Origin of the sequence: Enterococcus sp. DIV1375a, from assembly GCF_051712205.1 — a bacterium.
GTDB classification, from domain to species: domain Bacteria; phylum Bacillota; class Bacilli; order Lactobacillales; family Enterococcaceae; genus Enterococcus; species Enterococcus faecalis.
In genome coordinates this window covers 1,374,216-1,489,558 of the sequence record NZ_JBIOOM010000001.1, presented here as the reverse complement: position 1 = coordinate 1,489,558, position 115,343 = coordinate 1,374,216, and the positions used below count along the sequence as shown (strand labels likewise).

120 protein-coding genes and 3 pseudogenes (2 of these 123 cut by a window edge) are annotated in these 115,343 nt (G+C 38.1%); 100 read left to right on the top strand and 23 right to left on the bottom strand.

All coding sequences use genetic code 11. From position 1 onward, the window contains the following. Positions 1 to 607 (top strand): annotated as a pseudogene (locus IGJ63_RS07290) (peptide ABC transporter substrate-binding protein) (it extends 946 nt beyond the left edge of the window). Between the two features lie 97 nt (positions 608 to 704). Here IGJ63_RS07290 and IGJ63_RS07285 read toward each other — a convergent pair. Further along, positions 705 to 1,580, bottom strand: a complete 876-nt coding sequence (locus IGJ63_RS07285) for an NAD(P)H-hydrate dehydratase (protein WP_002380377.1) — start codon at positions 1,578 to 1,580, stop codon at positions 705 to 707. A 149-nt stretch (positions 1,581 to 1,729) separates the two neighbouring features. Here IGJ63_RS07285 and IGJ63_RS07280 point away from each other — a divergent pair, with 149 nt between their 5' ends. The 14 genes from IGJ63_RS07280 to IGJ63_RS07215 all read left to right on the top strand — a co-directional run bounded on the left by IGJ63_RS07280 (position 1,730) and on the right by IGJ63_RS07215 (position 15,428). Then, positions 1,730 to 2,596, top strand: a complete 867-nt coding sequence (locus IGJ63_RS07280) for an SPFH domain-containing protein (RefSeq protein WP_002357267.1) — start codon at positions 1,730 to 1,732, stop codon at positions 2,594 to 2,596. Positions 2,597 to 2,767: 171 nt separating this feature from the next. Then, the gene (gene purE, locus IGJ63_RS07275) at positions 2,768 to 3,256 is read left to right on the top strand and encodes a 5-(carboxyamino)imidazole ribonucleotide mutase (RefSeq protein ID WP_010822914.1); all 489 of its coding nucleotides are present in this window, start codon (positions 2,768 to 2,770) and stop codon (positions 3,254 to 3,256) included. Further along, positions 3,249 to 4,373 carry a 5-(carboxyamino)imidazole ribonucleotide synthase gene (gene purK / locus IGJ63_RS07270; RefSeq protein WP_010822913.1) on the top strand — a complete coding sequence of 375 codons (1,125 nt, stop codon included), beginning with the start codon at positions 3,249 to 3,251 and terminating at the stop codon, positions 4,371 to 4,373. Before purE ends, purK begins: the two co-directional genes overlap by 8 nt. Positions 4,374 to 4,524: 151 nt before the next feature. Next, entirely contained in the window at positions 4,525 to 5,238 is a 714-nt protein-coding gene (gene purC, locus IGJ63_RS07265) for a phosphoribosylaminoimidazolesuccinocarboxamide synthase (RefSeq protein ID WP_010822912.1), read from the top strand. A 13-nt stretch (positions 5,239 to 5,251) separates the two neighbouring features. After that, a complete protein-coding gene (gene purS, locus IGJ63_RS07260) occupies positions 5,252 to 5,503 on the top strand; it encodes a phosphoribosylformylglycinamidine synthase subunit PurS (RefSeq protein ID WP_002357271.1) in 252 nt (83 codons plus the stop codon). Beyond that, positions 5,504 to 6,178 (top strand): phosphoribosylformylglycinamidine synthase subunit PurQ, encoded by a 675-nt coding sequence (gene purQ, locus IGJ63_RS07255; RefSeq protein ID WP_002357272.1) that lies wholly within the window; start codon positions 5,504 to 5,506, stop codon positions 6,176 to 6,178. Next, positions 6,175 to 8,394, top strand: a complete 2,220-nt coding sequence (gene purL, locus IGJ63_RS07250) for a phosphoribosylformylglycinamidine synthase subunit PurL (protein ID WP_002357273.1) — start codon at positions 6,175 to 6,177, stop codon at positions 8,392 to 8,394. The genes purQ and purL overlap by 4 nt, the downstream gene beginning before the upstream one ends. Further along, positions 8,370 to 9,809 carry an amidophosphoribosyltransferase gene (purF, locus tag IGJ63_RS07245; protein ID WP_002382407.1) on the top strand — a complete coding sequence of 480 codons (1,440 nt, stop codon included), beginning with the start codon at positions 8,370 to 8,372 and terminating at the stop codon, positions 9,807 to 9,809. The genes purL and purF overlap by 25 nt, the downstream gene beginning before the upstream one ends. Position 9,810: 1 nt before the next feature. Then, positions 9,811 to 10,842, top strand: a complete 1,032-nt coding sequence (gene purM / locus IGJ63_RS07240) for a phosphoribosylformylglycinamidine cyclo-ligase (protein WP_002369275.1) — start codon at positions 9,811 to 9,813, stop codon at positions 10,840 to 10,842. Next, positions 10,839 to 11,411, top strand: a complete 573-nt coding sequence (gene purN, locus IGJ63_RS07235; protein WP_002364081.1) for a phosphoribosylglycinamide formyltransferase — start codon at positions 10,839 to 10,841, stop codon at positions 11,409 to 11,411. Before purM ends, purN begins: the two co-directional genes overlap by 4 nt. After that, positions 11,363 to 12,949 (top strand): bifunctional phosphoribosylaminoimidazolecarboxamide formyltransferase/IMP cyclohydrolase, encoded by a 1,587-nt coding sequence (purH, locus tag IGJ63_RS07230; RefSeq protein ID WP_431831237.1) that lies wholly within the window; start codon positions 11,363 to 11,365, stop codon positions 12,947 to 12,949. Before purN ends, purH begins: the two co-directional genes overlap by 49 nt. 18 nt (positions 12,950 to 12,967) lie before the next feature. Further along, positions 12,968 to 14,215, top strand: a complete 1,248-nt coding sequence (gene purD, locus IGJ63_RS07225) for a phosphoribosylamine--glycine ligase (RefSeq protein WP_010823738.1) — start codon at positions 12,968 to 12,970, stop codon at positions 14,213 to 14,215. 128 nt (positions 14,216 to 14,343) lie between these two features. Continuing rightward, positions 14,344 to 14,673 (top strand): DUF1648 domain-containing protein, encoded by a 330-nt coding sequence (locus IGJ63_RS07220; protein WP_010713335.1) that lies wholly within the window; start codon positions 14,344 to 14,346, stop codon positions 14,671 to 14,673. Between the two features lie 20 nt (positions 14,674 to 14,693). Then, the gene (locus IGJ63_RS07215) at positions 14,694 to 15,428 is read left to right on the top strand and encodes a TIM44-like domain-containing protein (protein WP_010775890.1); all 735 of its coding nucleotides are present in this window, start codon (positions 14,694 to 14,696) and stop codon (positions 15,426 to 15,428) included. A gap of 40 nt (positions 15,429 to 15,468) precedes the next feature. On the opposite strand, the gene IGJ63_RS07210 is transcribed toward IGJ63_RS07215, so the two are convergent. The 4 genes from IGJ63_RS07210 to IGJ63_RS07195 all read right to left on the bottom strand — a co-directional run bounded on the left by IGJ63_RS07210 (position 15,469) and on the right by IGJ63_RS07195 (position 17,869). Beyond that, positions 15,469 to 15,990 carry a QueT transporter family protein gene (locus IGJ63_RS07210; protein WP_010707505.1) on the bottom strand — a complete coding sequence of 174 codons (522 nt, stop codon included), beginning with the start codon at positions 15,988 to 15,990 and terminating at the stop codon, positions 15,469 to 15,471. 145 nt (positions 15,991 to 16,135) lie between these two features. Further along, complete coding sequence (locus IGJ63_RS07205; protein ID WP_438746160.1) at positions 16,136 to 16,921, bottom strand: 3-oxoacyl-ACP reductase; 786 nt, start codon at positions 16,919 to 16,921, stop codon at positions 16,136 to 16,138. Between the two features lie 62 nt (positions 16,922 to 16,983). Then, positions 16,984 to 17,217 carry a DUF2829 domain-containing protein gene (locus tag IGJ63_RS07200; protein WP_002357284.1) on the bottom strand — a complete coding sequence of 78 codons (234 nt, stop codon included), beginning with the start codon at positions 17,215 to 17,217 and terminating at the stop codon, positions 16,984 to 16,986. Further along, positions 17,207 to 17,869 (bottom strand): YigZ family protein, encoded by a 663-nt coding sequence (locus IGJ63_RS07195; protein ID WP_010708717.1) that lies wholly within the window; start codon positions 17,867 to 17,869, stop codon positions 17,207 to 17,209. Before IGJ63_RS07195 ends, IGJ63_RS07200 begins: the two co-directional genes overlap by 11 nt. Before the next feature lie 141 nt (positions 17,870 to 18,010). Between IGJ63_RS07195 and IGJ63_RS07190 the strand changes: the two genes are divergently transcribed. From IGJ63_RS07190 to IGJ63_RS07105, 18 genes are all read left to right on the top strand, one after another. After that, on the top strand, positions 18,011 to 18,298 hold the full coding sequence (locus IGJ63_RS07190; RefSeq protein ID WP_002357286.1) for a DUF7662 domain-containing protein: 288 nt from the start codon (positions 18,011 to 18,013) through the stop codon (positions 18,296 to 18,298). Positions 18,299 to 18,418: 120 nt separating this feature from the next. Further along, positions 18,419 to 18,754, top strand: a complete 336-nt coding sequence (locus tag IGJ63_RS07185; protein WP_002360150.1) for a PTS sugar transporter subunit IIB — start codon at positions 18,419 to 18,421, stop codon at positions 18,752 to 18,754. A 98-nt stretch (positions 18,755 to 18,852) separates the two neighbouring features. Beyond that, positions 18,853 to 20,169: a DEAD/DEAH box helicase gene (locus IGJ63_RS07180; protein ID WP_284954979.1), complete on the top strand. Its 1,317-nt coding sequence runs from the start codon at positions 18,853 to 18,855 to the stop codon at positions 20,167 to 20,169. Continuing rightward, the gene (locus IGJ63_RS07175) at positions 20,159 to 20,845 is read left to right on the top strand and encodes a ComF family protein (protein ID WP_010818860.1); all 687 of its coding nucleotides are present in this window, start codon (positions 20,159 to 20,161) and stop codon (positions 20,843 to 20,845) included. Before IGJ63_RS07180 ends, IGJ63_RS07175 begins: the two co-directional genes overlap by 11 nt. A 138-nt stretch (positions 20,846 to 20,983) precedes the next feature. Further along, positions 20,984 to 21,535, top strand: coding sequence for a ribosome hibernation-promoting factor, HPF/YfiA family (gene hpf / locus IGJ63_RS07170; protein WP_002357293.1), 552 nt, complete (start codon positions 20,984 to 20,986; stop codon positions 21,533 to 21,535). A gap of 255 nt (positions 21,536 to 21,790) precedes the next feature. After that, a complete protein-coding gene (secA, locus tag IGJ63_RS07165) occupies positions 21,791 to 24,328 on the top strand; it encodes a preprotein translocase subunit SecA (RefSeq protein WP_002381826.1) in 2,538 nt (845 codons plus the stop codon). Between the two features lie 76 nt (positions 24,329 to 24,404). Then, positions 24,405 to 25,506, top strand: a protein-coding gene (gene prfB / locus IGJ63_RS07160; RefSeq protein ID WP_111997025.1) for a peptide chain release factor 2 whose coding sequence is annotated in 2 segments (ribosomal slippage) — positions 24,405 to 24,476 and positions 24,478 to 25,506 — 1,101 coding nt in all. Because the reading frame shifts where the segments join, the coding sequence is not laid out codon by codon here. Positions 25,507 to 25,611: 105 nt separating this feature from the next. Beyond that, a complete protein-coding gene (gene ftsE, locus IGJ63_RS07155) occupies positions 25,612 to 26,298 on the top strand; it encodes a cell division ATP-binding protein FtsE (protein ID WP_002361935.1) in 687 nt (228 codons plus the stop codon). Further along, positions 26,291 to 27,175: a permease-like cell division protein FtsX gene (ftsX, locus tag IGJ63_RS07150; RefSeq protein ID WP_002364071.1), complete on the top strand. Its 885-nt coding sequence runs from the start codon at positions 26,291 to 26,293 to the stop codon at positions 27,173 to 27,175. The genes ftsE and ftsX overlap by 8 nt, the downstream gene beginning before the upstream one ends. 175 nt (positions 27,176 to 27,350) lie before the next feature. Beyond that, positions 27,351 to 28,205: a phosphate ABC transporter substrate-binding protein PstS gene (locus IGJ63_RS07145; protein ID WP_002357298.1), complete on the top strand. Its 855-nt coding sequence runs from the start codon at positions 27,351 to 27,353 to the stop codon at positions 28,203 to 28,205. A 122-nt stretch (positions 28,206 to 28,327) separates the two neighbouring features. Beyond that, the gene (pstC, locus tag IGJ63_RS07140) at positions 28,328 to 29,248 is read left to right on the top strand and encodes a phosphate ABC transporter permease subunit PstC (RefSeq protein ID WP_002357299.1); all 921 of its coding nucleotides are present in this window, start codon (positions 28,328 to 28,330) and stop codon (positions 29,246 to 29,248) included. Then, a complete protein-coding gene (gene pstA, locus IGJ63_RS07135; RefSeq protein WP_002357300.1) occupies positions 29,248 to 30,132 on the top strand; it encodes a phosphate ABC transporter permease PstA in 885 nt (294 codons plus the stop codon). Before pstC ends, pstA begins: the two co-directional genes overlap by 1 nt. 16 nt (positions 30,133 to 30,148) lie before the next feature. Next, on the top strand, positions 30,149 to 30,958 hold the full coding sequence (gene pstB / locus IGJ63_RS07130) for a phosphate ABC transporter ATP-binding protein PstB (RefSeq protein ID WP_002357302.1): 810 nt from the start codon (positions 30,149 to 30,151) through the stop codon (positions 30,956 to 30,958). Between the two features lie 10 nt (positions 30,959 to 30,968). Continuing rightward, complete coding sequence (gene pstB / locus IGJ63_RS07125; RefSeq protein ID WP_002357303.1) at positions 30,969 to 31,727, top strand: phosphate ABC transporter ATP-binding protein PstB; 759 nt, start codon at positions 30,969 to 30,971, stop codon at positions 31,725 to 31,727. A 14-nt stretch (positions 31,728 to 31,741) separates the two neighbouring features. Beyond that, positions 31,742 to 32,419, top strand: coding sequence for a phosphate signaling complex protein PhoU (gene phoU / locus IGJ63_RS07120; protein WP_002357304.1), 678 nt, complete (start codon positions 31,742 to 31,744; stop codon positions 32,417 to 32,419). 209 nt (positions 32,420 to 32,628) lie between these two features. Next, a complete protein-coding gene (gene liaX, locus IGJ63_RS07115) occupies positions 32,629 to 34,230 on the top strand; it encodes a daptomycin-sensing surface protein LiaX (protein WP_002364070.1) in 1,602 nt (533 codons plus the stop codon). A 74-nt stretch (positions 34,231 to 34,304) separates the two neighbouring features. Beyond that, positions 34,305 to 34,628 (top strand): PspC domain-containing protein, encoded by a 324-nt coding sequence (locus IGJ63_RS07110; protein WP_002357306.1) that lies wholly within the window; start codon positions 34,305 to 34,307, stop codon positions 34,626 to 34,628. After that, a complete protein-coding gene (locus tag IGJ63_RS07105) occupies positions 34,628 to 34,984 on the top strand; it encodes a phage holin family protein (RefSeq protein WP_002357307.1) in 357 nt (118 codons plus the stop codon). Before IGJ63_RS07110 ends, IGJ63_RS07105 begins: the two co-directional genes overlap by 1 nt. Before the next feature lie 34 nt (positions 34,985 to 35,018). On the opposite strand, the gene IGJ63_RS07100 is transcribed toward IGJ63_RS07105, so the two are convergent. Beyond that, positions 35,019 to 35,981 (bottom strand): GIY-YIG nuclease family protein, encoded by a 963-nt coding sequence (locus IGJ63_RS07100; RefSeq protein ID WP_016633920.1) that lies wholly within the window; start codon positions 35,979 to 35,981, stop codon positions 35,019 to 35,021. Between the two features lie 209 nt (positions 35,982 to 36,190). Here IGJ63_RS07100 and hprK point away from each other — a divergent pair, with 209 nt between their 5' ends. The 6 genes from hprK (at position 36,191) to IGJ63_RS07070 (ending at position 41,188) form a co-directional block, all read left to right on the top strand. Next, on the top strand, positions 36,191 to 37,126 hold the full coding sequence (gene hprK, locus IGJ63_RS07095) for an HPr(Ser) kinase/phosphatase (protein ID WP_002357309.1): 936 nt from the start codon (positions 36,191 to 36,193) through the stop codon (positions 37,124 to 37,126). A gap of 17 nt (positions 37,127 to 37,143) precedes the next feature. Continuing rightward, on the top strand, positions 37,144 to 37,977 hold the full coding sequence (gene lgt, locus IGJ63_RS07090; protein WP_002381830.1) for a prolipoprotein diacylglyceryl transferase: 834 nt from the start codon (positions 37,144 to 37,146) through the stop codon (positions 37,975 to 37,977). Between the two features lie 68 nt (positions 37,978 to 38,045). Then, positions 38,046 to 39,068, top strand: coding sequence for an NAD(P)H-dependent glycerol-3-phosphate dehydrogenase (locus IGJ63_RS07085; protein ID WP_002357312.1), 1,023 nt, complete (start codon positions 38,046 to 38,048; stop codon positions 39,066 to 39,068). Positions 39,069 to 39,079: 11 nt separating this feature from the next. Then, on the top strand, positions 39,080 to 39,976 hold the full coding sequence (galU, locus tag IGJ63_RS07080) for a UTP--glucose-1-phosphate uridylyltransferase GalU (RefSeq protein ID WP_002357314.1): 897 nt from the start codon (positions 39,080 to 39,082) through the stop codon (positions 39,974 to 39,976). A 177-nt stretch (positions 39,977 to 40,153) separates the two neighbouring features. Then, positions 40,154 to 40,585, top strand: coding sequence for a DUF948 domain-containing protein (locus IGJ63_RS07075; RefSeq protein ID WP_002357316.1), 432 nt, complete (start codon positions 40,154 to 40,156; stop codon positions 40,583 to 40,585). A 15-nt stretch (positions 40,586 to 40,600) separates the two neighbouring features. After that, positions 40,601 to 41,188: a YtxH domain-containing protein gene (locus IGJ63_RS07070; protein WP_002381831.1), complete on the top strand. Its 588-nt coding sequence runs from the start codon at positions 40,601 to 40,603 to the stop codon at positions 41,186 to 41,188. Positions 41,189 to 41,308: 120 nt separating this feature from the next. On the opposite strand, the gene IGJ63_RS07065 is transcribed toward IGJ63_RS07070, so the two are convergent. Further along, positions 41,309 to 42,412, bottom strand: a complete 1,104-nt coding sequence (locus IGJ63_RS07065; RefSeq protein WP_438746157.1) for an aminopeptidase P family protein — start codon at positions 42,410 to 42,412, stop codon at positions 41,309 to 41,311. A 214-nt stretch (positions 42,413 to 42,626) separates the two neighbouring features. On the opposite strand from IGJ63_RS07065, the gene ccpA reads away from it, so the two are divergent. Next, positions 42,627 to 43,628 carry a catabolite control protein A gene (ccpA, locus tag IGJ63_RS07060; protein ID WP_002357319.1) on the top strand — a complete coding sequence of 334 codons (1,002 nt, stop codon included), beginning with the start codon at positions 42,627 to 42,629 and terminating at the stop codon, positions 43,626 to 43,628. 104 nt (positions 43,629 to 43,732) lie between these two features. Here ccpA and IGJ63_RS07055 read toward each other — a convergent pair whose 3' ends face one another. Then, positions 43,733 to 46,144, bottom strand: a complete 2,412-nt coding sequence (locus IGJ63_RS07055; RefSeq protein ID WP_002382391.1) for a transglycosylase domain-containing protein — start codon at positions 46,142 to 46,144, stop codon at positions 43,733 to 43,735. 184 nt (positions 46,145 to 46,328) lie between these two features. Between IGJ63_RS07055 and tyrS the strand changes: the two genes are divergently transcribed. From tyrS to ybaK, 10 genes are all read left to right on the top strand, one after another. Further along, positions 46,329 to 47,591 carry a tyrosine--tRNA ligase gene (tyrS, locus tag IGJ63_RS07050; RefSeq protein WP_002357324.1) on the top strand — a complete coding sequence of 421 codons (1,263 nt, stop codon included), beginning with the start codon at positions 46,329 to 46,331 and terminating at the stop codon, positions 47,589 to 47,591. 4 nt (positions 47,592 to 47,595) lie between these two features. Then, a complete protein-coding gene (locus tag IGJ63_RS07045) occupies positions 47,596 to 47,775 on the top strand; it encodes a hypothetical protein (RefSeq protein ID WP_002365741.1) in 180 nt (59 codons plus the stop codon). Next, a complete protein-coding gene (locus IGJ63_RS07040) occupies positions 47,772 to 48,434 on the top strand; it encodes a YdeI/OmpD-associated family protein (protein WP_002369298.1) in 663 nt (220 codons plus the stop codon). The genes IGJ63_RS07045 and IGJ63_RS07040 overlap by 4 nt, the downstream gene beginning before the upstream one ends. Further along, positions 48,434 to 48,901 carry a DUF1801 domain-containing protein gene (locus IGJ63_RS07035; RefSeq protein ID WP_002369299.1) on the top strand — a complete coding sequence of 156 codons (468 nt, stop codon included), beginning with the start codon at positions 48,434 to 48,436 and terminating at the stop codon, positions 48,899 to 48,901. The genes IGJ63_RS07040 and IGJ63_RS07035 overlap by 1 nt, the downstream gene beginning before the upstream one ends. A gap of 10 nt (positions 48,902 to 48,911) precedes the next feature. After that, on the top strand, positions 48,912 to 49,805 hold the full coding sequence (locus IGJ63_RS07030; protein WP_002357396.1) for a deoxyribonuclease IV: 894 nt from the start codon (positions 48,912 to 48,914) through the stop codon (positions 49,803 to 49,805). Positions 49,806 to 49,998: 193 nt separating this feature from the next. After that, complete coding sequence (locus IGJ63_RS07025) at positions 49,999 to 50,217, top strand: YneF family protein (RefSeq protein ID WP_002357397.1); 219 nt, start codon at positions 49,999 to 50,001, stop codon at positions 50,215 to 50,217. 197 nt (positions 50,218 to 50,414) lie between these two features. Next, positions 50,415 to 52,166 carry an ABC transporter ATP-binding protein gene (locus IGJ63_RS07020; protein WP_010823725.1) on the top strand — a complete coding sequence of 584 codons (1,752 nt, stop codon included), beginning with the start codon at positions 50,415 to 50,417 and terminating at the stop codon, positions 52,164 to 52,166. Continuing rightward, positions 52,166 to 53,950: an ABC transporter ATP-binding protein gene (locus IGJ63_RS07015; protein ID WP_284954983.1), complete on the top strand. Its 1,785-nt coding sequence runs from the start codon at positions 52,166 to 52,168 to the stop codon at positions 53,948 to 53,950. The genes IGJ63_RS07020 and IGJ63_RS07015 overlap by 1 nt, the downstream gene beginning before the upstream one ends. Positions 53,951 to 54,105: 155 nt before the next feature. Next, positions 54,106 to 54,867, top strand: a complete 762-nt coding sequence (gene aroD / locus IGJ63_RS07010) for a type I 3-dehydroquinate dehydratase (RefSeq protein WP_202453020.1) — start codon at positions 54,106 to 54,108, stop codon at positions 54,865 to 54,867. After that, on the top strand, positions 54,864 to 55,379 hold the full coding sequence (gene ybaK, locus IGJ63_RS07005; RefSeq protein ID WP_002397353.1) for a Cys-tRNA(Pro) deacylase: 516 nt from the start codon (positions 54,864 to 54,866) through the stop codon (positions 55,377 to 55,379). The genes aroD and ybaK overlap by 4 nt, the downstream gene beginning before the upstream one ends. A 129-nt stretch (positions 55,380 to 55,508) precedes the next feature. On the opposite strand, the gene IGJ63_RS07000 is transcribed toward ybaK, so the two are convergent. Then, positions 55,509 to 55,916, bottom strand: coding sequence for a ribonuclease HI family protein (locus IGJ63_RS07000; protein WP_002364051.1), 408 nt, complete (start codon positions 55,914 to 55,916; stop codon positions 55,509 to 55,511). 100 nt (positions 55,917 to 56,016) lie between these two features. Here IGJ63_RS07000 and IGJ63_RS06995 point away from each other — a divergent pair, with 100 nt between their 5' ends. Next, complete coding sequence (locus IGJ63_RS06995; RefSeq protein WP_010712512.1) at positions 56,017 to 56,478, top strand: EbsA family protein; 462 nt, start codon at positions 56,017 to 56,019, stop codon at positions 56,476 to 56,478. Between the two features lie 104 nt (positions 56,479 to 56,582). Here the strand turns inward: IGJ63_RS06995 and IGJ63_RS06990 are convergent, their stop codons facing one another. Then, the gene (locus IGJ63_RS06990) at positions 56,583 to 56,789 is read right to left on the bottom strand and encodes a cold-shock protein (protein ID WP_002357404.1); all 207 of its coding nucleotides are present in this window, start codon (positions 56,787 to 56,789) and stop codon (positions 56,583 to 56,585) included. Between the two features lie 178 nt (positions 56,790 to 56,967). Here IGJ63_RS06990 and IGJ63_RS06985 point away from each other — a divergent pair, with 178 nt between their 5' ends. The 16 genes from IGJ63_RS06985 to IGJ63_RS06910 all read left to right on the top strand — a co-directional run bounded on the left by IGJ63_RS06985 (position 56,968) and on the right by IGJ63_RS06910 (position 74,507). Beyond that, positions 56,968 to 58,638 carry a formate--tetrahydrofolate ligase gene (locus tag IGJ63_RS06985; RefSeq protein ID WP_104845221.1) on the top strand — a complete coding sequence of 557 codons (1,671 nt, stop codon included), beginning with the start codon at positions 56,968 to 56,970 and terminating at the stop codon, positions 58,636 to 58,638. Positions 58,639 to 58,742: 104 nt separating this feature from the next. Then, complete coding sequence (locus IGJ63_RS06980; RefSeq protein WP_002360173.1) at positions 58,743 to 59,447, top strand: CBS domain-containing protein; 705 nt, start codon at positions 58,743 to 58,745, stop codon at positions 59,445 to 59,447. Positions 59,448 to 59,452: 5 nt separating this feature from the next. Then, on the top strand, positions 59,453 to 59,929 hold the full coding sequence (lspA, locus tag IGJ63_RS06975) for a signal peptidase II (protein ID WP_002360174.1): 477 nt from the start codon (positions 59,453 to 59,455) through the stop codon (positions 59,927 to 59,929). Next, positions 59,916 to 60,821, top strand: a complete 906-nt coding sequence (locus IGJ63_RS06970; protein ID WP_002357408.1) for an RluA family pseudouridine synthase — start codon at positions 59,916 to 59,918, stop codon at positions 60,819 to 60,821. Before lspA ends, IGJ63_RS06970 begins: the two co-directional genes overlap by 14 nt. Positions 60,822 to 61,159: 338 nt before the next feature. Continuing rightward, a complete protein-coding gene (gene pyrR, locus IGJ63_RS06965) occupies positions 61,160 to 61,699 on the top strand; it encodes a bifunctional pyr operon transcriptional regulator/uracil phosphoribosyltransferase PyrR (protein ID WP_301280621.1) in 540 nt (179 codons plus the stop codon). A 16-nt stretch (positions 61,700 to 61,715) separates the two neighbouring features. Further along, positions 61,716 to 62,996 (top strand): solute carrier family 23 protein, encoded by a 1,281-nt coding sequence (locus IGJ63_RS06960; RefSeq protein WP_438746153.1) that lies wholly within the window; start codon positions 61,716 to 61,718, stop codon positions 62,994 to 62,996. 13 nt (positions 62,997 to 63,009) lie between these two features. Beyond that, positions 63,010 to 63,936: an aspartate carbamoyltransferase catalytic subunit gene (locus IGJ63_RS06955; RefSeq protein ID WP_010824695.1), complete on the top strand. Its 927-nt coding sequence runs from the start codon at positions 63,010 to 63,012 to the stop codon at positions 63,934 to 63,936. An 8-nt stretch (positions 63,937 to 63,944) separates the two neighbouring features. Continuing rightward, a complete protein-coding gene (locus tag IGJ63_RS06950; RefSeq protein WP_002357412.1) occupies positions 63,945 to 65,228 on the top strand; it encodes a dihydroorotase in 1,284 nt (427 codons plus the stop codon). A gap of 2 nt (positions 65,229 to 65,230) precedes the next feature. Then, entirely contained in the window at positions 65,231 to 66,310 is a 1,080-nt protein-coding gene (locus IGJ63_RS06945; RefSeq protein WP_002360175.1) for a carbamoyl phosphate synthase small subunit, read from the top strand. Then, the gene (gene carB / locus IGJ63_RS06940; RefSeq protein WP_116593115.1) at positions 66,310 to 69,492 is read left to right on the top strand and encodes a carbamoyl-phosphate synthase large subunit; all 3,183 of its coding nucleotides are present in this window, start codon (positions 66,310 to 66,312) and stop codon (positions 69,490 to 69,492) included. Before IGJ63_RS06945 ends, carB begins: the two co-directional genes overlap by 1 nt. A gap of 107 nt (positions 69,493 to 69,599) precedes the next feature. Then, positions 69,600 to 70,391 (top strand): dihydroorotate dehydrogenase electron transfer subunit, encoded by a 792-nt coding sequence (locus tag IGJ63_RS06935; RefSeq protein WP_002365731.1) that lies wholly within the window; start codon positions 69,600 to 69,602, stop codon positions 70,389 to 70,391. After that, positions 70,388 to 71,326 carry a dihydroorotate dehydrogenase gene (locus IGJ63_RS06930; RefSeq protein ID WP_002379493.1) on the top strand — a complete coding sequence of 313 codons (939 nt, stop codon included), beginning with the start codon at positions 70,388 to 70,390 and terminating at the stop codon, positions 71,324 to 71,326. Before IGJ63_RS06935 ends, IGJ63_RS06930 begins: the two co-directional genes overlap by 4 nt. After that, positions 71,316 to 72,029 (top strand): orotidine-5'-phosphate decarboxylase, encoded by a 714-nt coding sequence (pyrF, locus tag IGJ63_RS06925; RefSeq protein ID WP_002369313.1) that lies wholly within the window; start codon positions 71,316 to 71,318, stop codon positions 72,027 to 72,029. The genes IGJ63_RS06930 and pyrF overlap by 11 nt, the downstream gene beginning before the upstream one ends. 1 nt (position 72,030) lies before the next feature. Then, positions 72,031 to 72,663, top strand: a complete 633-nt coding sequence (gene pyrE / locus IGJ63_RS06920) for an orotate phosphoribosyltransferase (protein ID WP_002357418.1) — start codon at positions 72,031 to 72,033, stop codon at positions 72,661 to 72,663. Between the two features lie 182 nt (positions 72,664 to 72,845). Next, the gene (locus IGJ63_RS06915; protein ID WP_002382382.1) at positions 72,846 to 73,559 is read left to right on the top strand and encodes a carbonic anhydrase; all 714 of its coding nucleotides are present in this window, start codon (positions 72,846 to 72,848) and stop codon (positions 73,557 to 73,559) included. A gap of 18 nt (positions 73,560 to 73,577) precedes the next feature. After that, the gene (locus IGJ63_RS06910) at positions 73,578 to 74,507 is read left to right on the top strand and encodes a LysR family transcriptional regulator (RefSeq protein WP_002361904.1); all 930 of its coding nucleotides are present in this window, start codon (positions 73,578 to 73,580) and stop codon (positions 74,505 to 74,507) included. A 188-nt stretch (positions 74,508 to 74,695) separates the two neighbouring features. On the opposite strand, the gene IGJ63_RS06905 is transcribed toward IGJ63_RS06910, so the two are convergent. Beyond that, positions 74,696 to 75,742 carry a GntR family transcriptional regulator gene (locus tag IGJ63_RS06905; RefSeq protein WP_002360181.1) on the bottom strand — a complete coding sequence of 349 codons (1,047 nt, stop codon included), beginning with the start codon at positions 75,740 to 75,742 and terminating at the stop codon, positions 74,696 to 74,698. Between the two features lie 156 nt (positions 75,743 to 75,898). On the opposite strand from IGJ63_RS06905, the gene IGJ63_RS06900 reads away from it, so the two are divergent. The 4 genes from IGJ63_RS06900 (at position 75,899) to IGJ63_RS06885 (ending at position 82,231) form a co-directional block, all read left to right on the top strand. Further along, positions 75,899 to 77,188, top strand: a complete 1,290-nt coding sequence (locus tag IGJ63_RS06900) for a glycoside hydrolase family 125 protein (RefSeq protein ID WP_016626639.1) — start codon at positions 75,899 to 75,901, stop codon at positions 77,186 to 77,188. A gap of 11 nt (positions 77,189 to 77,199) precedes the next feature. Beyond that, positions 77,200 to 79,890: an alpha-mannosidase gene (locus IGJ63_RS06895; protein WP_116495014.1), complete on the top strand. Its 2,691-nt coding sequence runs from the start codon at positions 77,200 to 77,202 to the stop codon at positions 79,888 to 79,890. Between the two features lie 161 nt (positions 79,891 to 80,051). Next, positions 80,052 to 81,230, top strand: a complete 1,179-nt coding sequence (locus tag IGJ63_RS06890) for a pyridoxal phosphate-dependent aminotransferase (RefSeq protein ID WP_016626641.1) — start codon at positions 80,052 to 80,054, stop codon at positions 81,228 to 81,230. Positions 81,231 to 81,340: 110 nt separating this feature from the next. Beyond that, a complete protein-coding gene (locus IGJ63_RS06885; RefSeq protein ID WP_002374731.1) occupies positions 81,341 to 82,231 on the top strand; it encodes a phosphate ABC transporter substrate-binding protein PstS family protein in 891 nt (296 codons plus the stop codon). Between the two features lie 41 nt (positions 82,232 to 82,272). Here IGJ63_RS06885 and pnpS read toward each other — a convergent pair whose 3' ends face one another. Together pnpS and IGJ63_RS06875 are read right to left on the bottom strand one after the other, a co-directional pair. After that, the gene (gene pnpS, locus IGJ63_RS06880; protein WP_002390658.1) at positions 82,273 to 84,048 is read right to left on the bottom strand and encodes a two-component system histidine kinase PnpS; all 1,776 of its coding nucleotides are present in this window, start codon (positions 84,046 to 84,048) and stop codon (positions 82,273 to 82,275) included. Beyond that, positions 84,045 to 84,755, bottom strand: coding sequence for a response regulator transcription factor (locus tag IGJ63_RS06875; RefSeq protein WP_438746150.1), 711 nt, complete (start codon positions 84,753 to 84,755; stop codon positions 84,045 to 84,047). Before IGJ63_RS06875 ends, pnpS begins: the two co-directional genes overlap by 4 nt. 162 nt (positions 84,756 to 84,917) lie before the next feature. Here IGJ63_RS06875 and IGJ63_RS06870 point away from each other — a divergent pair, with 162 nt between their 5' ends. The 3 genes from IGJ63_RS06870 to ffh all read left to right on the top strand — a co-directional run bounded on the left by IGJ63_RS06870 (position 84,918) and on the right by ffh (position 87,227). Next, the gene (locus IGJ63_RS06870) at positions 84,918 to 85,382 is read left to right on the top strand and encodes a DUF523 domain-containing protein (protein ID WP_438746148.1); all 465 of its coding nucleotides are present in this window, start codon (positions 84,918 to 84,920) and stop codon (positions 85,380 to 85,382) included. A gap of 83 nt (positions 85,383 to 85,465) precedes the next feature. Beyond that, positions 85,466 to 85,804, top strand: coding sequence for a putative DNA-binding protein (locus IGJ63_RS06865; protein ID WP_002357429.1), 339 nt, complete (start codon positions 85,466 to 85,468; stop codon positions 85,802 to 85,804). Between the two features lie 4 nt (positions 85,805 to 85,808). Beyond that, positions 85,809 to 87,227, top strand: a complete 1,419-nt coding sequence (ffh, locus tag IGJ63_RS06860) for a signal recognition particle protein (protein WP_002361897.1) — start codon at positions 85,809 to 85,811, stop codon at positions 87,225 to 87,227. A gap of 74 nt (positions 87,228 to 87,301) precedes the next feature. Here the strand turns inward: ffh and IGJ63_RS06855 are convergent, their stop codons facing one another. Next, complete coding sequence (locus IGJ63_RS06855) at positions 87,302 to 88,057, bottom strand: MerR family transcriptional regulator (protein WP_438746146.1); 756 nt, start codon at positions 88,055 to 88,057, stop codon at positions 87,302 to 87,304. Positions 88,058 to 88,172: 115 nt separating this feature from the next. Continuing rightward, positions 88,173 to 88,727 carry an NADPH-dependent FMN reductase gene (locus IGJ63_RS06850; protein WP_002357432.1) on the bottom strand — a complete coding sequence of 185 codons (555 nt, stop codon included), beginning with the start codon at positions 88,725 to 88,727 and terminating at the stop codon, positions 88,173 to 88,175. A gap of 141 nt (positions 88,728 to 88,868) precedes the next feature. On the opposite strand from IGJ63_RS06850, the gene IGJ63_RS06845 reads away from it, so the two are divergent. From IGJ63_RS06845 to IGJ63_RS06805, 9 genes are all read left to right on the top strand, one after another. After that, positions 88,869 to 89,672 carry a GNAT family N-acetyltransferase gene (locus tag IGJ63_RS06845; protein WP_438746144.1) on the top strand — a complete coding sequence of 268 codons (804 nt, stop codon included), beginning with the start codon at positions 88,869 to 88,871 and terminating at the stop codon, positions 89,670 to 89,672. A 146-nt stretch (positions 89,673 to 89,818) separates the two neighbouring features. Continuing rightward, complete coding sequence (rpsP, locus tag IGJ63_RS06840) at positions 89,819 to 90,094, top strand: 30S ribosomal protein S16 (protein WP_002357434.1); 276 nt, start codon at positions 89,819 to 89,821, stop codon at positions 90,092 to 90,094. Positions 90,095 to 90,105: 11 nt separating this feature from the next. Beyond that, positions 90,106 to 90,351, top strand: a complete 246-nt coding sequence (locus IGJ63_RS06835; RefSeq protein ID WP_002357435.1) for a KH domain-containing protein — start codon at positions 90,106 to 90,108, stop codon at positions 90,349 to 90,351. A 120-nt stretch (positions 90,352 to 90,471) separates the two neighbouring features. Continuing rightward, positions 90,472 to 91,038, top strand: a complete 567-nt coding sequence (locus tag IGJ63_RS06830) for a hypothetical protein (RefSeq protein WP_002357436.1) — start codon at positions 90,472 to 90,474, stop codon at positions 91,036 to 91,038. A 214-nt stretch (positions 91,039 to 91,252) separates the two neighbouring features. Continuing rightward, a complete protein-coding gene (gene rnz / locus IGJ63_RS06825) occupies positions 91,253 to 92,194 on the top strand; it encodes a ribonuclease Z (protein WP_002360200.1) in 942 nt (313 codons plus the stop codon). Then, positions 92,195 to 92,983 (top strand): SDR family NAD(P)-dependent oxidoreductase, encoded by a 789-nt coding sequence (locus IGJ63_RS06820; RefSeq protein WP_104866624.1) that lies wholly within the window; start codon positions 92,195 to 92,197, stop codon positions 92,981 to 92,983. Between the two features lie 16 nt (positions 92,984 to 92,999). Beyond that, complete coding sequence (locus IGJ63_RS06815) at positions 93,000 to 93,467, top strand: LapA family protein (RefSeq protein WP_002357439.1); 468 nt, start codon at positions 93,000 to 93,002, stop codon at positions 93,465 to 93,467. A 154-nt stretch (positions 93,468 to 93,621) separates the two neighbouring features. Then, positions 93,622 to 95,934 (top strand): single-stranded-DNA-specific exonuclease RecJ, encoded by a 2,313-nt coding sequence (gene recJ, locus IGJ63_RS06810; RefSeq protein WP_438746142.1) that lies wholly within the window; start codon positions 93,622 to 93,624, stop codon positions 95,932 to 95,934. A gap of 2 nt (positions 95,935 to 95,936) precedes the next feature. After that, positions 95,937 to 96,449 carry an adenine phosphoribosyltransferase gene (locus IGJ63_RS06805; protein WP_002357441.1) on the top strand — a complete coding sequence of 171 codons (513 nt, stop codon included), beginning with the start codon at positions 95,937 to 95,939 and terminating at the stop codon, positions 96,447 to 96,449. 105 nt (positions 96,450 to 96,554) lie between these two features. Here the strand turns inward: IGJ63_RS06805 and IGJ63_RS06800 are convergent, their stop codons facing one another. Beyond that, a complete protein-coding gene (locus tag IGJ63_RS06800) occupies positions 96,555 to 96,752 on the bottom strand; it encodes a hypothetical protein (protein ID WP_002360203.1) in 198 nt (65 codons plus the stop codon). Positions 96,753 to 96,945: 193 nt separating this feature from the next. Then, positions 96,946 to 97,599, bottom strand: a complete 654-nt coding sequence (trhA, locus tag IGJ63_RS06795; protein ID WP_002357443.1) for a PAQR family membrane homeostasis protein TrhA — start codon at positions 97,597 to 97,599, stop codon at positions 96,946 to 96,948. 131 nt (positions 97,600 to 97,730) lie between these two features. On the opposite strand from trhA, the gene IGJ63_RS06790 reads away from it, so the two are divergent. The 12 genes and pseudogenes from IGJ63_RS06790 to IGJ63_RS06735 all read left to right on the top strand — a co-directional run. After that, positions 97,731 to 98,573 (top strand): DegV family protein, encoded by an 843-nt coding sequence (locus IGJ63_RS06790; protein WP_002357444.1) that lies wholly within the window; start codon positions 97,731 to 97,733, stop codon positions 98,571 to 98,573. Positions 98,574 to 98,676: 103 nt separating this feature from the next. Next, a complete protein-coding gene (locus tag IGJ63_RS06785) occupies positions 98,677 to 99,576 on the top strand; it encodes an SGNH/GDSL hydrolase family protein (protein ID WP_438746140.1) in 900 nt (299 codons plus the stop codon). Beyond that, positions 99,569 to 100,222 (top strand): YpmS family protein, encoded by a 654-nt coding sequence (locus IGJ63_RS06780; protein WP_002357446.1) that lies wholly within the window; start codon positions 99,569 to 99,571, stop codon positions 100,220 to 100,222. The genes IGJ63_RS06785 and IGJ63_RS06780 overlap by 8 nt, the downstream gene beginning before the upstream one ends. Before the next feature lie 16 nt (positions 100,223 to 100,238). Continuing rightward, a complete protein-coding gene (gene msrA / locus IGJ63_RS06775; RefSeq protein ID WP_002398324.1) occupies positions 100,239 to 100,754 on the top strand; it encodes a peptide-methionine (S)-S-oxide reductase MsrA in 516 nt (171 codons plus the stop codon). Positions 100,755 to 100,759: 5 nt separating this feature from the next. Further along, on the top strand, positions 100,760 to 100,978 hold the full coding sequence (locus IGJ63_RS06770) for a YozE family protein (protein WP_002357449.1): 219 nt from the start codon (positions 100,760 to 100,762) through the stop codon (positions 100,976 to 100,978). An 87-nt stretch (positions 100,979 to 101,065) separates the two neighbouring features. After that, positions 101,066 to 102,508: a S41 family peptidase gene (locus IGJ63_RS06765; RefSeq protein ID WP_002369330.1), complete on the top strand. Its 1,443-nt coding sequence runs from the start codon at positions 101,066 to 101,068 to the stop codon at positions 102,506 to 102,508. 17 nt (positions 102,509 to 102,525) lie between these two features. Then, positions 102,526 to 103,080 carry a signal peptidase I gene (lepB, locus tag IGJ63_RS06760; protein ID WP_002382369.1) on the top strand — a complete coding sequence of 185 codons (555 nt, stop codon included), beginning with the start codon at positions 102,526 to 102,528 and terminating at the stop codon, positions 103,078 to 103,080. 114 nt (positions 103,081 to 103,194) lie between these two features. Further along, the gene (locus IGJ63_RS06755; RefSeq protein ID WP_002357452.1) at positions 103,195 to 103,644 is read left to right on the top strand and encodes a hypothetical protein; all 450 of its coding nucleotides are present in this window, start codon (positions 103,195 to 103,197) and stop codon (positions 103,642 to 103,644) included. Positions 103,645 to 103,792: 148 nt separating this feature from the next. After that, complete coding sequence (locus IGJ63_RS06750; protein WP_002357453.1) at positions 103,793 to 104,161, top strand: GntR family transcriptional regulator; 369 nt, start codon at positions 103,793 to 103,795, stop codon at positions 104,159 to 104,161. Further along, positions 104,158 to 105,012, top strand: a complete 855-nt coding sequence (locus IGJ63_RS06745; RefSeq protein WP_002366745.1) for an ATP-binding cassette domain-containing protein — start codon at positions 104,158 to 104,160, stop codon at positions 105,010 to 105,012. The genes IGJ63_RS06750 and IGJ63_RS06745 overlap by 4 nt, the downstream gene beginning before the upstream one ends. Position 105,013: 1 nt before the next feature. Further along, on the top strand, positions 105,014 to 105,745 hold the full coding sequence (locus IGJ63_RS06740) for a hypothetical protein (RefSeq protein WP_002369334.1): 732 nt from the start codon (positions 105,014 to 105,016) through the stop codon (positions 105,743 to 105,745). A 192-nt stretch (positions 105,746 to 105,937) separates the two neighbouring features. Continuing rightward, positions 105,938 to 106,405 (top strand): annotated as a pseudogene (locus IGJ63_RS06735) (ABC transporter ATP-binding protein); the annotation flags it as partial. A 41-nt stretch (positions 106,406 to 106,446) separates the two neighbouring features. On the opposite strand, the gene IGJ63_RS06730 reads toward IGJ63_RS06735, so the two are convergent. Then, positions 106,447 to 107,603, bottom strand: a protein-coding gene (locus tag IGJ63_RS06730; protein WP_438746138.1) for an IS3 family transposase whose coding sequence is annotated in 2 segments (ribosomal slippage) — positions 106,447 to 107,345 and positions 107,345 to 107,603 — 1,158 coding nt in all. Because the reading frame shifts where the segments join, the coding sequence is not laid out codon by codon here. Between the two features lie 78 nt (positions 107,604 to 107,681). Here IGJ63_RS06730 and IGJ63_RS06725 point away from each other — a divergent pair. The 3 genes and pseudogenes from IGJ63_RS06725 to IGJ63_RS06715 form a co-directional block, all read left to right on the top strand. Next, a pseudogene (locus tag IGJ63_RS06725) lies at positions 107,682 to 107,900 on the top strand (ABC transporter ATP-binding protein); the annotation flags it as partial. After that, on the top strand, positions 107,901 to 109,184 hold the full coding sequence (locus IGJ63_RS06720; protein ID WP_002357458.1) for an ABC transporter permease: 1,284 nt from the start codon (positions 107,901 to 107,903) through the stop codon (positions 109,182 to 109,184). 90 nt (positions 109,185 to 109,274) lie between these two features. Beyond that, positions 109,275 to 110,243, top strand: coding sequence for an NADP-dependent oxidoreductase (locus IGJ63_RS06715; protein WP_438746136.1), 969 nt, complete (start codon positions 109,275 to 109,277; stop codon positions 110,241 to 110,243). Positions 110,244 to 110,322: 79 nt separating this feature from the next. On the opposite strand, the gene IGJ63_RS06710 is transcribed toward IGJ63_RS06715, so the two are convergent. From IGJ63_RS06710 to IGJ63_RS06695, 4 genes are all read right to left on the bottom strand, one after another. After that, entirely contained in the window at positions 110,323 to 110,925 is a 603-nt protein-coding gene (locus IGJ63_RS06710) for an alpha/beta hydrolase (protein ID WP_002361880.1), read from the bottom strand. Positions 110,926 to 110,937: 12 nt separating this feature from the next. Further along, a complete protein-coding gene (locus IGJ63_RS06705; protein ID WP_002381868.1) occupies positions 110,938 to 111,900 on the bottom strand; it encodes a ring-cleaving dioxygenase in 963 nt (320 codons plus the stop codon). A gap of 10 nt (positions 111,901 to 111,910) precedes the next feature. Further along, positions 111,911 to 112,339, bottom strand: a complete 429-nt coding sequence (locus IGJ63_RS06700; RefSeq protein WP_002366740.1) for a MarR family winged helix-turn-helix transcriptional regulator — start codon at positions 112,337 to 112,339, stop codon at positions 111,911 to 111,913. A gap of 128 nt (positions 112,340 to 112,467) precedes the next feature. After that, positions 112,468 to 113,262, bottom strand: a complete 795-nt coding sequence (locus IGJ63_RS06695; protein WP_002364009.1) for an SDR family NAD(P)-dependent oxidoreductase — start codon at positions 113,260 to 113,262, stop codon at positions 112,468 to 112,470. A 196-nt stretch (positions 113,263 to 113,458) separates the two neighbouring features. On the opposite strand from IGJ63_RS06695, the gene IGJ63_RS06690 reads away from it, so the two are divergent. Further along, on the top strand, positions 113,459 to 114,211 hold the full coding sequence (locus IGJ63_RS06690; RefSeq protein WP_002382359.1) for a DUF7006 family protein: 753 nt from the start codon (positions 113,459 to 113,461) through the stop codon (positions 114,209 to 114,211). A gap of 104 nt (positions 114,212 to 114,315) precedes the next feature. After that, positions 114,316 to 115,038: a TraX family protein gene (locus tag IGJ63_RS06685; protein ID WP_002357468.1), complete on the top strand. Its 723-nt coding sequence runs from the start codon at positions 114,316 to 114,318 to the stop codon at positions 115,036 to 115,038. 59 nt (positions 115,039 to 115,097) lie between these two features. Here IGJ63_RS06685 and IGJ63_RS06680 read toward each other — a convergent pair whose 3' ends face one another. Continuing rightward, positions 115,098 to 115,343, bottom strand: the 3' portion of a protein-coding gene (locus IGJ63_RS06680) for a YdcF family protein (protein ID WP_002382358.1). Its footprint extends 789 nt past the window's final position; only the last 246 of its 1,035 coding nucleotides appear in the window; its start codon lies off the right edge, out of view — the gene reads right to left on this strand; it ends in the stop codon at positions 115,098 to 115,100.

The following is a 115,343-nucleotide window of genomic DNA, read 5'->3' as shown; positions in this document are numbered from 1 at the left end:
GTAAAGCGTTGGCTTTAGGCATAGATAAAGAAAATCTAGTCAATAATATTATTGCAGATGGTTCTAAAGCGCTACATGGTGCGATTACGGAAGGCTTTGTGGCGAATCCCACAACGGGCCTCGATTTTCGTCAAGAAGCAGGTAATTTACAGATGATGGTTCTTACAAAAAAATTGGTGAAAGTTTGCAAGGCTCGCTACAAGAACTGTTTCCTGGTTTGACAATAGAGCTAACCGCATTGCCGACTGAAGCTGCATTGAACTTTGGGCGAGAAAGTGACTATGATTTATTCTTAATTTACTGGACACCAGACTATCAAGATCCTATTTCTACCCTGATGACTTTATACAAGGGCAATGATCGCAATTATCAGAACCCTGTCTATGACAAATTATTAGATGAAGCAGCCACAACCTATGCCTTAGAGCCAGAAAAAAGATGGGCGACACTGATTGCAGCTGAAAAAGAAGTGATTGAAACGACTGCTGGCATGATTCCACTTAGCCAAAATGAACAAACAGTCCTGCAAAATGATAAAGTCAAAGGCTTGAATTTTCATACCTTTGGCGCTCCATTAACGTTAAAAAATGTTTATAAGGAAAAATAAAAAGAGAGCCTGGGCTGAAAATCGCTTTTGATTTTCGGCCCAGGCTTAAATCCTGCTTTTTAACCCAAAATTTGTCACCATTTAGCCTTTTCGGGTTTTATCTCGAACGCTTCTGTTCTAATAGTTCAGAATCAGGTGCAGTGTGTGGCTGGGCATATTTTTTCATATATGTCGGCAAGGCTTGACTAATCTTCGTTGGTAAAACAACATAGTCGGTTTTGGCCAAATCATCACCAATGAGACTGTGTAAGTAAACGGCGCTAGCAATGGTTTCAATTGTCGGCTTAAACTGAGCCAAAAAACCAGCAATGATGCCAGCCAAGGTATCCCCAGTTCCGCCAGTAGCCATCCCAGGGTTGCCACCTGTATTTTGAAAAGGTTCTCCTGCGTGGAAAATTGTGGTGCGATGACTTTTTAAAACAATCGTACTGCCTAATTTTGCTTGTTGGCGCTGGTTATTTGCCAGTGTTTGTTGCTCAATAGGTAAGTGACTCAAACGTTGCCATTCCATTTGATGAGGTGTGAAAACAACTTTTTCAGGATAGGTAAGGGAAAAATTACCTTGGCTAAACAGGGTAATTGCTGAGCCATCGATAATTAACCATTGTTGTTTTTGATGTTGGGCAAGCACCCTCTTCAACATTTGTTGTGCAGTAGCATCTAAGCCTAAACCTGGACCAATTAAAATAACCTCCGCTTGCTCTACGACGTTCGTCAGAAGGACTGTTTCTTCAAAGCCCACGACCATCGCTTCTGGGCATCTTGCATGTAAAGGCCCGTGATTTTTAACATCAGTAATCACAGTGGTGAGACCAGCGCCACTATTGATACACGCTTCGGTACTCATGATGATGGCTCCGCCATATTGTCGGTTTCCTCCGATTAATACAACACGCCCAAAATTACTTTTATAAGAGTCAGAGGGGCGTTGAGTGATGACTTCCTCTAAAATGTCCTTGCTTAAATAGCGCATTCTATCACTCCTTTTCTTGGGATTTCTTTGTTCTCAGTATACTACAAGAGCCCCGAAAAAATCAGTTTATTTAATGTTAAAAGTTACTCTATTGAAGGCAATGAGGTGTATAATAAGGACCAGATAAATGAGTTAGGAGAGTGAAACAGATGGAAGAGAAAAAAACATTTTATATGAGTGGCTACGTAGGAATTGCGAGCTTATTAGTTATTTTAATTGCGGGAATTGGTTTATTTATTTATGGAGCAAGTCATACCAATGGAGTTCTTGTTGTTTTAGGTATTATTTTGTTAGTTGGGGCTATTTTATTTTTAAGTTCCCTAACTATTGTTAGTCCCAACCAGGCGAAAGCTATTTTATTTTTTGGTCGTTACTTAGGTACGATTAAAGAAAATGGGTTGTTTATTACCATTCCATTTACGCAAAAAATGAACATTTCTTTGAAAGTACGAAATTTCAATAGTTCTCTATTAAAAGTCAATGACTCTGACGGGAATCCAATCGAAATCTCTGCGGTCATCGTTTTTCGGGTAGTCGATACAGCTAAGGCGTTATTTAATGTCGATTATTATCAAGACTTTGTGGAAATTCAAAGCGAAACGGCAATCCGGCATGTAGCAACACAATATCCTTATGACACTTTTTCAGATAATGATGTAACTCTGCGAGGAAATACCGAACAAATTTCCGAGGAGTTAACCAAAGAATTGCAAGAACGCTTAGCAGTGGCTGGTGTAGAGGTTATCGAAACACGGTTGAATCATTTAGCTTATGCAACTGAAATTGCTAGCTCCATGTTGCAAAGACAGCAAGCAAAAGCAATCTTAGCGGCTCGACAAACAATTGTTGAAGGTGCGGTAAGCATGACACAAATGGCCTTAGAACAGATTGAAGAAGGGCAAGAAATTAATTTTACCGATGAACGAAAAGTACAACTTATTAATAATTTACTAGTCTCAATCATTACTGATAAGGGCACACAACCAGTTATTAATACAGGCGACGTTTCTTCTTAAAGAGGAAGCAACGCTAAAAATATCAAAAAAGAGTCATCTTTCCGATGACTCTTTTTTGATAAACACGAACATTATATAATTTTAATCTATAATATTTCGGTTTTTCTTTGACATCTCTTTTTCTCATTGTTAGAATAACAGTGAAAAAAGGCGGAAGGAGTTATTACATTCATGAAACCATTAGTCGCTGTGATTATGGGAAGTACCTCAGACTGGGCAACGATGAAAGTTGCTTGTCTTGTGTTGGAAGAGTTGAAAATTCCTTATGAAAAACGAGTGATATCAGCACATAGGACCCCTGATTTGATGTTTCGTTTTGCAGAGGAATCACGAACAAAAGGATTGAAGGTTATTATCGCTGGCGCTGGTGGAGCGGCCCATTTACCAGGGATGGTAGCTGCAAAGACAACCTTACCTGTCATTGGTGTTCCAGTTAAAACACGAACATTAAACGGTATTGATTCACTGTTGTCTATTGTGCAGATGCCAGGGGGAGTTCCTGTAGCAACAACTGCGATTGGCTCAGCAGGTGCTACCAATGCTGGGTTATTAGCTGCAGAAATACTAAGTATTGATGATTTACAGTTAGCAGAAAGAATCCAAGCAAGACGACAATCATTGGAAAAAGCGGTTATGGAAAGTGGGGAACAACTTGAATAAACCTTTAAAAGTCGGAGCAACTATTGGCATTATAGGTGGGGGACAGTTAGGGCGAATGCTAGTCATGAGTGGTAAAAAAATGGGTTTCCAAATGATTGTGTTGGACCCAACGCTCAATAGTCCAGCTGGTCAAGTAGCTGACCGTCAAATTGTGGCAGCCTTTGATCAGATATCTGCTTTAACTGAACTAGCAGAGTTATGCGATGTGATCACCTATGAATTTGAAAATATTGAAGTGGCCTCCCTAGAAAAGGCCATTCCACTAGAAAAGCTGCCACAAGGAACAGGATTGTTAAAAATTACTCAAAATCGATTGCTTGAAAAAACGTTTCTTCAATCGATTGGCTGTAAGATTGCTTCTTTTGCGGAAGTGAAAAGTCAGAAAGAGCTGCCACAAGCAACAGAAAAGATTGGTTTTCCATGTGTCTTAAAAACTATTCAAGGTGGATACGATGGAAAAGGACAGGTCGTCTTAAAATGCGAAGAGGATTTCTCCCAAGCGACTAAATTATTAGCTAACGCCACTTGTGAATTAGAAAAGTGGGTGCCTTTCACTAAAGAACTTTCAATCATCGTTGCAGGGAATAAGCATGGTTACCAAAGCTTTCCTGTATCTGAAAACATTCATCGAAAGAATATCTTGCATGAATCAATTGTGCCCGCTCGAATTTCTGAGAATGTGCAAAAAAAAGCAGCGGAATTGGCGCAACACATTGCTGAGGAATTAAATTTATCTGGGGTTTTAGCTATCGAACTGTTTTTAACGGATTCAGAAGAGTTGTACGTCAATGAATTAGCGCCACGGCCTCATAACTCAGGTCATTACTCTATTGAAGCTTGCTCATTTAGTCAATTTGATGCGCATATTCGAGGGATTAGCAATTGGGGCATTGGGTTACCCCAGTTACTTCAACCAGTGGTTATGGTGAATCTCTTAGGCGAACACTTAGAAAAAAGCTACCAGTTATGCACGTCAAAACCCACTTGGCAAGTCCATTACTATGGAAAAGCCGAATCAAAAGTTGGCAGAAAAATGGGCCACGTCACCATTACAACACCTTGCTTATCAGAAACGTTAAAGGAAATTGAGACTGTTGGTATTTGGAATGTAACTTAATAAATGCTTGCTCCAAGCAAGTTTTTTATTTTTACATTCGACAAACACGAACGATTATTGTTTTTTTGCAACTAATGTAAGTCTTTATCTGATGTAAATCAGCTGAGTTAGAAAGAATAGGGTTCATGAAGCTAACGAGAAGAGGGAAAGAATGGAAAAGAAAGCACTTGTGTATACAGGAAAAGCGAAGAAGTTGTATCAAACAGAAAATGCAGCGGTTCTTTTTGTGGAATATCTTGATCAAGCAACAGCTTTAAACGGTCAAAGAAAAGATAAAGTTCTTGGGAAAGGCGCTTTAAATAATCAAATCACTAGTCTAATTTTTGAACATTTACAGCAACAGAAGATTCCCAATCATTTTATCAAAAAAGTATCTGAACACGAACAATTAATTCAGGCTGTAGAAATGATTCCTTTGGAAGTTGTCGTACGTAATTATGCGGCAGGAAGTTTTTCAAAGCGTTTAGCGATTGAAGAGGGCACTAAATTAGTGACGCCCATTATTGAATTTTATTACAAAGAAGATCGTCTGGATGATCCTTTTATTAACGAAGACCATATTCAATTTCTAAAAGTAGCCACTCCTGCTGAAATTGTGGAGATTAAAGCATTGGCTTTACAAATTAATCAGGCGCTCAGTCAACTCTTTCAACGCCTCAATATTTGTTTGATCGATTTTAAAATCGAGATTGGTCGGACGAAGGCCAATCAATTGTTACTGGCAGATGAAATTTCTCCAGACACCTGTCGTCTATGGGATTTAAACACAAACGAACATCTGGATAAAGATGTTTATCGCCGTGAATTAGGAGAAATAGTTCCTGTATATGAAGAAGTTTTACAACGTTTACTAACAGCTAATTGAGGAGGAAGCGCGTATGTATTTTGTCAAAGTCTATGTTACGTATAAAGAATCAATTTTGGATCCCCAAGGTGAAGCGGTTAAGGAAGCAGTCCATCGGCTTGGTTTTACAGAAGTAGCCGAAATCCGTGTCGGTAAGTATTTTGAAATGCACGTCCAGCAGACAGAAGCAATTGAAGAGAAAATTGAACAAATTTGTGATCAACTATTAGCCAATGTAAATATGGAATCCTATCGTTTTGAAATTTTATCTTTGGAGGAAATTTAAATGAAATTGGCAGTGATTGTTTTTCCAGGATCCAATTGTGATGCAGACTTATTGTGGGCTGTCAAAGAGGTGATGGGCGTCGATGCAGAATTTGTCCGACACGATGCCACTTCTTTAGCAAAATTTGATGGCGTGTTATTGCCTGGTGGTTTTTCTTATGGCGATTACTTACGTTGTGGTGCAATTGCTCGGTTTTCGCCAATTATCAATGAGGTGATTCGCTTTGCTACAGAAGGCAAAATGGTTTTTGGCACTTGTAATGGCTTTCAAATTTTAACAGAAATTGGCTTACTTCCTGGCACGTTGCTAAGAAATGATTCGCTTCGTTTTATTTGTAAAAGTGTCCCATTGAAAGTGAATACGCACACAAAGTTTACAAGCGAGTATCCTGAAAATGTTTCGATACATTTACCAGTAGCACATGGCGAAGGGAATTACTATTGTGATGAAAAAACGTTGCAAGAGCTGAAAGAAAAGAACCAAATTGTTTTTACGTATCAAGAAAAGGTGAACGGTAGTCTTGCGAATATTGCTGGTATTTGTAATGAACAGGGCAATGTTCTAGGAATGATGCCTCATCCGGAACGAGCGATGGAAGAATTGTTAGGTTCAACAGATGGACGCAGCTTTTTTGCTTCAATCATTAAAAACTTTGGAAAGGAATTAAGCCAATGATGAATGAACCAACACCAAAAGAAATCAAGGAGACACGGTTGTATGCAGAATGGGGACTAACAGATGAAGAATATCATCAGATTGAGACCATTTTGCAAAGAGAACCTAATTATACAGAAACTGGCTTATTCTCCGTGATGTGGAGTGAACATTGCTCTTACAAAAATTCCAAGCCCGTTTTAAAAAAGTTTCCGACGGAAGGGCCACAAGTGCTTCAAGGCCCTGGTGAAGGAGCTGGGATTGTCGATATTGGTGACGGATTAGCTGTTGTTTTTAAAGCAGAGAGCCATAATCATCCTTCTGCAGTAGAACCTTACGAAGGAGCAGCTACAGGCGTTGGTGGAATTATTCGCGATATTTTCAGTATGGGGGCGCGGCCGATTGCTTTACTGGATTCGTTAAGATTTGGCGAACTGACGGATGCACGAACACGTTATTTGTTTCAAGAAGTTGTGGCGGGGATTAGCGGTTATGGAAATTGTATTGGTATTCCAACCGTTGGCGGCGAAATTGCTTTTGAGCCATGTTATCAAGGAAACCCACTTGTTAATGCTATGTGTGTGGGATTGATTCGTCATGATGAGATTCAAAAAGGCCAAGCAAAAGGCGTCGGAAATAGCATTCTTTACGTAGGTGCGAAAACAGGACGAGATGGAATTCATGGTGCGACCTTTGCTTCAGAAGAATTTAGTGAAGGTGAAGAACAGCAACGATCTGCGGTACAAGTAGGTGATCCGTTTATGGAAAAATTATTATTGGAAGCTTGTCTTGATTTAATCAAAAATCATCAAGATATTTTAATCGGCATCCAAGATATGGGGGCGGCTGGCTTGGTTTCTTCAAGTGCTGAAATGGCATCAAAAGCAGGTTCAGGCTTGATTCTAGAGCTAGATAAAGTTCCGCAGAGAGAGACGCAGATGAGCCCCTATGAAATGCTCTTGTCTGAGTCCCAAGAACGGATGTTAATCTGTGTGGAAAAAGGAGCAGAACAGCAAGTTTGTGAATTGTTTCAAACGTATGACTTAGAAGCGGTAGCGATTGGCTCCGTAACAGATGATGGACAGTATCGTGTCTTTCACGGTGGCAAAATAGTCGCAGATGTACCAGTAGATGCTTTAGCAGAAGAAGCACCTGTTTACCAGAAAGCCTATCAAGAACCAGAACGGATGCGTGCTTTTAAAAAATTAGCGCCCTTCATTCCAGAAATTACGAATAGCACGGAATTATTAAAACGCCTATTGCAACAACCAACGATTGCATCGAAAAAATCAGTTTACGAAACCTATGATAGTCAAGTACAAACGAATACAGTGGTGCAACCAGGAAGTGATGCAGCTGTTTTAAGAGTGCGGGGCACCAATAAAGCCTTAGCGATGACGACAGATTGTAATAGCCGTTATTTGTATTTAAATCCTGAAATTGGTGGGCAAATTGCGGTTGCAGAAGCAGCCCGTAATATTGTAGCAAGTGGAGCACAACCTTTGGCTATCACTGATTGTTTGAATTATGGTTCCCCTGATAAACCAGAAAGTTTTTGGGAATTATGGACGTCGGCGGATGGAATCGCCGCAGCTTGCCGTCAGCTAGGAACGCCCGTGATTTCTGGGAACGTCTCTCTTTACAATGAAACAGATGGTCAAGCCATTTATCCAACGCCAATGATCGGCATGGTGGGAGTAATTGAAGATGTTTCACAAATTACCACACAAGCGTTTAAACAAGTGGATGACTTAATTTATCTCATCGGTGAAACCCACGCAGATTTTAACGGCTCAGAAATTCAAAAAATGCAACTGGGGCGAATTGAAGGGCAATTACGCTCATTTGATTTAAAAGAGGAAAAAGCAAACCAAGAATTAGTTTTAAAAGCAATTCAAGCAGGCCTAGTTGCTAGCGCGCATGATTGCGCTGAAGGCGGCGTTGCCGTTGCTTTAGCCGAGTCGGCTTTTGCCAACGAACTGGGGTTACAGGTGACACTGCCATTAGCAAAAGAATATCTATTTGCGGAGACGCAATCCCGTTTTATTCTTTCAGTTAGTCCCCAGCATCAAGAAGCATTTGAAACACTTATCGGAAGAAAAGCTCAACATATTGGGAAAGTGACTGAAACTGGTTTGATCATTCATGCGTTAGATGATGTGATCAATTGTTCAACAAAAGAAGCCAAAGCCTTATGGGAGGATGCGATTCCATGTCTTATGAAGCAAAAAGCTTAAATGAAGAGTGTGGTATTTTTGGTATTTGGGGTCATCCTGATGCGGCACAAGTGACCTATTTTGGCTTACACAGCTTGCAGCATCGAGGCCAAGAAGGCGCGGGAATTGTGGCGAACAATTCTGGGAAATTAGATGGCCACCGTGATTTAGGTTTATTAGCAGAAGTATTCCAAAAGCAAGAACAACTGAATGCATTAGAAGGAACGGCGGCTATTGGTCATGTACGCTATGCAACCGCTGGTACGGGTAGCGTGGATAATATTCAGCCATTTTTATTTAAATTTTATGATAGTCAAATTGGGTTAGCACACAATGGCAATTTGACAAATGCCAAACGTTTACGAAAACAACTAGAAAGAGAAGGCGCTATTTTTCATTCCAATTCAGACACTGAAATTTTAATGCACTTGATTCGAAAAAGCACTGCTGCCTCGTTTCTCGATAAACTAAAAGAGAGCTTGAATTTGGTTAAGGGGGGCTTTGCTTATCTTTTATTAACAGAAACGATGATGATTGCTGCACTAGATCCCAACGGCTTTCGCCCTCTCTCCATCGGACAAATGAACAATGGGGCGTACGTTGTGGCATCCGAAACGTGTGCATTAGAAACAGTTGGGGCTCGCTTTATTCAAGATGTGGCGCCTGGTGAAGTAGTCATCATTTCTGATGAAGGCTTGAAAATAGAGGTTTTCACTACGGAAGTCCAACCGGCGATTTGCGCAATGGAATATATTTATTTTGCACGACCAGATTCAAATATTGCTGGAGTTAATGTGCATACAGCTCGTAAAAGGATGGGGAAGAACTTGGCAATCGAAAGTCCAGTCGCAGCTGATATGGTAATTGGGGTACCAAACTCGTCATTGTCTGCAGCTAGCGGCTATGCAGAAGAAGCACAGATACCTTACGAACTAGGTTTAGTAAAAAATCAATATGTCGCTCGAACATTCATCCAGCCGACACAAGAATTAAGAGAACAAGGTGTCCGTATGAAACTATCGGCAGTTCGTGGCGTGGTCAAAGGAAAAAAAGTCATTTTAGTAGATGATTCGATTGTTCGCGGGACCACTATTCGACGCATTATTCATTTATTAAAAGAAGCAGAAGCGCAAGAAGTTCATGTCAGAATTGCTTCACCGCCATTAAAATATCCGTGTTTTTATGGCATTGATATACAGACGAGGGACGAACTAATTGCGGCAAACTATTCAATTGAAGAGATCAAAGAGCAGATTGGCGCAGATTCGCTGGCTTTTTTGAGTGAAGCAGGGCTGATTGATGGGATTCAATTAAATTATGATGCTCCTTATTCTGGGCTGTGTATGGCTTACTTTAATGGAGACTATCCAACGCCTTTGTATGATTATGAAGAACAATATCAAGCATCCTTGAAAAAAGAAACTAGGAGGAATTGACATGGAAAATGCCTATTCAAAAGCTGGCGTAAATGTTGAGGCAGGATACGAAGTAGTGGAACGAATTCAAAAGCATAGCCAAAAGACACAACGGACGGGAACGTTGGGCATGCTTGGTGGTTTTGGTGGTTGTTTTGATTTAAGTAGTTACAAGCTTAAAGAACCAGTTTTGGTATCAGGAACGGATGGCGTAGGCACAAAGTTACTCTTGGCAATTGAAGAACAGAAACACGAGACAATCGGAATTGATTGTGTAGCAATGTGTGTCAATGATGTCGTCGCACAAGGCGCCGAACCGTTATATTTTTTAGATTATTTAGCGTTAGGGACCGTTAATCCAGCTAAAGTTGAAGCAATTGTTGCGGGTGTTGCGGCAGGCTGTTGTGAGGCGAATGCAGCCTTAATTGGGGGCGAAACAGCTGAAATGCCTGATATGTATGAAGCAGATGCTTATGACGTGGCTGGTTTTGCCGTGGGTATTGCTGAGAAAAGTCAACTCTTGACTCCAAGTAACGTAAAAGAAGGCGATTTCTTGATTGGTCTTCCTTCAAGTGGTCTTCATTCTAATGGTTACTCTTTAGTAAGAAATATTTTTTTTAAGAAACATTCGTTTAAAACAACGGACAAGCTTCCAGAATTGGCACCCAAAACGTTAGGGGAAGAATTATTAACACCAACAAAAATTTATGTGAAGGAATTATTGCCATTGTTAAAAGCAGGACTCGTGCATGGGGCTGCGCATATTACTGGCGGCGGGTTTTTAGAAAATCTACCAAGAATGTTTTCTTCCGCATTAGCTGCAGAGATTCAATTAAATAGTTGGCCAGTGCTACCAATTTTTAAATTGATTCAAAAATACGGTGAAATTCCACCTGAAGAAATGTATGAAATTTTCAATATGGGCTTAGGGATGATTTTAGCGGTGAGTCCAGAGCATGTTGAAAAAGTTCAGGAGCTTTTGCCAGAAGCTTTTGAAATTGGTCGTTTGGTACCTAGGAAAACGAAAGCCGTTATTTTTAAGGAAGCCTTATGAAGATAGCTGTTTTTGCATCTGGCAATGGTAGCAATTTTGAGGCGATTGCTGCAGCTTTTTCCCAGAAAAAAATCGCAGGGCAGTTGAGCTTAGTCTTTTGTGATCAGCCTGAAGCCTACGTATTGACCCGTGCCCAAAAACGCAAGATTCCCGTTGTTTGCTTTTCGCCATCTGATTTTTCATCTCGTGAGCAATATGAGGAACAAGTATTGAAACATTTAAAAGAGCATCAGATCGATTTAATCGTGTTAGCTGGTTATTTGAGAATTATCGGCAAGACTTTACTGGAGGCTTATCCAAAGAGAATCGTCAATATTCATCCTTCTCTGTTACCTAGTTTTCCAGGTCTTCACGGAATTGAAGAGGCATTTCATTATGGAGTGAAAATAACAGGAATCACTATCCATTATGTTGACTCTGGGGTTGATACAGGACCGATTATTTTCCAAACAACCACCAAGATTGATACTGAAGATACTTTGGACACATTAACAGAGAAAATTCATGCTCTTGAGCACGAATGGTACCCAAAAATAATTTCACAAATTGTAAAGGAGACAATGAAATGACCAAAAGAGCATTGATTAGCGTTTCAGACAAAACAGGAGTGACAACATTTGCAGCAGGCTTAGTTGCAAATGGCTTTGAAATTATCTCCACTGGGGGAACAAGGACTGTCTTAGAAGAAGCCGGGGTACCGACACTTGCTATTGACGACATCACTGGCTTTCCCGAAATGTTAGATGGCCGTGTCAAAACGTTACATCCGAATATCCATGGCGGACTTTTGGCAAAAAGGGGAAACCAAACGCATCAAAAAGCACTGACTGAACAAGGCATTCAATTTATTGACCTTGTAGTAGTGAATCTTTATCCATTTAAAGAAACAATTTTAAAACCAGCAATCTCTGAAGCAGAAGCAATTGAAATGATTGATATTGGCGGTCCTAGCATGTTACGTTCAGCGGCAAAAAATTATCAAGACGTAACAGCAGTGGTTGATCCTAGTGATTATGAACAGGTATTAAGTGAAATTAGCAGCACTGGAACTAGCCAGTTAGCCACCAGAAAAAGATTAGCAGCAAAAGTCTTTCGTCATACCGCTGCTTATGACGCGCTTATCGCTGACTATTTAACGACGCAAGTGGGTGAAACTGAACCAGAGAAACAGACGCTTACTTATGAACGTAAGCAAACATTGCGCTATGGTGAAAATAGCCATCAACAGGCCACCTTTTATCAATCCGTTGTACCTGTATCATTATCCATTGCTTCCGCTCGACAACTTCATGGCAAAGAACTGTCATATAACAATATTCGAGATGCTGATGCAGCACTCCGGATTGCTAGCGAGTTTACAGAACCTACGGTCGTCGCTGTTAAACATATGAACCCATGTGGAATTGGAACAGGAAAAACGATTTTGGCAGCCTATCGTCAGGCATTTGAAGCAGATCCAGTTTCAATTTTTGGTGGCATTGTTGTTTTGAATCGTCCAGTGGACCAAGCGACTGCGGCTGAAATGCATCAAATCTTTTTAGAGATAATTATTGCGCCTAGTTTTGAGGAAGAAGCTCTGGCATTGTTATCTCAGAAAAAGAATCTTCGTTTGTTAACGTTAGATTTTCATGCTCAAGAAAAAAAAGCGGTGGAATTAGTTTCTGTTATGGGCGGGTTATTAATTCAAGAACAAGATACAGTTGTTGAAAATGACCAAGCATGGCAAGTTGTTACAGAGCGCCAACCCACACCAGCCGAAAGAGACGCATTGAACTTTGCTTGGAAAGCAGTCAAGCATGTAAAATCAAACGCTATTGTTTTAGCCAATGAAAGTCAAACAGTGGGAATTGGCGCTGGTCAAATGAATCGAATTGGGTCAGTAAAAATTGCAGTTGATCAAGCCCAAGCAGCTGGAAAATTACAAGGGGCCGTCTTAGCAAGTGATGCCTTTTTCCCCATGGCAGATAGTGTGGAATATGCTGCACAACATGGCATTCAAGCAATTATTCAGCCAGGCGGGAGCATTAAAGATCAAGCATCAATTGATCTAGCGAATCATTATGATATTGCGATGATTTTTACTGGGACTCGTCATTTCAAACATTAATTTTTAAAGGAGAAACCGATGAATATATTAGTGATTGGGCGTGGTGGTCGTGAACATGCAATTGCCAAAAAATTACAGCGAGAAGACAAAGTCAAGACTGTTTATTGTGCACCAGGTAATCCTGGTATGAGTGGTGATAATATTCGGACCGTACCTATCAGTGAAGAGCAGCAAACGGAACTAATTCAATTTGCGAAGGATAATCAGATTGATTGGACATTCGTCGGACCAGAAACGCCATTAATTGAAGGGATTGTAGACGCCTTTCAAGCAGCGGGATTACTGATTTTTGGCCCGACAAAAGCAGCTGCAATTATTGAAGGTTCAAAAAGTTTTGCGAAAGATTTTATGCAAAAATACCAGATTCCAACGGCGGAATATCGGGTCTTTCGACGTTTGGCACCTGCCTTAGAATATATTGAACAGCAAGGCGTACCAATTGTTATTAAGGCAGATGGTTTGGCAGCTGGAAAAGGAGTAGTAGTTGCCGAAACAAAAGCAGCCGCAAAACGGGCGCTAGTTGCGATGATGGAGGATCAACAATTTGGAGTAAGCGGTCAAACGGTCGTAATCGAAGAATTTTTGCAAGGAGAAGAATTTTCCTTAATGGCCTTTGTTTCTAATGAGAAGGTATATCCGATGGTGATTGCTCAAGATCATAAGCGGATTTTCGATGGGGATGCTGGTCCGAATACAGGGGGGATGGGTGCTTACACACCAGTGCCTCAGATCCCAGAAGAAGCGGTTCAGCAAGCCATTAGCCAAGTCCTGAAACCGACTGCTAAAGGAATGGTGGCTGAAAAACGTCCGTTTCAAGGGATTTTATATGCTGGTTTAATCCAAACAGCAACTGGCCCCAAGGTTATTGAATTTAATGCTCGATTTGGGGATCCAGAAACACAAGTTGTGTTGGCACGTTTAGAGAGTCCCCTTTCAGAAATAATTTCTTCATTGCTGGCGAAAGAGCAACCAACGATTGTATGGAATGAGTTAGCGAGTGTTGGTGTTGTTGTAGCAGCAGAAGGCTATCCTAATCAATACAAGACAAATCTACCATTACCCGAAATGTCTGGTGAAACCATCTATTATGCAGGGGTAACTCGTTCAGAACAGGCTCTGGTTTCGGCTGGCGGACGAATCTTTTTAGCAGAAGCAACTGCTTCGACTCTTGAAGAAGCCCGCAAAAAAGTTTATCAAACATTGGATAATTACTCATTTCCTGGAATGTACTACCGAAAAGATATAGGCGTGAAAGGCTTGATTTAGGATTTTTAAAAACAGAGGCAAGGACATTTAATCGAATGTTTCCTTGTCTTTTTTTTATTGCAAATTCAGATAGGGAGGCATAAACTGAAAGTATATCCATCATTAAACTAGAGGAGAAAGCTAAATTAATGAGAGAGAAGCAGATTGAAAAAGTTAGTCAGGGGTTATTTATTGTTACAAGTGTCTTGGCAGTTAGTTTACTGTTATTAAGTGCGGTGTTTTATCCTGATTTACCAGCTCATGTGCCCATTCATGTGAATTTTTGGGGCGAGGGTAATTCGTTTGGCCCAAGATCTAGTATATTTATGTGGCCAGCGGTCCTGTTTGGCTTGAGTATTTATCAACGAAGTTATCAATCAGTACAACCATATGGCAGATGGCTGAAGGTATTATTAATCATTGTTAATCTTGGCGCTTTGTTTAGTATTCTGCGTCTATTTATTCATTTGTTGGTTTGAAGGGGTCGAAAGGTGAGAAAATGAGAAAGTTAATTTTGGTTTTTGTGGGTTGTGCCATGGCCTTTTGTTTATGGCCTAATCAAGCAGCGGCTGTAGCTGGTGGCTACGGCGGTGGACGTGTAGAAAGTCCTAGCGGGGGTAATCCCTCGAATGGTTTTTCGCCAAGCGGTGATGGATCAAGAAGTTATGTTCATCATAACGAGACTGGGACCAGCAACACAACGCCACTGGAAGGCTTAATTTCAACAGTGTTTTTTGTTCTTTTTGGGGGCGCGATGATTTGGCAAAGACGCCGCAGAAATCAACCAGTCGATGAAGGCGCTTTTCAAGAAATGTGGGCAGCATTACCTGGAACATCAAAAGAAAAAAAGGCACTCTTAAAAGAAATACAACAAACGTTTTTAGAAATACAACAAGCGTGGGATCAAGAAAATTTGTCTGTAGTCAAAGATAACTATACAGAAAAACTTTATCAAAAACATCTTGCAGTATTACAAGAAAATCAACAAGCGGGCATCAGAAATCATGTAAAAAAAGTGAAAGTAGCGCCAGCTTCGAATTATCATCCTATTAGTGAAAACAGTTTTTCACTGATGCTTCATTTTTCTTGTATTGACTACGAGGAAGATACTCAAAGCGGTTGTGTTTTATCGGGATACAAGCATCAAAAACAATATTTTTCACAACTTTGGTATTTTGATTACAATCCATCTCTTGGAAAATGGCAAGCAGACTTCATTCAACCTAAAGGATAGTGCTAAAAAGCGCTTGGGGTTTAAACCCCCAAGCGCTTTTTTATTCTTCGATGCGTTTTACAAGCTGTATTTTTTTATTTAATACGTAAATCAGGATGCCGCCGACTGTCATTGAAAGAAGTTCACCAAGTCCAACGGTCAACCATGTGTACCAAAAAGGTAACTGATAAAAGAATGTTAAGGGTCCGGCGACAGTGAACATGGACAAAGCAAAAAGAATGGCCGTCAGCATCAGTTTAATCAATAAATTTTGCTGATTTTTTGTCGCAAAATAGGCAATCCATAAGACTACGCACGTCCCAGCGCTACCGATGACTATATCGATGATACCAAGAGGCGAAGCGGTATTGGCAATCGCAACCCCTAACGTAATGGACCAGATATATCGCTTGTTAAAAACGCCTAAATAATTAAATAATTCGGCAAGACGAAGCTGTATCGGACCAAAACTAAGCGGAGCGAGAAGTACAGTGACAACGACATACAAAGCGGTAACTAGCGCCATTTTAGCCAAAGCCGTAGCTGACCACGTACTGGTTTGTGGATTTGATGAATGATTCATTTAAGATTCTCCTTTATAAAACAACGACGTGTTTTAGTGATAACCATAACCAAAGGAAGGGCAGCAAAGCCAACTGAAGTGTTATGGTGTGAGTTGCCTCACTGTGTTACATGTTACTGAAGAACAGACACTCTGTAAAGTCTTTTTATTTCATGGTCCAACCACCATCAATGGTCATAACTGTGCCGTGGATATAATCAGCGTCATCACTAGCTAGAAATAATGAAAGTTTTGCTACCTCTTGTGGCTGTGCCCAACGGCCCGCGGGTGTTTCACGTGCTACCCAAGTAGCCATTTCACCTTCTCCTGCAAAATCAGCTGCGTTCATGGGTGTTTGGATGGCACCTGGCGCAATCGCATTTGCTCGAATGCCTAATTTGGCATAATCGTAGGAAAGTTGTTTTGTATACCCGATGATTGCGTGTTTGGAGGCAGTGTACGCTGCGCCGCCGCCCCCAGCTACTAAGCCAGCGATAGATGCCATATTAACGATTACTCCTTTTTTTTGTTGGAGGAAATAAGGTAATAGAGCATTGGTCACTAAAAAGACACTTTTTAAATTGGTTGCTAAAATTTGATCCCATAAAGCTTCCGAAGTTTCTAGAGAAGGACGATAATCATCTAAAATACCTGCCGTATTTAATAAAATATCAATTTGGCCGTTGTTTTTCACAATTTGTTTCATCGTGGCTTGCACAAATGAGGGAGAAGACACATCACCGACAAAATAAGTAAATGGCTTAGTAGAATCTGGATTAACCAGTGCGGCTGTCTGTTTTAACCCCGTTTCGTCTAGGTCGATGCCAATAACCTCAGCACCTTGCTCAGCAAAGGCAATTGCTTGTGCTTGGCCAATCCCTGAAGCTGCACCAGTTACAAGCACCCGTTTTGCTTCAAATTCTTTTGGCATAAGAAAAACTCCTTTAAACATTTAAAAATTAAGGTCTGGAAGAACGAGCAATCGCCGTAATCTGCCAGACCTTATGTGTGTAGTTATGCTTCAACAATCACCCAATCTTCTGCTAAGACATCACAAGGTGTTGGTGAAAACATGCTGTAGCCTTCATCAGAAGTTTTGATTAAAAAATACGGGGTAACTTGTAAAAATTCACCTTCGGAGGTGCCAATTTCATCACGTAATTCAATAAAAAGTTCGAAACCGCTCCAGCCTTTACGTACGGCTTTTTTTCCTGCTTTAATCTGTGGCAATACTTCTTCAAATGTCATTTGATTGTGCTCCTTTTTCGTTAAATGGTAGTTCGTGATAGCTCGTTGCGCCTTTTTCAATTGTCAACTGACCGTTAAGTAGATCCGTCATTTCAGCTATAAATGTTTCTGTTGCTTGTTCATCTACTAAACAAATTAACTGAATAGACTCTGTGTAAATAGTTTCTTTAAGCGTGTAGGGACTATGTTCCAAAAAGGCTTGGGCTTTTCCTAATAAAGGATAGGCGATCGTAATCAATAGCTCTTGTTGCAATTTGCCAATGACTAAACCAATTTCATCTAAAGTGTGGGAAAGAGCATGACTATATGCTCGGATTAAACCACCAGTGCCTAATTTTATTCCGCCAAAATAACGAGTGACAACAGCCACTACGTTGATTAACTCTTTTTTCTTTAAGACTTCCAGCATTGGAACACCAGCAGTGCCACTAGGTTCGCCGTCATCGCTACTCCGCTGAATGTCATTTTTTTCGCCGATCACAAAAGCACTACAATTATGATTGGCTTTCCAATGTTCTTTTTTTATTGCGGCGATAAAGGCTTTTGCTTCTTCTTCTGATGTTACGCGCTTTACAGAACAGATAAACCGCGATTTCTTGATTTCAATCTCGCTGAAACCATCTTGTTTGACTGTAATATAGCTTTCTAACATATGGGCATCCTTTTCTCTCGTAATAAAGTCAGTATAAAAAAGAATCAACTGAATAGCAACTTTTTCTCTCATCTTTTTTGTGAGATTTTTGGAAAAAAACGTTATAATAAGGTATGATAGAGAAAAGGGAGGCGCTGGAAAATGGTACATACACGACAGAAAAAATATGATACAATTACTCATTATTTGAAAACGAATGGCGGTTCCCAAGTTACTTTGACTTTTACTCAGTTTGATGAATTGTTATTCCCTCATTCTGGTTTACCAAAAACTGCTAAAACAGATGTCGATTGGTGGGCGAACGATTATAAGCATCCAGAAAAGGGCGCTTATGGTTGGTTGAATGCGAGTTACCAAGTAGTTCAAGTGAATTTGGAAAAAGAATATGTGGTATTTAATAAATTGCTGAAGTCAGCATGGTACGTTTAAACTAGGATTGTATCCGCTTTAAAAAACAAGAATGATTGACAAAAATTAACTTTACACTATAATATTTTTAATAGATAATGTTGAAAATTGAAAAAGGCAATGGTAAAAGGGGCTGTTAAAATGTCAAAAAAAACAATTATGTTAGTTTGCTCCGCAGGAATGAGTACTAGTTTACTTGTTACAAAAATGCAAAAAGCAGCATTTAATCAAGGCTTAGATGCTCATATATTTGCGGCTTCTGCATCGGAAGCAGAAACAAATTTAGAAAATAATCCAGTCGATGTGTTATTGTTAGGTCCACAAGTTCGTTATATGAAGAGTGATTTTGAAAAGCGTCTATCACCAAAAGGTATCCCAACAGATGTCATTAGCATGTCTGATTACGGCTTAATGAACGGGGAAAAAGTGTTGGAACAAGCCTTGGGTTTGTTAGCACAAGCAGATAAAAAAGAGTAAAAACAAGTTGTTTTTTCGAGAATCTTCGAAAAAGCAACTTGTCTTTTTTTTCGCAAAAAAGCTAGAGAAATGCGTATTTTATAAATGAGGTGGTTAACATGGAAGATTTGCATGGACGTAAAATAATTCTTGAAGAAACAGAACCTTCAATACAGACAAAACTGGTTTATTTACCAACAATGTTAGAGCGTTCCCCCTTAACAATTCAATGTCAGCGGTGCGGGGAAGTCGTATCCAAAAAAGAAAATAGATTGGCGATAAATGCATACTACTGTCATGCGTGCATTCAATTAGGCCGTGTGACTTCTTGTCAAAAATTTTGTCATTTACCAGAAAGGCCCAATAGCCCAAGAACTGTCTTTTTTGAGTGGTCTGGACAATTAACAAAGGGACAGCAAGCGATCTCAGTTGAACTTTGTGAGACGGTAAAAATAAGAGAGAATCGCTTAGTGTGGGCAGTTACAGGTGCAGGCAAAACAGAAATGTTATTTGCTGTTTTACACCAAACCTTACAAGAAGGGGGGCGGATTGCGCTGGCTTCGCCGCGTGTCGATGTTTGCTTAGAACTGTTTCCCAGAATCCAAGCGGTTTTTCCTCATGAAGTAATTGCTTTACTTCATGGAAACAGTCAAGAACCGTATCGTTATACGAAACTAGTGATTTGCACCACCCATCAATTATTGAAATTCCATCAAGCATTTGATTTACTTATCGTTGATGAAGTCGACTCTTTTCCTTTTGTTAATAACGAGCATCTTTATTATGGAGTGCGTAACGCACGAAAAAAAAGAAGTAGCTTGGTGTACTTAACAGCAACGCCTACGAAAGAATTGCGGAAGCTTTTGCAGCAAAAGAAGTTAGCAGCCAGTATTTTGCCAGCAAGATATCACCGTAGGCCATTACCTGTGCCACGCCGATTTTGGGTTCAGTCGTGGCAACGTATTTCTAGTAAAAATATTAAAATCATTGCACATCATTTGAAACGTTTATTGGTGCGTAATTCAGTTTTACTATTTTGCCCAAGCATTTCATTAATTCACCAATTGCATGCGTTAATAGCTGAGCGATTTTCCGACAAAGAAGTTGTCGCCGTTTATGGTAGTGATGAGCTTCGCCTGGAAAAAGTTCAAGCAATGCGTCAGCAGAAAACGGATATTTTGATCACTACAACCATTTTAGAACGTGGTGTGACTTTTGATGCAGTCTCAGTTATTGTTTATGGTGCCGATCATCGAGTCTTCACTTCTTCAACACTTGTCCAAATTGCGGGCCGAGTCGATCGAAGACAAGAATTCAATTACGGCGAAGTTTTATTTTTACATGATGGGGAAACAAGAGACATGAAAGAGGCAATTCGGCAAATAAAGCAAATGAATCGCTTGGCTAGCAAACGAGGGATGTTAGATGGATTGTAAAAATTGCGCAAGCCCCATTCGTTTGGAGATAACATTAAAAATGCTCTTACGTTTTAAAAAATGGGCGAGGCCTTCACTTTGCCAGCACTGCCAAGCAAAGTTCCAGAAACTACCAATGATAGGCACTTGTTTTGGCTGTAGTCGCGTCAGCCAAGAGCGCTATTGTTTTGATTGTCAAAGGTGGCAGCTGCTTTATCCCGAGTATTCTTTTCATAATGCAGCGTTGTTTCATTATGATGAAGGAATGCAAGAGTGGATGGAACGCTATAAATTTCAAGGAGACTATCGCTTAAGAATGTGTTTTAACGAGGAAATCAACTTTTACTTTCAGCAACAATCTGCGGACTATATTATTCCGGTGCCCTTATCCGAAAAGCGAATGCAAGAACGAGGCTTCAACCAAGTAATTGGCTTACTAGAAGCGGCTGATGTTCCGTACAGCCCTTTTTTAATTAGAAAAGAGGAAAATGTTCCGCAATCTAAGAAAACTAGAAAGGAAAGGATGCAGTTGCAACAACCATTTGCCATCCAAAAAGAAAACCAAAAAAAATTAAAAAATTGTTCTGTTATTTTGGTGGATGACATCTATACCACTGGACGAACTCTTTTCCACGCAGCTGCTGTTATCAATGACTGTTATCCTAAAAGTTTGAATACGTTTACTCTCGCGCGGTAAAAAGAAAAGAATTCATAAATTTGATGACTATTTTGTTGGCAAAACCCAGATTATTCGATATAATGAAATTAAGAAGAAGGGAATTAAAGAGTGGTCCTTTAATCTTTTCTTTACTGGTAGATGAAAGGGGTAATTGTTATGTTTAGATATAATGTACGTGGAGAAAATATCGAGGTAACCGAAGCGATTCGAGACTATGTTGAGAAAAAAGTCGGTAAATTAGAAAGATATTTCAGCGATTCACCTGAAGCAACGGTTCACGTGAATTTGAAAGTGTACACTGAAAAAACAGCCAAAGTCGAGGTTACTATTCCTCTTCCTTATCTAGTTTTACGAGCTGAAGAAACGTCACCTGATTTATACGCAAGTATTGATTTGGTTGTCGATAAATTAGAACGACAAATTCGTAAATTTAAAACAAAAATCAACAGAAAATCTCGTGAAACAGGACGTAACAATACAAAAGCCGCTGTCTTCTTAGTTGGTGAAGAAACAGAAGAAACACCTTCAGAATTAGACATCGTTCGTACAAAACGTCTATCATTAAAACCGATGGACAGTGAAGAAGCTGTTTTACAAATGAACATGTTAGGACACAACTTCTTCATTTTTGAAGATGCTGAAACAAATGGAACAAGCATTGTTTACCGTCGTAAAGATGGCAAATATGGCTTGATTGAAACAGACTAAAGCTTAAAATAAGAGCTGAAATGCCTTCGTGCATTTCAGCTCTTTAAACATCTTTAAAGCACGGAGTAAAGAAAAAATAAAGAAATACATAAAATAACTTTAAAAGTTCCTCTTTTAAAGGAAAATGTCTGTAAAATAGAGAGAAATGGTTTTCTTTCTCGTCAAGTAATGATAAAATAAAACGGATAGATTGTGCTTCTTGTACAAAAAGGATACAAAAATAAAAAGAGGTAATTGAAAGGAACACAGATACCAATGGCAAATTTTTTGAAAAAAATGATTGAAAACGATAAAAAAGAATTAAGACGATTAGAAAAAATCGCCGATAAAATTGATGCACATGCAAGTGCAATGGAACAACTAAGCGATGAACAATTACGTGAAAAAACAGATGAATTTAAAGCCCGTTATCAAAAAGGGGAAACCTTAGACGAACTATTACCAGAAGCGTTTGCGGTTGTCCGTGAAGCTGCTAAACGAGTACTAGGTTTATTCCCATACCGTGTCCAATTAATGGGTGGGATTGTGCTTCATGACGGGAACATTCCTGAAATGAGAACAGGTGAAGGGAAAACCTTGACTGCCACAATGCCTGTATACTTGAATGCACTATCTGGCGAAGGAGTACACGTTGTTACAGTTAATGAATACTTAGCAACCCGTGACTCTAACGAAATGGGAGAATTATATAATTTCTTAGGCTTAAGCGTTGGCTTAAACATTAACTCTAAATCTTCTGATGAAAAACGTGAAGCGTATAACTGTGATATCACTTATAGTACAAATAACGAATTAGGATTTGACTATTTGCGTGATAACATGGTTGTTTATCGCAGCCAAATGGTTCAACGTCCATTAAACTATGCAATTGTCGATGAAGTGGATTCAATCTTAATTGATGAAGCAAGAACCCCATTAATTATTTCTGGACAAGCTGAAAAATCGACAGCACTCTATACGCGTGCCGATAATTTTGTCAAACGCTTAAAAGAAGACGAAGATTACAAAATTGATATTCAGTCTAAAACAATTGGTTTAACAGAAGCAGGGATTGAAAAAGCGGAACAAACTTTTGGATTGGATAACCTTTACGATATTGAAAATACAGCATTAACGCACCATTTAGATCAAGCGTTACGGGCAAACTATATCATGTTACTAGACATTGATTACGTGGTTCAAGACAATAAAGTCTTAATTGTTGACCAATTTACTGGTCGTATCATGGATGGTCGTCGTTATTCTGATGGCTTGCATCAAGCGATTGAAGCAAAAGAAGGCGTCGAAATTGAAGATGAAACAAAAACAATGGCGACGATTACGTTCCAAAACTACTTCCGGATGTACAAAAAACTAGCCGGGATGACTGGTACTGCTAAAACAGAAGAAGAAGAATTCCGTGAAATTTACAATATTCAAGTCATTCAAATTCCAACCAATCGTCCAATTATCCGTGACGATCGTCCAGATTTACTTTATCCAACCTTAGAAAGTAAATTTAATGCAGTGGTGGAAGATATTAAAGAACGTTACCACAAAGGACAACCAGTGTTGGTGGGGACTGTTGCGGTAGAAACGTCAGAATTACTTTCTGATAAATTAAACGCAGCTAAAATTCCTCATGAAGTATTAAATGCGAAAAATCACTTTAAAGAAGCCGAAATCATTATGAACGCCGGTCAAAAAGGCGCAGTTACAATTGCAACAAATATGGCTGGTCGTGGAACGGATATTAAACTTGGTTTAGGTGTACTTGAACTAGGTGGTCTAGCGGTTATCGGGACAGAACGTCATGAGTCACGTCGTATTGATAATCAGTTGCGTGGACGTGCAGGACGTCAAGGGGATCCAGGGGTTTCACAATTTTATTTATCTTTAGAAGATGACTTAATGAAACGCTTTGGTTCAGAACGAATTAAAACATTCTTAGAACGAATGAATGTGCAAGAAGAAGATGCAGTTATTCAAAGTAAAATGTTTACTCGCCAAGTAGAATCTGCTCAAAAACGTGTGGAAGGAAATAACTATGATACACGTAAAAATGTCTTACAATACGATGACGTGATGCGCGAGCAACGTGAAGTTATTTATGCGCAACGACAAGAAGTAATTATGGAAGAAAATGACTTGTCTGATGTATTGATGGGCATGGTAAAACGGACGATTGGCCGAGTGGTGGATAGCCATACACAATTAGAAAAAGAAGAATGGAATTTAGATGGGATTGTCGATTTTGCAGCCTCAACACTTGTCCATGAAGATACGATTTCTAAAAAAGATTTAGAAAATAAATCAGCTGAAGAAATCAAAGACTACTTAGTGGCACGTGCGCAAGAAGTATTTGAAGAAAAATCTCAACAATTGAATGGCCAAGAACAATTGCTAGAATTTGAAAAAGTAGTCATCTTGCGTGTTGTCGATACTAAATGGACAGATCACATTGATGCAATGGATCAATTACGCCAATCTGTCGGCTTACGTGCGTACGGTCAAAACAACCCATTAGTAGAATATCAAACAGAAGGTTATTCTATGTATAACAATATGGTTGGTTCAATCGAATATGAAGTAACACGTTTATTCATGAAATCGGAAATTCGCCAAAATGTCCAACGTGAGCAAGTAGCTCAAGGACAAGCGGAACATCCAGAAACAGAACAAGATGCAGCTGCACAAAGCAACACAAGTGCGAAGCGTCAACCTGTGCGTGTAGATAAAAAAGTGGGCCGTAATGATTTATGCCCATGCGGAAGTGGCAAAAAATTCAAAAATTGTCATGGAAGAAACGCTTAATTAAAGAAAAAACGCAGGGTGGGGCAATTTGTCCCGCCTTTGCTCTTTTTACAATAAAGAGAAAGAAGGAATCATTTTGGAAAACCCAGAAATTCGTACATTATTAGACGAAATGACACAAAAAATTACTAGCTTCAGGAGGTCTCTTTGACTTAGACCAGTTAGAAGAAGACATTGCCGAGGCGGAAAATCGGATGGGAGAACCTGGTTTTTGGGACAACACAGAAACGGCTCAAAAGCTAATTAACGAAACCAATAGTTTGAAAGAAAAATATCAACAATTTCATCAGCTCTCTGAGGAACTTGACGAATTAACGGTGATGTTTGAATTACAACAAGAAGAATATGATGCAGAGATTCAAGAAGAATTGGAAGAAAGAATTCATCTCTTGCAAGAACGTTTAACAACGTATGAGCTATCCTTACTACTAAATGAGCCATATGATCATAATAACGCCCTAATTGAATTACATCCTGGTGCCGGTGGTACTGAATCACAAGATTGGGGAAGTATGCTTTTACGAATGTATACACGTTGGGCAGAAAGTCACGGTTTCCAAGTTGAAACGTTGGATTACCAAGCTGGAGATGAAGCAGGGATTAAAAGTGTCACCTTATTAATCAAAGGTTACAATGCTTATGGTTACCTAAAATCTGAAAAAGGTGTCCATCGTCTTGTGCGGATTTCGCCCTTTGATTCCGCTAAACGCCGTCATACTTCGTTTTGTTCAGTTGATGTAATGCCTGAATTAGACGACACAATAGAAATTGCGATCAATCCAGATGACTTAAAAATTGATACCTATCGAGCAAGTGGTGCTGGTGGTCAGCATATTAATAAAACAGAATCGGCTGTTCGAATCACACATATTCCAACAGGTACCGTTGTCGCAAGCCAAGCACAACGTTCTCAATTAAAAAACCGTGAGCAAGCAATGAGTATGTTAAAAGCCAAATTATATCAATTGGAAATGGAAAAGAAAGCCCAAGAAGCAGCAAGTTTACGTGGTGAACAAATGGAAATTGGCTGGGGCTCACAAATCCGTTCTTACGTGTTCCATCCGTATTCAATGGTCAAAGACCATCGGACAAATTACGAAACCGGCAATGTACAAGCTGTGATGGATGGAGACCTTGATGGTTTCATTGATGCCTACTTAAAACAGCGCTTAAGTTAAGCTCTTCATTAAATTGAAATAAAAATGTAACTTAATGCAAGAAGTTTGCAATATTGACATGTTATAATGAGTAGGATTGAAGAAAAAAGAGATGGAGAGAACGCCATGATTGAAATGAAAGATGTAATGAAGAAATATTCGAATGGTACAACAGCGATTCGAAATATTTCAGTAGAGATTGACCAAGGCGAGTTCGTCTATGTGGTTGGTCCCTCAGGTGCAGGGAAATCAACCTTTATTAGATTAATGTATCGTGAAGAAAAAGCAACAAAAGGTAATTTGACAGTTGCAGGTCATGATTTAATGAAAATAAAAAATAAAGAAGTTCCTTATTTACGTCGTGAAATCGGCATCGTTTTCCAAGACTATAAACTATTACCAAAGAAAACTGTGTATGAGAACGTGGCCTATGCGATGCAAGTTATCGGACGACGTCCTCGCGAAATCAAAAAACGCGTGATGGAAGTTTTAGATTTAGTCGGTCTAAAACATAAGGTACGTGTTTTTCCAAGCGAACTTTCTGGTGGGGAACAGCAACGGGTATCCATTGCACGAGCAATCGTAAATACACCGAAAGTTTTAATTGCCGATGAACCAACTGGGAACTTAGATCCAGAGAATTCATGGGAAATCATGAAATTGTTGGACCGGATTAACGCACAAGGAACAACAGTCGTGATGGCAACGCATAATAGTACAATTGTAAATACGATTCGTCACCGTGTTATTGCCATTGAAAATGGTCGCATTATCCGTGACCAAGTGGAAGGAGAATACGGCTACGATGATTAGAACATTCTTTTCTCATTTATTTGAAAGTATCAAAAGTTTAAAACGGAACGGTTGGATGACTGTTGCCTCAGCAAGTGCGGTTACAATTACATTAGTTTTAGTTGGTATTTTTATGGGCGTTATTTTTAATGCAACGAAACTTGCTGATGATATCGAAAAAAACGTGACAGTGTCTGTCTTTGTCGATATTGGTACAAAACAAAATGAAATGAAAACATTAGAAAAACAACTTAAAGGATTAGACAATGTTGAAGATATTTCTTATTCAAACAAAGATCAACAATTGAAAAAAATCCAAGAACAAATGGGGGATGCCTGGAATCTTTTCGAAGGCGACAGTAACCCATTATACGACGTGTATTATGTCCGTGCAAAAACACCAGAAGACACGAAAGATATTGCGAAACAAGCAGCTAAATTCCCAAGTGTTTTTAAAGCCGATTACGGTGGTGTAAACTCAGACAAAATCTTTAAAATCGCTCAAACCGTTCGAACTTGGGGCTTAGCAGCTGCTGCATTACTTTTATTCGTTGCAGTGTTCTTAATTTCCAACACTATTCGGATTACGATTTTATCTCGTCAAAAAGAAATCCAAATTATGCGTCTTGTAGGAGCCAAAAACAGTTTCATTCGTTGGCCGTTCTTCTTAGAAGGTGCTTGGATTGGGTTGATTGGCGCAATCGTGCCAGTCATTATTATGACGTTAGGCTACCATCAAGTTTATAACATGTTCAACCCGCAGTTATTGCGTTCGAATTATTCATTAATTCGTCCAGAAGATTTTATCTGGAAAGTCAATCTATTAATGATTGCAACAGGAATGATTATTGGATCACTAGGTTCAGTTATTTCAATGCGTCGTTTCTTGAAAATTTAAACGAAAAAAAGCTCTCCATTTTGGAGAGCTTTTTTTCGTTTAGTTTTAAAATACTTGTTATTTAATTTAAGAGTTTTCTCAGTTGTACCAACAAATTGATAACTTATAATTTTCAAGTCCTACATATAATGGTAAAATAGAATAGATTGAAATTAATTGGAGGAATAATGAATCGATGAAAAAAAGATTGCTATTATTTATTGGTTTGGCAAGTATACTTACTTTGACAGGATGTGCAAAATGGATTGATCGTGGTGAATCCATCACAGCGGTAGGCTCATCAGCTTTACAACCATTAGTAGAGACAGCGAGTGAGGAATATCAAAGCCAAAATCCGGGAAGATTTATTAATGTCCAAGGTGGCGGAAGCGGAACAGGTTTGAGTCAAGTCCAATCTGGCGCGGTAGACATTGGTAATTCTGATTTATTTGCAGAAGAGAAAAAGGGCATCAAAGCGGAAGACTTAATTGATCATAAAGTTGCTGTCGTTGGGATTACACCAATCGTTAACAAAAATGTCGGTGTCAAAGATATCTCAATGGAAAATTTAAAGAAAATCTTTTTAGGTGAAGTAACAAACTGGAAAGAACTTGGCGGAAAAGACCAAAAAATTGTTATTTTGAACAGAGCGGCCGGTAGTGGTACGCGTGCGACTTTTGAAAAATGGGTCTTGGGAGATAAAACAGCCATTCGTGCGCAAGAACAAGATTCCAGCGGCATGGTTCGTTCCATTGTTTCTGATACACCAGGAGCGATTAGTTATACCGCATTTTCATATGTTACTGATGAAGTAGCTACGTTAAGTATTGATGGTGTTCAGCCAACAGATGAAAATGTAATGAACAATAAATGGATTATTTGGTCTTATGAACACATGTACACTCGTAAAAATCCAAGTGATTTAACCAAAGAGTTTTTAGACTTTATGTTGTCAGATGATATCCAAGAACGTGTGATTGGTCAATTAGGGTATATTCCTGTTTCGAAAATGGAAATTGAACGGGATTGGCAAGGAAATGTCATTAAATAATTCTCTTAACACAAAATTTACAAACTTAACATAAAATTTACATGTTATTAAAAACAAATTGATGTAAAAAAGGTACACTATTTTTATCTGTAAAAGTTGGATTGTTTGAGGAGGAAATATTCTTGGAAGATGTACAGAAAAAATTATTAACAAAATCGAAAAGAGCCAAGATGGAGCAACGAGGGAAATTTATTAGTTTCCTATGTATTGCCTTAATTGTAGCAGTGGTTGTTTCAATTTTCTATTTTGTTGCAAGTAAAGGACTTGCTACATTCTTTAAAGATAAGATTAATGTGTTTGATTTCTTATTTGGAACAAACTGGAACCCAAGTGATATCGGCGCAGACGGTAAACCCATGGTTGGGGCTTTACCGATGATTGCGGGTTCCTTTATTGTAACGTTTTTGTCAGCGATTGTTGCGACACCATTTGCGATTGGAGCGGCTGTTTTTATGACAGAAATTTCACCTAAAAAAGGAGCAAAATTTTTACAACCAGTTATTGAATTACTTGTAGGGATTCCCTCTGTTGTTTATGGATTTATTGGTTTATCTGTCATTGTTCCTTTTGTCCGTTCAATCTTTGGCGGAACTGGCTTCGGTATTTTAGCTGGTACGTTTGTGCTATTTGTCATGATTTTACCAACGGTTACTACGATGACCGTAGATGCATTAAAAGCTGTACCTCGACATTATCGTGAAGCGTCGTTGGCGCTTGGTGCTACGCGTTGGCAAACGATTTATAAAGTTGTCTTGCGGGCAGCTGTGCCTGGTATTTTAACTGCGGTTGTCTTTGGTATGGCTCGTGCGTTTGGTGAAGCCTTAGCAATCCAAATGGTAATCGGAAATGCAGCTGTGATGCCAACTAGTTTGACAACACCAGCTTCGACACTAACAAGTATTTTGACAATGGGGATTGGGAATACAATTATGGGAACAGTTGAAAACAACGTTCTTTGGTCTTTAGCCTTGATTCTATTGTTGATGTCTTTACTATTCAACATTGTTATCCGAATTATCGGTAAGAGAGGAGCCTTAAAATAATGAATGCAAAAAAAGCAGATAAAATCGCAACAGGTATCTTATATGCCGTATCTGGCGTCATTGTTTTAATTTTGGCGGCCTTACTGATTTACATTTTAGCTAGAGGAATTCCACATATTTCGTGGGAATTTTTAACACAACCATCCAGAGCCTATCAAGTTGGTGGTGGGATTGGTATTCAGCTTTTTAACTCACTATATTTACTATTGATTACAATGATTATTAGTATTCCAATTTCATTGGGTGCTGGAATTTACTTATCGGAATATGCGAAAAAGAATTGGTTAACTGATTTAATTCGTACCTCGATTGAAATTTTAAGTTCATTGCCTTCCGTTGTTGTCGGGCTGTTCGGCTTCTTGATTTTCGTTGTACAAATCGGATATGGCTTTTCAATCTTATCAGGTGCGTTAGCATTAACATTTTTTAACTTACCATTATTGACTAGAAATGTTGAGGAATCTTTGAAAGCCATTCATTATACACAGCGTGAAGCGGGGTTAGCCTTAGGTCTTTCACGTTGGGAAACAGTTAAAAAAGTTATTTTGCCAGAAGCATTACCAGGAATTTTGACAGGTGTTATTTTGAGTTCTGGTCGGATTTTCGGTGAAGCCGCTGCGTTAATTTATACAGCAGGACAAAGCGCACCTGCCTTAGATTTCAGTAATTGGAATCCATTGAGCGTTTCAAGTCCAATTAGCATTTTCCGTCAAGCGGAAACGTTGGCTGTGCATATTTGGAAAATTAATACCGAAGGAACGATGCCAGATGGCGCTGCGGTCTCAGCAGGTGCCTCCGCTGTGTTAATTTTAGTAGTTTTACTTTTCAATTTCGGCGCTCGTTTTATCGGCAACCGTCTTTATAAGAGAATGACATCAGCTTAATGTTAGGGGAATTAGCATGAAAGAATACAATTTAAATGATACCCATTTACTTCAACTAGATAGCCAAAAAGACCCGATTGCGTTACACACGGAAGACTTACATGTCTTTTACGGGGACAATGAGGCTATCAAAGGTGTTGATTTGCAATTTGAAAAGAACAAAATAACCGCCTTAATTGGACCTTCTGGTTGCGGTAAATCCACGTATTTACGTTCGCTAAATCGTATGAACGATGGCATTGCCAATTCACGTGTTACTGGAAAAATCATGTATAAAGATGTCGATGTCAATACGAAAGAAGTTGACGTCTACGAAATGAGAAAACGCATTGGCATGGTTTTTCAGCGGCCCAATCCATTTAGTAAATCTATCTATGAAAATATCACATTCGCATTGAAACAGCATGGTGAAAAGGATAAGAAAAAATTAGATGAAATCGTTGAAACAAGTTTGAAGCAAGCCGCACTTTGGGATCAAGTGAAAGATAACTTAAATAAAAGCGCCTTAGCTCTGTCTGGTGGGCAACAACAACGTTTGTGTATCGCTCGGGCAATTGCGATGAAACCAGATATTTTATTGTTAGATGAACCGGCAAGCGCGTTAGATCCGATTTCAACAGGAACGGTTGAAGAAACGTTAGTGAATTTAAAAGATGATTACACGATCATCATTGTGACACATAACATGCAACAAGCGGCGCGGATTAGTGACTATACAGCTTTCTTCTATATGGGTAAAGTCATTGAATACGACCATACAAGAAAAATCTTTACACGACCAAAAATTCAAGCAACGGAAGACTACGTTTCAGGACATTTTGGTTAGGAGGAGCAAGATGGGCAAAGAAATTATTTCATCAAAAGATTTACATTTATATTACGGGAAAAAAGAAGCATTGAAAGGTATTGATTTAACTTTTAATCAAGGAGAATTAACTGCCATGATTGGTCCTTCTGGTTGCGGGAAGTCAACGTATTTACGTTGCTTGAATCGTATGAATGATTTAATCCCAGACGTAACTATTACTGGAAGTGTCGTCTATAAAGGAAAAGATATTTATGGACCGAAAACAGATAACGTTGAATTACGTAAAGAAATTGGCATGGTTTTCCAACAACCTAATCCATTTCCGTTTTCAGTTTATGAAAATGTGATTTATGGCTTGCGCCTAAAAGGAGTCAAAGACAAGCAAGTCTTAGATGAAGCAGTTGAAACCAGTTTGAAAGCTGCTGCCGTTTGGGAGGATGTCAAAGATAAACTTCACAAAAGTGCACTTTCACTTTCTGGTGGACAACAACAGCGGGTTTGTATCGCTCGTGTTTTAGCTGTGGAACCGGATATTATTTTATTAGATGAACCAACTAGCGCCTTGGACCCAGTTTCTAGTGGTAAAATTGAAAACATGCTGTTAACATTAAAAGAGAAATATACCATGATTATGGTGACACATAATATGTCACAAGCATCACGGATCTCTGATAAAACGGCCTTCTTTTTACAAGGTGATTTAATTGAATTTAATGACACGAAAAAAGTATTTTTAAATCCAAAAGAAAAACAAACAGAAGATTACATTTCTGGTAAATTTGGTTAAAAGGGGGAAAAAGAATGTTACGGACACAATTTGAAGAAGAACTATTGAATCTGCACAATCAATTTTATGAAATGGGTATGATGGTTAGTAGTGCCGTCCATAAATCCGTGAAGGCATATATTAATCATGATAAAAAATTGGCTCAAGAAGTGATTGATCGCGATATTGAAATTAATGATATGGAAGTCAAACTTGAGAAAAAGAGTTTTGAAATGATTGCGTTACAACAACCAGTGACAACAGACTTACGTATGATTATTACTGTTATGAAAGCTAGTTCGGATTTAGAAAGAATGGCGGACCATGCCGTTTCAATTGCTAAATCAACGATTCGCTTAAAAGGAGAAACACGTATTCCTGAAATTGAAAAAGAAATTTCAGATATGTCTGATTATGTGAAAAAAATGGTGGATAATGTTTTAATCGCCTATGTTAAAACGGATCAAAAAGATGCACGAATGATTGCACAAATGGATGATCGTACTAATGAATATTTCGATAGTATTTACAAACATGCCGTAGAAGCAATGAAAGCTAATCCAGAAACGGTCATTAGCGGAACTGATTATCTACATGTGGCACAATACTTGGAAAGAATTGGCGACTATGTCACAAATATTTGTGAGTGGATTGTTTACTTGGCAACTGGTAAAATTACCGAATTGAATAGTAATCGTGACGAACAATTTTAAGAAAAACAAATAAAAAAAACTAGGAGACGGCCTTTTTTAGACCAATTCCTAGTTTTTTTAGCGTAAAATGAACTGATTTTATAAAACTAGTCCTTACTAATGAGAAGAAATCGTTCTTAAGTCCTATGACAAATGATCAAAAACAAGGCATAATAATGCATGTAAGGAAAACACTATTGAGTGAAAAATTTGCTAAGGAGGCAATATCCATGAAAGAAAGAGAACGCGTATTAGAATTAGTGAAAAAAGGTATTCTAACGTCAGAAGAAGCGTTAATTTTATTAGAAAATATGGCAACTGAAAAAGATGAAAAACAAATCGAAAAAGCTGCTGAAAAAGTCGATACACAAAATATTGGAACAACAAATAAAGAAGATCAAGTCGCAGATTTAATGGATGCATTAGAAAAAGGCGAATCAGAAGGACCTACTGTTGATCCGTTTGAAGAAAATACACAGGACAGTGCAGAAAAAGATCGTGAAAACTTAGAAAGAATTCTTGATGAGTTAGCAACAAAAGCCAATCGTGCTTCGGCTGAATTGGACGAAGTCAACGCAGAAATTGCCGGCATCAAAGAAGAAATTAAAGAAGTCGTAGAAGAAATTGGAACATTAGATACAAAAGAAGAGTTAGATGCATTAACAGAAGATGAACAAGTTCAACGAAAAGACTTGCACGTTTTACTTGCACAATTAGAAGAAAAATTAGCGACTCAAAGTACTGAAAAAACAGCACTGGAAGAAGAACTAAAAAACATTCGCAAAGAACAATGGAAAGGTCAATGGAATGATACAAAAGAAAAAGTTTCTTCTCAATTCTCTGAAGAGTGGAAAGATCAAGCCACAGACACCTTTAACCAAGTCGGCGGCAAAGTTGCCGAAGTTGGCGGCCAAGTGGGAGAATTCTTGAAAAAAACATTTAATTCTTTCAGTGATACCATGAATGATAATGTGGAATGGAAAGACATTAAAATGAAAGTTCCTGGTGTGGCAACAACTAAGTTTGAACATGAATTTAACTATCCAAATCCACAAGCAAGTTTAATTGATGTCAAGGTAGCAAATGGTACCGTGGTTTTCAAAACTTGGGATCAAGAAGATGTGAAAGTCGAAGCAAAAATCAAATTATATGGTAAAATGGCAGGAGATTCACCAATGGAAGCTTTCTTAGAACGAAGTGACATTGATGTGGATGATGAAACGATTTCTTTCCAAGTGCCAAACAAACGGGTGAAAGCAGATTTAACGTTCTATTTACCAAAACGCACTTACGATCATGTATCTGTTAAATTATTAAACGGAAATGTCTTAGTAGAAGAGTTAACAGCGAAAGATGTTTACACAAAATCAACGAATGGGACGATTACGTTTAAAAAAATTGATGCAACTATGTTAGAAATTGAAGGCGTGAATGGTGAAATTAAAGTCCTAGAAGGAACGATTTTAGATAACATTATTGAAACAGTCAATGGTGATGTGTCTATTTCCGCGGCACCAGAAAGTCTAAGTGTCTCTCTGATTAATGGAGATATCCGCATTACAGCTAAAGAAAAAACGCTTCGCCGTGTTGAAGCAAGCTCTGCAAATGGGAATATCAAGTTGGCCTTGCCAAATGACTTAGGCGTTGAAGGGCAAGTGAAAACGAATTTAGGTAGTATTAACAGCCGTTTAACAGATATTGAAGTTGTTCGTGAAAAGAAAGATCGCGGCAATCAACAATTACATTTTAGACGTGTACTGGAAGAATCAATGGCTCAAATTAATGCTTCTACAACAACGGGAAGTATTTTCCTAAAAGATACGGATAAATAATTAATAATTTTAAGCTAGATGGGCTGACGAATCAGCCTTTCTAGTGTAAAATTTAGTAGACGAGGTGAAAACATATGAAAAGAAAACTAACAAAATCTCCGAATAACGTGGTTTTAACAGGAAGCTTAGCTGGGATTGCTGATTGGCTAGGAATTGACCCAACAATTATTCGTGTCGTTTATGTCTTGCTCAGCTTTTTCTCAGCAGGATTTCCAGGCATTCTCTTATACATTGCCTTAGCAGTCTTGATCCCTTCTGGAAGAACAGGAAGCGATCGCGGCTACGGCCATCAAAATCCTTATAATAGAAATGTTCGCAATGAAAATCCTTATGCTGCCAATAAAAAGCAACGTAAAGAAGCGGAAAAAATTGATGATGACGAATGGAGTGACTTTTAATGACATATTTTCAGCGATTGGTTGTTAATACACTGACATTCATTTCTTTATCAGTTGTTTTTCCTGGCATGATTCATGTGAGAGGCATAATGCCTGCAATTATTGCCGCCTTTGTTCTCTCAATCCTAAATATGTTGGTGAAACCAGTCTTAACAATCTTGTCGCTCCCATTTACTTTATTAACGTTTGGTCTATTTAGCTTTGTTGTCAATGCAGCGATTTTACAAATGACCTCGTTTTTTGTGGGGGAAATGAACTTTGGCTTCTCAAGTTTTTGGGCAGCGGTGCTAATGGCTGTAATTATGTCAATTGTCAATACGATCGTTACGGATCACAATTTATCTAAATATGAATAAAAAAGCCTGAAGAGCGCAGCATAAAATGCGTTCTTCAGGCTTTTTCGATGGTTAAATTTTCTAGGTGACATTCTGGATGGCGGCTGATATAGCCATATAAAATGTTTAAAAAATCAACTTGTTGCTTCGAGTAATGCTCAATTGTTTTCGGTGGTTTTTTGGGCATGATTTTTTTTGCTAGTTCAAGCGGTGGATATTTTTGAAACGTTTGTTTAGTAACAACACGTGTTGCTACCACCAAGCCTTGGTAAATTAAATAGTATTTGATTTTTTTCTGACAAGGTAACCACATCAGTTGCCAATCTCGTTGGTTAGCTTGACTAATTCGTTGATTTTGGTTTGCAAAGCGCGTCAGAAAGAGCCAATCTTCTTTGAGTTTTGCCGCTTTTTCGAAGGCTTGTTTTTCAGCAGCCTCTTGCATTTGTTGAGCAATTCGTTTGATTGGTTCTCGTCCTTGATTATGGAAAAAGTCGAACAATTCTTGTTGAAATAGTTCGGTCGGAATGGCACTCTCTTTTTGAAAGGTTTGATGCCAATAGTTGGTTGGGACGAGATCGTAGATACTATCCAAAATTATTTTTAAACGGTTTAATTTTCGGCGAATCGAATAAGGACCAAAACAGTTCTCTTTAGTGGGAATATTTAAGAGTTTAATCTCTAATTGCCGCTCATTAACGGCTACCGATACATAAGAATATTGTTCATAAGCATTCATTTGGCGATTGTAGCGCGGCCGATACTGTTGAATCAGTTGACATTCTAGGAGGAGCGCATCCAATTCTGTGTCAGTATGGAGAACATCGAAGTCTATAATTTGTTTGACTAAACGCATCGTCTTTCGAGAATGTTGATTACTATTAATAAAATAGCTCGACACGCGATTTTTTAATTTTTTGGCTTTACCCACATAAATAATTGTGTCGGTTGCGTCTTTCATTAAATAAACACCCGGTGTTAACGGTAATTGATGGGCTTTTTCCTTTAAATATTCTTTCATAAGTTTCCTCTTTTCTTAAAAGGATCGGCTTCAAGTATACAAAGTTTTCTGAAATAGTCAAGTAACAGAAATAGCATAGATAATTTCACTGAAAAATAGTTTCATTTTTTTGAAATATGATAATTCTAGGAATTATCTAGTGAATAGCTAGAAACTTGTATTTTTAAATGATAAAATATAACAAGTAGCAGAAAGGACTGACATTCGATATGACAGAAGTGGTAAAGATTTATCAACTGGTAGAAAATCTTTCTTTAGAAGTAGTATACGGAGATGAAGAAAGCTTAAATAGAACAATTAAAACTGGTGAAATTTCCCGGCCAGGTTTAGAATTAACTGGGTATTTTAATTATTATTCCCATGACCGTTTACAATTATTTGGGAGCAAAGAAATTACCTTTGCAGAACGAATGATGCCTGAAGAGCGTTTATTAGTGATGCGCCGTTTATGTGCGAAAGATACTCCAGCCTTTATAGTATCCAGAGGACTAGAAATCCCCGAAGAATTAATTACAGCAGCAAAAGAAAATGGGGTTTCTGTATTACGTTCACCGATTTCAACTTCCCGTTTACTAGGGGAACTATCCAGTTATTTAGATGGCCGTTTAGCTGTTCGGACAAGTGTCCATGGGGTTTTAGTTGATGTTTATGGACTTGGTGTTTTGATTCAAGGAGATAGCGGTATTGGTAAAAGTGAAACAGCTTTAGAGCTTATTAAACGTGGACATCGGCTAATCGCAGACGATCGTGTCGATGTTTATCAGCAAGATGAATTAACCGTGGTTGGAGAACCACCAAAAATTTTGCAGCATTTAATTGAAATTCGTGGTATCGGAATTATTGACGTCATGAACCTGTTTGGAGCTAGTGCGGTCCGTGGCTTTATGCAAGTTCAATTGGTCGTTTATTTAGAGGCATGGGAAAAAGACAAGAAATATGATCGTCTTGGTAGTGATGATGCAATGGTTGAAATAGCTAACGTTGATGTCCCTCAGATTCGTATTCCTGTTAAGACCGGCCGAAATGTGGCCATTATCATTGAAGTAGCAGCAATGAACTTCCGCGCGAAAACAATGGGCTATGATGCAACAAAAACGTTCGAAGAGCGCTTAACCCGTTTGATTGAAGAAAATTCAGGAGAATAGAAGGAGAAGATGTGATGATGTTAGCCCAAGTAAATTCAATTGCATTTCGCCTTTTCGGTATTCCCGTCTATTGGTATGCAATTATTATTGTTTCAGGGATTGCTTTAGCTGTTTGGCTAAGTAGTCGTGAAGCCGTTCGTGTTGGTTTAAAAGAAGATGATGTCTTTGACTTTATGCTCTGGGGATTACCTGCAGCAATTGTTGGCGCGCGCTTGTATTACGTCGCTTTTCAATGGCAAGATTATGTAGACAATCCGATTGAAATTTTCTTTACTCGAAATGGTGGCTTAGCGATTTATGGTGGTCTTATTGGTGGGGGACTGGCGCTGTTTTTCTTTACGCGTCATCGTTTCATTTCTACATGGACTTTTTTAGATATTGCCGCACCAAGTGTGATTTTAGCGCAAGCAATTGGTCGCTGGGGCAACTTTATGAATCATGAAGCCTATGGGCCAGCGACCACCAGACAATTTTTAGAAAATCTCCATTTACCAACGTTTATCATTGATAACATGAATATCAACGGAACATATCATCAACCAACATTTTTATATGAATCTGTCTGGAATGTTTTAGGCTTTATCGTTTTAGTGTTATTACGCAAAAAGCCACACTTTTTAAAAGAAGGCGAAGTCTTTTTAGGTTATATAATATGGTATTCTTTCGGCCGTTTCTTCATCGAAGGCTTACGGATGGACAGTTTGTATGCGTTTAGTAACATTCGTGTCTCACAATTGTTGTCTTTAGTGATGTTCGTGGCAGCAATTGTTATTGTGATCGTTCGCAGAAGAAATCCCAATTTGAAATTTTACAATCGGGAGAAACAAAAGAAAAAAATAACAACTTCTTAATCCAACTTGATTGAAGAATATGGTAAACTAAAGAAGTAACGTTGTTTAGCGAAAGGAGAGTTTCACCGATGAAACAAAAAGTCGCTGTTTTAGGTCCAGGTTCCTGGGGGACAGCTTTAGCTCAAGTATTAGCCGAAAATGGACACGAGGTCTGTATTTGGGGAAATAAACCAGAGCAAATCGATGAAATAAATACAAAACACACCAACAAACATTATTTACCAGAATTAATCTTACCTACTTCAATTCAGGCAACCACTGATTTAGCCACTGCTTTAGTAGATGTTGATGCGGTACTGTTTGTGGTACCAACTAAAGCCATTCGTTCAGTAGCACAAGAAGTGGCCCAACATTTAAAAACAAAACCAATTATTATTCATGCAAGTAAAGGGCTCGAACAAGGTACACATAAGCGGATTTCAGAAGTGATAGCGGAAGAGATTCCAGCAGAAAAACGGCAAGGGATTGTGGTTTTATCTGGTCCAAGCCATGCAGAAGAAGTCGCTGTTCATGACATTACAACCATTACAGCAGCAAGCGAAAATTTAGCAGACGCTGTGTATGTGCAAGAGTTGTTTATGAATGATTACTTTAGAATTTATACGAATGATGATGTGATTGGTGTAGAAACAGGGGCGGCCTTAAAAAATATTATTGCTTTGGGCGCCGGAGCGATTCATGGCTTAGGCTTTGGTGATAATGCCAAAGCGGCAATTATGACTCGTGGTTTAGCAGAAATTAGTCGTTTAGGGGTTGCGATGGGAGCAAACCCATTAACATTTATTGGTTTAAGTGGTGTTGGGGATTTAATTGTTACTTGTACAAGTGTCCATTCTCGAAATTGGCGTGCGGGTAATTTATTAGGAAAAGGCCATAAGTTAGATGAAGTCTTAGAAAACATGGGCATGATTGTGGAAGGTGTTTCAACAACTAAAGCAGCCTATGAATTGGCACAACAATTAGAAGTCGAAATGCCAATCACAGAAACAATCTACAATGTCTTGTACAATGACGAAGATGTACAACAAGCAGCAAAAGAAATCATGTTGCGCGATGGCAAAACCGAAAACGAATTTACACTTGATTTTTAGGAGGAAAAAAGATGAAAGTTAAAAAGGCAGTTATTCCAGCAGCTGGGTTAGGAACACGTTTCTTGCCGGCTACTAAAGCGATGGCAAAAGAAATGTTGCCGATTGTTGATAAACCAACGATTCAATTTATTGTAGAAGAAGCACTAGCTTCAGGAATCGAAGATATTTTAATTGTGACAGGCAAAGCCAAACGTCCGATTGAAGATCATTTCGATTCAAATGTTGAACTAGAAAATAACTTAAAAGAAAAAAATAAAACCGATTTATTGAAATTAGTCGAAGAAACAACGGATGTTAATTTACATTTTATTCGTCAATCCCATCCGAAAGGCTTAGGACACGCTGTTTTACAAGCGAAAGCATTTGTTGGCAATGAACCTTTTGTCGTGATGTTAGGCGACGATTTAATGGAAGATAAAGTGCCATTAACGAAACAATTAATGGATGATTACGAACAAACACATGCTTCGACAATTGCGGTAATGAAAGTACCCCATGAAGATACTTCAAAATATGGTATTATCAACCCAGAAAAAGAAATCGAAAAAGGACTATACAATGTCGAGAATTTTGTTGAAAAACCAAAACCCGAGGAAGCACCAAGTGATTTAGCGATTATCGGCCGTTATTTATTAACCCCTGAAATTTTTGATGTACTTGAAAATCAAAAACCAGGAGCTGGTAACGAAATTCAGTTAACAGATGCGATTGACACTTTAAATAAAACACAACGCGTTTTTGCTCGTGAGTTTAAAGGAGAACGTTACGACGTTGGCGATAAATTTGGGTTTATGAAAACAAGCATTGAATATGGTTTGACTCATCCAGAAGTAAAAGATAATTTACGAGAATACATTATTAATTTAGGTGCTCAATTAGCGAAAAAAGAGCAACCAAAAGAAAAATAAATAAAAATAAGCGTAAAATTTCAATTCGTTAGAAGGAAATTTTACGCTTTTTTTCTTAAAGAAAAGGGCATGAGAATTTTATAAAATAAATTGTCATTCTTAGCTTTATGAGTTGTGAAAAATATAAGTTGGTGTTATCCTAAGATTATAAATAAAATTTCAGAGGGGAGTAATGATATGTCAGGTGGGGAAATTGCTGCCTTAATTGCAGCGGTAGCATTTGTTGTTTTAGTCATCTTTTTAGTACTTGTGTTATATAAAGTCTCTCAAGTTGTTTCAAAAATTGAAGATACAATTGATGAAACAAATACAACAATCAAAGTCGTGACTAGCGATGTGAATGTATTGAGTCGCCAAGTGGAAGGCTTGCTTGTTAAAAGTAATGAACTATTGACAGATGTGAATCAAAAAGTGGCAACGATTGATCCGTTGTTTACGGCCGTTGCTGATTTAAGCGAAAGTGTCTCTGAATTGAACACCTCAAGTAAACATTTGATTACAAAGGTAGGAACCGTAGGGAAAGGCACAGCGAAAGCTGGTTTAGTGAGTAAAGTAGGCGGTTCTGCTTTTAGAGCAATGCGTTCAAAAAATAAAAAAACAAATAACTAATTGGAGGAGATTTTTATGGCTAAAAAAGGCGGATTTTTCTTAGGAGCAGTAATTGGTGGAACAGCAGCAGCCGTTGCCGCATTATTACTTGCACCAAAATCAGGTAAAGAATTACGTGATGATTTATCAAATCAAACAGATGATTTAAAAAACAAAGCGCAAGATTACACAGATTATGCTGTTCAAAAAGGAACAGAATTAACAGAAATCGCAAAACAAAAAGCCGGCGTTTTATCAGATCAAGCCTCTGATTTGGCAGGTTCTGTCAAAGAAAAAACAAAAGATTCATTGGATAAAGCACAAGGTGTTTCTGGCGACATGCTTGATAACTTTAAAAAACAAACAGGTGATTTATCTGATCAATTTAAAAAAGCAGCTGACGATGCTCAAGATCACGCAGAAGATTTAGGTGAAATTGCCGAAGATGCAGCAGAAGATATCTATATTGACGTTAAAGATTCTGCGGCAGCGGCCAAAGAAACTGTTTCTGCTGGTGTCGATGAAGCAAAAGAAACCACCAAAGATGTTCCTGAAAAAGCTGCAGAAGCAAAAGAAGATGTTAAAGATGCAGCGAAAGACGTAAAAAAAGAATTTAAAGGGTAACAAGCGTTTAGCTTATGAAAGTTAGCAACGGATCGTGTTGCTTTTGTTCAGCGGCTTACCTTAAAATTTAGAAATGAGGCCATCAGTCCGGTTGACTGATGGCCTCATTTTATTTTTATGCTATTGAATAATTTGCAATTCTTTGGTTGTCTTAGTGAATGGTTCGGAGCCTGTTTTCGTTACGTGTAAACAATCTTCAATACGAACGCCTACTTTTCCAGGAATGTAAATACCGGGCTCAATAGAGAAACACATACCTTCTTCAATGACTAAATCATTGCCATGAACTAGCGATGGGTATTCATGGACAGTGGTTCCAATGCCATGGCCTAAGCGATGGTTAAAGTATTCACCATAACCAGCTTTTGTAATTACACCTCGAGCAATATCATCTAATTCGCCTGCTGTAACACCAGGTTTCACCGCTTCAGTTGCTGCTAATTGTGCTTCTAAGACAATTCCATAAATTTCTTTTTGGAAATCAGAAGGTTCCAAGTAGCTGACTGTTCGTGTGGCATCACTACAATAGCCATTATGAACGACACCTAAATCAAATAACACTAAGTCATGGGGCTCAATTTTTGTTTCGCCAGGTACCCCGTGAGGACTAGCTCCGTTTTTTCCTGTTAAGACTAACGTTTCAAAACTCATTGAGCGAATACCTTGACGTTTTAATTGATACTCGATTTCTGCAACAATTTCTTGTTCCGCAACGCCTGCTTGAATTGCTTTGAAGCCAATCTCAAAAGCGACATCAGCCCAACTACCAGCTTCTAGTAAACGTTGAATTTCAGGTTCTGTTTTAATTAATTGAAGTTTTTCAATTAAAGGCGTAACATCATGCGAAAAATCGCTAGCTGGGAAATAGGTTTTCAATTGATCGAAACGAGCTAAAGAAAGAGCTTGTTTTTCTAAAGCAAAGCGTGGTGTGCCTTGTGTTCGTTTATTTAATAAAGCCGCAATTTTTTCCCAAGGATTTTCGCTATCTAAATAACCATAAACGGGATAAGTCCAACTACTCTTTTCGGCATCTTCGACTTCCAATGCAGGTGTAAATAAAAATGATTGGTCGTCCGCAGCGATAAACAAAGCTAACACGCGTTCATGAGGTTCGCTTTCGTAACCGGAAAAGTAAGCGATATGACCAGGATCACTAATATAAGTGAAGTCAATCTTTTCTTGGTGCATCCAATTTTTTAAATCGGCAATTTTTTCTTGATTCATAAAACATCCTTCTTTCTTTTATTCTGAAGTGAATCACAGTACTATCATAACATGAAATGACAAAAAGTTCCTTTTGAAATGGAAAGTAAATTTTCATGAAAAAACGATAAAACGGTTGCAAAAATAGAAGAATTTTGATATTCTAGGCTAGGAAAGAAATGTAAACAGTGTTTTCAGAAAATGAGAACAAATTCATATTTATAGGAGAAGAAACATGGAAAAACAAACAATTACAATTTATGATGTTGCTAGAGAGGCAAATGTATCTATGGCTACTGTTTCTCGTGTTGTCAATGGTAATCCCAATGTAAAACCAGCAACGCGTAAAAAAGTCTTAGAAGTGATTGATCGCTTAGATTACCGTCCTAACGCAGTCGCACGTGGTTTAGCAAGTAAAAAAACGACAACAGTGGGTGTCATTATTCCAGATGTTAGTAATGCATTTTTTGCTTCATTAGCACGTGGCATTGACGACGTAGCTACAATGTATAAATACAATATCATTTTAGCTAATTCAGATGGAGACGATCAAAAAGAAGTTACTGTATTAAACAATTTACTTGCCAAGCAAGTAGATGGGATTATCTTTATGGGTCATCGCATTACAGATGATATTCGTGGTGAATTTTCACGTTCAAAAACACCTGTTGTCTTAGCAGGTTCAATTGATCCAGACGAACAAGTTGGTAGCGTTAATATTGATTACACAGAAGCAACGAAAGATGCAACAGCGACTTTAGCGAAAAATGGAAACAAAAAAATTGCTTTTGTTAGTGGTGCATTAATCGATCCAATTAATGGTCAAAACCGAATGAAAGGCTACAAAGAAGCTTTAGCCGAAAATGGCTTATCTTATAATGAAGGCTTAGTTTTTGAATCTGAATATAAATTTAAAGCAGGCATTAATTTGGCTGAGCGTGTCCGTAATAGTGGGGCAACTGCTGCCTTTGTTACAGATGATGAGCTAGCAATTGGCTTATTAGATGGGATGCTAGATGCTGGTGTGAAAGTTCCAGAAGAATTTGAAATCATTACAAGCAATAACTCATTGCTTACAGAAGTCTCTCGTCCACGTCTATCAAGTATTACACAACCTTTATATGATATCGGTGCCGTGTCAATGCGTTTATTAACAAAACTAATGAACAAAGAAGAAATTGAAGAAAAAACAGTTGTTTTACCTTATGGAATTGATCAAAAAGGTTCAACAAAATAAATTGAATTAAACGGCTAAACTAAGAGCGTTAACTCTTAGTTTAGCCGTTTTTTGATACCTAAAAATGAGCCAGAAAAATACGTTTTCTGGCTCATTTTAGCGAGTTAATTATTATTCTTTTTATTATCGTTGTTTTTATTGTTATTGTTGTTATTATTTGTAGTGGCACGTGGAGCAAGATTTCCCCAGTAAGAAGCGTAATTGCTGTCTGTTCCACCAATCCCAAATTTATAGGTACTTTGTGGTGCACCATCTTTGGCATAGTATGAAGTCGTTGTTTTGCCAGGTGTGTTGAACTTGGCACCATTATAGGTAATTGAGCCAGGTTTTTCACCAGTAAATTCAGAAACTTTTGATTTAATAACGCTTGGATCTAATTCAAATTTTTGACCAATGCCAAACAATTCTGGATTCGCATAGTACAGCGCGTTGGCTAAGTTCGCCATATAATTCCCATTATTGTCGCCGCTGGTCATCGTCATTGGTGCTGGTAGATCATGTCCTGCCCAAGAACTTAGTGTCACAGTTGGGGTAGAGACAATCAGCCATGAATCTTTAAACTCATCAGTTGTCCCAGTTTTTCCGACCCAATCAGCACTAGCTAGATGAGGATTCAAGCCAGCTAACGTTGGTTTGAATTTTGTCGTATTCGCAGAATCCACCACTGAGCGCAACAAGTCATTCATAATAGAAGCGGTCGCCGGTGAATAAACTTGCGTTCCTTCATCTTTGTGTTCGTAGACCACATGTCCGCTATTGTCTGTGATTTTTTCAATCATGTAGGCTTTTTGATATTTACCTTTGTTAGCAAGCGCTTGGAAGCCGTTTGTTTGTGTTACAACATTTGTTTCTACTGAACCCAATGGCGCAGATTCGTAAGCCCAAGCATCTGAAGCTGGATAGTTCATTTTACTTAAGTAGTGATTGTAAGAGAAATTATCATCACCCATTTTTTTTCTTAGCTCATTATTAACATGAACGACAGGGATATTGAAAGACCAATTCAAGGCATTCCGAACAGTCACGAATTGATTTAAATCCACATTTGTGGAATTAACAAATTCACGACCATCAGCATAAGTCGTTGGGTAGTTGGCCAGACGACTTTCAGAACCAATGATTCCTTGATCAATCGCAGGACCATAGACAGAAATTGGTTTAATCGTAGAACCAACTTGACGATCGGCATTAAAGGCATGGTTGTTTTGATTAATATCGAAGTTTCTGCCGCCGATAAAACCAAGGATACGACCAGTAGCGTTATCCATTAAAATATTGCCAGTTTCAATCATTGTATTCCCATTGACATCTGCAGTGCCATCATCAAGCAAATAACCATAATTTGCGACAGCGGTTTGCATCGTGTTGTAAATATTCTGATCAATGGTTGATTGGATTGTATAGCCTTGCGACTGGATTTCGCGACGTGCTTGTTCTTCATATTGATCTAAACCAACTTGATCTAAATCATCACGATTAACTTTAGCTTTTTTCATATCTAAATCCATGACAATCTCAACTGCTTTATCTAACACCGTATAGTATAGATAGCCTTCTGTATTGACATTGGCCTGTTCAGTTGGTAAAAAGTCTTTTTTCAAGTCGTAAGCTTTGGCTTCTTCATATTCCTTTTGCGAAATAGCTTTTTCTCGGTACATACTGAAAAGAACAAAATCTTTTCTCTTCATTCCTAAAGACAAATCGTCTTTCAAGGCACCAGTGTTAGTATAGGGCGTGTAAACAATGGGACTTTGGGGAAGTCCTGCGATAAAGGCCGCTTGAGGAAGATTCAAGTCCTTGGCACTTTTACCAAAGAGTCCTTTGGCTGCTTCTTCCACGCCTGCAATATTTTCACCTTTGTTATTACGACCAAAAGGGGAGACATTTAGATAAGTTGTCACGATTTCGTCCTTAGAAAAGTATTTTTCAATACGTAAAGCTAATAAAATTTCGTTGGCTTTCCGTTTAAAGGTCGTTTCATCAGTTAAAATCTGTTGCTTGACCAATTGCTGAGTCAATGTTGAACCACCAGAAGAACCGCCGATACCTGTCGCATCAGAAATCAACGCTCGAACTAGCGCTTTTGGTACCACCCCATGATGTTCTTCAAAATATTCATCTTCTGTTGAAATAATGGCTTTTTTTAGCAATGGAGACATTTGATCGCCATTAATTCGTGTCCGAATTAAATCTGATTTGATGTTAGCAATCGGAGTACCATCTGCGTAAGTCATTTTTGACACTTCGGTAATATCACTGATTTCTTTTTGCAATTCTTCCTTCGTTGGGGGCTGTGTATCTTCAACTAGAAAAGCAAAATAGCCCATTCCAATACCTAAGCCAAGAGAGCCACCTAAGACAATCAGAATAACCCCAAAAACCACTAATGACTGAAAAACGCGAATAATGACATTTAAAATAAGTAAAAAGACATTGCCGCCAGAAGAGGTCGTTGGTTTTTGCTTATTGTTACTTGAATTATTTTTCAAAAGCTTCACCTCAATAAAATGATACATTCTGTGTTATTATAGCAAAAAAAAGCTTCTATGAATAGTTTCTACACCAATTGCCATTTTTTGTTGAAAAAACTTAAGAGAAAATAGGGAAATCTCATTTTTTGACTTTTCAAGTGTGACAGAATCGGTTACTATGAATAGGGGAATTTGATCTATTATTATGTTTTACTATAGGAGGAAAATCATGAATTCAGCTTTTTTTGAAGAATTAAAAGCCCGTGGGTTGGTCTACCAAGTCACAGATGAAGAAGCCTTACAAAAACAATTAAATGAAGAATCTGTTAAATTATATATCGGCTTTGATCCAACGGCAGACAGTTTACACATCGGGCATCTACTGCCAATTCTTATGTTACGTCGTTTCCAACAAAATGGTCATGTGCCCATTGCTTTAGTTGGTGGCGGAACAGGCATGATTGGTGATCCATCATTCAAAGATGCAGAACGTAGTTTAAACACACTTGATACAGTGAAAGCTTGGTCTGAAAGTATTAAGGGCCAGTTGTCACGTTTTATCGATTTTGAAGATGAAAAAAATCCAGCGATTCTAGCAAATAACTATGATTGGCTTGGAGAGCTTTCGTTAATTGATTTCTTACGTGATGTTGGAAAAAACTTTACAATTAACTATATGATGAGTAAAGAAAGTGTGAAACGTCGAATCGAAACAGGAATTTCTTATACTGAATTTGCGTATCAATTATTACAAGCGTATGATTTCTTGAAATTGTACGAAACAGAAGGTTGTTTATTGCAATTAGGCGGCAGTGATCAATGGGGAAACATTACTTCAGGGATTGAATTATTACGCCGAGAACAAGAAGTTCAAGGATTTGGCTTAACTATGCCTTTAATTACAAAAGCAGATGGTACCAAATTTGGTAAAACAGAAGGAAACGCAGTTTGGCTAGATGCGGAAAAAACTTCGCCATATGAATTTTATCAATTCTGGATTAACACAGATGATCGTGATGTCGTGAAATTCTTGAAATACTTTACTTTCTTAACATTGGATGAAATTGCAACAATTGAAGAAGAATTTACAGCGAACCCAGGTCAACGTGCTGCGCAAAAAGCGTTAGCCAAAGAAGTGACTACTTTAGTCCACGGTGAAGCAGCCTATCATCAAGCGGTTAAAATTTCAGAAGCTTTATTCAGCGGGGATATCCAAAGCTTAACAGCAGAAGAAATTAAACAAGGCTTTAAAGATGTACCGACGTATGAGGTGCAACCAGAGGATCAATTAAGTTTAGTCGACTTATTAGTTACCTCAAAAATAGAACCATCCAAACGTCAAGCCCGTGAAGATGTTCAAAATGGAGCGATTTACGTCAATGGAGAACGTAGACAAGATTTAGCAGCTGAATTGACAGAAACTGATAAAATCGAAGGACAATTTACTGTGATTCGTCGCGGTAAGAAAAAATATTTCTTGTTAAAATACTAAAAAAATGAAAGCTTGGGACGAAGGTCGTTTAGACAACAGGTTCCAAGCTTTCGCTTTTAAAAAAGATAAATTGGGATTAATTCTGTTACAAAAAACTCTTTTTTACTATTGGGCATATTCAATTACAGATAACTTGTGCTATGCTAGAATAAAAAGTGCAGTCGCTATAAGGAGTAGGTTATGAAATCAATTGTCGAAAAGTTAAACTTAACGAAGTATCAGCAACTAGTTATTTTAAATAGACCACAGGGAGAGTATCTATCTGAATTTGCTTCAGCCGCGCAGCAATTACCCTCAGAACCAGTTGAGCTGATTTTTGCATTTGTGAAAACAATGGCGGAATTTCAAGAGATTGTTTCAATGGTGATTGAAGGTCAACATTTAGTAGAAAATGGGTTGTTATATGTGGCTTATCCGAAAAAAGGCAATAAAATGTATCCAACCTTTGTCCACCGAGATGAAATTTTTCCAACATTACAAGTAAACGAGGCAGATGGGTATATTAAAGGCTCAACCTTAAAATTTAATCGCATGGTTAGTTTAGATGAGACTTTTACGGTTGTCGGCATGAAGAATGTTCTTAAAAAGCTAGCGAAGAATCAGACCAGTTCTGCTGTTGGGGATTATGTTCAATATTTACCGGAAATTGAAGCGTTGGTACAAACAGAACCAGCTGCTGCAGCGACATTCGCTGCATTAACGCCTGGTTATCAAAAAGAGTGGGCGCGGTATGTATTTAGTGCAAAGCGAGCGGAGACACGGAAAAAGCGGCAAACTGAAATGTTAGTCATTTTAAAAGAAGGCTATAAAACCAAAGCGCTTTATCAGCAAAGGAAGAAATAATGGCGCAGTCAATTGAAACAGTTACAGCATACATCGAAACAGTTGAACCAAACTGGCGAATTGCTTATCAGCAAGTATTAGATGTCGTTTCGCAAAATTTGCCAGCAGGATTTGAATTAACAATGCAATATGGCATGCCAACCTTTGTTGTGCCGCTTTCAGTATTTCCAGAAGGCTATCTTAACCGTGGTGATGAACCGTTACCATTTATCAGCTTAGGCGCTACTAAAAGGCAAGTAGCTTTATATCACATGGGATTAATGGGAAATGAAGCCGTCCGAAGTTGGTTTCAAGAAGCCTATCAGGAACAAGTGTCAACAAAGCTAAACATGGGGAAAAGTTGTCTTCGCTTCACTAATCCTAAGCGAATACCCTATGAACTAATTGGCGAATTAGTAACAAAAATCACGCTAGAAGAATGGCTGCAACAGTATCAACACTACCAAAAGAAAAAGAAGAATTATTAGGAGGAACCACATGTTATTAGGATCACACGTTAGTATGAGTGGCAAGAAAATGCTATTAGGCTCTGCCGAGGAAGCGGCTAGTTATGGCTCAACAACCTTTATGATTTATACAGGTGCGCCACAAAACACGCGTCGGAAACCGATTGAAGAAATGAATATTGAAGCTGGGCAAGCTTTTATGAAGGAACACAATTTAAGTAATATCGTCGTTCATGCCCCGTATATTATTAATTTAGGTAATACAATTAAAACGGAAAATTTCGGTTTTGCCGTAGACTTTTTGCGTCAAGAAATTGAGCGAGCACAAGCGTTGGGAGCAACGCAAATCACGTTACACCCAGGTGCGCATGTTGGTGCAGGTCCAGAAGCCGGCATTAAACAAATTGTTAAAGGTCTAAACGAAGTCTTGTGGAAAGAGCAAATCCCTCAAATCGCTTTAGAAACCATGGCTGGTAAAGGAACCGAAATCGGCCGTACGTTTGACGAACTAGCTGCGATTATTGACGGAGTTACGCTAAATGATAAGCTTTCTGTCACTCTGGATACTTGCCACATTAATGATGCAGGTTATAATGTAAAAGATGATTTTGATGGCGTATTAGTTGAATTTGATAAAATTATCGGATTGGATCGTTTAAAAGTTATTCATGTGAATGATTCTAAAAATCCTATGGGCTCACATAAAGATCGTCATGCCAATATTGGCTTTGGCACTATTGGTTTTGAAGCTTTAAACGGTGTGGTTCACCATGAAAAATTAACTGCTTTACCAAAAATTTTAGAAACACCTTATGTCGGAGAAGACAAAAAAAATAAAAAGGCCCCTTACGGCTTTGAAATTGCGATGTTAAAAAATCAAACATTTGATCCAGAATTATTAGAAAAAATTCAAGGACAAAACTAAAGCAACAATCGCTCTTAAAGGTCCTATTGACATTTAAGAGCGTATATTTTTGACTTTTAATCACTATTTTGCAAAAAAATCAGACTTTTTTCATTATTTAAGAGAAATCCCGCAAAAAGAACTTTTCTTTTTTTGCTATTTCTAGTAAAATAATTCATTGAGAGCAAAACTATACGGAGAGGAGAGAGTTTCAATGGCAACAGGTTGGGTAGTATTAATCGCAGTAATCGCTTTATTAGTAGGCGCTGCAGGGGGCTTTTTCCTTGCACGCAAATATATGCAAGATTATTTCAAAAAAAATCCTCCCGTTAATGAGGATATGTTACGCATGATGATGGCATCAATGGGTCAAAAACCGTCAGAGAAAAAGGTTAGACAAATGATGCAACAAATGAAAAACCAAGGAAAATAGTAAAGGTTATTCAGGTAATCATGAATAAGTGTAAAAACGGGCTGATTTTCAGTCCGTTTTTTTGTTGTTTTGCGGGAGAATAGGATAATCTAGGAGGAAAAGAGCGAAACGTTTAATCAAAAACAACAATAACGAAGAAACCTTCTAGCTCGAAAGTAGTCTTCGTAGAACAACAAAGTAAAAGGAGGGACAACTGAATGTCCATATTCAAAAAATTAGGCTGGTTTTTTAAGCAAGAGAAAAAAAGTTATATTATTGGGGTTTTCTCATTAATGATGGTCGCTCTTGTTCAATTAGTCCCGCCCAAAGTTATTGGCGTCGTTGTAGATGAAATTGTTAACAAAGAAATTCGCTTAACGAAAATTATCGTGTGGGTTGCACTCTTGATTGGTGCTGGGCTTGCCCAATATCTTTTTCGCTATATTTGGCGGATGCATATTTGGGGGAGTGCGGCTCGTTTGGAAAAAGAGCTACGGACTCAATTATTTCATCATTTCACAAAAATGGATAGCATCTTTTATCAGAAATATCGGACAGGTGACTTGATGGCGCATGCAACCAATGATTTAAATGCCATCCAAAATGTTGCTGGAGCTGGGATTTTAACGTTTGCCGACTCTGTGATTACGGGAGGAACAACGATTATCGCAATGGTTCTATTTGTCGATTGGCGCTTAACATTAATTGCTTTATTACCGCTGCCTTTATTAGCCGTCACTTCACGAGTTCTAGGTTCTAAGTTGCATGATGCCTTTCGAGATTCACAAGCTGCTTTTTCAGCGATTAATGATAAAACACAAGAAAGTATTACTGGAATTAAAGTCATTAAAACATTTGGGCAAGAAAAAGAAGATCTTGCTGATTTTACAGAGAAAATTGATGATGCTATCGTCAAAAATAAACGAACGAACTTTTTAGATGCACTATTTGATCCGTTTATTACGCTGATTATTGGTGTTTCTTATGTTTTGACAATTATTATTGGTGGTCGTTTCATCATGGAAGGAACGATTAGTTTAGGTCAGTTGGTCTCTTTCATTGCCTATATTGGGATGCTAGTTTGGCCAATGTTTGCGATTGGGCGCTTATTTAATGTGTTGGAACGTGGGAATGCTAGTTACGATCGTGTGAACGAATTATTACATGAAAAAACGCATATTATCGAACGAAAAGATGCCATCAAAACAATGGCGCAAGGGACAATTTCAATGAAGATTGATTCTTTTTCTTATCCAAAAGAAGAGACGGTGGCTTTGGAAAATATCCAATTTTCGTTGCAAGAAGGAGAAACCTTGGGGATTGTTGGTAAAACAGGCGCTGGTAAAACCACTATTTTGAAGTTGTTGATGCGTGAATATGATCAATACCAAGGAACGATTTCCTTTGGAAAACATAACATTAAAAATTACACATTAGATGCATTGATGGGTGCAATGGGGTACGTGCCACAGGACCATTTTCTCTTTTCCATGACGGTACGAGATAACATTCGTTTTGCTAAACCAGACTTAGAACAAGCAGCAGTTGAACAAGCGGCAGCATTAGCATTTATTAACCAAGAAATTAAAGCATTCCCTGAAGGCTATGACACAATGGTTGGGGAACGTGGCGTTTCGCTTTCTGGAGGACAAAAACAACGGATTTCTATTGCACGGGCCTTGATTGTTGAACCAGAATTGTTAATTTTAGACGATGCCTTATCTGCAGTCGATGCGAAGACTGAAGAGGCGATTTTATCAAATCTAAAAGAAACACGCCAAGAAAAAACCACTATTATTACAGCGCATCGTTTAAGTAGTGTCATGCATGCAAAAGAAATCTTAGTGTTGGATGAAGGGAAAATTATTGAACGGGGGACACATCAGGAGTTACTGGCTCAGAAGGGTTGGTATCAGCGGATGTGGGAAAAACAGCAATTAGAAGCGAAAATTGAAGGGAGTGAGAGTTAATGGAAGAAAGGTATCAATCCGAATGGTCCAGAGAGTTACCGCTGAAAGAACAATTAACGATTGTTCAGCGTTTGTTTCGTTTTGCCAAACCGTTTCGACGCATGTTTTACACAGCTATTCTCTTTGCATTTGGCTTATCAATTATCAATATTCTTTTGCCTAGAGTCATTCAAGTTTTTATGGATAATTATTTAACGCCTAAAACTGCTACAATGCAAGTGATTCTAACCTTTGCTGCTATTTATTTTTTTGGTGTCATTGTCAAAAGTATTGTTTGGTTTTTCCAATGGTATTTGTATTCGATGGCTTCTTTAAAAACGTATCAATATATACGAGTGAAATTATTTGAAAAATTACACACTTTAGGTATGCGTTATTTTGATCAAACACCAGCGGGTTCGACGGTGTCTCGTGTTACAAATGACACAGAAACATTGTTTGAATTCTGGTATGTATTCCTAATGGTGATTACAGGAATTTTTGCCGTAATCTCGTCATTTTTTGCAATGTTTCAACTCAGTCCAAAAATTTCATTTTATTGTCTAATTTTCTTGCCAATTTTATTAGTTGTGATTTGGTATTACCAAAAATTTAGTTCAAAATTATATCGCAGTATGCGGGAAAAATTAAGTCAATTAAACACCAAACTAAATGAATACATCTCTGGTATGCAAATCATTCAACAATTTCGCCAAGAAAAGCGTTTGGAAAAAGAATTTGAGGAAACCAATGATGATTATTTAAAAACACGAGTAGCAATGATTCGTATGAATTCGTTATTATTAAGTCCCATCATTAATTTGTTGTATACGTTGGCGATTGCATTGGCCTTAACTATGTTTGGCATCGATGCTTTACATTCACCTGTTGAAGCGGGGATGATTTATGCTTTTGTAACGTATGTACAAGCTTTTTTTAATCCGATGACGCAAATGATGGACTTCCTAAGTATCTTTACAGATGGGATTGTCGCAGGTAGCCGTATTTTAAAAATTATGGATACGGAAGAATTAACGCCGCAACAATCAGTAGGTGCGAATGGGGAAATTATTCGCGGGAAAATTGAATTTCGCAATGTTACTTTTTCTTATGACGGCAAAAACGAAGTATTGAAAAATATTAGCTTTGTTGCAAATCCCGGGGAAACCGTCGCTTTAGTCGGTCATACAGGAAGTGGTAAAAGTTCAATTATTAATGTACTCATGCGTTTCTATGAATTTTATGAAGGGCAGATTTTAATTGATGATCGTGACATTCGTGATTTTCCCATGACAGAATTACGAGAAAAGATGGGCTTAGTATTACAGGACGCTTTCATGTTTTATGGAGATATTGCTGGAAATATCCGTTTACTGAATCCCAATATTACAGATGAACAAATTAAACAGGCTGCGGAATTTGTTCAGGCGGATAAATTTATCCACACGTTACCCAATACCTATCATGCGAAAGTCATTGAACGAGGAGCGAGTTATTCTAGCGGGCAACGTCAATTAATTTCGTTTGCACGAACGATTGTGACTGATCCCAAAATTTTAGTTTTAGATGAAGCAACCGCTAATATTGATACAGAAACAGAAGGATTGATTCAAGAAGGATTAGCCAAAATGCGTCAAGGGAGAACGACAATTGCGATTGCGCATCGCCTTTCGACGATTCGTGATGCAAACTTGATTTTAGTTTTAGACAAAGGGCAGATTGTAGAACGAGGAACGCACGAAACGTTACTGGCAGAAGGTGGCCTTTATGCGGATATGTATCAGTTACAAAGTACGGAAGTTTAACGTAACAACTGAAAGAGTTAAATAACCCAAACAAAGGCATTTAGTGTTAGGAAATTCCTAATTCTAGGTGTCTTTGTAGCTCTTTAAATTGCAAAAAAGAATAGAAATGGTATGATATGAAGAGAGAAAAACAAACGAGGAAGTTAGGTGGAACTGTGAAGCCAGTTATAGTCAAAAATGTGCGAATAGGTGAAGGGAATCCCAAAATTGTGGTGCCCATTGTTGCTCCAACAGCCGAGGATATTTTGGTCGAAGCAACGGCGAGCCAAACACTAGATTGTGATTTGGTAGAATGGCGTTTAGACTATTATGAAAATGTCGCTGATTTTTCCGATGTATGTAATCTTTCACAACAAGTAATGGAACGGTTGGGGCAAAAACCGTTATTGTTAACTTTTCGTACACAAAAAGAAGGCGGCGAAATGGCTTTTTCTGAGGAAAATTATTTTGCTTTGTATCATGAATTAGTGAAAAAGGGTGCGTTGGATTTATTGGATATTGAATTATTTGCGAATCCACTGGCGGCAGATACGTTAATTCACGAAGCTAAAAAGGCGGGGATTAAAATTGTTCTCTGTAATCACGACTTTCAGAAAACACCGTCGCAAGAGGAGATTGTCGCGCGGTTACGCCAAATGCAAATGCGTCAGGCAGATATTTGTAAAATAGCTGTGATGCCACAAGATGCGACAGATGTACTTACGTTACTTTCAGCAACCAATGAAATGTACACCCATTATGCATCTGTTCCAATCGTTACTATGTCAATGGGACAGTTAGGGATGATTAGTCGCGTAACAGGTCAACTGTTCGGATCGGCACTAACTTTTGGCTCCGCCCAGCAAGCGTCTGCACCAGGCCAACTATCCGTACAAGTATTAAGAAATTATTTAAAGACATTCGAACAAAACAAGTGATTCAGAAGGTGAAAAAAGTGGCAAAGAAAAAAACACAACAAAAAACGAATGCGATGCGCATGGTAGAACAACATAAAGTACCATATAAAGAATATGAATTCGCTTGGAGTGAAGATCATTTAAGTGCAGAAAGTGTCGCTGAAAGTTTAGGTATTGACAAAGGGCGAATTTTTAAAACCTTGGTTACAGTAGGTAATAAAACAGGTCCAGTGGTGGCTGTCATTCCTGGTAATCAAGAATTAGATTTGAAAAAATTAGCGAAAGCTAGTGGCAACAAAAAGGTAGAAATGCTTCACTTAAAAGATTTAGAAGCAACCACAGGCTATATTCGTGGGGGCTGTTCACCAATTGGGATGAAAAAACAATTTCCCACCTATTTGGCTGAAGAAGCTCAACAATATTCTGCAATTATTGTTTCTGCAGGCAAACGTGGCATGCAAATTGAATTAGCGCCTGAAGCAATCCTTTCGCTAACCAATGGGCAATTTGCGGAAATAACGACAAAAGAATAAGTGGCTATAAGAAGAAGTCGAGACAGAACCGTTTATCTGTTTTTAAACGTGGAGCAAAAATCGCTAGGGATTTTTGCTCCACGTGTTTAATTATCAAATTAATAAAGGAAAAGCATTAAGTAAACAGTGCTACTTTTTATTGGAATAAAATTTTTGTAATGCTTGCCGTGCAAGCATATCGGCCGCTTTGTTTTGACTTTCAGGTAGCCATTTGATTAAGAGCAAAGGAAAATTCTTTTCTAGTTGTTGATATTCTGCTAAATAAGGCTGGTACTTTTCATTTTTAGCATAGTTTTTTTCAATTGTTTGGACAACAATTTTACTATCTGAGTGGAGAAGAACGGTTTGTTGATTGTCTTCATTGGCAATCGCTTGTTTTAAAGCTTCAATCAGCACTTTAAATTCGGCTTCGTGATTACTAACAATGCCTAAAGGCACATGCAATTGTTGCCGCGATTGGTCGGTGAGGTAAACGATACCGCCGCCAGATTCACCTGGATTGCCTTTTGTTGCAGCATCTACATAAATTCTTAACATAAAATTACTCCTAATTTCTTTTTGTTCTTAAAAAAAGTATGTTACTATTATAACATATTTAAATTTAGCGGCGTTGATCCAGAAGTAGTGAGGGCACTTTATGAAAAAACAGAAATTCTATTGGCAGCCAGAATTAGCATCAACAATTATTTACTGGTCTTGCACATTTTGTATATTATTTATTAGTTTAATTTTAGCATTGGAAAATAATGGTCCTTACTTGATTAGTAATCTGGTGATGGTTCCATTTTTTGTGTTTGCGTATCTAGGAATTGCGCGGTCTTTTAACCTGACAGAAACATCTTTAATTGTCAGAGATGTTTTATGGTTTCGCAAAAAAGCACTTCCGCTTTCTCAGATAGAAAAAGTAACCTACAATGAAAAAAGCATCGAAATTTTTTCCTCAGAATTTAAGGAAGGCTCAAAAGTCTTTTTAATGAAAAAGAAAACGATTCCGTTATTTCTTGAGGCACTTAAGATAAAAAAGCCTGAATTGAAGGTAGCAGAAGATCATTCTTTGGGCCTTCATAAAAAAGAAGAAAAAAACAAGAGTGAGTCATAAGTCGAAACGACTGGTGACCCACTCTCAAAATCTTAAAATAATCAGCTGAAACAAACGCTACGTTTACTTACTTTTTGGAGCTAAGCGCTGTTGGTTCAGCTTTTTTAGTTATCTATTTTTTTGACATGTGCTGCTTGTAGCCCACGATTGCCTTCCATTATCTCGAACTCTACAGATTGATTCTCATCAAGTGATTTGAATCCGTCACCTTCTATAGCAGTGAAGTGGACAAAAATCTCATCTTCTTCGTTGTAAACGATAAAACCATAACCTTTTCTGTTATCGAACCATTTGACAATTCCTTTTTGCATCCAATTCACGCTCCTTTTAGATTTGTAAAGACACTTTCATTATACGAGAAAAGGCTACCAAACGTCAATGGTTGGGTTGTTTAAAAAAGGTTATTCTAGCCATTCTATTCAATACAAGCTATAATTTAAAAGAAACAATGTGTCACAAAGACGATAAAGAATTGAAAAGGGGTCCGTTATGAAGACAGATATTAACATTGCACAAGCAGCAACATTAAAACCTATTCAAGAGATTGCCGAAACAATCGGTCTTTCAGAAGATTCGCTAGAACTTTATGGGAAATACAAAGCGAAAATAGATTTTCCGACGCTTCAATCCTTAGAAGCGCAACCAGAAGGTAAATTAATCCTCGTTACGTCGATTAATCCAACGCCAGCAGGAGAAGGAAAGTCAACCGTGACCATTGGTTTAGGAGATGCATTAAATCAAATCAATAAAAAAACCGTTATTGCCCTAAGAGAACCATCATTAGGTCCTGTGATGGGGATTAAAGGTGGCGCAACAGGTGGCGGTTACGCACAAGTATTACCAATGGAAGAAATCAATTTGCATTTTACTGGTGATATGCATGCGATTACGACAGCCAATAATGCCTTAGCTGCGTTACTAGATAATCATTTACAGCAAGGAAATGAATTAAAGATTGATTCTCGACGGGTGATTTGGAAACGGGCAGTGGATCTAAATGATCGTGCGCTCAGACAGGTCGTTGTTGGTTTAGGCGGTCCTTTCCAAGGTGTACCAAGAGAAGACGGTTTCGATATTACTGTGGCGAGCGAAATTATGGCGATTCTTTGTTTAGCGCAAAATTTAACGGACTTAAAAGAACGCTTAAGTCGGATTATTGTCGCCTATAATGACCAAAAAGAGCCGGTGACGGTTAAAGATTTAAACGTGGCAGGTGCCCTGACTTTATTATTAAAAGACGCCTTAAAACCTAATTTAGTTCAAACGATTGAAGGAACTCCAGCTTTTGTTCACGGTGGTCCTTTTGCCAATATCGCTCATGGATGTAACAGTATTTTAGCGACAAAAACGGCTTTGCATCTAGGGGATTATGTCGTAACAGAAGCGGGTTTTGGTGGTGACTTAGGTGGCGAAAAATTTTTAGATATTAAAGTACCTTCTTTAGGAAAAGCACCCGATGCTGTTGTGATTGTGGCAACGATTCGCGCGTTGAAAATGCATGGCGGTTTGGCGAAAGATCAGTTAGCAGAAGAAAATTTACCAGCGTTACAAAAAGGCTTTGCCAACTTAGAAAAACATATTCAAAACATGCAACGTTATGATGTACCAGTAGTTGTTGCAATTAATGAGTTTACACAGGATACAGAAAAAGAAATTCAACTATTGAAAGAAGCCTGCCAAGCGTTAGGCGTGCCCGTCGAGTTAACAAGTGTTTGGGCGCAAGGTGGCGCAGGTGGCACGAATCTAGCGAAAACAGTAGTAGCAGAGATTGAAGCCAATACAAAACAGTTTCAACCTTTATATAATCCTCGCCAAACTATTGAAGAAAAAATTCAAGCCATTGTACAAACGATTTACGGCGGGGAACAGGCGATTTTTTCTCCGAAAGCGCAAAAACAAATCGCAGATTTTACAAAAAATGGTTGGGATCAATTACCAATTTGCATGGCGAAGACACAGTATTCACTTTCTGACGATCCTCAAAAATTAGGACGGCCAGAAGGATTTACGATTACGATTCGTGAGCTAGTTCCAAAAATCGGTGCAGGGTTTATCGTGGCGTTAACGGGTGACATTTTAACGATGCCTGGCTTGCCGAAGGTTCCTGCTGCGTTAAATATGGATGTGGACGAAACGGGTCAAGCGAGCGGTCTCTTTTAAAGCCGCTCTTTCCTGAGACCTATTTTTAGTATATACTTGAAAGTAGCTCAATAAAAAATAATGACGGAAATTTATTGCGTAGTTTATTATAAGGAGCAACGACTATGGGGGAACGAGCAGATACATTTTTAGCACACTTTAATCGCATTGAAAAGTGGATGAGAGAGAGACTGAACAATCCTGTCAATATGGGATTCAGTGAAATGACAAGACGTCTTTCCCGAAAAGAAAAAGGACAGATTGCTCAATTTGAAGAGGATTTGCTTCAAATGGCTCAGTTAAGAAATGCCATCGTTCATGAGCGAATTGCTGATGATTTTGTAATTGCAGAGCCAAACGAATGGGCAGTTCAACGAATTGAAACGATTGAACAAGCTTTAACAAAACCAGAAAAAGTAGTGCCTAAATTTGCGAAACGTGTTACAGCTTTTGAAATTACCACTTCTTTAGAAACGTTATTAACGATTATTGCAAAAAAACAATATTCTCAATTTCCGATTTATGAAAAAGGTGTATTTAAAGGATTAATCACGGTTCGAGGGATTGGTGTATGGTTTGCCATTGAGAGCACCAAAGGAGAAGTTCACATTGCCAACCGAACGGTGCGAGAATTGTTGGCATCAAATTATAAACGCAGCAACTATCAATTTGTTTCAATTGAAGCAACCGTTTTTGAAGTTGAACAAATGTTTCGGGAGCAGCCACGCTTAGAAGCTGTGCTTATTAGTAAAAGTGGCCATCCTAATGGTGAGTTAGTAGGCATTGTTCGACCAAGAGATTTAGCAAGTATTCATAGAGAAAAGGAATGACGCGATTGTTAGTAGTATATTTTTTAATCAGTGCCTTATTAGTAGGGCTTGACCAATGGAGCAAATATTTGACGGTCCAAAACATTTCTTTGGGTGAAACAAAAGAATTCATTCCTGGATTTTTGTCGCTGACCCATTTAAGAAATACCGGAGCTGCTTGGAGCTTATTAGAAGGAAAGATGATATTCTTTTATGTCATCACAGTAATTGTTAGTGTCGTGATTATTTATTTATTAATTAAGAATTATAAAAAAAGTATCTGGTATTCTGTAGGTTTATCTTTTGTCTTAGCAGGTGCCATTGGGAATTTTATTGATCGTGTACGTTTAGGCTACGTGGTGGACATGCTCCAAACGGATTTTATGAATTTTCCTATTTTTAATGTTGCAGATAGTACGTTAGTGGTCGGCGTTATTTGTATATTTATTTATTTGATTTTAGATGAAAAAGCAGCAAAGGAAGGCAAAAATGGAACAAATTAACGTAACGATTCAAACAGAAAAAGGCCGGATTGACAAAGTATTAAGTGAACATTTACCCAATCATTCCCGCTCGCAAATTCAACAATGGTTAAAAGAAAAACACGTAACAGTTAACGGTGAAACGGTCCGCGCAAATTACAAAGTTACAGCAGGCGATGAAATTGTGGTAACAATTCCTGAACCAGAAGTGCTAGATATGGTAGCAGAGGATATTCCTTTGACCATTGTTTATGAAGACAATGATGTGATTGTCGTCAACAAACCTCAAGGCATGGTCGTTCATCCTTCGGCAGGGCATCCCAAGGGTACATTAGTGAACGCGTTACTTCATCATGCGGATCACTTATCGGCGATTAATGATGTGGTGCGACCGGGAATTGTTCATCGAATTGATAAAGATACTTCGGGACTATTGATGGTGGCTAAAAATGATCAAGCCCATGAATCATTAGCGAAACAGCTAAAAGAAAAAACATCGTTACGCAAATACGTTGCCTTGGTCCACGGTGTTATTCCTCACGATAAGGGAGAGATAAATGCGCCTATTGGTCGTTCCAAGGTTGACCGTAAAATGCAAGCGGTCATTGAAGGCGGTAAAGAAGCAGTCACGCATTTTACTGTTTTAGAGCGTTTTGATGCATTTACCTTAGTTGAATTACAACTAGAAACAGGCCGGACACATCAAATCCGTGTTCACATGAAATATATCGGTTATCCATTAGCTGGAGATCCATTATATGGACCGAAAAAAACATTGCCTGGCAATGGACAATTTTTACATGCGAAGTTATTAGGCTTTACACATCCTACTACAGGTGAACAATTAGTCTTTGAAGCACCTTTACCAGAAGTTTTTGAAAAAACTTTACACCAATTAAGAAATAATCATTGATTTTTTTCTGAAGAAGAGGTAAACTCTTTTTTAAGAAGAAAAATAACTAAATAACTGTAACCTTTAAGTTTAGTCCCGTGAGGCTAAGAAGGAATCATGCAAAAGAACACTAGGTGCGCTTAGTTAGTAAGTTGTGTGGGCTACATGGTACCCTTGTACCTTTTTAAACTGTAACCAACATCCTCCTATCCTCATACGGGTAGGAGGATTTTTTGTTGGAAAAAATAACAGGACAATTTCAATAAAAACCCACTTATTTTTCAGCTGCTCAATTGAAGGAAGAATCGCTGATCCCAAGACAGCGAGGACGTAGATAAAAAAGAAATGAGGAGGAAATTATTATGCCAAAGAAAGAAGTTGTTGACGCAGTCACAATGAAACGAGCGCTTACTCGAATCTCGTATGAAATTATTGAAAGAAACAAAGGAATTCAAGACATTGTTTTAGTAGGAATTAAAACGCGTGGGATATACATTGCACAACGTCTAGCCGAACGCTTAAAACAATTAGAAGATATTGACGTGCCAGTTGGTGAATTAGATATTACTTTGTATCGTGATGATGTGAAAGATATGGAGGAACCTGAATTACATTCTTCTGACGTACCAGTCTCAATTGAAGGTAAAGAAGTTATTTTAGTGGATGATGTCTTGTACACGGGCCGGACCATTCGTGCTGCGATGGACGCTGTTATGGATTTAGGTCGTCCGAGAAAAATCTCTTTAGCAGTCTTAGTAGATCGTGGGCATCGGGAACTACCGATTCGTGCCGATTATGTAGGAAAAAATATTCCAACATCAAAAACTGAGGAAATTATTGTGGAAATGGAAGAGCGTGACGGCGCAGATCGTATTATGATCAGTAAAGGAAACGAATAAAAAGGAGTGAACAACGTTGTCAGAAAAAGAATTTCGAAATGAGGATGCAGTCTTAGATATTAAAGACAGACCGCAAGCTTTTCACTGGGTTGGCCTAAGTTTACAACATTTATTTACGATGTTTGGTGCAACGGTTTTAGTACCAATCTTAGTAGGAATTGACCCAGGGATTGCGTTAGTCAGTTCAGGATTAGGAACAATGGTCTATCTGATTACTACAAAAGGAAAAATCCCCGCCTATCTTGGCAGTAGCTTTGCTTTTATTGCAGCGATGCAGATGTTAATGAAGAGTGATGGTTATCCAGCCATTGCCCAAGGTGCTATGACAACCGGCTTGGTATACCTAATCGTTTCATTAATCATTAAAAAAATTGGTTCCGACTGGTTAGATAAAATTTTACCGCCTATCGTTGTAGGACCTGTCGTGATGGTTATCGGTTTAGGCTTGGCAGCTAATGCCGCAAATAACGCAATGTATAACAACAACGTTTATGATTTTAAATATATTGCCGTAGCCTTAATTACTTTAGGCTTAACCATTTTTTACAACATGTTTTTCAAAGGCTTCCTAGGATTAATTCCAATTCTTTTGGGAATTGTCAGTGGGTACCTAGTCGCTTTAGCTTTCGGAATTATTGACTTAACCCCTATTAAAGAAGCCACTTGGTTTGCTTTACCGAATTTTGAAGTACCTTTTGTTCAATACCAACCGAAATTGTATTTAAATGCCATTACAACAATGGCACCAATTGCTTTTGTAACAATGACAGAACATATTGGTCATTTAATGGTCTTGAATAAATTAACCAAGCGCAACTTTTTCCAAGACCCAGGCTTATCTAAAACTTTAATGGGAGATGGCTTAGCGCAAATTGTAGCAGGTTTTGTTGGTGGACCACCAGTTACAAGTTATGGTGAAAATATCGGCGTGCTGGCAATTACAAGAGTACACAGTGTCTTCGTGATTGGTGGAGCCGCGGTGTTCGCTGTAGCTTTAGGCTTTGTTGGAAAATTAAGTGCCTTGATTCTAAGTATCCCAGGACCAGTTATTTCAGGAATTAGTTTCGTCTTGTTCGGTGTGATTGCCGCAAGTGGTTTGAAAATCTTAATCGATAATAAGATTAATTTTGATAAGAAAAAGAATTTATTGATTGCTTCAGTAATTTTAGTCATCGGCATTGGTGGCTTAGTCTTCAAAGTAGGAACCTTTGAATTGTCTTCAATGGCATTAGCAACCGTCTTAGGAATTGTTTTGAATTTAATTTTACCGGAAAACGCACGTAGCGAAGAACAGTAGGAGGACTGGACGAATGATTATTACATCTGAACGAATTAGTTTAAAACATCTTTTAACTGCTGAGGCTTTAACCGACCGTGAAGTCATGGGGTTAATCCGTCGCGCAGGAGAATTTAAACAGGGGGCAAAATGGCACCCAGAAGAACGTCAATATTTTGCAACAAACTTGTTTTTTGAAAATAGTACTCGAACACATAAAAGTTTTGAGGTAGCTGAGAAAAAATTAGGCTTAGAAGTGATTGAGTTTGAAGCAAGTAGAAGTTCTGTTCAAAAAGGAGAAACGTTATACGATACAGTACTAACGATGTCGGCAATTGGTGTAGATGTAGCAGTCATTCGTCATGGTAAAGAAAATTATTACGATGAATTGATTCAAAGTAAAACGATTCAATGTTCTATTATTAACGGTGGGGACGGGAGTGGACAACACCCTACACAATGTTTATTGGATCTGATGACTATTTATGAAGAATTTGGTGGATTTGAAGGCTTGAAAGTGGCGATTGTGGGAGATATTACACATTCTCGCGTTGCTAAATCAAATATGCAGTTATTAAACCGTTTAGGCGCTGAAATTTATTTTTCAGGTCCAGAAGAGTGGTATGATCATCAGTTTGATGTCTATGGACAATATGTGGCATTAGATGAAATTGTTGAAAAAGTCGATGTGATGATGTTGCTTCGCGTGCAGCACGAACGTCATGATGGTAAGGAAAGTTTTTCAAAAGAAGGCTATCATTTGGAATATGGTTTAACCAACGAACGGGCAACTCGTTTACAGAAACACGCAATTATTATGCATCCAGCGCCAGTCAATCGGGATGTTGAACTGGCAGATGAATTAGTGGAAAGTCTGCAATCAAGAATCGTCGCGCAAATGAGTAACGGAGTCTTTATGCGCATGGCAATTTTAGAAGCAATTTTACATGGAAAGGCCTAGGTGGAGAAATGAAGACGTTAATTAAGAATGGAAAAATCATCAAAAAAGAGAATCAATTGATTGAGGCAGCACTTTGGCTAGAAAATGGTGTGATTCACGCAATCGGAGAATCGTTTGACGAAGCAGATTTTGAGCAAGTGTTTGATGCGAACGGGCAACTAATCACGCCAGGCTTGGTGGATGTGCATGTTCACTTTAGAGAACCAGGCTTTACGTATAAAGAAACGATTAAAACGGGTAGTAAAGCTGCTGCTCGCGGTGGTTTTACTACGGTTTGCGCAATGCCCAATTTGAATCCAGTACCAGATACGGCTGAAAAATTAAGTGAGGTTTACGACTTAATTCAAAAAGATGCAGTCGTGAAAGTTTTACAATATGCCCCCATTACAGAAGAGCTACGGAGTGAAGTTTTAACCAATCAGAAGGCCTTAAAAGAAGCGGGCGCCTTTGCATTTACGAATGATGGTGTTGGTGTCCAAACGGCAGGAACGATGTACTTAGCCATGAAAGAAGCGGCTGCATTAAATATGGCACTTGTTGCGCACACGGAAGATGAATCTTTATTATTTGGTGGTGTGATGCATGAAGGAGAAGTTTCTAAGAAATTAGGCCTACCAGGGATTTTAAGTGCAACGGAAGCTTCACAAATTGCTCGGGATATTACTTTAGCGAAAGAAACAGGCGTTCATTATCATGTTTGTCATGTTTCAACAGAAGAAAGCGTGCGCGTTATTCGAGATGCTAAAAAAGCAGGGATTCACGTAACAGCCGAAGTTTCGCCACACCATTTAATTTTAGTCGATGAGGATATTCCTGGTGACGAAGGGTTTTGGAAAATGAACCCGCCATTACGTGGTTTAGCAGATCGACAAGCATTGATTGACGGCTTGTTAGATGGCACGATTGACTGTATTGCTACCGACCATGCGCCCCATGGTTTAGAAGAAAAACAACAATCATTTTTAAACGCACCTTTTGGTATTGTCGGTAGTGAAACGGCCTTCCAATTGATTTATACGAACTTTGTCGAAACAGGCATTTTCACATTAGAACAAGTGATTGATTGGATGGCAGTGAAACCGGCAGAAATTTTTGGATTAAACGCAGGAACACTAACAATTGGTGCACCAGCAGATATTGCAGTTTTTGACTTAGCAACAGCTGCACCAATTGATGCAGAAGCATTTGAATCAATGGCTGTCAATACACCATTTACAGGGTGGACAGTCAAAGGAAAGACACTTATGACATTTGTTGACGGAGCATTAGCTTGGTCGGAGGAGGCGCAGTAGGTTTGAAAAGGTTATTGATTTTAGAAGACGGAACAGTATTTGAAGGAAAAGCGTTTGGTGCAGAAGGCAATGTAGTAGGAGAAGTTGTTTTTACTACTGGCATGACAGGTTACCAAGAAGCAATTACTGACCAAAGTTTTAATGGACAAATGATTACTTTTACGTATCCATTAGTTGGGAATTACGGGGTCAACCGAGATGATTATGAATCCATTGCACCAACCTGTAAAGGTGTCATTGTTAAAGAGCATGCGCGGGTTGCTTCAAATTGGCGTCAACAAATGACCTTGGATGAATTTTTAAAGCGCAAAGGGATTCCGGGAATTTCAGGAATTGATACGCGTGCGCTGACTCGTAAGTTACGATCAGCTGGAACAATGAAAGGGAGCATCATTGATGCCGTGGATGATTTGCCGCATGCGTTTGATCAATTAAAAGCGACAGTCATGCCGAAAAATCAAGTGGCACAAGTCTCCACCACTAAGCCTTATCCGAGTCCAGGTATTGGGCGTAATGTGGTCGTCGTTGATTTTGGGTTGAAACATAGTATTTTGCGAGAATTATCAAAACGGCAATGCAACTTAACCGTGTTGCCTTATAATACAACGGCCGAAGAGATTTTAGAATTAAGTCCCGATGGTGTCATGTTGACAAATGGGCCTGGAGATCCCAAAGATGTGCCTGAAGCTATTGAAATGATTCAAGCAATCCAAGGAAAAGTTCCGATTTTCGGCATCTGCTTAGGTCATCAGTTATTTTCATTAGCGAATGGTGCGGATACGTATAAGATGAAGTTTGGACATCGCGGTTTGAATCATCCTGTACGAGAAATTGCAACAGGACGCATTGATTTCACTTCACAAAACCACGGATATGCCGTAGATGAAGCAACAATTGATCCAGAAAAATTACTTGTGACCCACGTGGAAGTCAATGATGGAACGGTTGAAGGCGTGCGTCATCGAGATTATCCTGCTTTTACTGTGCAATATCACCCAGATGCGGCTCCAGGACCGCACGATGGTCTTCATTTATTTGACGAATTTATGGAATTAATGGATGCATGGAAGGAGCAAAACTAATGCCAAAACGAACGGACATCAAGAAAATCATGGTGATTGGTTCAGGACCAATCATTATTGGACAAGCAGCAGAATTTGACTATGCAGGCACACAAGCCTGTTTAGCGCTAAAAGAAGAAGGGTATGAAGTTGTCTTAGTAAACTCAAATCCAGCGACTATCATGACCGATAAGGAAATCGCGGATCATGTTTATATCGAACCGATTACTTTAGAATTTGTTTCAAGAATTTTGCGAAAAGAACGTCCTGATGCTCTTCTACCAACATTAGGTGGTCAAACTGGATTAAATATGGCGATGGAATTATCGGAATCAGGAATTTTAGATGAGCTAAATGTAGAATTGCTAGGAACAAAGCTCAGTGCGATTGACCAAGCGGAAGACCGTGATTTATTTAAACAATTGATGGAAGAATTAGAACAACCGATTCCAGAAAGTGAAATTGTCAATACGGTGGAACAAGCCGTGGCTTTTGCCAAACGAATTGGCTATCCAATTATCGTTCGTCCCGCATTTACTTTAGGTGGAACAGGCGGCGGCATGTGTGATACGGAAGAAGAACTCCGCCAAATTGCTGAAAACGGTCTGAAATTATCACCAGTTACACAATGTTTAATTGAAAAAAGTATTGCTGGTTTTAAAGAAATTGAATATGAAGTGATGCGTGATTCGGCTGATAATGCGATTGTGGTTTGTAACATGGAAAACTTTGATCCTGTCGGCATTCACACTGGGGATTCGATTGTTTTTGCTCCGAGTCAAACCTTATCAGATTATGAATACCAAATGTTGCGAGATGCGTCTTTGAAAATTATTCGTGCATTAAAAATTGAAGGTGGCTGTAATGTTCAATTAGCTTTGGACCCGCATAGCTTTAATTATTATGTGATTGAAGTGAATCCTCGTGTTTCTCGCTCATCTGCACTTGCTAGTAAAGCCACAGGGTATCCCATTGCGAAGTTAGCTGCAAAAATTGCTGTTGGTTTAACATTAGATGAAATGAAAAATCCAGTTACTGGAACCACTTATGCCGAATTTGAACCAGCTTTGGACTATGTTGTTTCCAAAATTCCTCGATGGCCTTTTGACAAATTTGAAAAAGGTGCTCGAGAACTAGGAACGCAAATGAAAGCAACCGGGGAAGTCATGGCAATTGGCCGCAATATTGAAGAATCCTTATTAAAAGCAGTTCGTTCTTTAGAAATTGGTGCTTATCACAACGAGTTAGCAGAACTAAGTCATGTCAGTGATTTGGAATTAACGAAGAAAATGGTCCATGCGCAAGATGATCGATTGTTCTACTTATCAGAAGCCATTCGCAGAGGATATAGCATTGAAGAATTACAAAGTTTAACGAAAATTGATTTATTCTTCTTGGATAAACTTTTACACATTATCGAAATTGAAACGACCCTTGAAAGTCACGTGAACAACGTAGCTGTTTTGAAAGAAGCCAAACAAAATGGTTTTTCTGATCGGAAAATCGCAGCACTTTGGGGACAAACAGAGCAAGCCATCGCTGACTTCCGCAGAGCCAATCAAATTGTGCCCGTCTATAAAATGGTGGATACGTGTGCTGCAGAGTTTGAATCACATACGCCTTATTTTTATAGCACGTATGAAGTGGAAAACGAAAGCAATGTTTCGAAAAAGCCTTCTGTACTAGTATTAGGTTCTGGTCCCATTCGCATTGGTCAAGGGGTCGAGTTTGATTATGCAACCGTTCATTCTGTCAAAGCAATCCAAGCGGCTGGTTATGAAGCAATTATTATGAATAGTAATCCTGAAACAGTTTCAACAGATTTCTCTGTTTCTGATAAATTATACTTTGAGCCATTAACTTTAGAAGACGTCATGAATGTGATTGATTTAGAAAATCCGATTGGCGTGATCGTCCAATTTGGTGGACAAACAGCGATTAATTTAGCTGAGCCGCTCACAAAACAAGGCGTTAAAATTCTTGGAACAACAATTGAAGATTTAGATCGTGCGGAAAATCGTGATTTATTTGAACAAGCTTTGCAAGAGTTAGCGATTCCTCAACCACCAGGAGATACGGCCACAAGTGCAGAAGAAGCAGTCGTGATTGCTGATCGTATCGGCTATCCCGTTTTAGTGCGTCCAAGTTATGTTTTAGGTGGTCGTGCAATGGAAATTGTCGAAAATCAAAAGGATTTGGAAGATTATATGCGACACGCAGTCAAAGCTTCTCCAGAACATCCTGTCTTGGTTGATAGCTATTTATTGGGACAGGAATGTGAAGTTGATGCCATTTGTGATGGTGAAACAGTACTAATTCCAGGGATTATGGAACATATTGAACGAGCTGGTGTGCATTCTGGTGATTCAATGGCAGTTTATCCACCGCAGTATCTTTCTCAAGAAATTCAAGCAACGATTGCCGATTATACAAAAAAACTGGCACTTGGTTTAAACTGTGTAGGCATGATGAATATTCAATTTGTTATTCATGAAAATCGTGTTTATGTGATTGAAGTGAATCCTCGTGCGAGTCGAACAGTTCCTTTCTTAAGTAAAATCACAGGGATTCCGATGGCCCAAGTTGCTACAAAAGCGATTCTTGGTGAGAAACTGACTGACCTAGGATATCAAGATGGATTATACCCTGAAAGTAAACAAGTTCATGTGAAAGCCCCTGTGTTCTCCTTTACGAAACTACAAAAAGTAGATACGTACTTAGGGCCTGAAATGAAATCAACTGGGGAAGTTATGGGTAGTGATTATTATTTAGAAAAAGCCTTGTATAAAGCCTTTGAAGCATCTGGCTTGCATTTGCCAAGTTATGGAGCTGTACTTTTCACCATTGCTGATGAAACAAAAGAAGAGGCGTTAGAAATTGCTAAGCGTTTTTCAGCAATTGGCTATAGTTTAGTCGCAACGGAAGGAACCGCTGACTTTTTAGCGAAGCATCAGTTGCCTGTTAAGAAAGTGACGAAAATTTCTAATCCTGAAGGGGAAACCGTGCTGGATGTCATTCGTAATGGGAATGCACAAGTGGTAATCAATACCATGGATAAAAACCGTTCCAGTGCCAACCAAGATGGGTTTTCAATCCGTCGGGAAGCAGTCGAACATGGGATTCCATTGTTTACCTCACTTGACACAGCGAATGCGATTTTAAAAGTTTTAGAATCAAGAGCCTTTACGACAGAAGCCATTTAAGCAAAAATCTGGAACAATCGTCTGAGGAGGACTGTTCCAGATTCTTTTACGAAGAAATAGAAAATCATTTATAGGGGAATCAGAGAATAAAGGAGTGAAGGATACTGATGCAGAGAAAGCAAGAAATGATGACCATTGTAGCTCAAAAACAGTTAGCGCCACGGATTTATCAGTTAGACTTACAAGGCGAGTTAGTGAAAGAGATGACACGACCTGGACAGTTTGTGCATATCAAGGTTCCGCGTGCAGATTTACTTTTGCGGCGACCGATTAGCATCAACCAAATTGATCATTCGAACGAAACCTGTCGTTTGATTTATCGAGTCGAAGGCGCTGGAACGGAAGTGTTTGCCACCATGAAGGCTGGTGAACAATTAGATATTTTAGGTCCTTTAGGAAACGGCTTTGATATAACTACCGTAGCAGCTGGTCAAACTGCTTTTATCGTTGGTGGAGGAATCGGGATTCCCCCATTGTATGAATTATCAAAACAACTCAATGAAAAAGGCGTGAAAGTGATTCATTTTCTTGGTTATGCATCAAAAGAGGTTGCTTATTACCAACAAGAATTTATGGCATTAGGAGAAACACATTTTGCCACAGATGACGGCTCGTTTGGCGCTCATGGCAACGTGGGCCGTTTATTGTCAGAAGCGTTAGCAAAAGGACGGATCCCTGATGCAGTTTATGCTTGTGGTGCGAATGGTATGTTAAAAGCAATTGATTCTTTATTTCCAACACATCCACACGTTTACCTTTCTTTAGAAGAACGGATGGCCTGTGGAATTGGGGCTTGCTATGCCTGCGTTTGCCATAAAAAAGGAGACACTACTGGAGCAAAAAGTGTCAAGGTCTGTGATGAAGGTCCGATTTTTAAAGCAAGTGAGGTTATCTTATGATGAAAAATCCTTTAGCCGTTTCAATTCCAGGTTTAACATTAAAAAATCCAATTATTCCCGCCAGTGGTTGCTTTGGGTTCGGGGAAGAATATGCTAACTATTATGACCTTGATCAATTAGGTTCAATTATGATTAAGGCGACAACGCCCCAAGCACGATATGGAAATCCCACACCACGTGTAGCTGAAACACCTAGTGGTATGCTAAATGCCATTGGATTGCAGAATCCAGGCTTAGACGTGGTTATGCAAGAAAAATTACCAAAATTAGAAAAATACCCTAACTTACCGATTATTGCAAATGTTGCAGGTGCTTGCGAAGAGGATTATGTGGCTGTTTGCGCAAAAATTGGGCAAGCGCCTAACGTCAAAGCAATTGAACTGAATATTTCCTGTCCCAATGTGAAACATGGCGGCATAGCTTTTGGTACAGATCCAGAGGTTGCTTTTCAATTAACACAAGCAGTCAAAAAAGTCGCCTCTGTTCCGATTTATGTTAAACTATCACCAAACGTAACGGACATTGTGCCAATCGCCCAAGCAATTGAAGCAGGGGGTGCAGACGGTTTTTCTATGATTAATACATTGCTAGGGATGCGCATTGATTTAAAAACGAGAAAACCTATTTTAGCCAATCAAACTGGCGGACTATCTGGCCCAGCCATTAAACCTGTTGCTATTCGCTTAATCCGACAAGTCGCCAGTGTTTCTCAGTTGCCAATTATTGGAATGGGCGGTGTTCAAACAGTGGATGATGTCTTGGAAATGTTCATGGCAGGTGCTAGCGCTGTCGGTGTTGGTACGGCCAACTTTACAGATCCATATATTTGTCCGAAGTTGATTGACGGATTACCTAAGCGAATGGAAGAGTTAGGTATTGAATCGTTGGAACAATTAATTAAAGAAGTGAGAGAGGGGCAGCAAAATGCACGATAGACCAATTATTGCGTTAGATTTTCCCACGCAAAAAGAAGTGGCTGTTTTTTTAGAAAAATTTCCTAAGGAAGAAGCCTTGTTTGTTAAAGTGGGGATGGAACTTTTTTACGCAGAAGGACCAGCGATTGTTCGCTGGCTTAAAGAACAAGGACACGATGTTTTCTTGGATTTAAAATTACATGATATTCCGAATACTGTGGAAAAAGCGATGACAAATTTAGCAAAATTAGGCGTTGCCATTACTAATGTCCATGCAGCAGGGGGCGTTCGAATGATGCAAGCAGCTAAGGAAGGTCTAATCAAAGGGACTCAGCCAGGCGCTAAGGTTCCTGAGTTAATTGCTGTAACCCAGTTGACTTCTACTAGTGAAGAAGAGATGCACCATGATCAATTAATCAACGTTCCTTTAGAGACAAGTGTCATTCATTATGCTAAATGTGCGGAAAAAGCGGGTCTGGATGGCGTGGTTTGTTCAGCATTAGAAGCACGTGGTATTCAAGAAGCAACCAAGCAGACGTTTATTTGCTTAACACCTGGTATTCGTCCAGCAGGAAGTGCAGTAGGTGACCAACAACGGGTCGTTACGCCGCAACATGCTCGCGAAATTGGGTCCACATATATCGTTGTTGGCCGACCTATTACCCAAGCAGAAAATCCTTATGAAGCCTATCAAGAAATCAAAAAAGACTGGAGCGAAAAGTAACATGACAAAAGTAGCAAAAAAGATTGCCAAAGATTTATTAGATATTGAAGCGGTATTTTTAAACCCTAATGAGCCGTTTACCTGGGCAAGTGGCATAAAAAGCCCGATTTATTGTGATAACCGTATCACGATGAGTTATCCTGCTGTGCGTAAAGAAATTGCAGAAGGCTTAGCGGCAAAAATTAAAGAGACTTTCCCAGAAGTCGAAGTGATTGCTGGGACAGCTACCGCAGGGATTCCACATGCGGCATGGGTAGCCGATATTTTAGGATTACCAATGGTTTATATCCGCAGTAAAGCCAAAGATCACGGCAAAGGGAATCAAATTGAAGGCCGAATTTCTGAAGGACAAAAAATGGTAGTTATCGAGGATTTAATTTCAACAGGCGGTAGCGTGTTAGAAGCGGCAGAAGCGGCGGAACGTGAAGGAGCAACGGTTTTAGGCGTTGCGGCAATCTTCACTTATGAGTTACCCAAAGGAACGGCAAATTTTGCAGATAAACAGATGACGTTACTAACGTTAACCAATTATTCAACTTTAATTGATGCTGCATTAGAAGCAAATTATATCGAAGAAAAAGATGTTACCTTATTACAAGAATGGAAAAAAGATCCTGAAAACTGGGGCAAATAACCGTTGAACTAAAGAAGGTTCTTGTCGTCTGATTTTTAGTGTCATTTTCAGTAACCAGATTTAACGGTAGGAGAACTTAGGTCATTTGCCGAGGAGCGTAATGATCTAAGTTCTTTTGTTTGACGTAGAAAAGATGTTAGGATAGAGTTTTAACATGAGTTTTACCTGATTACTATGTGGAAATGAAGGAAGAGTGTATGAAAAAAATAAAAAATATGGACGTTGAATGGAGCTATACAGGCAACGATGGACCAGAACATTGGCATACGCTATGTGACTGGTTTGCAGAAGGTGCTAAGTTTGCTTATCAATCGCCAATTGCTTTAGAAAAAGAAAGTGCTGAGACAGTAAATTCTCAGATTACGTTTCATTATAAAAAAGAAGAATTCACTGAAAAAGAATTCAAAAATACGTTTCATTTTGTACCACCAAATACGGAAAGTTACGTAATGTTTGAAAATGTTGCGTATCATTTAACCGATATCCATTTTCATATGCCTAGCGAACATTTGCTATCGGGAAAGCAGTATCCGCTAGAATTCCATTTGGTTCATATGAACGATGCTGGCGAAAATTTAGTTGTCGGTTGCCTGTTTACCATCACAGAGGAAGAAAATCGTTTTTCAGAAGCGAATCATCCGATGGACTGGGAAAACGGCACGCACCAACAATGGTTTAATCCGTCAATCTTTTTACCAGAGGAGCGTCTACACTACCATTATGTAGGCTCGTTAACAACACCGCCAACTAAGGGTCCAGTGAAATGGTTTGTATTTGATACCATTCAAAAAATGGATCAAGCCTTTTTAAATAAGATTAAGGAAGGTATGTTGGCCTTTAACAATCGGCCCCTTCAGCCGTTGAATGGGCGTAAGATTTATTTTTCAAATGATTAGTGTGTGGAGGAAAAAGGGTTGAATATTCAACAAATGAAGTATGTTGCTGCCATAGCTAACAATGGGAGTTTTCGGGAAGCAGCCAAAAAACTATTTATTACACAACCTAGCTTGTCAAATAGTATTCGAGAATTAGAAGAAGAACTAGGAATTTCCCTCTTTTTACGTACTAATAAAGGCGCTTTTTTAACAGAAGAAGGAATGGTTTTTTTAGAACAAGCAGAGAAAGTCTTAGTTCAAATGGAGTTATTGGAAAATCGCTATCGCGAGACAGTGACCAGCGAACGATTCTCCATCTCTTCGCAACATTACGATTTTTTAGGTGAGGTAATTGCCAAAGTTCTTAAAAAGTATGGGGATCAATATAAAGATTTTCGTGTCTTTGAAACCACAACCTTAAAAGTAATTGAAGACGTCAAAGGATTTCACAGTGAGTTGGGGATTATTTATTTAAATGAACAAAATAGTGTCAGTATTGAACGGTATTTAGAACAAGCTAATCTAGCCTACGAGGTAATTAGTACTTTTAATACACACATTTTTTTAGGAAATCATCATCCTTTAGCCAAGCAAAAAGAAATTCATTTAGAAGAATTAGTTCCCTATCCACAAGTTCGCTTTAATCAAGAAGGAAGCAATTTTTCCTATTTTTCTGAAGATTTAGTTGAAATTCCTGAACAGGAATCGGTCATTCATACGACAGATCGTGGAACCTTGATGAATTTGTTGGTAGAAACCAATGCTTATGCTTCTGGTTCAGGTGTCGTAACGGGTTTTACGAAGAAAGAAATTCGGTTAGTACCATTGGCGCCAGCCTTGGAAAATCGTATTTGTTTACTCTTTCCCAAAAATCGGGAAATCAGTCCGATTGGTCGCTACTTTATCAAAGAACTAAAAGCGTTGTTTAAAAAAGAGGTAGATACCAAAACATTTAGCACTAAGGAATAAAAAGAAGAGGTCGGGACAGAAGTGTTTAACTCCGAGAAATAAGAAGGAATTTCCGAAAATTGTTCTTTAATTTTTGGAGAATTTCGGCTTATTTCCGAAGGAGTTGCTTCTGTTCCCGCCGTTTATTAGTTTTTGAGCGTGGAGCAAAAATCCAAAGTGATTTTTGTCCCACGCTCTTCTTTTTTTGCTCATTTTGAAACAGTAGAAATGGTTTCTCTTTCAATTAATGTGACAGGTACTTGAATGTCTTCTATGATTTGAATGTCTTGTTGCATCGTTTGTAATAACACTTCACCAGCTAGTTTTCCCATTTCTTTAAAGTCTTGCGCCATGGTTGTTAATGGCGGTTCGACAAATGCTGCTGCTTGAATATCGTCAAAACCAATAATCGATAATTCTTCAGGCACATGAATACCTAGGTTTTTACAGTTTCGTAAACAATGTAACGCGCTGAAGTCATTATCGCAGACCACGGCTGTGAGTTGGTGCGCCTCAAAATACTGTTTAAAGTTGTGTTCATCTAAGAGATTGGTTTCCGTGATTGCTGTATGGAACGCCAGATTGGCTTCTTTTAAAGCTTGGAGATAACCTAAATAACGTTGCCGAACGGATTGTAGGGCCGGACTTCCTGAAAGGATATATCCAATTTTTGTATGTCCTAAGCCAATTAAGCGTTCGGTTGCTGTTTTACCACCAGCAAAGTTGTCTGATTGAATGGTTGCAAAAGGTAAATCATGGATCTTTTTATCCAAGACAACGACTGGAAAATTCATCAAAGCCAACTCAAACAATAAGTCGAGGTAGTCATTACTAGTAGCAGCATAATAGACAAGCCCGGCAAACTCATTCACAATGTCCGCAGCATTTTTCTCTCTCAAAAAATTAGGCGAGGTCATAAAGACTTCTAAACCAGCTGCTTGAATAGTAGGGGCCAAACCGCTATAGAAATTTCCTACTGATAAATCGTCTGCAAAAGGCAATAAAAAAAGAACTTTATTTAAAGAGGTATGAAGAGGATGCTTTGGTGCTTGAACAAAACTTCCTTTTCCTTGGTGACGTTGGATTACGCCTTGCGTTTCCAACTCAGTTAGCGCTCGTTTGGACGTAATTCTACTGACGTTAAACTGAGCCGATAATTCTTTTTCGGTAGGCACTTGCGCTCCAACAGGCAATCGCCCTGAATCAATTTCATTTTGTAAATAATCAATAATTTGTTGATATAATGGTTGCTTCATTCATTTCACCTCACAATAAGATATATCTTATTTATAGTTTACCATAAATTAATTGGTTTTAAAATGAAAAAAATGATTGAAATCACTAGACAAAGTGAAATGTAAACGCTATAATTCAATTGTGAAATGATATATCAAATTTAAGAGGTGACGAGAATGGTTTATACAGAAGTTCCAAAATCCGTAGCAACATTTATGGAGACAATTACAGAAAAATGCGGTGAAGCACATCAAGATTGGGCAAAAAACTTTCAGGCGGCCTTTGCCAATACTTTACTAACAACAGTGAAACGTCAAGAAGATGGTACTACCTTTTTATTAACAGGCGATATTCCAGCAATGTGGTTAAGAGACTCAACAGCGCAAGTTCGTCCCTATTTAGTGATTGCGAAAGAAGACGAAGACCTTGCTCAAATGATTGCTGGTTTGGTTAAACGCCAGTTTCGTTATATTTGCATTGATCCTTATGCCAATGCGTTTAATGAAACAGATAATCATGCAGGCCATCAAACTGATAAGACCGAAATGAATGGCTGGATTTGGGAACGGAAATATGAAATTGATTCATTATGTTACCCGGTCCAATTAGCCTATTTACTTTATAAAAATACTGGGATGACCGAACAATTTAATTCAGATTTTGTGGAAGGCGTCAAAAAAATTCTCAACGTTTTCACAACAGAACAAGATCACGCACAGTCACCTTATTTATTTGAACGAGATACGTGGCGTCAAGAAGATACGTTGGTTGAAGCAGGGAAAGGAACACCAGTTGGCAAAACAGGGATGACATGGTCAGGCTTCCGTCCTAGTGATGATGCCTGCCAATATGGTTACTTAGTTCCTTCTAACATGTTTGCAGTCGTAATTTTAGGCTATATTCAAGAAATTTTCTCTGATGTTTTAGAAGATGCTACGATTGTGGCGATTGCTAAAAAATTACAAGAAGAGATTGAAGAAGGCATCCAAACATTTGGACGAACAAAAAATCAAAATAACGAAACGATTTATGCGTATGAAGTGGATGGCTTAGGCAATGCAAGCGTGATGGATGACAGTAATGTTCCCAATTTAGTAGCAGCCCCTTATCTGGGTTATTGTTCAACAGAGGATGAACAATATTTAACAACGCGTCAAACCTTATTAAGTAAAGAAAATCCTTACTTCTATGAAGGCAAATACGCGAAAGGGATTGGTAGCTCGCATACACCAGAAAATTACGTGTGGCCGATTGCTTTAGCAATGGAAGGAATGACAACCAAAGATAAAGCTGAAAAAGAACGAATTTTAGATTTATTAGTTGCCACAGATGCGGGGACTCATTTGATGCATGAAGGTTTTGACGTAGATAATCCTGAAAATTATACAAGAGAATGGTTTTCATGGGCTAATATGATGTTTTGTGAATTAGTTATGGATTATTTTGACATCCGAGTGGATAAATAGGAGGAAAAGTGATGACAAAGAAAAAAGTCTATATTGTTTCCCATAGTCATTGGGATCGTGAATGGTATCTTCCTTATGAAGAACATCATATGCGCTTAATTGAATTAGTGGATAATGTATTAGATTTAATTGAAAATGATCCAGAGTTTAACAGTTTCCATTTAGATGGACAAACGATTATCTTAGACGACTATTTACAAGTTCGCCCAGAGAAAAAAGAAGCTGTAAAAAAAGCTGTCCAAGCAGGCAAACTAAAAATCGGACCATTTTATATTTTACAAGATGACTTTTTAATTAGCTCTGAATCCAATGTTCGAAACATGCTGATTGGGCATTTAGAAAGTCAAAAATGGGGAGCACCAGTTCAATTAGGTTACTTCCCGGATACATTTGGTAACATGGGTCAAACGCCTCAAATGATGCAATTAGCAAATCTGCCTGCGGCTGCCTTTGGACGTGGGGTGAAACCGATTGGCTTTGATAATCAAGTCTTAGAAAGCGACTATAGCTCACAATATTCTGAAATGTGGTGGGAAGGTCCGGACCAAACCAAAATTTTCGGCTTGCTTTTTGCGAACTGGTATAGTAACGGGAACGAAATTCCTTCAGAAAAAGAAGCGGCAATCGCTTTTTGGAAACAAAAATTGGCTGATGTGGAACGTTACGCTTCCACAAACCATTTATTGATGATGAATGGGGTCGACCACCAACCGGTACAAAGAGATATTACTAAGGCCATCGCTTTAGCCAATGAACTATTCCCAGAATATGAATTTATTCATTCCAATTTCGATGACTATTTGAAAGCTGTTCAAGAGGAGTTACCAGAAGATTTAGGAACAGTAACAGGTGAATTAACGAGTCAAGAAACGGATGGCTGGTACACATTAGCCAATACTTCTTCTGCTCGCGTCTATTTAAAACAGTGGAACACAAAAGTCCAACGCCAATTAGAAAATATCGCAGAACCTTTAGCAGCAATGGCTTACGAAGTAACTGGCGACTACCCACATGACCAATTTGATTATGCTTGGAAAACATTGCTTCAAAACCATCCGCACGATAGTATTTGTGGCTGTTCTGTCGACGAGGTTCACCGAGGCATGATGACTCGCTTTGAAAATGCCAATGATGTCGGGCATTTCTTAGCAGATGAAGCAACACGACAATTAACAGAAGCAATTGATACAAGTGTTTTCCCAGAAAAAGCGCACCCGTTTGTTTTATTTAATACTAGTGGCTATCAGAAAACGGAGGTTGTCACTGTGGAAGTAGAGATTGAACGATTGCCATTTTATACAGGAAAACCTGAAGATCTTTATCATGAATTAAAACAAAAAGCCACCCCAGATTATCAAGTGATTGATCCAACTGGAAAAGCCGTTGCAAGCCGTATTGTCAAAGAAGATGTTCGTTTTGGTTACGATTTACCTAAAGATGCTTTCCGTCAACCGTACATGGCTAAATACTTAACGGTCGAATTATCTGTCAAAGAAATGGCGCCATTCTCTTGGGATAGCTTTGCATTGATTCAAGGAGAAACGAAAGCTTTTGAAGGAAGTCTTTTGGCTCAACCAGCAACAAATGAAATGGAAAACGAATTTATTCAAGTGAAAATTGAAAACAATGGTAGCTTAACCATTGTTGACAAAAAAACAGGAGAAATATTTTCAAAATTGTTAACATTTGAAGATACTGGCGACATTGGGAATGAATATATCTTTTTCAAACCGACCGAAGACCAAGGAATTACAACCGAAAATGTAACGGCTGAAATTACGAATAAAGAAAATTCCCCTGTAAAAGCAAGTTATCAAATTAAACAAACCGTCATGTTACCAGTTTCAGCAGATGAACGATTAGAAGAAGAACAAAAGGCTGTTCGTGAGTTTAGAGAACGCCAAGCACAACGTTCAACGACGCTTCGCCCGTTCGAAATAACGACAGTGGTTACAATGATCAAAGAAAGTAACCAATTATTCTTTGAAACAACCATTAATAATCAAATCAAAGATCATCGTTTACGCGTGCTTTTCCCAACTGGCATGGTCACAGAAACACACGAAGCGGATAGTATTTATGAAGTCGTGACACGACCAAATCAAGTAAGCGACACATGGGAAAATCCAACAAACCCGCAGCACCAACAAGCGTTTGTGAATGTTCATGACCAAAACAAAGGCGTGACTATCTTCAATGAAGGCTTAAATGAGTATGAAGTCTTGGCAGATGGAACCATTGCGGTCACATTAATTCGTTGTGTTGGCGAACTAGGTGATTGGGGCTATTTTGCGACACCAGAAGCACAATGCCAAGGAGAATATACCTTTAAATATGGTTTGTCATTGCATGGAAAACCAGAAGAACGCTTTGCTACGTATCAACAAGCCTATAGTGCACAAATTCCTTTTACTGCAGCTACTACTGCGCGTCATGAAGGTAAACTAGCACCGAACCACGTCTACTTGACAACGGCAGAAGGACCAATTGGTTGGACAGCCGTTAAACGTCAAGAGCAAACAAATCATTTAGTCGTTCGTGGCTTTAATCTAACAGCGCAAAATATTCCTTGTGAACTTCACAAAGAGACACAACCAGCGACTTGTTTAACAAATGTATTAGAAGAACCGTTGACACCAGCGATAGAAGTTGATGCACCATTACGTCCGTTTGAAATTCGGACATGGCGTTTCGAAAAATAAATAAATAGGAGAACTTTGTTGAAAAGGACAAAGTTCTCCTATTTTCTTCTCTGTCGTTTTTTTGAGATATTTATAATAAAAATCTAGCGAAACAATGAGAAAATCATTCATTTTACGGTCAATTTGTGCTACTATAACGTCAACTGAAGGAGTGAAGCTAAATGGATTTAACCAATCGTTTTAATCGTCAAGTAAATAAAATTGCTGTTTCTTTAATTCGTCAATTTGACGAACAAGTCTCAGGAATTGAAGGTATTTTAAAATTAACGCTAGGAGAGCCGGATTTTAACACACCTGAGCATGTCAAAAAAGCAGCCAAAGAAGCAATTGATGCGAATTTTTCTCATTATACAGGGATGTCTGGTTTATTAGATGTCCGTGAAGCAGCCGCTTATTTTATGAAAGAAAAGTACCATTTGACTTACCAGCCTGGGACAGAAATTTTAGTAACAGTTGGAGCAACAGAAGCGATTTCAGCTTCGTTAATAGCAATTTTAGAACAAGGTGACAAAGTGCTATTGCCAGCACCTATTTACCCAGGGTATGAACCAATTATTACATTGGCGGGGGCGGAACCGGTATATTTGGATACACGAGGCAACGATTTTGTCTTGACCCCTGAAATGATTGAAGCGGCAATGGCCGAGCATGGGGAACAAGTCAAAGCAATTATTTTAAATTATCCTAGCAACCCAACTGGTGTCACCTATAACCGCCAAGAGTTGCAAGCAATTGCTGATGTTCTAAAAAAATACGACATTTTTGTGATTAGCGATGAAATTTATAGTGAGTTAACTTATGATGAGAGTCATGTTTCGATTGCTGAAATGTTACGTGACCAAACGATTTTAATTAACGGTTTGTCGAAATCACATGCCATGACAGGCTGGCGGATTGGCTTTATTTTTGCACCAGCGATTTTAACAGCGGAGATCATTAAAGTTCATCAGTATTTAGTTACTGCGGCTGCAACAGTGTCTCAAAAAGCGGCTGTTCGTGCCTTAATCGAAGGAATGCATGATGCTGAAATTATGAAAGAAGAGTATCGGAAACGGCGCGATTTTGTTTATGAACAGATGACTCAATTGGGGTTTGAGGTTGCACGTCCAAATGGCGCCTTTTATATTTTTGCTAAGATTCCTACTGGTTATGAACAAGATTCTATGAAATTTTGTATTGATTTAGCGCAAAAAGAAGCAGTAGCGTTGATTCCAGGTATTTCTTTTGGTCCAGAAGCAGAAGGATACGTCCGAATTAGTTATGCGTCCGATATGGATAAATTAACAACGGCCATGGAACGAATCGCACATTACATGGCGACACAACGCGTAACGCACTAGCCTTTATAGATTCTTTACACACCTTTACCTTTTATTTACATTTAATTGAAACAGAATTAACAGAGTCTTGGTAGACTAAACTTGTAACTAATTGAAAAGGAAGTGCAAAGATGAAAAAACGTGTAATTGCAGCAACTATGCTGAGTCTAGGGTTATTATTAACTGGGTGCGGAGCTCAAGGAGGCACAACTGAAAAATCCAGCGAAGCGGATAGTAACAAACCAGTTAAAATTGTCGCTGTTGGTTCCACCGCTTTACAACCGTTAGTAGATGCTGCGAAAGATCAATTTACACAAGAACATCCCAATTATACAGTTTCTGTCCAAGGTGGCGGCAGCGGAACAGGACTTTCGCAAGTTGCAGATGGCGCAGTGACCATTGGAAATTCCGATGTGTTTGCCGAAGAGAAAGATGGCGTGGATGCCTCTAAATTAGTTGATCATCGGGTGGCCGTGGTCGGTATGGGACCAGTGGTCAACAAAGAAGTCGGCGTGAAGAATTTAACGAAGCAACAATTGATTGATGTCTTTACTGGCAAAGTCAAAAACTGGAAAGAAGTGGGCGGCAAAGATCAAGAAATCGTCGTAATAAACCGCGCAAACGGAAGTGGCACCCGAGCAACATTTGAAAAATGGGGCTTAGATGGAGCTAAACCAGTTCAATCACAAGAACAAGATTCTTCGGGAACAGTTCGTAAAATTGTTGAACAAACACCAGGAGCAATCAGCTATTTAGCTTTTTCTTATATGGATGATTCCACCGTTGCCTTAAGCATTGATGGTGTTGAACCAAAAGAAGAACACGTGAAAGACAATTCATGGAAAATCTGGTCTTATGAACATATGTATACAAAAGGGGAGCCTAATAAAGATGTAAAAGCCTTCTTAGACTATATGGTCACCGATGATGTTCAAAAAACAATTGTCAAAGACTTAGGTTATTTAGCCATCACAGATATGCAAGTAGAACGTGATGTAAATGGAAAAGTAACTGAAAAATAAACAAAAAAACTCAGCCAATAAACAGGATTGGCTGAGTTTTTTTAGGCTTCTTTTTTTGTTAAAGGCAAGGTGATTGTAAAAGTGGTCCCTAAGCCTAAGTGACTATCAATGGCGATTTTACCGCCTAATAATTCTGTGTAATTTTGGACAATAGCTAGACCTAGACCGGTGCCACCAGAATGACGGCTACGTGCTTTATCGACACGATAGAACCGTTCAAAGATCCGTTCTTGGTCTTTTTGACTAATGCCAATGCCAGTATCTTGAACAGATAAACGTAATTGCTGATTTTCTATAGCATAAGAAATAGTAATCTGACCATTTTCTTGGGAATACTGAATGGCATTTTCAATTAGATTCTTCACGATTGGATAAAACAATTCGTATTTGGTGAAAAACTGGCTCTCTGGCAGACCATGAACGACTGTTTTCAGCTGTTTTGCTGCCAATTGTTGCTGATAAGAACCGAGAATTTCTGTAATAAATTTTTCTAAAGTAATTTCTTGCTCTGCATAAGGAATTGTCGCGCTGCCCCGAGAAAGTTCTAAAATTTCTTGAATTAATTGTTGCAGACGCTGGGCATCTTTTTGCATGATGTGCAAAAATTGATTAAGGACTTCCGGATCTTCTTTTGCGCCGTCTATGAGTGTCTCGGTAAAGCCCAAAAGAGAAGTGACAGGCGTTTTTAATTCATGAGACACGTTTGATACAAAATCTTTTTGCATTTTTTCTAGTTGGCGAACGCGCGTTAAATCATAGGCAATTCCTAACACTTGATAATCATTGGCACTTTGATCATCCAAGTAACGAAGAGAAAGATCTAAGCGTAAAGGTGTTGGTCCCTGTGTCACAGTGATTTCTTGATGTAAGCTGTTTTTTTCAGCGACGACTTGATGGATTAAATGAATCAAATCGGCGTCTTGAATCACTTCAAGATAATTGCTTTGCATATTTTTAGCAGAGAGTCCTAACATTTCCTGCATTTTAGGGTTCAACAGACGAAGCCGTCCTTGCGTATCAATGATAAAGACACCAATCATCAACTCATCTAAAAGTTCGTGAAATTGCTCATCCGCAGACGTATACGCTTTATACGTTTGACTTACTTGTTGACTCAGTAAGTTAATAGTTTCGTAAAGTTCATTCCATTCAGAAGATTGCTGGATAATGGATCGATTTTCATCTGGATGTTTAAGCATTCGTTTCAGAATCGGTAAGACAGTCACTAGCGGTTGATTTTTTTGCCGTAACAATAAAAAGATAAACAAGGTAATTAGTAGGAACAAGATGCCAAATGTAAAGATAATATAGCGACGAAAAGATTGGATATTTTTAGAAAATAGCGCGGTTTGTTCCGAAATCCGAATAATACCAACGATTTCTCCTGATTTTAAAACAGGCGTGGCAACGTACAGAAGTTCTTTATTTAACGTTTTACTCTTTCGTAAAGCTGAACCATAGGTAGCTCCTGATAGAACCGCAGCGATTTCAGGTCGTTTTTTGTGCGACTCTAGCGGTTCATTTTGGCTGCTGTCAAAAAAGACGGTACCATTTTTTTGCAACAAAGTTACCCGTTCTTCTGCATCATCTAACGCATGGGTGACAAGGAGTTGTTGTTGGTTTGTCAGTTGCCCTTTTTCGAAAACGGAAGGGGGCAACTGGTCTGTTAAAAGGGTATTTTTTCTTCTTAAATAGGTTTCTTGCTGAGCAACCATTTCTTTTTGAAAGAAAAAATTGGTCGCTGCAATACTCCCGACAAATAATAAAAGCATGACTGCCGCAACTAAAAAATATTCAATCCGCAGTCTCTTTTTCATCGTTTTTGCTCCTGAAAACGGTAGCCAAAGCCACGGACAGTTACTAAGTAAACGGGCCGTTTGGGATCGGGCTCGATTTTATCACGTAAATGACTAATGTGGACATCGACGATGCGACTTTGTCCAGCGAAGTCATATTGCCAAATTCGTTCCAACAAGGTTTCCCGATTAATGACCCGATCTTTGCGTTTCATAAAGTAAACGAGTAATTCAAATTCTTTCGGTGTTAGTTCAATGGGCTGATTGCGCACAAAGACTTCATAATTTTGTTCATCCACACGAATCTCGCCAATCACAAGCGGAGCTTTAGGTGTGTCCTCTTGAAGCGGTTCGGTCGTGGTAGGTTTTAAACGACGAAAAATAGCTTTCATGCGTGCTAGGACTTCTCTGGGACTAAAAGGTTTTGTTAAATAATCATCTGCCCCAATTTCTAAGCCGATGATTTTATCTACTTGTTCATCTTTGGCAGTTAAAATCAAAATAGGCGTGTCAATTTTTTCTCGACGAAGTGCTTTGGTAATTTCTAAGCCATCCATACCAGGAAGCATTACATCTAAAATTATAAAATCATATTGATTAGACAAAGCTAATTCGAAGCCGTTTTTACCATCTTCGGAAGTAGTCACCTGATAGCCTTCTTTTTCCAAATTAAAGGTTAACAAAGTTAAAATCGATGGTTCATCATCGACGACAAGAACTTTTTTCATTTACATAACTCCTTCAAGAAATTTCTGAAAATAAGTGTATATTTCACTATTGTTAGTTTAACATATTTTTAGAGGAAGAACGTACTTTAAAGTAAGCGAGAATGCTACTTTTGAGAAAAGTCAACTCATGGTATAATAGAGAAATGAAATGAGGAGAAGCGAATGATTGGTATTAGTAGTTGCTTAGGTGGGATTTGTTGCCGTTACGATGGAAAATCTCAAGAACAAGAAGCGTTAAAACAACTTATAACTAATGGAAAAGCAATAATGATTTGTCCCGAAGTTTTAGGAGAGTTGCCTATGCCACGTCCGCCAGCAGAAATCATTGGCGGGGATGGCTTTGATGTTTGGGCGAATACTGCTTATGTATATACGGATAACGGGGAAGATGTCACTGATGCATTTAAAGCAGGGGCACAACGCGCGTATCAAAAATTAAAAACTCAACAAATTACAACCTTGATTTTGAAAGAAAAAAGTCCCAGCTGTGGCAGCCAGCTGATTTATGATGGACAATTTTCTGGCATTAAAAAAGCTGGAGTTGGGGTGGCAACTGCTTATTTTATTCAACAAGGAATGACCGTTTATTCTGAAGAAACATGGCAACTTGCGGACATTTCTTTTTAAAAGGTAAAAACTTAGTAAAAAAAGATTGACTATTCCCTATGAAATCGGTAACCTATAAGGGATTGAAGATGGGAGCACGGCTCATGGAAATGGAAAAAACAAACCGCATGAATGCGTTATTTGAATTTTATTCGACATTATTAACGGAAAAGCAGATGAATTATATGGAGCTTTACTATGCTGATGACTTTTCTTTAGGAGAAATTGCGGAAGAATATGAGGTTAGTCGCCAAGCGGTTTATGATAACATTAAACGAACCGAAAAAATTTTAGAAGAATACGAAAAAAAGTTACATCTTTATTCAAACTATGTTGTACGGAAAGAATATCTTGAACAACTACAGCAGTATGTTCAAGAAACTTATCCCAAAGATAGTGAAATCAAAAAATATATTGAACAAATTCAAGAAATAGAGGAATGAAACTATGGCTTTTGAGAGTTTAACAAACCGCCTACAACAGGCAATGAGTAAAATCCGTCGTAAGGGAAAAGTTTCCGAAGCCGACGTAAAAGAAATGATGCGAGAAATCCGTTTGGCTTTATTAGAAGCCGACGTTAATTTACAAGTGGTCAAAGATTTCACAAAACGCGTCAGAGAACGGGCAGTAGGAGTCGAAGTATTAGAAAGCTTATCACCAGCCCAACAAATTGTAAAAATTGTTGATGAAGAATTAACGAAAACGTTAGGTTCAGAAACGGTTGAACTGAATAAATCTCCAAAAATCCCGACAGTGATTATGATGACAGGGTTACAAGGGGCTGGTAAAACAACTTTTACTGGTAAATTAGCAAAACACTTAATGAAAACTGAAAACGCTCGTCCGCTTTTAATCGCTGGTGACGTTTATCGTCCAGCAGCGATTGATCAGTTGAAGGTTTTAGGTCAACAATTAGAAGTTCCCGTTTTTGATATGGGAACAGATGCTAATCCAGTGGAAATTGTTCGTCAAGGGTTAGCATTAGCAAAAGAAAAGAAAAATGATTATGTCTTAATTGATACGGCCGGCCGTTTACACATTGACGAAGCTTTAATGGACGAATTGAAACAAATTAAAGAGTTGGCTGATCCCAATGAAATTCTGTTAGTTGTTGATGCGATGACGGGGCAAGATGCTGTCAACGTTGCAGATAGTTTTAATGAACAGCTTGGAATTACTGGGGTTGTTATTACCAAAATGGACGGCGATACTCGTGGGGGGGCTGCGCTGTCAATTCGGGCAGTAACGGGCGCTCCGATTAAATTTGTCGGTTCTGGTGAAAAATTAACCGATTTAGAAATTTTCCATCCCGATCGTATGTCGAGTCGTATCCTAGGTATGGGGGACATGTTGACGCTAATTGAAAAAGCGCAACAAGATTACGATGAGAAAAAAGCAGAAGAACTTGCTCAAAAAATGAAAGAAAACAGTTTTGACTTTAACGATTTCATTGAGCAATTGGATCAAGTTATGGGCATGGGACCGATTGAAGACTTATTAAAAATGATCCCTGGAATGAGTAACATGCCTGGTATTGAAAATGTCAAAGTCGATCCAAAAGATGTGGCACGGAAACGGGCGATGGTCCTATCAATGACCCCTGCAGAACGTGAAAATCCTGATCTATTAAATCCTAGTCGCCGCCGCAGAATTGCAGCTGGTTCAGGAAATAGTGTGGTTGAAGTCAATCGTATGATTAAACAATTTAAAGAATCCAAAAAAATGATGCAACAAATGTCCAAAGGGGATATGAACATTCCTGGTATGGATCAAATGTTAGGTGGCGGCGTTAAAGGCAAGCTAGGTAAAATGGCAATGAATCGTATGATGAAGAAAAACAAAAAGAAGAAAAAGAAAAAAAGATAAACAGGCTTTAGTTAATTATTGTAAGAAACAGAAAGTGCGCCATCAGTCTCTTCGACTGATGGCGCACTTTCTGTTTAAGCGTAGTTTTGGATAATTGCGTTTAACGCTTCGGCAAAACCAGCGCCGTGTTGTTCATAATATGACGTAAATCGTTCATCACCAACATACATAAGCCCTAACCCTTTGTGTGCTTCTGGCGAATAGCTTGACCAAGAGTACATTAACCAATCTTTGTGTAATTGGAAAATTTCTTGCGCAAGTTGACTAGTCAACTTGGGTGATTTTTGATACATGGCTAACTTAGAAAATAAATCTTTTTCCACGTTCTGCATTGCTTGCATGTCTTTTTCCGTCAAGTTTAAATATTTTTTGTTGGCTTGTTCAATCGTTTCGTTGCCATATTTTTCCCGAATCTCTTTACCATATTTTTCTTCGTTTTCTTGAACTCGTTGTTGTTTGAATGCTTCGAATTTTTGCTGATCTGACATGTTTATCTCTCCTTTGTAATGGTGTAAGGTTTGTTGAACAGAGGCTAAAAGACGATCAATTTCATTGCGCTTTTCCAATAGCTTTTGTTGATGCTCGTATAAAGCCTGTTCAACATTAAAGTCAGGTTGCTCCAAAATTTCTTTAATTTCATCTAGTTTCAGATCCAATTCACGGTAAAAAAGAATTTGTTGCAAACGATTCACCTCGGCTTGCCCGTAAATTCGATAACCAGAAGAATTAATTCTGGCTGGTTGAAGAAGACTAATTTCATCATAATATCGTAACGTCCGTGCACTGACGCCAGATAGTGAAGCCATTTTTTTAATTGTATATTCCATCATTCATTCCTCCTGACAAAATCTATCATAAACCTTTACGTAACGAGAATGTCAAGCAAAAAATAAAAAAAAGAGACAACCTGTTAAAAGTTGCCTCATTTTTTCTCGATTGATTCAATTAGGCAGTTAAGCGATTAAAGAAATCCACGTAAGCATCTACAATTGATTGTAAGAAACCAACAGTGCCATCAATAATTTTACCATCTTCACCAATTAAGTTCGTAATGCCGCCAATATAGGCTTCAGGTTGTTGTAAAGTTGGAACATTTAAGAAGACTAATGATTGTCTTAAATGATGGTTTGCACCAAATCCGCTAATTGCACCTGGTGAAACACTCACCACAAGTCCTGGTTTTTTATCCCAAACGCTTTCGCCATACGGACGTGAACCGACATCCAATGCATTTTTTAAAACAGCTGGTACTGAACGGTTATATTCTGGTGTTACAAACATTACGCCATCTACTTGTTTAACTTCTTCACGGAATGTTGTCCAAGCTTCAGTGGGGGTTCCTTCATCATCCAAATCTTGATTGTATAATTCTAAATCACCAATGTTAATAAAAACAGGTTCGAAATCAGCTGGAAATAAGTCCGCCATTGTTTTTGCTACCAATTTGTTAAATGAATCTTTTCTTAAACTCCCTACAAAAATACCAATTTTTTTTGTCATGTAAATCCCTCCATTTTTCTTTTACTTACTTTATGATAGTACTTTTTCAAAAAAAGCGCAAACGTTTTATCCTTGTACATTGTTGAACTTCGTAACTTCACGTATAATAGCTAGTAAAAGGATGAGTAAAGGAGCAACTGCTTGAATAAAAAAATAAATTGGCGCCGACAGTTAACACAGTTGGAGAAACAAACATTGACTGAATTAAAAAACAAGGAATTGATTAAACAAGGAACTTTTTATAAATTGGAACAAACATTTCCTGAGGAATCAGCTTATACTTATTATGGTTTATACAGGAAGGAACAAACCATACAAGCGTATATCGTAGGGTATTGTTTTGATGGGGAAACCTTGGAAGCGACGATTGTTGCGCCAAATGTAGGACCATTTTTTGAAGAACTTGTTCAAGAACTCGAAAAGCAAGCAGCTTTGTGGGGAATGAAAGAAGTCTTTCTCGTGATGGACGACAAGCAATCTGTTGGCCTGAATTATTTTAATAGACAAGGAATTGTGCCAGCTTTTTCAGAACAGTATCTGGTTTTTCAAAGAGAAACTTGCTCACAGGCGTTGGCGAAGCTGACACTTCTCCGACCACAAGTGGCTGATTTGGATTCCTTGGCTAGGTTACTCGAAGGTACGCCTTTGCCGGAGGACCTTCAACGAACACTTATTTATAAAGAAAACAATCAACTTTTAGCCACGCTACGTTTGGATCATTTTGAAAACGAATGGGGGATTTATGGCTTTGTTGTGACAAAAACGCAACGAGGTCGCGGTCTTGGCCGTCAAGTGTTACAGTCTGCGCTCCGAATGATTTTAGAAAATTCAGCTTCAGCGACTATTTTTTTAGAAGTTGAAACAGAAAATCAAGCAGCGCTTCATCTCTATCAAACAGAAGGCTTTCAAGTGAGAAACCAGTACAACTATTATCAAATTTTGTAAAAATTCTTCATTATTTCGTTTGTTTTCCTGCAAATTGGCTAAAAAAATTGAAAAAAAGTAAAGGTGTCAAGAAAAAACTCTTTACAGGTTGTTGTTAATCTGTTAAACTAACTCTTGTGATTAAGTTAATGGAGGTGTATTTAATAATGGCAGTTAAAATTCGTTTAAAACGTATGGGTTCTAAAAAGAGTCCTTTTTACCGTATTGTAGTAGCTGATTCTCGTTCTCCTCGTGATGGACGTTTCATCGAAACTGTAGGTACTTACAACCCTTTGAAAGACCCTGCAGAAGTAGTTTTAAAAGAAGATTTAGTTTTAGATTGGTTATCTAAAGGTGCGCAACCTTCTGATACAGTTCGTAACATCCTTTCAAAAGAAGGCGTTATGAAAAAACATCATGAAGCTAAAAACGTTAAGAAATAAGGTGATTGAATATGGCAGATGTGAAAGAGTTAATTTTAACTATTGTCCGTCCGTTAGTCAGTCAACCTGAAGCAGTCTCATTAGAAATTGAGGAATCAACTGATTTCCTCGAGTATAATTTGACTGTGGCCAAAGAAGATATTGGACGTATCATTGGTAAACAAGGGCGTGTTGCAAAAGCAATTCGGACAATTGTTTATAGTGTACGTATCGATGGTCCGAAAAAGGTCCGTTTAAATATTCTTGATGGTAAATAAGCATTAACAAGGAGGTAGCCTAGCTATCTTCTTTTTTTATACATAACCAAAAAGTTTTCATTGCTAGAGACAGGCCTTTCTTGCTAAAATAGATGTATCCAGAATAAAGGAGCGATTTGTATGGCAAAACGAATTATCATTATGAACTTTGATATTGAAAGTAAATCGTACCAAGCATTTTCCGAAATAAAAAAGATGCAGGCAGAAAGACAGCTTAAAGGTGAGCAAATGGCGGTTGTTACGCATGTTAATGATGGCCAGCATCAATTTAAAATCAATGATTTTATCGATTTTACAGGCAACAATCATACATCAAAAGATAGCATGATTGGGATGCTAGTAGGCATATTAGGTGGTCCTCTGGGCATTCTTTTTGGCTGGTTTGCTGGAAGTATGTATGGTGCAAGCAAAGACGCCAAAGAAATTCAAGAAGCACAAACGGTTTTTGAACATGTGATTCAAAAGATTGATGAAGGACAAACGGGATTATTATTAATTGCAGAAGAAGAAGACAATCGTCCGCTCAACCAATTGGTTATGTTTGACTTAGGTGGCGAAATCACGCGGCTTGATTTAGAGGAAGTCCAACAAGAAATTAACGATGCGAACGAAGTTGCAAATGAAGCGAAACAATCGTGGCAAGCAAAAAAAGAACAACATAAAGAAGCGACATCGAAAGAAGAATAAGGAGCAAAGACTGTTTTCTGAATAAAGGGAAACAGTCTTTTAAAATACTAAGAAATCACGGTTTTTTATGGTAGTTTGCTAATTTTTTGTTATTTTATCGTAAAATACGGTAAACTAAGAAGAAAACTTTGAGAAAATAGATAAATTATTATTTGCTAAAGGAGCAAACTTCTTCTAAAATAAAAAGGAAGTTTAAAAGAAAGTATGGTAGCAGATGGAAATACAATTTTTAGGAACAGGCGCTGGTGTACCAGCAAAACATCGCAATGTCACAGGAATTGCGTTGAAATTATTAGATGAACGAAATGCAGTTTGGCTCTTCGATTGTGGGGAAGGGACTCAATTGCAAATTTTAAAAAGTAGTATTCGCCCAAGAAAAATTGAAAAGATTTTTATTACACATTTACATGGGGATCATATTTTTGGTTTACCTGGTTTGTTAAGTAGTCGTTCTTTTCAGGGCGGGACAGAACCTTTAGAAATCTATGGACCAGTTGGGATTGCTGACTTTGTCAAGACTTCTTTACGGGTCTCGCAATCGCGGTTGTCCTATCCACTGAAATTTATTGAATTAACGAAAGAAAATGACGTTATTTTTAAAGATAAACAATTCACTGTTCGCTGTAATATCTTGGACCATGGCATCACGAGCTTTGGCTATCGAATTGAGGAAGCAGCGCATGAAGGAGAATTACAAGTAGAGAAACTTCAAGCTTTAGGGATTCCTTCTGGGCCGTTGTATGGCAAACTCAAACGTGGTGAAACGATTGTTTTTGATGGACAGGAAATTAATGGACAAGCGTTTGTGGGAGAGCGTAAACCTGGACGAATCGTGACGATTTTAGGAGACACTCGCAAAACCAAAAATAGCGTAACCTTAGCACGACGAGCGGATGTTTTAGTCCATGAAAGTACGTTTAATAAACACGAAGCAAAAATGGCAAAAGCCTACTTCCACTCAACCAGTCAACAAGCAGCTGAAGTTGCAAAAGAAGCGCAAGTAAAACAACTTATCTTAACGCATATTAGTGCCCGTTATTTAACCAAAGAGGCCTATCAGCTTCAAGAAGAAGCCCAAGAAATTTTCCCCAATACAAAAATCGTAAAAGATATGGATATCATTGAGATTCCATTTGCCAATGAAGGAGGAGCTTAGATGGATTTAACAAATAAAGTCGTTGTCGTAACTGGAGGTTCAGCTGGTTTAGGTGAACAAATTTGTTATGAAGCAGCTAAACAAGGGGCAGTCGTCGTTGTCTGCGCCCGCAGAATTAATTTGATTGGTAAAGTTCGCGAGCAGTGTGCCACTTTAAGCGGACGAGAAGCATTTTCTTATCAATTAGATATTGCCGATCCAGAAAGTGTTGAACGTGTGGTTGAAGCTATTTCAGTAGAAGTTGGTCCTATAGATGTTTTAGTCAACAATGCTGGTTTTGGCTTGTTTGAAAATTTTGTTGAAATTGACTTGGCTGTTGCACGCCAAATGTTTGATGTCAACGTTCTAGGAATGATGACGTTTACTCAAAAAGTAGCTATTAAAATGATTGAAGCTGGGCAAGGACATATTATCAACGTTGCTTCAATGGCTGGGAAGATGGCTACAGCTAAATCAACCGTTTATTCTGCAACGAAATTTGCTGTGTTAGGTTTTTCAAATGCTTTACGTTTAGAATTGAAACCGTTGGGTGTAGCAGTAACGACTGTCAATCCAGGACCAATCCAAACAGAATTCTTTGATAAAGCGGACCCGACAGGCACTTATCTAGCTGCGGTGGATAAAATTGTTTTGGACCCTACGAAATTAGCGAAAGAAGTGGTTGGGAGTATGGGGACTTCTCGACGTGAGATTAATCGTCCGTTTGTCATGGAAGCAGCTGCCCGCTTTTATACATTGTTTCCACATTTAGGAGATTTCATAGCGGGAAATATTTTAAATAAAAAATAAAGGAGTCGATCAAGTCATGAAAAATCAATGGCGTGTTATTTTGGGCCTTGTGTTGGTCTTAATTGTTGTTATTTTTGCTGTTTTAAATAATCAAGCTGTTCCAGTAAACTTTGGTTTTACTAAAATTAGTGGACCGTTAATCTTAATTATTTTAGGTTCTGCAATTATTGGCGCACTAGTTGGGTTACTAACCTCCACAACCACCATTTGGAACCAACGTAAGGAATTAAAAGCTGTACAAAAAGAGTTGGATATTTATAAAAATGATATGGATAAATTAGTCAAAGAAGAAACGGAAAAAGTTCAACGTTCTTTTGATAATCAATTGGCTGATTTGCAAGCCAAACAAGCGGCAGCACCACAAGTCGCAGAACCAGTGGTCAACGAACAAACATCAAACACAGAAGTAGACGCAACGCCTGTGTCAGGTAGTCGTATTGATCGTTATGTGAAACCTCGTGTAAATGAAGAGGAACAAAAATAAGGAAGAGACTTTATCGCTAAGTTTCTTTTAAAATAAAACTGTGATATCTGCTATTTATCTAACAGATATCACAGTTTTTTTCTCTGATTTAAAAAAATGCTTTCTTTAGTTTTTGGAAAAATTTTGCTATAATTACTTGGTTAGGAGTGACGTCGTGAAAAAATCAAACTATCAATGGCAGTTACAGACAAAGACAGAATTACCTGTAGAATTTATAGAACAATTAAAAAAAGAACAAATTAATCCATTAATTGGCCAACTTTTATGGCACCGCAATATCCGGACAGAAGAAGCATTACGTAAGTTTCTACATCCGACTATCGAAGATATTTATGATCCGTTCTTAATGCATGATATGGAGAAAGCGGTAGCCCGCATCCAGCAAGCCGTCGAAGCGGGTGAACAAATCCTTGTCTATGGGGATTATGATGCAGATGGCATCACTAGTACCACGGTTATGAAAGAAGCAATCGAATTAGTCGGTGGCATGGTTCAGTACTTTCTACCGAATCGTTTTGTTCATGGATATGGGCCTAATAAAGACGTATTTGCTGAACAAATTGAACAAGGAGTCCAATTAATTGTAACCGTTGATAATGGTGTAGCTGGACATGAAGCAATTAACTACGCTATGGCTCAAGGGGTAGATGTAATCGTTACTGACCATCATGAATTGCCTGAACAATTACCAGAAGCCTATGCGATTGTCCACCCTAGACATCCGCAAGGAGACTATCCTTTTGGAGATTTAGCTGGTGTTGGCGTGGCTTTCAAAGTCGCTACTGCGTTACTTGGTGAATTGCCAATTGAGTTATTAGATTTGGTAGCAATTGGGACAATTGCTGACTTGGTTTCATTAACCGATGAAAATAGAACGTTTGTCAAAATGGGCCTTCAAATGATTCAAACTGGTGATCGAATTGGTTTAGACGTTTTACTACAAGAAGCGGGTGTGAAAAAGGAAGCTGTTTCAGAAGAATCAATTGGCTTTACCATCGGACCTCGTTTAAATGCGTTAGGTCGATTAGGGGAAGCCGCACCAGGTGTTGAATTAATGACTACATTTGATGAAGAGCAAGCGCTGGAAATCGCTAAATATATTGATCAACAAAACAATGAACGAAAAGACATTGTAACGACGATTGCCAAAGAAGCCCTGGATTTAATCGACCCGAATGCGCCGGTCCATATTTTAGCGAAACAAGGCTGGCATGAAGGCGTCTTAGGGATTGTCGCGGGCCGCATTATGCAAGAAACGGGGAAACCAACCATTATTTTAGCAATAGATGAATCTGGTACGACCGCTAAAGGCTCTGGACGTAGCATTAGCGCATTGAATCTCTATGAGGCGTTGAACGAAGTGCGTGAGCAATTCACTCATTTTGGTGGGCATCATATGGCAGCGGGAATGACTTTACCTGTTGAAAATATTCCTTTTGTTCAAGAACATTTGGCACACTTTATTGAAAAAAATCAAATTGATATGGCTAATGGACAAGAGTTGCTCATTAGTGAGAGCTTAGCGGTTTCGCAGGCAACGACTGCTTTTATTGATCAATTGCGTATTTTGGCGCCTTTTGGGACTGATAATACTGTGCCAACTTTTGTATTTAAGGAAATCACGCCTACGCAAATTCGGCAAATTGGTGCAGATAATGCACATCTGAAATTTCAAATGAATCAAGAAGGGGCACAATTGGATGCAATTGCTTTTCAAATGGGGCCTCAAGCGGATGAACTAGCACAAGGAACCGCCGATGTGGCAGGCCAACTTTCCATCAATGAATGGAATGGTCGTAAGAAACCACAATTAATGGTGACTGATTTTGCTGTATCGGGAAGACAATTATTTGATTTTCGTGGCAAAAATAATCAAACGAAACCAATTCCTTCAGAAGCAACAGCTTATCTTTTGTTTGATGAAAAAAATCAAAAATTCATTTCAGATCCAACCGCTAATATTATTGTTTGGTCAAACCAAGAAGAATTGGTGGAAGCTGTTTCTCAAAATCAAATCGAACAACTGGTTTTTGTCGACTGTCCTGTGGAAGCAATCACGGTTAAAGAAATTGTTGAAGCGACTGAGATACAACGTATATACATGATGTTTATTTCACCAGAAGAAGCTTATTTAAACGGTATGGCTTCACGTGAACAATTTGCAACATTGTATAAATTTATTTTGCAGCAAAAAGAAGTAAATCTACGTTCCCAGCTATCGAAGGTGGTAAATTACTTAAATATCCAAGAAAAATTATTAATTTTCATGATACAGGTGTTTTTTGACTTAGGATTTGTTACAATAGAAAGCGGTGTTTTAAACAGTATTGAGAAACCCGACAATCGACCATTGACTGAAAGTCAAGTGTACCAACAACGATTGAAAAAAATAAAAACAGAAGAATTTCTACTTTACAGTGATTGTCAAACAATACAACAATGGCTGTGGAATGAGGAGGACAAATAAAAATGGATTTAAGAGATTACATTGCAAGCATTCCAGATTATCCTGAGAAAGGGATCGTGTTCCGTGACATTTCTCCATTAATGGCTAATGGGGATGCATACCGTGAAGCAACGAAACAAATCGTGGATTACGCGAAAGAAAAAAGAATTGATATGGTTGTAGGACCGGAAGCTCGTGGCTTTATTGTCGGCTGTCCAGTGGCTTATGAACTAGGGGTTGGCTTTGCTCCGGTTCGTAAAAAAGGAAAACTTCCTCGTGAAACCATCGAAGTGACTTATGACTTAGAATATGGTTCAGATACATTAACGTTGCACAAAGATGCCATCACACCAGGCCAACGTGTTTTGATTTGTGATGACTTGCTAGCAACTGGTGGTACAATTAAAGCAACCATCGAATTAGTCGAACAATTAGGTGGTATTGTGGTTGGTTGTGCGTTCCTAATTGAATTAATGGATTTACATGGCCGCGATAAAATTGATGGCTACGATATTGTTACCTTAATGGAATACTAATCTAATTTAATTAGAAAGAGCGAAGGATTTAATCCTTCGCTCTTTCTTTGACATATTTATAAAAACGGAGCGTAGCTTGGGGGGAACACACCGTTTTATTATTTATTAAGGGAACTTACGATAAACGTATCTTGCTTGCTGTTGTTTACGTGTACGTGTATAACGCTTCTCATCCCATGACATAAACCAAAGAATAAATAACGGCGTCACGATCATAAAAGCAAGACGTAATCCTAATGTTCCCAAAAAAATACCTATAACCAATACAAAAAATAAAAATCCAACACGACGAATTGCTTCCATGTGTATCACCTCTTCATTTGATTCGAACGAGTGTTCGTATTGTTATTATACGAATGTATGTTCGTTTTGTAAAGTCTTTTCTACTAATTTATGTTAAAATAATTCGAAAAGAAGAATATTCCTTTATAATAAAGAGATTTAGGGCAATAAAAGAACACGATGCTTTGAGCATCGTGTTCTTATTGTGCTGTGATTACGTATAAAAGAGAACAGAAAAATACATGAGGATCGCTGCAAGCATGACGAACAAGTGCCAAACTACATGCATAAACCGCACATTTTTCAATGAATAGAAGGCTGCACCTAATGTGTAAGACACACCCCCTGCGACCAATAACGCTGTTCCTGTAAACCCAAGAGATTCATATAACGGACGAGCAGCGATGATACAGAGCCAACCTAAAACAATATAAATAATCGTTGAAATGTTTTTCACTGTTTCTTGTTTATGCAACGTGAGGGATTTATAGACAATACCGACGATGGCGATTAACCAAACTAAACTGAATAAAGTCCAACCTAACCAGCCGCCAATACTAATTAAGCAAAATGGCGTATAACTACCAGCAATCAATAAGAAAATAGAACTATGATCGAAGACCTGAAAGACCTTTTTGGCTCTTGTAAAAATTAAACTATGAAATAACGTTGAAGATAAAAAAAGTAGAATCAACATGGAGCCATAAATAGCATAAGATACCACGTGAATCGGTGAGCCTAAACGAGCTCCTTTAACAAGTAAAATGACTAAGCCAGCAATACTTAAACCTGCGCCTATGCCATGTGTAACTGCATTTAAGACTTCGTTCACGATTAGGTATTTTTTTGAGAAATGCGTTTTTTCCAATAAATTCACTTCCTTTATTTTAATTTGATGAAAAATTCGGCAGTGTCTGTTATACTATAACTAGATAATTAACCGTTTAATGGTATTCTACCATGAAAACAGGTTCCTTTTAAAGAAAGAGTGATAAATTTATGACAAACGTTAAAATCGTAACGGATTCTTCATGTACGATGGAAAAAAGTCTTAGAGATGAATTAAATATCCATATGATGCCCTTATCAATTATGGTTGATGGCGTTGTTTATCCAGATGATGATCATTTGCCAGGCGAAAAATTTATGGACATGATGGCTAATGCGAAGGCCTTACCCAAAACCAGTCAACCACCAATTGGTGAATTTGTAGAATTATATGATCGCTTAGGTGAAGATGGCAGTGAAGTAATTTCGATTCACATGACAAAAGGCTTAAGTGGAACGGTTGAAGCGGCCCGTCAAGCTAGTAACTTATCATCAAGTAAAGTAACGGTGATTGATAGCGATTTTACAGACCAAGGTTTGTCTTTCCAAGTCATTCAAGCAGCAAAATTGGCACAAGCGGGAGCGGGCGTTCCAGAAATTTTAGCTGAAATTGAACGCGTCAAACAAAATACTAAATTATACATTGGCATTTCAACATTAGATAATTTGGTTAAAGGTGGACGAATCAGCCGTACAACAGGATTATTATCAAACATTTTTAATATGAAAGTTGTCATGGACTTTGAAAATACGGAATTGATTCCTGTAGCGAAAGGCCGAGGCGTTAAAACGTTTAATAAATGGTTTGACGAATTGAAATCAGAATTAAGTAAGATTCCAAATGTTCGACAAATTGGCATTTCTCATGCGGATGGGCTAGAACTAGCAAATGGATTCAAAGAAGGATTACAAGCAATCTTTAAAGACATGGATATTCCCGTATTACATACGAATCCAGTCATTGCAACACATACAGGAAAAAATGCCTTTGCTATTATGTACTATACAGACTAAGAAATAACGAGGTTGGGTCTCACTCTTAAATGAGTAGACGCAACCTCTTTCTAACAAGAAAAGGAAAATTTCTTGTTGGTTTATTTAAAAGGAAGTGACGAAGATGAAAAAACAAACACAGCATATTTTGCTGACCGTCTTAACACCTATCCTCATTGCGCTAGGTGTTTTTACATTGTTAAGTGTGGCCATCCCCAAAGCAAAGCCACTATTAAAGCAAGAGAAAGTGGCCACAACTGCTCAAAAAAATCAAAAAGAAGTCATTTATTATACAGCTATCGGTGATTCTTTAACTGAAGGAATTGGCGATTTGACGAATAGTGGAGGTTTTGTTCCTATTGTGGCAGATGATTTAAAAGAACACTACAACTTGAACGGTGTTCAAACAGACAATTTTGGGAAAAATGGGGATCGTAGTGACCAAATTTTAAAACGAATCAAAGAAAAACCTGAAATTCAAAAGGGCCTTGCCTCTGCGGACGTGATTACGCTAACGGTTGGTGGAAATGACTTAATGAAAGTAATTAGTAGTAATATTTTCGACTTGAAAGTCAGCTCGTTCAATCGTCCACAAAAAGCCTATCAACGCCGAGTAAGACGACTACTTGAAGAAATCCGAGAGTACAACGAGAAGGCCCCTATTTATGTCTTAGGAATTTACAATCCCTTCTACTTAAACTTTTCCGAAATTACAGAAATGCAAGAAATCGTTGATAACTGGAATCAAGCAACCGAAGAAATGGTTCAAGAGCAAAAACGAGCCTATTTCATTCCTATCAATGATTTACTCTATAAAGGTCGTGGCGATGAAGTTGGCGTAACTGGTGATGACTCAGAAACTACAGGAAGTAGTGCTAGCAAAGAGGATTTAAACAATTTGTTATATGAAGAAGATCGCTTCCATCCGAATAATCTTGGCTACCAAATTATGGCCGGAGCTGTCCGGGATGAAATGGTCAAGACAGAGAAAGAATGGATAACCAAATCAGAAGGTAGTGAATAAAATGAATGAAGAAAAGCCAAAAACAAGTAAATCAATTAAAAAGACACAACCAACCAATCTTAAACGAAATCCCTGGAAAATCGCTTTTCTTGTTCTAGTGGGTTTAGTCATTGGTAGTGTAGCTTTCGTGACATTTCGAGCAACACAAGTTCGCGAACCAGATTTAAAGAAAATACCAGCAATTGTTGAAAAAGAAGGCGAGCCAGTGGTCACCATTCAGTCAAAAAAACAACAAGTGAACAAACTGATTGACTTTTATTTAGCCGACTTTCAAAAAGGTTCGGAGATCAAATATAAATTTTATTTAGAAAATGATGCTTTATTAAATGGAACATTTCAGGTGTTAGGGCATGACATTCCTTTTTACTTATATTTTGATCCTTACGTGATGGCGAATGGTAATGTACAATTAAAAGCAAAAAGTTTGTCTATAGGAACGTTAGGCTTGCCAATTAAAGAAGTATTGAAATTTGCTAAACGTTCTTACAAACTACCTAAATGGGTTGAAATCAATCCAGATGATCAAACTGTTTTATTACGTTTAGATCAGTTTAGAATGCAAAATGGTCTATTTGTTCGAGCAGAAAAGATTAATTTAGTTGACGATGACATTCGGATGAATATATACTTGCCAAAAGAGAAATAAAAAAGGAGTGTTAGAGATGGAAGAAAAAGCAATTTTTGCAGGCGGCTGTTTCTGGTGTATGGTGCAGCCTTTTGATACACAACCAGGAATTATCTCAGTTGTTTCGGGTTATACAGGTGGGCACGTGCCTAATCCAACATATGAACAGGTTCTAACACACACAACAGGCCATACGGAAGCAGTAGAAATCACTTTTGATCCAGCGATTATTTCTTACGAACAATTAGTGGAGATTTATTGGCAACAAACGGATCCTACTGATGCTTTCGGTCAGTTTCAAGACCGCGGCGATAATTATCGGCCAGTTATTTTTTATCGTTCTCAAGAACAAAAAGAAACTGCTGAGAAAAGTAAAGAACGTCTAGCTAATAGCGGCCGTTTTACAGAACCAATTGTTACCACCATCGAACCAGCAGCACCATTTTATCCTGCTGAAGAATACCATCAAGACTTTTATAAAAAAGACGCTTTGCGTTATGGATTGTCCCATCAACGTAGAAGTGAATTTATCGAAGAAAAATGGAGTGACTAATTTACATGAGACGAAGCTTTTACCATTACTTAATGACATTAAAAGGTCCGGCTAAAGATCCTGAAACTGATTTTGCCAATGAAGCGGCCAAAGATATTCAGTTTCCAAAACAAACCGAGGATTATCATGAACTTTCTTCTTATTTAGAAATGAATGCTGACTATTTAAGCAACATGGACATCTTTGATGAGTTATGGGAAAAGTACCTTGAAAACAATAAATAAATCCAGAGGAAAAGCAAACAAAGCTTTTCCTCTTTTTTCATTCATGTTATAGTAAACAAAAGTAGTGACGAATTTGTTAGAAATGAGATGAAATCTATGAAGAACAAACGAACTGTTCCTTTTTATCAATATATTATTTCGCTCCTCTGTGTCGCATTTTTAGCTGGAGGAAGTAGTTATATTTATTTTGATCATCGTGTTAAAAAGATGAGTCAAGAAGGGGCAATTACCAATGCTGATTTAAGCAAAGTGCAGGATTTATATAATGAAATTAGTACCAATTATGTAGGTGAAGTAGATAAAAATGAATTAGTTGAAGGCGCCTTAAAAGGCATGTCTGAAGCCATTGGAGACCCATACTCAACTTATCTAAATGAATCTGCTGCCAATGATTTAAACGAAAGCTTATCTGGTGATTTTGAAGGAATTGGTGCCACTATGACAATGAAAGATGGCGAACCAGTTGTAGCAGAGGCCCCTGTAGCAGATTCCCCAGCTGAAAAAGCGGGAATCAAAGAAGGCGATATTATTGAAAAGGTTGATGGTACAGCTACAAAAGGGATGAAACTAGCAGAAGTCGTCTCAAAAGTCCGAGGTAAAAAAGGAACTTCCGTTGAATTGACTATCCAAAGAGAGGGAGAAACTAAAAATATCTCAATCAAACGTGGGAAAATTCCCGTTAAAACAGTGACTGGTGAGTTAGACAAAAATGATGCACAAATTGGCTCGATTAAAATTACGTCCTTTGGTAAAAAAACATATCAAGAATTGAAAGAAACAATCACGAATTTACGTGACAAAGGAGCTAAATCCTTTGTAATTGATGTACGCCAAAATCCTGGTGGACTGCTAGATCAAGCAGAGCGAATGGCCAGTATGTTTTTAAAAAATGGCGAAACAATTGTTCAATTTGAAGACAAAAAAGGACGTACGATGAAAGAAGTTGCTTCCAAAGAATTAGACGGCGGCTTTAAAGTAAAAGAACCTGTTGCAGTTATCATTGATGGCAATAGTGCCAGTGCATCCGAAATTTTTGCTGCAGCACTGCATGAATCTGCGAATGTCCCATTAATTGGAACGAAAACATTTGGCAAAGGAACGGTCCAAACGGTGAAAGATTTAAATGACCAAACCGAAATAAAATTGACTGTTTTAAAATGGTTAACACCAAAAGGCGAATGGATCAACGAAAAAGGAATTGAACCAACCATCAAAGCTGATTACCCCGAGTATGCCTATTTAAAATTGATTCCTCGCGATAAAACGCTAAAAGAAGGAGATCAATCTGAAGATATTCAGAACTTAAATGCTATTTTAGCTGTATTAGCGTATCCTGTTGATGAAAACAATGCAAACTACACCGCAGAAACAAAAGCAGCGGTTAGCGATCTTCAACAGAAAAATGGCTTGCCTGTAACTGGAGAAATCGACAATGAAACAGCCACAAAAATTGAAGCCACTTTAGGTAAATTAATTCTTGAAAATGACGCTGCTTACGATACAGCAGTCAAAGAAATTCAAAAAAACTAGAAAAAGGTGGCACGAAGTTGAAGAAGAAACGTGATTATGTTGGGTATTTAATGTACTTTCTGAAAATTTTAGTACCAGCAATCGTAGCCGTTTTTATTTTAAGAGGATTTTTCCTGATTCCTGTTCGGGTGGATGGCCATTCTATGCAAAAAACCTTGAATCAAGGAGATATGATTGTGATGGAAAAATTCTCCGCCATTAAACGGTTTGATGTGGTGGTCTTTAAAACAGACACAGGATCGATTCTGATTAAACGTGTGATTGGTTTACCAGGAGAAGCTGTGCGTTACGAAAACGATCAATTATATGTCAATAATCAGCCAATCGCTGAACCGTATTTAACTAAAAACAGAAAAAAAGATCATGAAACGATGCCTTACACTACGAATTTTGATTCAAAAGAATTGTTAATGCAAGAAAAATTACCTAAAGATAGCTATTTTGTGCTTGGTGATAATCGCCGTATGTCCAAAGACAGCCGTTCTTTTGGTGCAATACATGCAGATCAAATCTTAGGGAAAGCACAATTTGTTTATTACCCACTCACTCATATGAAGATCATTCCTAAATAAGTAAGACCACTAGTTCGTTTATTTAAATAACGACTAGTGGTCTTTTCTAATCTGAAAAATTGTTCTCTTAGCTGAAAAATGTTAAGGTTAAAGTAATGATAGATGTAGGAGGTCATGCAAATGATTAGAAAAACAATTTTAGCAAGTTCTATCTTAGGCGTTGGGTTGCTAATTGGTGCATGTGGGAATCAAACCCAAACTCAAATGAATTCAACTAATACCAGTGAATCATCACAGCCTAAAGTAACCGAATCAAGTCGCAAGTCATCTGAAAGTGCGTCTAATAACGAAGGTGTATCAAGCGATTCTAGTAAATCCACAAGTTCCACTACAGAATCAGAAATCTTAAAAGGTCTGGCGGAAGAAAAAACGCTAAAAGAAAAAATCCCGTCCTTAAATCAAACAACGATTAAGAAAGTCACTGATAATGAGTATAAACGCATTCTTGTGATGGAAGAAAAGGCTACAGGAACGACCTATAAAAGTATTTTGATAAAAAAACAAAATCGCTTAAAAATTGTCAACGAAACAACCGATGAATTGTTATACAATGGAACCCTATAAGAACGAAACCATTCAATAAACTCAAAAGTATAGCCATTGTTTTCAAAGAAAAATTTCTTTGGAAACAATGGTTTTTTTATTGACAAAAGAATTTCTAGGATATATAGTTAGTTACATAAGTAGTTAACCGTTTAAGCGAGGTGTAAAAATGGAATTTAATTTTTCGGGGGAAAAGCCTTTATTTCAGCAAGTAGCCGATCAGATTGCCGAAGGAATTTTTAATGGCGCTTACTTAGAAGGCGAACAAATTCCCTCAACCACAGAAATATCAAAAAGTTATCAAATCAATCCAGCCACCGTTTTAAAAGGAATGAATTTATTAGTAGAACGACAGTTGATTGAAAAGAAACGGGGGATTGGCATGTTTGTTTTACCAGGCGCTCAAGAGAGAGTAAGAAGTGCACGGAAAGAAGAATTTTTAAATAAAGAAGTCTTAGAAGTTGTCGCAGAAGCTAAAAAATTAGGGATTACAGCTGAACAATTAAAACAACTAATTGAAAGAGGGTATGACGCATGAGTTTGCGGGTGGAATCAGTAAGTAAAAAATATCATCAAAAACAAGCACTAGATAATATTTCAATTACTTTTGAAAAAGAAACGATTTATGGGCTCTTAGGCAGAAACGGGGCTGGTAAAAGTACGTTATTAAATATCATAAATAATCGAAGTTTTGCCACTTCAGGTTCCGTTAAATTGGCGGGAGAAACAGTGACCGATAATGAGGCTGCTTTGACTCATATTTACTTAATGAGTGAAGATAATTTGTTTCCTCCTCAGTTAAAAATTAAAGATATTTTTAAAACGACTGAAGGTTTTTATGGATCCTTTGACTGGTCTTTAGCCGAACAAATGTTAAGCGATTTTGATTTAGATGGTAAAAAGACATTCAAAAAATTATCAACTGGTTATCGGAGTATTGCTAAACTAATAGTGGCGCTATCCGTCCCCTGTGAGTATATTTTTTTAGATGAGCCAGTCTTAGGTTTAGACGCCAATCATCGGGAATTATTTTATACTTATTTAATTGAGACATACCAAGAACGTCCCCGTACGTTTGTGATTTCTACCCATTTGATTGAAGAAATTGCGAATTTATTAGAAGATATTATCATCATTGATCAAGGAAAATTGATTCGCGCAGAATCTATTGAAACAATTTTGAAAAACGGTCGCATTGTTTCTGGGCCGAAAGAACAAGTAGAGCGCTATACTCAGTCATTGGAAATCTTAGGCATGGACACTTTAGGTGGAGCAGTTACGGCTTACGTGTACGGCGACTTGCCGACTGAAAAAGCAGAGGTTCAAATTGCGCCGCTAAATTTACAAACATATTTTGTACAATTAACCAATAGAAAGAAGGAAAAGTAAAATGAAATTTAAAACAGCTTTGCGGTATCGTGTTATTTATCAAGTCCGTTCCTTAGCAATTTATTTTGGCTTTTATGCTTTGTTCGGCATTCTTTTTCCTCTTATTGGGTTGCTCTTTTCTAACGACGTGAACACTGTCAGCTCTGATGCAGTAATTCCTTGTCTGGTTTTTATGGGGATACTATCATTTTTGGGGATGAACACAGATTTTAAACTGTTTATTCAAAACGGGCTTTCCCGCTGGACAATTTTTTTGGTGAATTTTGTAAGTAATGCTATTTTATCTTTGGTTGGATCCTTGGCTGTACTTGTACTGATTAAAGTATTTAGCGGCAATTTCATTTCTCATTTTCAATTATCAATGAAATTAATTGATGTCTATGCACAAGGAAACTTTTTCATGTCGTGGTTGCTCTTTTTTATCTTACTAATGCTTAGTGGCTCACTTGGCTTGTTAGCAGGTGTCTTTAATGATCGGATAGATGGCGTAAAAAAACTCATTGTTTTATTGCTGTTATTAATGATTCCTATTTTACTGGGCACGATTGCACAATTAGGGGGGGCACCAATGCGCCTGAGAATGCTCCACATCTTGCAAACAATGGTTGGTTATCAATCCACTGGTTTTACTGTCCTACCACTTCTTCTGACAATCAGTTGCTTTGTTGGTATTAATCTTGGCTTGGCCTATTTATTGAATAAACATCGTGAAATTAAACGCGTAAATGCATAACTAATTAATAAGAACATGTTCAATGAGGTGAATTTGGAACATGTTCTTATTGTTTTAATTGAGAGATACATCGGAAGTACCATGACAAAGGAAAGGGCTTCCGTCAAAATAGAAAGAGAAGAAAGGAGTATGAAAAGAGTAAAAAACTTTGTAAATAAGTAAACGACAAAGAATGAAAAATGGAGGGGTAACATGGCGGTAATTGAAGCAAAAAATATCAAAAAAAGTTATGGAAAGAACGAAACAAAATTTGACGCGTTAAAAGGTGTTGATTTAAAAGTTGAAAAAGGTGAATCTGTGGCCATAATTGGTAAAAGTGGCTCTGGGAAATCAACATTTATGCACATTTTGGCATTGTTAGATCAACCAACTTCAGGAGATATTTATTTAAATGGTAAAAATGTTACTAGTATTAGAAAGAAAGTGCTGAATAAAACGAGAAATGAAGAATTTGGTTTTGTTTTTCAACAATTCTTTATGAATGCCAAGGATACAGTTTTAAATAATGTTCTTTTACCATTAAAAATTGGTGGGATTTCCGGTAGCAAGAGGAAAAAGATGGCTTTAGATGCGTTAAAAGCAGTCGGTTTGGAAGATAAAGTTCAAAATAAAGCGAATAATTTATCTGGTGGCCAAAAACAACGGGTATGTATAGCGCGTTGGATAGATGTCAATAAAGTAGACACAAAAAGAGAAGATACTTAAAGACATTCAAAGTAAAGAGCCTCCTTTTCATTTGGTGTAAGCATATCTAATGTTCCGTGAGGACGTTTGGTGTTATAGAATCCTTCAATGTAAGCGAAACAAGCCAAACGTACTTCTTCGATTGAATGGAATGAACGGCGATTTAATTCTTCTTTTTTCATATATTTAAAAAAAGCTTCGGTAACGGCGTTATCCCACGGATAACCTGGTTTTGAAAGAGAATGGACAATCGGATGATGCTCTATAAACTTTCTAAATTCAAAAGAGGTATATTGAGACCCTTGATCTGTATGAAAAAGAACAGGATTCATTAATTTTCGAGAATGAAGTGCTTTTTCTAATGTTTGAATGGCTAGTTTTGTATCAATCGTTGATCCTACGGTCCAAGCAATTACTTTTCTAGAAAACAAATCTAAAACGACACACAAATACGCAAATGTTTTCTTACCGATGGGGATATAAGAAAAATCACTTGTCCAAACTTGATTTGGTGCAGGTGGATTGAACGCTTGGTTTAGATGATTTGGCCGTGTCAAAGAAACCTTGTTTTTCCTTTTTTTGAAAACAGGCTTTACTGTAGACATTTTTGGGAGGTCCATTGCTTTCATCAAGCGATAAACACGACCAATACTAATCGAAATGCCATAATCACGCAAAAGAATCTGGCGGATTTTTGCAGCGCCAAGACGTTTTTGAGAAGAAGTATAAATTTCTAAAATCACTTTTCTTAGGTGTTGATTTTCTTTTGTTCTTGGGGCTACTTTTCCAGAAAAGCGTTTGTAATAAGTGGAACGATTGACTTTGAGTACACGACAGAGTGTAACAATACTGTGTTCATATCGAAGAATGTGTATGGCTTTTAATCGTTCGTCAAGCGAGGCGTGAATATGGCAATCGCTTTTTTTAGGATTAAATTTTCCTCCTCGAGTTGCGCATTTCGTTTTTGTAGCTGTTTGATTTGACGGGCCGTAAGGATCGTGTCATCGTCAATTTTTACTTCGGAATATTGTTTGACCCAACGAGCAATTGAAGAAAGAGCAATGCCGTACTCCTTAGCTAAAGCATTTTGAGTTTTACCACTTTCGTGAAGTTTCACAATGGATTTTTTAAACTCTTCATCAAATTTACGTGGTGATTTTCTGTTGTTTCCCATATTAAAAAGTCCTTTCAAAATTTGTGTCTATTTATTTAAGAGTATACCAAAAAATGTGTCCACTTTATTAGGATACATGCACGTGCTTTAGTTAATAATCCGCAAATTATTTTTGCAGATGAACCTACAGGGAATTTAGATTCTGCCACTGGGAAGAAAATTGAAGAATTGTTATTTGATTTAAATAAAAATAAAGGAATTACCTTAATTATTGTGACACATGATCCAGACTTAGCAGCACGTTGTGATCGGCAAGTTCATGTTCGAGACGGCTTGATTGTAGGAGGAGATGAGTAAATGAAATTTAGAGATATTTTAAAATCAGCTAGTACCAATTTAATGCGTAATAAAGGTCGAACCGTATTGACCATTATTGCAATCTTTATTGGAGCATTTACCATAGCTTTAACTACAGGAGTCAATATTGGTGTAAATGATTATATTGACAAACAAGTCGGCAGTGTCGGTGGTGCAAATCAGTTATTTATTCAGCCAAAAATGGAGATGAATGTTGGTAACGGAACAGAACCAAGTAAATATAATCCAGAGAAAAAAACCAGTACGATTCAACAACAAAGTATGCTTGCTGAAAAAGATATTGAGAAGATTAAAAAAATCTCGGATGTTACATCAGTGGAACCAATGAAATCCGTTGCTATCGATTATATAAAAGGAGCAGATAAGCATAAATATGTATTTTCAGCAACTTCTGCGCTAGATGAGATGACCATTGATTTAGCGGCTGGCCGTAAAGTTTCGCAAACGAGCCAGGACTTCGAAATTAATTTGTCACCAGAATATGTAAAAGCGCTCGGCTATACATCTAGTAAAGCTGCCGTGGGGGAAACAGTTCAATTAGGTATCTCAAGTTCCTTGAAAGGACAAGAGCAAGTTATTGAAGCAAAAATTGTTGGCGTTAGAAATGCCAGTGTCATTCAAAATGGGCTCTCGCTGATGAATAAAGCATTGATTGATAAAGTTGTCTCAATCAATCAAGCAGATCTTCCAGAACATTTAAAAAATCAATACGCGATGATTATTGCTGAAGTTAAAAAAGACAGCACGCCAGAGCAGATTAAGGACATCAAAAAAGATTTAGACAAAGCTGGCTATTTAGCGACTACTGTCGAAGATGAAATTGGCATGATTCGTAATATAATCAATGCAATCACTGGTGTTTTAACCATGTTTGGTGCAATTGCCTTGTTAGCTGCAAGCTTTGGCATTATTAACACGCTGTATATGTCTGTCCAAGAAAGAACGCGAGAAATTGGTTTAATGAAAGCCATGGGTCTTAGCAATGGGAAAGTCTTTACAATTTTTAGTGTTGAGGCGGCTTTAATTGGCTTTTTTGGCTCAATATTAGGCATTTTAGGAGCTGTTGGGGTTGGAAATTTAGTTAATCGTTTGGCAACGGATTCTTTTTTAAAGGCTTTAACAGGATTTAAATTAATTCAATTTTCATTGCCATCTTCACTAACGATTATCTTAGTTATTATGTTTATTGCTTTTTTAGCAGGAACTTTACCAGCTCGAAGAGCAGCAAAATTAGATCCAATTGAATCTTTACGTTATGAATAATAGACTAAAAACAGCTACTTTCTCTCAATTTAACTAAAGCATATTCTTATATAAAAAGAAGGCAATAGGCGTATACTAAAAGTGTGAAAAATGAAACAAATGAGAGGAAGTTGGTTTATGAAAGCTGTTGTGATTAATCAGTACGGAAGTAAAGAGGTACTTGAAGAAGCAGAAGTAACACTGCCAGAATTATCGGAACATCAAGTGTTGGTAAAAGAATACGCGACATCAATTAATCCGATTGATTGGAAATTGCGTGAAGGATATTTAAAACAGATGTTTGATTGGTCCTTTCCGATTATTCTTGGTTGGAATGTCGCTGGTGTGATTACAGAGGTGGGGAGTCAAGTAACGGATTGGCAAGTTGGCGATAAAGTTTTTTCTCGTCCTGAAACTACTCGTTTTGGTACCTATGCAGAAGTAACGATTGTGGATGATCATTTATTAGCAAAAATCCCTGAAACAATTAGCTTTGAAGAAGCGGCTGCCGTTCCGTTGGCTGGTTTAACCGCTTGGCAAGCATTGTTTGATCATGGTCACCTTAAAGAAGGAGAAATTGTTTTAATTCATGCGGGTGCAGGTGGGGTCGGTACTTATGCGATTCAACTAGCAAAAGAAGCGGGCGCACATGTCATCACGACCGCTAGCGCAAAAAATCATACCTTACTGAAAAAAATTGGTGCAGATGAAGTGATTGATTATCATACAACGAATTTTGCAGAGGTATTAACTGATGTTGATTTAGTCTTTGATACAATGGGTGGTGAGGTTCAAAAAAATAGTTTTGCCGTCTTAAAACCAAACACCGGTCGTCTTGTTTCAATTGTGGGAATTGAAGATAAACAATTGGCAGCCGAAAAAAATATTTCTGCTGAAAGTATTTGGCTTCAACCAAATGGAGAACAATTACAAAAAATTGCTGATTTGATGGCAGCTGGAAAAGTTAAATCAATTATTGGTGAAGTTTTCCCTTTTTCTAGACAAGGGATTTATGATGCACATGCACTCAGTGAAACGCACCATGCAGTTGGTAAAATAGTTGTTCAAATGGCAGAATAAAAAGAAGCTCAGACAGTGAATTATCTTAAAATAGAAAAAGTGGGTCCTAAGTCGAAATGACTTAGGACCCACTTTTTTGTTAAGAGGACAGATGTGCCAACCAAGTTTGTGTTTCCTTAATTTCTTGATAAGTTAATTGATGACTTTGTGTCCAAACCTCTTGTACGGTTGCTCCATGATTCTGAAATAGTTGAATCACACGCATACTCTCAGGAAGTGGGACAATCGGGTCATGCTCTCCTAGAGATAATAAAACAGAAGTGTCGGTCAAGTCTGGTTGATTGGTCAATTCAACAGGAAACATGGGATGATAGAGGACAGCTTGATGGTAGCTGTCGGGATGAGTAAGCAATAATTGAATAGCGATATTGGCCCCATTTGAATAGCCAATAAAAATAATTTTATCCAATGAAAATTGATGCTCGTTAGCGGCTTGTTGAATAAACTTATGAAGCGCCTCGCCGCGTTTTTCTAGATCTTCTAAGTCATAATGACCTTCCGCTAGGCGCTTAAAATAACGATTCATTCCATTTTCTGAAACATCACCACGAATACTTAGCACAGTAGCTTGTTTATTTAGTTCTTGGGCAATTGGTAGGAGAGATGTTTCATCACCACCTGTACCGTGAAGTAGCACAAAGACAGGTGCTTCAGGATGTCCTTTTTTAAAAATTGAATGCATGTTTTTTCCTCCTTAGGCTCGTTTTGTATTGAAAGGCTTGATCACACTCTCAATATATTCACGACGGTTTTCTAAAAATGGCGCAAGAGATAACTTTTCTCCTAATGTTTCGTAAGGTTCATCCCCCATAAATCCTGGTTCATCGGTGGCTAATTCGACTAAAATATGCCCAATGCGAACATACAATGATTCAAAATAATAACGATCGACATAGCCAGAGTTTTGTAAGCCTAAATGATCAAAGAGCGCTTGCCAAGTCCCAAGTGATTTACGATCCGCTAGGCGGAATGCAACGTGATGTACTTCACCATATCCTTGTTGCGCTTGTGAGCTAGTATCATCGTCTACCAAAACGACTTGGGCACCATTGCCACCTTGTCCAACTTCTAGTAAATAGCGATTGCCTTCTTGTGCCACTACGTGAAAGCCTAGAATTTCTTCAAAGACTTCTTTGAATTCATGAAAATAGGAAATAGCTATTTCGACAGGTCCTAAGCCATAAATCGCAAATTCTGTTGGAACAGGTCCTTTTTTCCAAGGGGTGCCCGCTGCAACGCCCTGATTTAATTCATCAGAGATTAATTGATACGCTTGATCATCAAAATCCCAAAAGCGAAGGACTTTTTTCCCGAATTCTTCAGAAATGCCTGTGTGTTTGACAGCAAATTCATTGAAGCGATTTTCATAATAAGTCAAAGCTGCATCTGAAGGAACCCGGAACCCTGTTCTTGAAATTGTATTGGTTCCTTTTAATCCTTTAGGGTTATTGGGAAAATCGAAAAAGGTCATGGTTGTACCTGGTGTACCCAAATCATCAGCAAAATAGGTATGGTAAGTATAGATATCATCTTGATTCACTGTTTTTTTGACTAAACGCATCCCTAAAACATCTGTAAAGAAGTGATAGTTTTTTTCTGCATCACTTGTCATAGCTGTAACGTGGTGGATTCCTAATAATTGATCTTCTTTTTTCATCATTATTTCCTCATTTCGTTTCATTTGTTATTTTTCGTAAAGTTTTTTGAAGAAGTGTTAATTCTTCGGAAGAGAGTTGTTCAAATGCTTCTGCAATTCGCTTTGCATGCGTCGGGAAAATTTCTTCAATTAATGTTTTTCCAGCTTCTGTTAATTCAACGTAAGTAATGCGTCGGTCTTTTTCACTGGGGGTGCGCGTTACATAGCCTTTTTTATGTAATTGGTCAATAACATAAGTGGTGCTACTGCTAGCGATTAAAATTTTCTCCTTAATTTTTTGGATGGTCTGAGGACCTTTATGGAGTAACAGCTCTAATACTGAAAATTCTGTAATGTTTAAGTCATAACAAGTGACATCTTGCTTGGCAAGTTGCTCTAGTCGATGGCTGGTTCTTAATAAACCGATATAGGCTTTTAAAGCTTCTTGCTGTTGGTTCATTGTTTCACCTCTTTTTATTTCGAATTCGAGATAAATATAACTTACTTTTGGTAAGTAATCAATTAATATGCTTAAAAAGACAGCCAGCAAAAAATGTGAATTTTTGCTGGCTGTCTTTTTTGTTTATTTTAGAAGATTGTTGGAACTAAGCCGCCATCGATTCTTAAGGCTTCTCCTGAGAAAGAAGAAGAATCTGGGCTGGCCACAAAGGTAACAAAACGACCAATTTCTTCTGGTCGAATGAGCCGTTGGATTTGTGAACGAGAACGATGATTTTTCATGAAATCTTTTTCCCAATCCTCTTTGGGAATGTCTGAATCAGCGTACATATCTTCCAACATTTTTTCTACACCTTCGGTAAGGGTTGAGCCAGGCATAACCGTGTTAACGGTGACATGTGTGCCAACAGTTAAGTTGGATAAACTTTTAGCTAAGGAAAGATTCATCGTTTTTGTCATGCTATATTGGGGCATTTCGCCAGAAGGCATCACCGCTTCTTCGCTAGCGATGAAAATAATGCGACCAAAATCTTGTGCAAGCATTTTAGGTAGATAAGCTTTTGCTAATGCATTGCCTGACAACACGTTCACAGTAAAAAATTTTTCCCAAGTGGCGTCATCGATGTCCCAGTATTCCATTGGCTCAAAAATCCCCATATTGTTCACTAAAATGTCGACTTTAGGGAATTTTTCAAGCAAAGTAGCTCGTTGACTTTCAATGGAAATATCGGCAGTCCCTGCTTGAGGATGAGTGTCTGGAAACATTGTTTGTATTTCTTTAACAACTTTAGTTACTTCGGCTTCATTGCGCCCATTGATAATGACATCGGTCCCTTCACGAGCCATTTCAATCGCAATTGCTTTGCCAATTCCTTTGGTTGAACCAGTAATTAATGCTAATTTATTCGTTAAGTGTAAATCCATTTAAATCCCTCCAACGTTTGTCTATCTCTAGTGTAGGTCTTTTTCTGGACTTTTAAAAGGAAAAAGTTTTTTCGGCCCTAGGGAAACAAGCCCCAATAATTACTTAACAGCTAGATTTTCACTTTTTGGGCGTAAAACGAGTAATTATTGTCAGTAAAAAAGCATCACTTTTTTGATAGAATAACTAGAGACGAAATTGGCTAAGACCAATTTTGTAAAATTGTACATAAAAAAGAAGAGTGGGAATGCTATGAAGAAACAATATTACTGGAATATACCCGATAACTTACTAAACTCGTTAAAACAGCGGAAAAAGTTATACAACTTTTATAAAAATGAACAAAATAAGGCAAGAGAATTAGTAGAAAATTGTCAGTCGGTTCTTTTTCCTGAATTAGTCGCTTCGCTGAATAAAATAGATGAACGGATTAAATTATTGATATTCTATCAAAATTTAGAAGATTGTGAGCTTTCAGAAGAAGAAATTATTACTGTGATTGAGCGAGAATATTTTGTGACTTTTTATGAAACAATTGAAGAACCGACCACTGAAATTATTAGTAGTCATTCTATGTATTATTTATTGCAACAGCCGACTAAAGAAATGCTTTGGGATTTAGACTTTAGTAACATGTTAAAACAAGGTCAGTTAGTTGATTTAATGGATTACCAAAAATTGACCAAATGTTATCAAAAGCTGCAGAATCAAGCTAAAAATTTGATTGAAAAATTAAATAAAGAAACATTTTACACATTCTATAGTCAACTTTTATTGATTGATTGCCAATGCAAATTATTAATAGAAGAGGCGCTTCTAAAAGAAGAATCATTGATGACGGTCGATGAATGCTTAACAGCCATTAAGCAAGAAATTCGAAAAATTCATTTTGAACAATTTAAATACCAACATTATTTATTTGAAGATTTATCTTTGCGGTACCAAGTTTAACAAAAGTGACAAAAAGAATGGTTGAATCTAACAAGAATGTTCGTTGTTTTCTGTTATATAAAAAGATATGATAGTTTCTGTAGAAAAAATAAAGGAGACGATTCATGAACGCAAATCGCTTAAAGTTATTGATGATGGGGTTAATGGTTCTTGACCATATTAGTTATTTTGTTCCGCCAGAATGGGCACTGATTTTTCATGTAATTACTCGTTGTGTCGGTGTGTTTTTTGGTTACATGGCTGTAGAAGGTTTCAACTATACACGGAATGTTTATCGTTACAATGGTCGTTTGTATATTTGGGCAGCAATCATGTTTGTTGGAAATACGCTTCTAAATCATTTAGTGAATAATCCAGCTGTCGCTGTTCACAACAATATTTTCTTCACCTTAGCCCTTGGTGTCAGTATGTTAATTGTGACAAAAGCGATGCTAGAGATGCCAAAAATCAGTTTAAAAATTGTTTTATTGATTAGTATACTAGCAATTTTAGGAATAGGAGCAATGTTTGCTGAAGGTGGCATTGTGATGTTACCTTTTATGTTGATTACGTATTTAGCCAGAAAGAGACTTGTCTTACGGAACTGTTTATATGGTGCATTAGCGCTCTTTTTCTTAGTTACAAGTTTTCAATGGTTGGGAGATTGGCCAACGACAATTGAAATGTTAGCTTATAATTCTGATTTTATGTTTATCACTGTGTTACCCTTTATATCGCTTTACAATGGTGAGAGAGGGAGCAAAGCACCATTTTTCAAATATTTATTTTACGGATTCTATCCGCTCCATTTATGGCTGATTGCATTGATAGCCAATTACGTTCATTAAACCTTTTTATATTAAAAGAATAAAAACAGCGACTCACAAAAATGTGAGTCGCTGTTTTTTTAGATGGGTAAGATACTGATTCCTAAAAGAAGAGTGACAAGTAGAAAAACAAAAAGCACAATTCGCTTATCATGAACCAGTAAGGCAATGTATTCTCGGATTAGAGCAGTTGGTAAAAAATATAAGGCAGTTGGCGCCCCGACACCTTCAGCTTTTAAGCCGACACGATGGGCATACATAGCTCCTCGTAAGACATGATAGTTATTTGTTGAAAAAATAACAGAGGGTTGTTTAGAATCAGACGG

Bases quoted from the DNA above. Each gene is read 5' to 3' on its own strand.
- IGJ63_RS07285 (WP_002380377.1), bottom strand. From the start codon at position 1,580: ATGCGCTATTTAAGCAAGGACATTTTAGAGGAAGTCATCACTCAACGC.
- IGJ63_RS07280 (WP_002357267.1), top strand. From the start codon at position 1,730: ATGGAAGAGAAAAAAACATTTTATATGAGTGGCTACGTAGGAATTGCG.
- purE (WP_010822914.1), top strand. From the start codon at position 2,768: ATGAAACCATTAGTCGCTGTGATTATGGGAAGTACCTCAGACTGGGCA.
- purC (WP_010822912.1), top strand. From the start codon at position 4,525: ATGGAAAAGAAAGCACTTGTGTATACAGGAAAAGCGAAGAAGTTGTAT.
- purS (WP_002357271.1), top strand. From the start codon at position 5,252: ATGTATTTTGTCAAAGTCTATGTTACGTATAAAGAATCAATTTTGGAT.
- purQ (WP_002357272.1), top strand. From the start codon at position 5,504: ATGAAATTGGCAGTGATTGTTTTTCCAGGATCCAATTGTGATGCAGAC.
- purL (WP_002357273.1), top strand. From the start codon at position 6,175: ATGATGAATGAACCAACACCAAAAGAAATCAAGGAGACACGGTTGTAT.
- purF (WP_002382407.1), top strand. From the start codon at position 8,370: ATGTCTTATGAAGCAAAAAGCTTAAATGAAGAGTGTGGTATTTTTGGT.
- purM (WP_002369275.1), top strand. From the start codon at position 9,811: ATGGAAAATGCCTATTCAAAAGCTGGCGTAAATGTTGAGGCAGGATAC.
- purN (WP_002364081.1), top strand. From the start codon at position 10,839: ATGAAGATAGCTGTTTTTGCATCTGGCAATGGTAGCAATTTTGAGGCG.
- purH (WP_431831237.1), top strand. From the start codon at position 11,363: ATGGTACCCAAAAATAATTTCACAAATTGTAAAGGAGACAATGAAATG.
- purD (WP_010823738.1), top strand. From the start codon at position 12,968: ATGAATATATTAGTGATTGGGCGTGGTGGTCGTGAACATGCAATTGCC.
- IGJ63_RS07220 (WP_010713335.1), top strand. From the start codon at position 14,344: ATGAGAGAGAAGCAGATTGAAAAAGTTAGTCAGGGGTTATTTATTGTT.
- IGJ63_RS07215 (WP_010775890.1), top strand. From the start codon at position 14,694: ATGAGAAAGTTAATTTTGGTTTTTGTGGGTTGTGCCATGGCCTTTTGT.
- IGJ63_RS07210 (WP_010707505.1), bottom strand. From the start codon at position 15,990: ATGAATCATTCATCAAATCCACAAACCAGTACGTGGTCAGCTACGGCT.
- IGJ63_RS07205 (WP_438746160.1), bottom strand. From the start codon at position 16,921: ATGTTTAAAGGAGTTTTTCTTATGCCAAAAGAATTTGAAGCAAAACGG.
- IGJ63_RS07200 (WP_002357284.1), bottom strand. From the start codon at position 17,217: ATGACATTTGAAGAAGTATTGCCACAGATTAAAGCAGGAAAAAAAGCC.
- IGJ63_RS07195 (WP_010708717.1), bottom strand. From the start codon at position 17,869: ATGTTAGAAAGCTATATTACAGTCAAACAAGATGGTTTCAGCGAGATT.
- IGJ63_RS07190 (WP_002357286.1), top strand. From the start codon at position 18,011: ATGGTACATACACGACAGAAAAAATATGATACAATTACTCATTATTTG.
- IGJ63_RS07185 (WP_002360150.1), top strand. From the start codon at position 18,419: ATGTCAAAAAAAACAATTATGTTAGTTTGCTCCGCAGGAATGAGTACT.
- IGJ63_RS07180 (WP_284954979.1), top strand. From the start codon at position 18,853: ATGGAAGATTTGCATGGACGTAAAATAATTCTTGAAGAAACAGAACCT.
- IGJ63_RS07175 (WP_010818860.1), top strand. From the start codon at position 20,159: ATGGATTGTAAAAATTGCGCAAGCCCCATTCGTTTGGAGATAACATTA.
- hpf (WP_002357293.1), top strand. From the start codon at position 20,984: ATGTTTAGATATAATGTACGTGGAGAAAATATCGAGGTAACCGAAGCG.
- secA (WP_002381826.1), top strand. From the start codon at position 21,791: ATGGCAAATTTTTTGAAAAAAATGATTGAAAACGATAAAAAAGAATTA.
- ftsE (WP_002361935.1), top strand. From the start codon at position 25,612: ATGATTGAAATGAAAGATGTAATGAAGAAATATTCGAATGGTACAACA.
- ftsX (WP_002364071.1), top strand. From the start codon at position 26,291: ATGATTAGAACATTCTTTTCTCATTTATTTGAAAGTATCAAAAGTTTA.
- IGJ63_RS07145 (WP_002357298.1), top strand. From the start codon at position 27,351: ATGAAAAAAAGATTGCTATTATTTATTGGTTTGGCAAGTATACTTACT.
- pstA (WP_002357300.1), top strand. From the start codon at position 29,248: ATGAATGCAAAAAAAGCAGATAAAATCGCAACAGGTATCTTATATGCC.
- pstB (WP_002357302.1), top strand. From the start codon at position 30,149: ATGAAAGAATACAATTTAAATGATACCCATTTACTTCAACTAGATAGC.
- pstB (WP_002357303.1), top strand. From the start codon at position 30,969: ATGGGCAAAGAAATTATTTCATCAAAAGATTTACATTTATATTACGGG.
- phoU (WP_002357304.1), top strand. From the start codon at position 31,742: ATGTTACGGACACAATTTGAAGAAGAACTATTGAATCTGCACAATCAA.
- liaX (WP_002364070.1), top strand. From the start codon at position 32,629: ATGAAAGAAAGAGAACGCGTATTAGAATTAGTGAAAAAAGGTATTCTA.
- IGJ63_RS07110 (WP_002357306.1), top strand. From the start codon at position 34,305: ATGAAAAGAAAACTAACAAAATCTCCGAATAACGTGGTTTTAACAGGA.
- IGJ63_RS07105 (WP_002357307.1), top strand. From the start codon at position 34,628: ATGACATATTTTCAGCGATTGGTTGTTAATACACTGACATTCATTTCT.
- IGJ63_RS07100 (WP_016633920.1), bottom strand. From the start codon at position 35,981: ATGAAAGAATATTTAAAGGAAAAAGCCCATCAATTACCGTTAACACCG.
- hprK (WP_002357309.1), top strand. From the start codon at position 36,191: ATGACAGAAGTGGTAAAGATTTATCAACTGGTAGAAAATCTTTCTTTA.
- lgt (WP_002381830.1), top strand. From the start codon at position 37,144: ATGTTAGCCCAAGTAAATTCAATTGCATTTCGCCTTTTCGGTATTCCC.
- IGJ63_RS07085 (WP_002357312.1), top strand. From the start codon at position 38,046: ATGAAACAAAAAGTCGCTGTTTTAGGTCCAGGTTCCTGGGGGACAGCT.
- galU (WP_002357314.1), top strand. From the start codon at position 39,080: ATGAAAGTTAAAAAGGCAGTTATTCCAGCAGCTGGGTTAGGAACACGT.
- IGJ63_RS07075 (WP_002357316.1), top strand. From the start codon at position 40,154: ATGTCAGGTGGGGAAATTGCTGCCTTAATTGCAGCGGTAGCATTTGTT.
- IGJ63_RS07070 (WP_002381831.1), top strand. From the start codon at position 40,601: ATGGCTAAAAAAGGCGGATTTTTCTTAGGAGCAGTAATTGGTGGAACA.
- IGJ63_RS07065 (WP_438746157.1), bottom strand. From the start codon at position 42,412: ATGAATCAAGAAAAAATTGCCGATTTAAAAAATTGGATGCACCAAGAA.
- ccpA (WP_002357319.1), top strand. From the start codon at position 42,627: ATGGAAAAACAAACAATTACAATTTATGATGTTGCTAGAGAGGCAAAT.
- IGJ63_RS07055 (WP_002382391.1), bottom strand. From the start codon at position 46,144: ATGTATCATTTTATTGAGGTGAAGCTTTTGAAAAATAATTCAAGTAAC.
- tyrS (WP_002357324.1), top strand. From the start codon at position 46,329: ATGAATTCAGCTTTTTTTGAAGAATTAAAAGCCCGTGGGTTGGTCTAC.
- IGJ63_RS07045 (WP_002365741.1), top strand. From the start codon at position 47,596: ATGAAAGCTTGGGACGAAGGTCGTTTAGACAACAGGTTCCAAGCTTTC.
- IGJ63_RS07040 (WP_002369298.1), top strand. From the start codon at position 47,772: ATGAAATCAATTGTCGAAAAGTTAAACTTAACGAAGTATCAGCAACTA.
- IGJ63_RS07035 (WP_002369299.1), top strand. From the start codon at position 48,434: ATGGCGCAGTCAATTGAAACAGTTACAGCATACATCGAAACAGTTGAA.
- IGJ63_RS07030 (WP_002357396.1), top strand. From the start codon at position 48,912: ATGTTATTAGGATCACACGTTAGTATGAGTGGCAAGAAAATGCTATTA.
- IGJ63_RS07025 (WP_002357397.1), top strand. From the start codon at position 49,999: ATGGCAACAGGTTGGGTAGTATTAATCGCAGTAATCGCTTTATTAGTA.
- IGJ63_RS07020 (WP_010823725.1), top strand. From the start codon at position 50,415: ATGTCCATATTCAAAAAATTAGGCTGGTTTTTTAAGCAAGAGAAAAAA.
- IGJ63_RS07015 (WP_284954983.1), top strand. From the start codon at position 52,166: ATGGAAGAAAGGTATCAATCCGAATGGTCCAGAGAGTTACCGCTGAAA.
- IGJ63_RS07000 (WP_002364051.1), bottom strand. From the start codon at position 55,916: ATGTTAAGAATTTATGTAGATGCTGCAACAAAAGGCAATCCAGGTGAA.
- IGJ63_RS06995 (WP_010712512.1), top strand. From the start codon at position 56,017: ATGAAAAAACAGAAATTCTATTGGCAGCCAGAATTAGCATCAACAATT.
- IGJ63_RS06990 (WP_002357404.1), bottom strand. From the start codon at position 56,789: ATGCAAAAAGGAATTGTCAAATGGTTCGATAACAGAAAAGGTTATGGT.
- IGJ63_RS06985 (WP_104845221.1), top strand. From the start codon at position 56,968: ATGAAGACAGATATTAACATTGCACAAGCAGCAACATTAAAACCTATT.
- IGJ63_RS06980 (WP_002360173.1), top strand. From the start codon at position 58,743: ATGGGGGAACGAGCAGATACATTTTTAGCACACTTTAATCGCATTGAA.
- IGJ63_RS06970 (WP_002357408.1), top strand. From the start codon at position 59,916: ATGGAACAAATTAACGTAACGATTCAAACAGAAAAAGGCCGGATTGAC.
- IGJ63_RS06955 (WP_010824695.1), top strand. From the start codon at position 63,010: ATGATTATTACATCTGAACGAATTAGTTTAAAACATCTTTTAACTGCT.
- IGJ63_RS06950 (WP_002357412.1), top strand. From the start codon at position 63,945: ATGAAGACGTTAATTAAGAATGGAAAAATCATCAAAAAAGAGAATCAA.
- carB (WP_116593115.1), top strand. From the start codon at position 66,310: ATGCCAAAACGAACGGACATCAAGAAAATCATGGTGATTGGTTCAGGA.
- IGJ63_RS06935 (WP_002365731.1), top strand. From the start codon at position 69,600: ATGCAGAGAAAGCAAGAAATGATGACCATTGTAGCTCAAAAACAGTTA.
- IGJ63_RS06930 (WP_002379493.1), top strand. From the start codon at position 70,388: ATGATGAAAAATCCTTTAGCCGTTTCAATTCCAGGTTTAACATTAAAA.
- pyrF (WP_002369313.1), top strand. From the start codon at position 71,316: ATGCACGATAGACCAATTATTGCGTTAGATTTTCCCACGCAAAAAGAA.
- pyrE (WP_002357418.1), top strand. From the start codon at position 72,031: ATGACAAAAGTAGCAAAAAAGATTGCCAAAGATTTATTAGATATTGAA.
- IGJ63_RS06915 (WP_002382382.1), top strand. From the start codon at position 72,846: ATGAAGGAAGAGTGTATGAAAAAAATAAAAAATATGGACGTTGAATGG.
- IGJ63_RS06905 (WP_002360181.1), bottom strand. From the start codon at position 75,742: ATGAAGCAACCATTATATCAACAAATTATTGATTATTTACAAAATGAA.
- IGJ63_RS06900 (WP_016626639.1), top strand. From the start codon at position 75,899: ATGGTTTATACAGAAGTTCCAAAATCCGTAGCAACATTTATGGAGACA.
- IGJ63_RS06895 (WP_116495014.1), top strand. From the start codon at position 77,200: ATGACAAAGAAAAAAGTCTATATTGTTTCCCATAGTCATTGGGATCGT.
- IGJ63_RS06890 (WP_016626641.1), top strand. From the start codon at position 80,052: ATGGATTTAACCAATCGTTTTAATCGTCAAGTAAATAAAATTGCTGTT.
- IGJ63_RS06885 (WP_002374731.1), top strand. From the start codon at position 81,341: ATGAAAAAACGTGTAATTGCAGCAACTATGCTGAGTCTAGGGTTATTA.
- pnpS (WP_002390658.1), bottom strand. From the start codon at position 84,048: ATGAAAAAGAGACTGCGGATTGAATATTTTTTAGTTGCGGCAGTCATG.
- IGJ63_RS06875 (WP_438746150.1), bottom strand. From the start codon at position 84,755: ATGAAAAAAGTTCTTGTCGTCGATGATGAACCATCGATTTTAACTTTG.
- IGJ63_RS06870 (WP_438746148.1), top strand. From the start codon at position 84,918: ATGATTGGTATTAGTAGTTGCTTAGGTGGGATTTGTTGCCGTTACGAT.
- IGJ63_RS06865 (WP_002357429.1), top strand. From the start codon at position 85,466: ATGGAAATGGAAAAAACAAACCGCATGAATGCGTTATTTGAATTTTAT.
- ffh (WP_002361897.1), top strand. From the start codon at position 85,809: ATGGCTTTTGAGAGTTTAACAAACCGCCTACAACAGGCAATGAGTAAA.
- IGJ63_RS06855 (WP_438746146.1), bottom strand. From the start codon at position 88,057: ATGATGGAATATACAATTAAAAAAATGGCTTCACTATCTGGCGTCAGT.
- IGJ63_RS06850 (WP_002357432.1), bottom strand. From the start codon at position 88,727: ATGACAAAAAAAATTGGTATTTTTGTAGGGAGTTTAAGAAAAGATTCA.
- rpsP (WP_002357434.1), top strand. From the start codon at position 89,819: ATGGCAGTTAAAATTCGTTTAAAACGTATGGGTTCTAAAAAGAGTCCT.
- IGJ63_RS06835 (WP_002357435.1), top strand. From the start codon at position 90,106: ATGGCAGATGTGAAAGAGTTAATTTTAACTATTGTCCGTCCGTTAGTC.
- IGJ63_RS06830 (WP_002357436.1), top strand. From the start codon at position 90,472: ATGGCAAAACGAATTATCATTATGAACTTTGATATTGAAAGTAAATCG.
- rnz (WP_002360200.1), top strand. From the start codon at position 91,253: ATGGAAATACAATTTTTAGGAACAGGCGCTGGTGTACCAGCAAAACAT.
- IGJ63_RS06820 (WP_104866624.1), top strand. From the start codon at position 92,195: ATGGATTTAACAAATAAAGTCGTTGTCGTAACTGGAGGTTCAGCTGGT.
- IGJ63_RS06815 (WP_002357439.1), top strand. From the start codon at position 93,000: ATGAAAAATCAATGGCGTGTTATTTTGGGCCTTGTGTTGGTCTTAATT.
- IGJ63_RS06805 (WP_002357441.1), top strand. From the start codon at position 95,937: ATGGATTTAAGAGATTACATTGCAAGCATTCCAGATTATCCTGAGAAA.
- IGJ63_RS06800 (WP_002360203.1), bottom strand. From the start codon at position 96,752: ATGGAAGCAATTCGTCGTGTTGGATTTTTATTTTTTGTATTGGTTATA.
- IGJ63_RS06790 (WP_002357444.1), top strand. From the start codon at position 97,731: ATGACAAACGTTAAAATCGTAACGGATTCTTCATGTACGATGGAAAAA.
- IGJ63_RS06785 (WP_438746140.1), top strand. From the start codon at position 98,677: ATGAAAAAACAAACACAGCATATTTTGCTGACCGTCTTAACACCTATC.
- msrA (WP_002398324.1), top strand. From the start codon at position 100,239: ATGGAAGAAAAAGCAATTTTTGCAGGCGGCTGTTTCTGGTGTATGGTG.
- IGJ63_RS06770 (WP_002357449.1), top strand. From the start codon at position 100,760: ATGAGACGAAGCTTTTACCATTACTTAATGACATTAAAAGGTCCGGCT.
- IGJ63_RS06765 (WP_002369330.1), top strand. From the start codon at position 101,066: ATGAAATCTATGAAGAACAAACGAACTGTTCCTTTTTATCAATATATT.
- IGJ63_RS06755 (WP_002357452.1), top strand. From the start codon at position 103,195: ATGCAAATGATTAGAAAAACAATTTTAGCAAGTTCTATCTTAGGCGTT.
- IGJ63_RS06750 (WP_002357453.1), top strand. From the start codon at position 103,793: ATGGAATTTAATTTTTCGGGGGAAAAGCCTTTATTTCAGCAAGTAGCC.
- IGJ63_RS06745 (WP_002366745.1), top strand. From the start codon at position 104,158: ATGAGTTTGCGGGTGGAATCAGTAAGTAAAAAATATCATCAAAAACAA.
- IGJ63_RS06740 (WP_002369334.1), top strand. From the start codon at position 105,014: ATGAAATTTAAAACAGCTTTGCGGTATCGTGTTATTTATCAAGTCCGT.
- IGJ63_RS06720 (WP_002357458.1), top strand. From the start codon at position 107,901: ATGAAATTTAGAGATATTTTAAAATCAGCTAGTACCAATTTAATGCGT.
- IGJ63_RS06715 (WP_438746136.1), top strand. From the start codon at position 109,275: ATGAAACAAATGAGAGGAAGTTGGTTTATGAAAGCTGTTGTGATTAAT.
- IGJ63_RS06710 (WP_002361880.1), bottom strand. From the start codon at position 110,925: ATGCATTCAATTTTTAAAAAAGGACATCCTGAAGCACCTGTCTTTGTG.
- IGJ63_RS06705 (WP_002381868.1), bottom strand. From the start codon at position 111,900: ATGAAAAAAGAAGATCAATTATTAGGAATCCACCACGTTACAGCTATG.
- IGJ63_RS06700 (WP_002366740.1), bottom strand. From the start codon at position 112,339: ATGAACCAACAGCAAGAAGCTTTAAAAGCCTATATCGGTTTATTAAGA.
- IGJ63_RS06695 (WP_002364009.1), bottom strand. From the start codon at position 113,262: ATGGATTTACACTTAACGAATAAATTAGCATTAATTACTGGTTCAACC.
- IGJ63_RS06685 (WP_002357468.1), top strand. From the start codon at position 114,316: ATGAACGCAAATCGCTTAAAGTTATTGATGATGGGGTTAATGGTTCTT.